This is a genomic window from Cyanobium sp. CH-040 (genome assembly GCF_024346135.1).
GTDB lineage: Bacteria > Cyanobacteriota > Cyanobacteriia > PCC-6307 > Cyanobiaceae > NIES-981.
The window spans coordinates 54,861-162,494 of record NZ_JAGQCJ010000004.1; the positions used below are offsets into that span (position 1 = coordinate 54,861).

The 107,634-nt window shown below is 71.2% G+C and carries 116 protein-coding genes and 4 tRNA genes (2 of these 120 running past the window's edge); 58 read left to right on the plus strand and 62 right to left on the minus strand.

The features are described from left to right. Positions 1-434: the end of an S-methyl-5-thioribose-1-phosphate isomerase gene (gene mtnA / locus KBY90_RS05255; RefSeq protein ID WP_254967427.1), read on the plus strand. It extends 682 nt beyond the left edge of the window; the window shows 434 of its 1,116 coding nt (coding positions 683-1,116); its start codon lies off the left edge, out of view; it ends in the stop codon at positions 432-434. A 68-nt stretch (positions 435-502) separates the two neighbouring features. On the opposite strand, the gene KBY90_RS05260 is transcribed toward mtnA, so the two are convergent. Both KBY90_RS05260 and htpX read right to left on the minus strand, forming a co-directional pair. Next, the gene (locus tag KBY90_RS05260; protein ID WP_254967428.1) at positions 503-1,306 is read right to left on the minus strand and encodes a phosphatase PAP2 family protein; all 804 of its coding nucleotides are present in this window, start codon (positions 1,304-1,306) and stop codon (positions 503-505) included. A gap of 263 nt (positions 1,307-1,569) precedes the next feature. Beyond that, complete coding sequence (htpX, locus tag KBY90_RS05265) at positions 1,570-2,466, minus strand: protease HtpX (RefSeq protein WP_254967429.1); 897 nt, start codon at positions 2,464-2,466, stop codon at positions 1,570-1,572. 115 nt (positions 2,467-2,581) lie between these two features. Between htpX and KBY90_RS05270 the strand changes: the two genes are divergently transcribed. After that, positions 2,582-3,253, plus strand: a complete 672-nt coding sequence (locus KBY90_RS05270) for a class II aldolase/adducin family protein (protein ID WP_254967430.1) — start codon at positions 2,582-2,584, stop codon at positions 3,251-3,253. Here the strand turns inward: KBY90_RS05270 and KBY90_RS05275 are convergent. The 3 genes from KBY90_RS05275 to KBY90_RS05285 are packed head-to-tail and all read right to left on the minus strand — an operon-like array spanning position 3,223 to position 7,964. Continuing rightward, positions 3,223-4,596 carry a sodium/glutamate symporter gene (locus KBY90_RS05275; protein WP_254967431.1) on the minus strand — a complete coding sequence of 458 codons (1,374 nt, stop codon included), beginning with the start codon at positions 4,594-4,596 and terminating at the stop codon, positions 3,223-3,225. The genes KBY90_RS05270 and KBY90_RS05275 overlap by 31 nt on opposite strands. Positions 4,597-4,623: 27 nt before the next feature. Further along, positions 4,624-6,009: a sodium:solute symporter gene (locus KBY90_RS14980; RefSeq protein WP_315858713.1), complete on the minus strand. Its 1,386-nt coding sequence runs from the start codon at positions 6,007-6,009 to the stop codon at positions 4,624-4,626. After that, complete coding sequence (locus KBY90_RS05285) at positions 6,006-7,964, minus strand: prolyl oligopeptidase family serine peptidase (RefSeq protein ID WP_254967432.1); 1,959 nt, start codon at positions 7,962-7,964, stop codon at positions 6,006-6,008. The genes KBY90_RS14980 and KBY90_RS05285 overlap by 4 nt, the downstream gene beginning before the upstream one ends. Positions 7,965-8,033: 69 nt before the next feature. Between KBY90_RS05285 and def the strand changes: the two genes are divergently transcribed. The 5 genes from def to KBY90_RS05310 all read left to right on the plus strand — a co-directional run bounded on the left by def (position 8,034) and on the right by KBY90_RS05310 (position 10,195). After that, complete coding sequence (gene def / locus KBY90_RS05290; protein WP_254967433.1) at positions 8,034-8,639, plus strand: peptide deformylase; 606 nt, start codon at positions 8,034-8,036, stop codon at positions 8,637-8,639. 8 nt (positions 8,640-8,647) lie between these two features. Continuing rightward, complete coding sequence (locus KBY90_RS05295; RefSeq protein WP_254967434.1) at positions 8,648-8,845, plus strand: hypothetical protein; 198 nt, start codon at positions 8,648-8,650, stop codon at positions 8,843-8,845. 53 nt (positions 8,846-8,898) lie between these two features. Further along, positions 8,899-9,684, plus strand: a complete 786-nt coding sequence (locus tag KBY90_RS05300) for a DUF3747 domain-containing protein (RefSeq protein ID WP_254967435.1) — start codon at positions 8,899-8,901, stop codon at positions 9,682-9,684. Positions 9,685-9,737: 53 nt separating this feature from the next. Further along, entirely contained in the window at positions 9,738-9,908 is a 171-nt protein-coding gene (gene rpsU, locus KBY90_RS05305) for a 30S ribosomal protein S21 (protein WP_254967436.1), read from the plus strand. A 68-nt stretch (positions 9,909-9,976) separates the two neighbouring features. Beyond that, positions 9,977-10,195: a hypothetical protein gene (locus KBY90_RS05310; RefSeq protein ID WP_254967437.1), complete on the plus strand. Its 219-nt coding sequence runs from the start codon at positions 9,977-9,979 to the stop codon at positions 10,193-10,195. Between the two features lie 29 nt (positions 10,196-10,224). On the opposite strand, the gene KBY90_RS05315 is transcribed toward KBY90_RS05310, so the two are convergent. Next, on the minus strand, positions 10,225-11,772 hold the full coding sequence (locus tag KBY90_RS05315) for a YifB family Mg chelatase-like AAA ATPase (RefSeq protein ID WP_254967438.1): 1,548 nt from the start codon (positions 11,770-11,772) through the stop codon (positions 10,225-10,227). A gap of 66 nt (positions 11,773-11,838) precedes the next feature. Here KBY90_RS05315 and KBY90_RS05320 point away from each other — a divergent pair, with 66 nt between their 5' ends. The 3 genes from KBY90_RS05320 (at position 11,839) to KBY90_RS05330 (ending at position 14,461) form a co-directional block, all read left to right on the plus strand. Beyond that, positions 11,839-12,207: a histidine triad nucleotide-binding protein gene (locus tag KBY90_RS05320; protein ID WP_254967570.1), complete on the plus strand. Its 369-nt coding sequence runs from the start codon at positions 11,839-11,841 to the stop codon at positions 12,205-12,207. Positions 12,208-12,273: 66 nt separating this feature from the next. Further along, positions 12,274-14,259, plus strand: coding sequence for an ABC transporter ATP-binding protein/permease (locus KBY90_RS05325; protein WP_254967439.1), 1,986 nt, complete (start codon positions 12,274-12,276; stop codon positions 14,257-14,259). A gap of 4 nt (positions 14,260-14,263) precedes the next feature. Then, positions 14,264-14,461 carry a chlorophyll a/b-binding protein gene (locus tag KBY90_RS05330; protein WP_254967440.1) on the plus strand — a complete coding sequence of 66 codons (198 nt, stop codon included), beginning with the start codon at positions 14,264-14,266 and terminating at the stop codon, positions 14,459-14,461. Between the two features lie 61 nt (positions 14,462-14,522). On the opposite strand, the gene KBY90_RS05335 is transcribed toward KBY90_RS05330, so the two are convergent. The 4 genes from KBY90_RS05335 to psbX all read right to left on the minus strand — a co-directional run bounded on the left by KBY90_RS05335 (position 14,523) and on the right by psbX (position 16,785). Continuing rightward, complete coding sequence (locus KBY90_RS05335) at positions 14,523-15,026, minus strand: hypothetical protein (protein WP_254967441.1); 504 nt, start codon at positions 15,024-15,026, stop codon at positions 14,523-14,525. After that, the gene (locus KBY90_RS05340; RefSeq protein ID WP_254967442.1) at positions 15,023-15,535 is read right to left on the minus strand and encodes a Tol biopolymer transporter periplasmic protein; all 513 of its coding nucleotides are present in this window, start codon (positions 15,533-15,535) and stop codon (positions 15,023-15,025) included. The genes KBY90_RS05335 and KBY90_RS05340 overlap by 4 nt, the downstream gene beginning before the upstream one ends. A gap of 63 nt (positions 15,536-15,598) precedes the next feature. Further along, the gene (locus KBY90_RS05345; protein WP_254967443.1) at positions 15,599-16,585 is read right to left on the minus strand and encodes a Ycf66 family protein; all 987 of its coding nucleotides are present in this window, start codon (positions 16,583-16,585) and stop codon (positions 15,599-15,601) included. Between the two features lie 77 nt (positions 16,586-16,662). After that, on the minus strand, positions 16,663-16,785 hold the full coding sequence (gene psbX / locus KBY90_RS05350; RefSeq protein WP_254967444.1) for a photosystem II reaction center X protein: 123 nt from the start codon (positions 16,783-16,785) through the stop codon (positions 16,663-16,665). Between the two features lie 141 nt (positions 16,786-16,926). Here psbX and KBY90_RS05355 point away from each other — a divergent pair, with 141 nt between their 5' ends. After that, on the plus strand, positions 16,927-17,196 hold the full coding sequence (locus tag KBY90_RS05355; RefSeq protein ID WP_261353106.1) for a YggT family protein: 270 nt from the start codon (positions 16,927-16,929) through the stop codon (positions 17,194-17,196). On the opposite strand, the gene accC is transcribed toward KBY90_RS05355, so the two are convergent. Further along, a complete protein-coding gene (gene accC, locus KBY90_RS05360) occupies positions 17,197-18,549 on the minus strand; it encodes an acetyl-CoA carboxylase biotin carboxylase subunit (RefSeq protein ID WP_254967446.1) in 1,353 nt (450 codons plus the stop codon). Positions 18,550-18,721: 172 nt separating this feature from the next. On the opposite strand from accC, the gene KBY90_RS05365 reads away from it, so the two are divergent. From KBY90_RS05365 to msrB, 3 genes are all read left to right on the plus strand, one after another. Next, positions 18,722-18,803, plus strand: a tRNA-Leu gene (locus KBY90_RS05365). A gap of 45 nt (positions 18,804-18,848) precedes the next feature. After that, positions 18,849-20,105 (plus strand): glycosyl transferase, encoded by a 1,257-nt coding sequence (locus tag KBY90_RS05370; RefSeq protein WP_396122541.1) that lies wholly within the window; start codon positions 18,849-18,851, stop codon positions 20,103-20,105. Positions 20,106-20,134: 29 nt separating this feature from the next. Beyond that, entirely contained in the window at positions 20,135-20,575 is a 441-nt protein-coding gene (msrB, locus tag KBY90_RS05375; RefSeq protein ID WP_254967447.1) for a peptide-methionine (R)-S-oxide reductase MsrB, read from the plus strand. A gap of 3 nt (positions 20,576-20,578) precedes the next feature. Here the strand turns inward: msrB and KBY90_RS05380 are convergent, their stop codons facing one another. Both KBY90_RS05380 and smc read right to left on the minus strand, forming a co-directional pair. Further along, complete coding sequence (locus KBY90_RS05380) at positions 20,579-21,565, minus strand: PRC-barrel domain-containing protein (protein WP_254967448.1); 987 nt, start codon at positions 21,563-21,565, stop codon at positions 20,579-20,581. Positions 21,566-21,592: 27 nt separating this feature from the next. Further along, positions 21,593-25,189: a chromosome segregation protein SMC gene (gene smc / locus KBY90_RS05385; RefSeq protein WP_254967449.1), complete on the minus strand. Its 3,597-nt coding sequence runs from the start codon at positions 25,187-25,189 to the stop codon at positions 21,593-21,595. A 112-nt stretch (positions 25,190-25,301) separates the two neighbouring features. On the opposite strand from smc, the gene KBY90_RS05390 reads away from it, so the two are divergent. Together KBY90_RS05390 and KBY90_RS05395 are read left to right on the plus strand one after the other, a co-directional pair. Further along, positions 25,302-25,790, plus strand: coding sequence for a glycine zipper domain-containing protein (locus KBY90_RS05390; RefSeq protein WP_254967450.1), 489 nt, complete (start codon positions 25,302-25,304; stop codon positions 25,788-25,790). Continuing rightward, the gene (locus KBY90_RS05395) at positions 25,787-26,209 is read left to right on the plus strand and encodes a phage holin family protein (RefSeq protein WP_396122542.1); all 423 of its coding nucleotides are present in this window, start codon (positions 25,787-25,789) and stop codon (positions 26,207-26,209) included. The genes KBY90_RS05390 and KBY90_RS05395 overlap by 4 nt, the downstream gene beginning before the upstream one ends. Positions 26,210-26,212: 3 nt before the next feature. On the opposite strand, the gene KBY90_RS05400 is transcribed toward KBY90_RS05395, so the two are convergent. Together KBY90_RS05400 and KBY90_RS05405 are read right to left on the minus strand one after the other, a co-directional pair. After that, positions 26,213-27,370 carry a class I SAM-dependent RNA methyltransferase gene (locus KBY90_RS05400; RefSeq protein WP_254967451.1) on the minus strand — a complete coding sequence of 386 codons (1,158 nt, stop codon included), beginning with the start codon at positions 27,368-27,370 and terminating at the stop codon, positions 26,213-26,215. A gap of 121 nt (positions 27,371-27,491) precedes the next feature. Further along, positions 27,492-28,553 (minus strand): fatty acid desaturase, encoded by a 1,062-nt coding sequence (locus KBY90_RS05405; protein ID WP_254967452.1) that lies wholly within the window; start codon positions 28,551-28,553, stop codon positions 27,492-27,494. Positions 28,554-29,114: 561 nt separating this feature from the next. Between KBY90_RS05405 and KBY90_RS05415 the strand changes: the two genes are divergently transcribed. Further along, positions 29,115-30,266 carry a hypothetical protein gene (locus tag KBY90_RS05415; RefSeq protein ID WP_254967453.1) on the plus strand — a complete coding sequence of 384 codons (1,152 nt, stop codon included), beginning with the start codon at positions 29,115-29,117 and terminating at the stop codon, positions 30,264-30,266. Positions 30,267-30,318: 52 nt separating this feature from the next. Here the strand turns inward: KBY90_RS05415 and KBY90_RS05420 are convergent, their stop codons facing one another. Continuing rightward, entirely contained in the window at positions 30,319-30,555 is a 237-nt protein-coding gene (locus tag KBY90_RS05420) for a hypothetical protein (RefSeq protein WP_254967454.1), read from the minus strand. Between the two features lie 177 nt (positions 30,556-30,732). Then, positions 30,733-31,158: a hypothetical protein gene (locus KBY90_RS05425; RefSeq protein WP_254967455.1), complete on the minus strand. Its 426-nt coding sequence runs from the start codon at positions 31,156-31,158 to the stop codon at positions 30,733-30,735. A gap of 81 nt (positions 31,159-31,239) precedes the next feature. On the opposite strand from KBY90_RS05425, the gene KBY90_RS05430 reads away from it, so the two are divergent. Next, on the plus strand, positions 31,240-31,491 hold the full coding sequence (locus tag KBY90_RS05430) for a hypothetical protein (RefSeq protein WP_254967456.1): 252 nt from the start codon (positions 31,240-31,242) through the stop codon (positions 31,489-31,491). A 671-nt stretch (positions 31,492-32,162) separates the two neighbouring features. Here KBY90_RS05430 and KBY90_RS05435 read toward each other — a convergent pair. Next, positions 32,163-32,618 carry a hypothetical protein gene (locus KBY90_RS05435; RefSeq protein WP_254967457.1) on the minus strand — a complete coding sequence of 152 codons (456 nt, stop codon included), beginning with the start codon at positions 32,616-32,618 and terminating at the stop codon, positions 32,163-32,165. A 56-nt stretch (positions 32,619-32,674) separates the two neighbouring features. Further along, entirely contained in the window at positions 32,675-33,151 is a 477-nt protein-coding gene (locus KBY90_RS05440) for a hypothetical protein (protein ID WP_254967458.1), read from the minus strand. Positions 33,152-33,306: 155 nt separating this feature from the next. Between KBY90_RS05440 and KBY90_RS05445 the strand changes: the two genes are divergently transcribed. The 4 genes from KBY90_RS05445 (at position 33,307) to KBY90_RS05460 (ending at position 38,258) form a co-directional block, all read left to right on the plus strand. Next, positions 33,307-34,305: a DnaJ C-terminal domain-containing protein gene (locus tag KBY90_RS05445; RefSeq protein ID WP_254967459.1), complete on the plus strand. Its 999-nt coding sequence runs from the start codon at positions 33,307-33,309 to the stop codon at positions 34,303-34,305. Between the two features lie 61 nt (positions 34,306-34,366). Further along, positions 34,367-35,368: a porphobilinogen synthase gene (gene hemB, locus KBY90_RS05450; RefSeq protein ID WP_254967460.1), complete on the plus strand. Its 1,002-nt coding sequence runs from the start codon at positions 34,367-34,369 to the stop codon at positions 35,366-35,368. Continuing rightward, positions 35,368-35,811, plus strand: a complete 444-nt coding sequence (locus KBY90_RS05455) for a VOC family protein (RefSeq protein WP_254967461.1) — start codon at positions 35,368-35,370, stop codon at positions 35,809-35,811. The genes hemB and KBY90_RS05455 overlap by 1 nt, the downstream gene beginning before the upstream one ends. After that, positions 35,808-38,258 carry an endonuclease MutS2 gene (locus tag KBY90_RS05460; protein ID WP_254967462.1) on the plus strand — a complete coding sequence of 817 codons (2,451 nt, stop codon included), beginning with the start codon at positions 35,808-35,810 and terminating at the stop codon, positions 38,256-38,258. The genes KBY90_RS05455 and KBY90_RS05460 overlap by 4 nt, the downstream gene beginning before the upstream one ends. Positions 38,259-38,285: 27 nt before the next feature. Here the strand turns inward: KBY90_RS05460 and KBY90_RS05465 are convergent, their stop codons facing one another. Further along, a complete protein-coding gene (locus KBY90_RS05465) occupies positions 38,286-39,512 on the minus strand; it encodes an ABC transporter ATP-binding protein (protein WP_254967463.1) in 1,227 nt (408 codons plus the stop codon). Positions 39,513-39,561: 49 nt separating this feature from the next. Between KBY90_RS05465 and obgE the strand changes: the two genes are divergently transcribed. Then, entirely contained in the window at positions 39,562-40,563 is a 1,002-nt protein-coding gene (gene obgE / locus KBY90_RS05470) for a GTPase ObgE (protein WP_254967464.1), read from the plus strand. 6 nt (positions 40,564-40,569) lie between these two features. On the opposite strand, the gene KBY90_RS05475 is transcribed toward obgE, so the two are convergent. From KBY90_RS05475 to KBY90_RS05490, 4 genes are all read right to left on the minus strand, one after another. After that, positions 40,570-40,788: a Calvin cycle protein CP12 gene (locus KBY90_RS05475; protein ID WP_254967465.1), complete on the minus strand. Its 219-nt coding sequence runs from the start codon at positions 40,786-40,788 to the stop codon at positions 40,570-40,572. A gap of 116 nt (positions 40,789-40,904) precedes the next feature. Continuing rightward, positions 40,905-42,887, minus strand: a complete 1,983-nt coding sequence (locus tag KBY90_RS05480; protein ID WP_254967467.1) for an ABC-F family ATP-binding cassette domain-containing protein — start codon at positions 42,885-42,887, stop codon at positions 40,905-40,907. Then, entirely contained in the window at positions 42,884-43,564 is a 681-nt protein-coding gene (locus KBY90_RS05485; protein WP_254967468.1) for a DUF2301 domain-containing membrane protein, read from the minus strand. The genes KBY90_RS05480 and KBY90_RS05485 overlap by 4 nt, the downstream gene beginning before the upstream one ends. After that, the gene (locus KBY90_RS05490; RefSeq protein ID WP_254967469.1) at positions 43,533-44,543 is read right to left on the minus strand and encodes a glutathione S-transferase C-terminal domain-containing protein; all 1,011 of its coding nucleotides are present in this window, start codon (positions 44,541-44,543) and stop codon (positions 43,533-43,535) included. The genes KBY90_RS05485 and KBY90_RS05490 overlap by 32 nt, the downstream gene beginning before the upstream one ends. 142 nt (positions 44,544-44,685) lie before the next feature. On the opposite strand from KBY90_RS05490, the gene KBY90_RS05495 reads away from it, so the two are divergent. Next, positions 44,686-45,669 carry an aspartoacylase gene (locus KBY90_RS05495; RefSeq protein WP_396122545.1) on the plus strand — a complete coding sequence of 328 codons (984 nt, stop codon included), beginning with the start codon at positions 44,686-44,688 and terminating at the stop codon, positions 45,667-45,669. On the opposite strand, the gene KBY90_RS05500 is transcribed toward KBY90_RS05495, so the two are convergent. From KBY90_RS05500 to KBY90_RS05510, 3 genes are all read right to left on the minus strand, one after another. After that, on the minus strand, positions 45,663-46,076 hold the full coding sequence (locus tag KBY90_RS05500) for a hypothetical protein (RefSeq protein ID WP_254967471.1): 414 nt from the start codon (positions 46,074-46,076) through the stop codon (positions 45,663-45,665). The two genes, KBY90_RS05495 and KBY90_RS05500, sit on opposite strands and share 7 nt — an antisense overlap. A 61-nt stretch (positions 46,077-46,137) precedes the next feature. Further along, on the minus strand, positions 46,138-46,503 hold the full coding sequence (locus KBY90_RS05505) for a hypothetical protein (protein ID WP_254967472.1): 366 nt from the start codon (positions 46,501-46,503) through the stop codon (positions 46,138-46,140). 38 nt (positions 46,504-46,541) lie between these two features. Then, entirely contained in the window at positions 46,542-46,682 is a 141-nt protein-coding gene (locus tag KBY90_RS05510; RefSeq protein ID WP_254967473.1) for a hypothetical protein, read from the minus strand. Positions 46,683-46,951: 269 nt separating this feature from the next. On the opposite strand from KBY90_RS05510, the gene psbA reads away from it, so the two are divergent. Then, complete coding sequence (gene psbA, locus KBY90_RS05515; RefSeq protein ID WP_254967474.1) at positions 46,952-48,031, plus strand: photosystem II q(b) protein; 1,080 nt, start codon at positions 46,952-46,954, stop codon at positions 48,029-48,031. A 268-nt stretch (positions 48,032-48,299) separates the two neighbouring features. Beyond that, the gene (gene aroC, locus KBY90_RS05520; RefSeq protein ID WP_254967475.1) at positions 48,300-49,388 is read left to right on the plus strand and encodes a chorismate synthase; all 1,089 of its coding nucleotides are present in this window, start codon (positions 48,300-48,302) and stop codon (positions 49,386-49,388) included. 24 nt (positions 49,389-49,412) lie between these two features. Here the strand turns inward: aroC and KBY90_RS05525 are convergent, their stop codons facing one another. The 4 genes from KBY90_RS05525 to KBY90_RS05540 all read right to left on the minus strand — a co-directional run bounded on the left by KBY90_RS05525 (position 49,413) and on the right by KBY90_RS05540 (position 54,182). Next, entirely contained in the window at positions 49,413-50,009 is a 597-nt protein-coding gene (locus tag KBY90_RS05525) for a bifunctional 4-hydroxy-2-oxoglutarate aldolase/2-dehydro-3-deoxy-phosphogluconate aldolase (RefSeq protein WP_254967476.1), read from the minus strand. A gap of 70 nt (positions 50,010-50,079) precedes the next feature. Then, complete coding sequence (ftsH3, locus tag KBY90_RS05530) at positions 50,080-51,924, minus strand: ATP-dependent zinc metalloprotease FtsH3 (protein ID WP_254967477.1); 1,845 nt, start codon at positions 51,922-51,924, stop codon at positions 50,080-50,082. A gap of 78 nt (positions 51,925-52,002) precedes the next feature. After that, a complete protein-coding gene (gene sat / locus KBY90_RS05535) occupies positions 52,003-53,181 on the minus strand; it encodes a sulfate adenylyltransferase (RefSeq protein ID WP_254967478.1) in 1,179 nt (392 codons plus the stop codon). Positions 53,182-53,360: 179 nt separating this feature from the next. Further along, positions 53,361-54,182, minus strand: coding sequence for a photosystem II manganese-stabilizing polypeptide (locus KBY90_RS05540; RefSeq protein WP_254967479.1), 822 nt, complete (start codon positions 54,180-54,182; stop codon positions 53,361-53,363). A 139-nt stretch (positions 54,183-54,321) separates the two neighbouring features. Between KBY90_RS05540 and KBY90_RS05545 the strand changes: the two genes are divergently transcribed. Continuing rightward, positions 54,322-54,720: a hypothetical protein gene (locus tag KBY90_RS05545; RefSeq protein ID WP_396122543.1), complete on the plus strand. Its 399-nt coding sequence runs from the start codon at positions 54,322-54,324 to the stop codon at positions 54,718-54,720. Here KBY90_RS05545 and coaBC read toward each other — a convergent pair. Continuing rightward, positions 54,650-55,948: a bifunctional phosphopantothenoylcysteine decarboxylase/phosphopantothenate--cysteine ligase CoaBC gene (coaBC, locus tag KBY90_RS05550; RefSeq protein ID WP_254967480.1), complete on the minus strand. Its 1,299-nt coding sequence runs from the start codon at positions 55,946-55,948 to the stop codon at positions 54,650-54,652. The two genes, KBY90_RS05545 and coaBC, sit on opposite strands and share 71 nt — an antisense overlap. Before the next feature lie 3 nt (positions 55,949-55,951). Then, on the minus strand, positions 55,952-56,161 hold the full coding sequence (locus tag KBY90_RS05555; RefSeq protein ID WP_254967481.1) for a DUF2555 domain-containing protein: 210 nt from the start codon (positions 56,159-56,161) through the stop codon (positions 55,952-55,954). Positions 56,162-56,203: 42 nt separating this feature from the next. On the opposite strand from KBY90_RS05555, the gene KBY90_RS05560 reads away from it, so the two are divergent. From KBY90_RS05560 to KBY90_RS05575, 4 genes are all read left to right on the plus strand, one after another. Then, positions 56,204-56,276, plus strand: a tRNA-Ala gene (locus KBY90_RS05560). A 15-nt stretch (positions 56,277-56,291) separates the two neighbouring features. Then, positions 56,292-56,453: a PCP reductase family protein gene (locus KBY90_RS05565; protein WP_254967482.1), complete on the plus strand. Its 162-nt coding sequence runs from the start codon at positions 56,292-56,294 to the stop codon at positions 56,451-56,453. 61 nt (positions 56,454-56,514) lie between these two features. Next, positions 56,515-56,712, plus strand: coding sequence for a hypothetical protein (locus tag KBY90_RS05570; protein WP_254967483.1), 198 nt, complete (start codon positions 56,515-56,517; stop codon positions 56,710-56,712). Between the two features lie 330 nt (positions 56,713-57,042). Continuing rightward, a complete protein-coding gene (locus KBY90_RS05575; RefSeq protein ID WP_254967484.1) occupies positions 57,043-57,414 on the plus strand; it encodes a DUF565 domain-containing protein in 372 nt (123 codons plus the stop codon). On the opposite strand, the gene KBY90_RS05580 is transcribed toward KBY90_RS05575, so the two are convergent. Further along, positions 57,411-58,427, minus strand: coding sequence for an aspartate carbamoyltransferase catalytic subunit (locus KBY90_RS05580; RefSeq protein WP_254967485.1), 1,017 nt, complete (start codon positions 58,425-58,427; stop codon positions 57,411-57,413). The genes KBY90_RS05575 and KBY90_RS05580 overlap by 4 nt on opposite strands. 22 nt (positions 58,428-58,449) lie before the next feature. Further along, the gene (locus KBY90_RS05585) at positions 58,450-59,070 is read right to left on the minus strand and encodes a DNA-3-methyladenine glycosylase (protein ID WP_254967486.1); all 621 of its coding nucleotides are present in this window, start codon (positions 59,068-59,070) and stop codon (positions 58,450-58,452) included. On the opposite strand from KBY90_RS05585, the gene KBY90_RS05590 reads away from it, so the two are divergent. After that, positions 59,069-59,224 (plus strand): hypothetical protein, encoded by a 156-nt coding sequence (locus KBY90_RS05590; RefSeq protein WP_254967487.1) that lies wholly within the window; start codon positions 59,069-59,071, stop codon positions 59,222-59,224. The two genes, KBY90_RS05585 and KBY90_RS05590, sit on opposite strands and share 2 nt — an antisense overlap. Positions 59,225-59,268: 44 nt before the next feature. Here KBY90_RS05590 and KBY90_RS05595 read toward each other — a convergent pair whose 3' ends face one another. Continuing rightward, positions 59,269-59,559 carry a DUF6679 family protein gene (locus KBY90_RS05595; protein ID WP_254967488.1) on the minus strand — a complete coding sequence of 97 codons (291 nt, stop codon included), beginning with the start codon at positions 59,557-59,559 and terminating at the stop codon, positions 59,269-59,271. Positions 59,560-59,678: 119 nt separating this feature from the next. On the opposite strand from KBY90_RS05595, the gene KBY90_RS05600 reads away from it, so the two are divergent. Together KBY90_RS05600 and gatC are read left to right on the plus strand one after the other, a co-directional pair. Beyond that, positions 59,679-60,479: a creatininase family protein gene (locus KBY90_RS05600; RefSeq protein WP_254967574.1), complete on the plus strand. Its 801-nt coding sequence runs from the start codon at positions 59,679-59,681 to the stop codon at positions 60,477-60,479. 67 nt (positions 60,480-60,546) lie between these two features. Beyond that, on the plus strand, positions 60,547-60,840 hold the full coding sequence (gene gatC / locus KBY90_RS05605; protein WP_254967489.1) for an Asp-tRNA(Asn)/Glu-tRNA(Gln) amidotransferase subunit GatC: 294 nt from the start codon (positions 60,547-60,549) through the stop codon (positions 60,838-60,840). 4 nt (positions 60,841-60,844) lie between these two features. Here the strand turns inward: gatC and crtR are convergent, their stop codons facing one another. Beyond that, positions 60,845-61,834, minus strand: coding sequence for a beta-carotene hydroxylase (crtR, locus tag KBY90_RS05610; RefSeq protein WP_254967490.1), 990 nt, complete (start codon positions 61,832-61,834; stop codon positions 60,845-60,847). Between the two features lie 89 nt (positions 61,835-61,923). Further along, positions 61,924-62,005, minus strand: a tRNA-Leu gene (locus tag KBY90_RS05615). Positions 62,006-62,113: 108 nt separating this feature from the next. Here KBY90_RS05615 and KBY90_RS05620 point away from each other — a divergent pair. Genes KBY90_RS05620 through KBY90_RS05630 form a run of 3 tightly spaced genes read left to right on the plus strand, consistent with a single transcriptional unit; the run spans position 62,114 to position 66,378 of the window. Next, the gene (locus KBY90_RS05620; RefSeq protein WP_254967491.1) at positions 62,114-62,812 is read left to right on the plus strand and encodes a Ycf66 family protein; all 699 of its coding nucleotides are present in this window, start codon (positions 62,114-62,116) and stop codon (positions 62,810-62,812) included. A gap of 24 nt (positions 62,813-62,836) precedes the next feature. Continuing rightward, positions 62,837-65,884, plus strand: coding sequence for an isoleucine--tRNA ligase (gene ileS / locus KBY90_RS05625; RefSeq protein WP_315858714.1), 3,048 nt, complete (start codon positions 62,837-62,839; stop codon positions 65,882-65,884). Further along, positions 65,881-66,378 carry a cupin domain-containing protein gene (locus KBY90_RS05630; protein ID WP_254967492.1) on the plus strand — a complete coding sequence of 166 codons (498 nt, stop codon included), beginning with the start codon at positions 65,881-65,883 and terminating at the stop codon, positions 66,376-66,378. The genes ileS and KBY90_RS05630 overlap by 4 nt, the downstream gene beginning before the upstream one ends. Positions 66,379-66,424: 46 nt before the next feature. Here KBY90_RS05630 and KBY90_RS05635 read toward each other — a convergent pair whose 3' ends face one another. Further along, positions 66,425-66,736, minus strand: a complete 312-nt coding sequence (locus tag KBY90_RS05635) for a hypothetical protein (RefSeq protein WP_254967493.1) — start codon at positions 66,734-66,736, stop codon at positions 66,425-66,427. Positions 66,737-66,801: 65 nt separating this feature from the next. Further along, the gene (locus KBY90_RS05640) at positions 66,802-67,443 is read right to left on the minus strand and encodes a DUF3177 family protein (protein WP_261353093.1); all 642 of its coding nucleotides are present in this window, start codon (positions 67,441-67,443) and stop codon (positions 66,802-66,804) included. 35 nt (positions 67,444-67,478) lie between these two features. On the opposite strand from KBY90_RS05640, the gene KBY90_RS05645 reads away from it, so the two are divergent. The 4 genes from KBY90_RS05645 to KBY90_RS05660 are packed head-to-tail and all read left to right on the plus strand — an operon-like array spanning position 67,479 to position 71,827. Continuing rightward, positions 67,479-68,792, plus strand: a complete 1,314-nt coding sequence (locus KBY90_RS05645) for an FIST N-terminal domain-containing protein (protein ID WP_254967494.1) — start codon at positions 67,479-67,481, stop codon at positions 68,790-68,792. A 2-nt stretch (positions 68,793-68,794) separates the two neighbouring features. After that, entirely contained in the window at positions 68,795-69,508 is a 714-nt protein-coding gene (gene trmB, locus KBY90_RS05650) for a tRNA (guanosine(46)-N7)-methyltransferase TrmB (RefSeq protein ID WP_254967577.1), read from the plus strand. A gap of 17 nt (positions 69,509-69,525) precedes the next feature. Then, complete coding sequence (locus tag KBY90_RS05655) at positions 69,526-70,866, plus strand: IctB family putative bicarbonate transporter (protein WP_254967495.1); 1,341 nt, start codon at positions 69,526-69,528, stop codon at positions 70,864-70,866. Beyond that, positions 70,859-71,827 (plus strand): N-acetylglucosamine kinase, encoded by a 969-nt coding sequence (locus KBY90_RS05660; RefSeq protein WP_254967496.1) that lies wholly within the window; start codon positions 70,859-70,861, stop codon positions 71,825-71,827. Before KBY90_RS05655 ends, KBY90_RS05660 begins: the two co-directional genes overlap by 8 nt. On the opposite strand, the gene glmM is transcribed toward KBY90_RS05660, so the two are convergent. Then, positions 71,814-73,214, minus strand: coding sequence for a phosphoglucosamine mutase (gene glmM / locus KBY90_RS05665; protein ID WP_254967497.1), 1,401 nt, complete (start codon positions 73,212-73,214; stop codon positions 71,814-71,816). The genes KBY90_RS05660 and glmM overlap by 14 nt on opposite strands. 71 nt (positions 73,215-73,285) lie before the next feature. Then, positions 73,286-73,501 (minus strand): hypothetical protein, encoded by a 216-nt coding sequence (locus KBY90_RS05670; RefSeq protein WP_254967498.1) that lies wholly within the window; start codon positions 73,499-73,501, stop codon positions 73,286-73,288. Positions 73,502-73,557: 56 nt separating this feature from the next. Between KBY90_RS05670 and KBY90_RS05675 the strand changes: the two genes are divergently transcribed. Then, entirely contained in the window at positions 73,558-75,567 is a 2,010-nt protein-coding gene (locus KBY90_RS05675; protein WP_254967499.1) for a transglycosylase SLT domain-containing protein, read from the plus strand. Here KBY90_RS05675 and KBY90_RS05680 read toward each other — a convergent pair. After that, positions 75,554-76,045: a hypothetical protein gene (locus tag KBY90_RS05680; protein WP_254967500.1), complete on the minus strand. Its 492-nt coding sequence runs from the start codon at positions 76,043-76,045 to the stop codon at positions 75,554-75,556. The two genes, KBY90_RS05675 and KBY90_RS05680, sit on opposite strands and share 14 nt — an antisense overlap. Positions 76,046-76,048: 3 nt before the next feature. Further along, complete coding sequence (locus KBY90_RS05685) at positions 76,049-76,462, minus strand: NIL domain-containing protein (RefSeq protein ID WP_254967501.1); 414 nt, start codon at positions 76,460-76,462, stop codon at positions 76,049-76,051. Between the two features lie 84 nt (positions 76,463-76,546). Here KBY90_RS05685 and KBY90_RS05690 point away from each other — a divergent pair, with 84 nt between their 5' ends. Continuing rightward, a complete protein-coding gene (locus KBY90_RS05690) occupies positions 76,547-77,125 on the plus strand; it encodes a thioredoxin domain-containing protein (protein WP_254967502.1) in 579 nt (192 codons plus the stop codon). A 7-nt stretch (positions 77,126-77,132) separates the two neighbouring features. Further along, a complete protein-coding gene (gene thyX, locus KBY90_RS05695) occupies positions 77,133-77,858 on the plus strand; it encodes an FAD-dependent thymidylate synthase (protein WP_254967578.1) in 726 nt (241 codons plus the stop codon). A 52-nt stretch (positions 77,859-77,910) separates the two neighbouring features. On the opposite strand, the gene dcd is transcribed toward thyX, so the two are convergent. Together dcd and KBY90_RS05705 are read right to left on the minus strand one after the other, a co-directional pair. Beyond that, complete coding sequence (gene dcd / locus KBY90_RS05700; protein WP_254967503.1) at positions 77,911-78,504, minus strand: dCTP deaminase; 594 nt, start codon at positions 78,502-78,504, stop codon at positions 77,911-77,913. Between the two features lie 11 nt (positions 78,505-78,515). Beyond that, on the minus strand, positions 78,516-79,127 hold the full coding sequence (locus KBY90_RS05705) for a cob(I)yrinic acid a,c-diamide adenosyltransferase (RefSeq protein WP_254967505.1): 612 nt from the start codon (positions 79,125-79,127) through the stop codon (positions 78,516-78,518). Between the two features lie 201 nt (positions 79,128-79,328). Between KBY90_RS05705 and ntcA the strand changes: the two genes are divergently transcribed. The 3 genes from ntcA to KBY90_RS05720 all read left to right on the plus strand — a co-directional run bounded on the left by ntcA (position 79,329) and on the right by KBY90_RS05720 (position 81,842). After that, entirely contained in the window at positions 79,329-80,069 is a 741-nt protein-coding gene (gene ntcA, locus KBY90_RS05710; RefSeq protein WP_254967506.1) for a global nitrogen regulator NtcA, read from the plus strand. Between the two features lie 76 nt (positions 80,070-80,145). Then, positions 80,146-81,402: a DUF3084 domain-containing protein gene (locus KBY90_RS05715; protein ID WP_254967507.1), complete on the plus strand. Its 1,257-nt coding sequence runs from the start codon at positions 80,146-80,148 to the stop codon at positions 81,400-81,402. Continuing rightward, positions 81,399-81,842 carry a resolvase gene (locus KBY90_RS05720; RefSeq protein ID WP_254967508.1) on the plus strand — a complete coding sequence of 148 codons (444 nt, stop codon included), beginning with the start codon at positions 81,399-81,401 and terminating at the stop codon, positions 81,840-81,842. Before KBY90_RS05715 ends, KBY90_RS05720 begins: the two co-directional genes overlap by 4 nt. On the opposite strand, the gene KBY90_RS05725 is transcribed toward KBY90_RS05720, so the two are convergent. From KBY90_RS05725 to psbH, 4 genes are all read right to left on the minus strand, one after another. Further along, complete coding sequence (locus KBY90_RS05725; RefSeq protein ID WP_254967509.1) at positions 81,820-82,077, minus strand: DUF3146 family protein; 258 nt, start codon at positions 82,075-82,077, stop codon at positions 81,820-81,822. The two genes, KBY90_RS05720 and KBY90_RS05725, sit on opposite strands and share 23 nt — an antisense overlap. A gap of 4 nt (positions 82,078-82,081) precedes the next feature. Beyond that, positions 82,082-82,690 (minus strand): aminoacyl-tRNA hydrolase, encoded by a 609-nt coding sequence (gene pth, locus KBY90_RS05730; RefSeq protein WP_254967510.1) that lies wholly within the window; start codon positions 82,688-82,690, stop codon positions 82,082-82,084. A gap of 73 nt (positions 82,691-82,763) precedes the next feature. Beyond that, a complete protein-coding gene (locus KBY90_RS05735; RefSeq protein ID WP_254967511.1) occupies positions 82,764-83,090 on the minus strand; it encodes a TatA/E family twin arginine-targeting protein translocase in 327 nt (108 codons plus the stop codon). Positions 83,091-83,120: 30 nt separating this feature from the next. Continuing rightward, positions 83,121-83,321 carry a photosystem II reaction center phosphoprotein PsbH gene (gene psbH, locus KBY90_RS05740; RefSeq protein WP_254967512.1) on the minus strand — a complete coding sequence of 67 codons (201 nt, stop codon included), beginning with the start codon at positions 83,319-83,321 and terminating at the stop codon, positions 83,121-83,123. Positions 83,322-83,539: 218 nt separating this feature from the next. Between psbH and psbN the strand changes: the two genes are divergently transcribed. Then, the gene (gene psbN, locus KBY90_RS05745) at positions 83,540-83,689 is read left to right on the plus strand and encodes a photosystem II reaction center protein PsbN (protein WP_254967513.1); all 150 of its coding nucleotides are present in this window, start codon (positions 83,540-83,542) and stop codon (positions 83,687-83,689) included. Here psbN and KBY90_RS05750 read toward each other — a convergent pair. Beyond that, on the minus strand, positions 83,658-86,747 hold the full coding sequence (locus KBY90_RS05750) for a glycoside hydrolase family 38 C-terminal domain-containing protein (protein WP_254967514.1): 3,090 nt from the start codon (positions 86,745-86,747) through the stop codon (positions 83,658-83,660). The genes psbN and KBY90_RS05750 overlap by 32 nt on opposite strands. 110 nt (positions 86,748-86,857) lie before the next feature. Between KBY90_RS05750 and KBY90_RS05755 the strand changes: the two genes are divergently transcribed. Together KBY90_RS05755 and KBY90_RS05760 are read left to right on the plus strand one after the other, a co-directional pair. Continuing rightward, complete coding sequence (locus tag KBY90_RS05755; protein ID WP_010312075.1) at positions 86,858-86,977, plus strand: photosystem II reaction center protein I; 120 nt, start codon at positions 86,858-86,860, stop codon at positions 86,975-86,977. Between the two features lie 140 nt (positions 86,978-87,117). Next, positions 87,118-89,616, plus strand: a complete 2,499-nt coding sequence (locus tag KBY90_RS05760) for a DUF3769 domain-containing protein (RefSeq protein ID WP_254967515.1) — start codon at positions 87,118-87,120, stop codon at positions 89,614-89,616. Position 89,617: 1 nt separating this feature from the next. Here the strand turns inward: KBY90_RS05760 and KBY90_RS05765 are convergent, their stop codons facing one another. From KBY90_RS05765 to KBY90_RS05790, 6 genes are all read right to left on the minus strand, one after another. Further along, a complete protein-coding gene (locus KBY90_RS05765) occupies positions 89,618-90,247 on the minus strand; it encodes a 3-isopropylmalate dehydratase small subunit 2 (protein WP_254967516.1) in 630 nt (209 codons plus the stop codon). A 16-nt stretch (positions 90,248-90,263) separates the two neighbouring features. Then, positions 90,264-91,757 carry a 3-isopropylmalate dehydratase large subunit gene (gene leuC, locus KBY90_RS05770; protein ID WP_254967518.1) on the minus strand — a complete coding sequence of 498 codons (1,494 nt, stop codon included), beginning with the start codon at positions 91,755-91,757 and terminating at the stop codon, positions 90,264-90,266. A gap of 27 nt (positions 91,758-91,784) precedes the next feature. Next, positions 91,785-93,056 carry a competence/damage-inducible protein A gene (locus KBY90_RS05775; RefSeq protein WP_254967519.1) on the minus strand — a complete coding sequence of 424 codons (1,272 nt, stop codon included), beginning with the start codon at positions 93,054-93,056 and terminating at the stop codon, positions 91,785-91,787. Next, positions 93,053-94,144 carry an MraY family glycosyltransferase gene (locus KBY90_RS05780; RefSeq protein ID WP_254967520.1) on the minus strand — a complete coding sequence of 364 codons (1,092 nt, stop codon included), beginning with the start codon at positions 94,142-94,144 and terminating at the stop codon, positions 93,053-93,055. Before KBY90_RS05780 ends, KBY90_RS05775 begins: the two co-directional genes overlap by 4 nt. A gap of 75 nt (positions 94,145-94,219) precedes the next feature. Further along, positions 94,220-95,506 carry a serine hydroxymethyltransferase gene (gene glyA / locus KBY90_RS05785; RefSeq protein ID WP_254967521.1) on the minus strand — a complete coding sequence of 429 codons (1,287 nt, stop codon included), beginning with the start codon at positions 95,504-95,506 and terminating at the stop codon, positions 94,220-94,222. Positions 95,507-95,670: 164 nt separating this feature from the next. After that, a tRNA-Arg gene (locus KBY90_RS05790) sits at positions 95,671-95,744 on the minus strand. Positions 95,745-95,923: 179 nt separating this feature from the next. Here KBY90_RS05790 and KBY90_RS05795 point away from each other — a divergent pair. Both KBY90_RS05795 and KBY90_RS05800 read left to right on the plus strand, forming a co-directional pair. After that, complete coding sequence (locus KBY90_RS05795; RefSeq protein ID WP_254967522.1) at positions 95,924-96,169, plus strand: 2TM domain-containing protein; 246 nt, start codon at positions 95,924-95,926, stop codon at positions 96,167-96,169. Beyond that, positions 96,166-96,456, plus strand: a complete 291-nt coding sequence (locus KBY90_RS05800) for a DUF3181 family protein (RefSeq protein WP_254967523.1) — start codon at positions 96,166-96,168, stop codon at positions 96,454-96,456. Before KBY90_RS05795 ends, KBY90_RS05800 begins: the two co-directional genes overlap by 4 nt. 27 nt (positions 96,457-96,483) lie before the next feature. Here KBY90_RS05800 and murJ read toward each other — a convergent pair whose 3' ends face one another. Then, the gene (gene murJ / locus KBY90_RS05805) at positions 96,484-98,109 is read right to left on the minus strand and encodes a murein biosynthesis integral membrane protein MurJ (protein WP_254967524.1); all 1,626 of its coding nucleotides are present in this window, start codon (positions 98,107-98,109) and stop codon (positions 96,484-96,486) included. Positions 98,110-98,186: 77 nt separating this feature from the next. On the opposite strand from murJ, the gene sfsA reads away from it, so the two are divergent. From sfsA to KBY90_RS05820, 3 genes are all read left to right on the plus strand, one after another. After that, complete coding sequence (sfsA, locus tag KBY90_RS05810; protein ID WP_254967526.1) at positions 98,187-99,029, plus strand: DNA/RNA nuclease SfsA; 843 nt, start codon at positions 98,187-98,189, stop codon at positions 99,027-99,029. A gap of 27 nt (positions 99,030-99,056) precedes the next feature. Next, a complete protein-coding gene (locus tag KBY90_RS05815) occupies positions 99,057-100,253 on the plus strand; it encodes a 4-hydroxy-3-methylbut-2-enyl diphosphate reductase (RefSeq protein WP_254967527.1) in 1,197 nt (398 codons plus the stop codon). 198 nt (positions 100,254-100,451) lie between these two features. Next, positions 100,452-101,030 (plus strand): DUF1997 domain-containing protein, encoded by a 579-nt coding sequence (locus KBY90_RS05820; RefSeq protein WP_254967579.1) that lies wholly within the window; start codon positions 100,452-100,454, stop codon positions 101,028-101,030. A gap of 40 nt (positions 101,031-101,070) precedes the next feature. Here the strand turns inward: KBY90_RS05820 and KBY90_RS05825 are convergent, their stop codons facing one another. Together KBY90_RS05825 and purH are read right to left on the minus strand one after the other, a co-directional pair. Next, positions 101,071-101,535: a DUF4079 domain-containing protein gene (locus KBY90_RS05825; protein WP_254967528.1), complete on the minus strand. Its 465-nt coding sequence runs from the start codon at positions 101,533-101,535 to the stop codon at positions 101,071-101,073. Positions 101,536-101,579: 44 nt separating this feature from the next. Next, positions 101,580-103,145, minus strand: a complete 1,566-nt coding sequence (gene purH, locus KBY90_RS05830; RefSeq protein ID WP_254967529.1) for a bifunctional phosphoribosylaminoimidazolecarboxamide formyltransferase/IMP cyclohydrolase — start codon at positions 103,143-103,145, stop codon at positions 101,580-101,582. Positions 103,146-103,199: 54 nt separating this feature from the next. Between purH and KBY90_RS05835 the strand changes: the two genes are divergently transcribed. Further along, entirely contained in the window at positions 103,200-103,886 is a 687-nt protein-coding gene (locus KBY90_RS05835) for an alpha/beta hydrolase (RefSeq protein ID WP_254967531.1), read from the plus strand. Between the two features lie 50 nt (positions 103,887-103,936). Here KBY90_RS05835 and KBY90_RS05840 read toward each other — a convergent pair whose 3' ends face one another. Then, the gene (locus KBY90_RS05840) at positions 103,937-104,308 is read right to left on the minus strand and encodes a DUF3155 domain-containing protein (RefSeq protein WP_254967532.1); all 372 of its coding nucleotides are present in this window, start codon (positions 104,306-104,308) and stop codon (positions 103,937-103,939) included. A gap of 424 nt (positions 104,309-104,732) precedes the next feature. On the opposite strand from KBY90_RS05840, the gene KBY90_RS05845 reads away from it, so the two are divergent. Beyond that, positions 104,733-105,863 carry a sensor histidine kinase KdpD gene (locus KBY90_RS05845; protein ID WP_254967533.1) on the plus strand — a complete coding sequence of 377 codons (1,131 nt, stop codon included), beginning with the start codon at positions 104,733-104,735 and terminating at the stop codon, positions 105,861-105,863. Here KBY90_RS05845 and KBY90_RS05850 read toward each other — a convergent pair. Next, on the minus strand, positions 105,826-106,665 hold the full coding sequence (locus tag KBY90_RS05850) for an adenosylcobinamide-GDP ribazoletransferase (RefSeq protein ID WP_254967580.1): 840 nt from the start codon (positions 106,663-106,665) through the stop codon (positions 105,826-105,828). The two genes, KBY90_RS05845 and KBY90_RS05850, sit on opposite strands and share 38 nt — an antisense overlap. On the opposite strand from KBY90_RS05850, the gene tgt reads away from it, so the two are divergent. Next, positions 106,664-107,634: the 5' portion of a tRNA guanosine(34) transglycosylase Tgt gene (gene tgt, locus KBY90_RS05855; protein ID WP_254967581.1), read on the plus strand. It continues 166 nt past the right edge of the window; the window shows 971 of its 1,137 coding nt (coding positions 1-971); the start codon lies at positions 106,664-106,666; its stop codon lies beyond the right edge, outside the window. The two genes, KBY90_RS05850 and tgt, sit on opposite strands and share 2 nt — an antisense overlap.

Genomic DNA, 107,634 nt, shown 5'->3' on the forward strand with positions numbered 1-107,634 from the left:
TGATCGTGGACAACGCCGGCGGCCACCTGATGCAGCACGGCCAGGTGGACGCGGTGATCGTGGGCACCGACCGCACCACCCGTCGCGGCGACGTGTGCAACAAGATCGGCACCTACCTCAAGGCCCTGGCCGCTCGCGACAACGGCGTGCCCTTCTACGTGGCCCTGCCCGCCTCCACGATCGACTGGAGCATTGACGACGGCGTGGCCGAGATCCCGATCGAGGCCCGCAGCGCCGCCGAGGTGACCCACATTCAGGGCCGCGGCGCCGACGGCACGATCGCCTCGGTGCAGCTCAGCCCCGACGGCAGCGCCGGCTTCAACCCGGCGTTCGACGTGACGCCGGCGCGGCTGGTCACCGCCCTGATCACCGAGCGGGGCGTGGCGCCGGCCAGCGAGGACGGGCTGCGGGGGCTCTATGGAGTCACCGCCTGAAGCGCTCGGGCCTCGCGCAGGGCGCGGATGCGCTCGGCGAGGGGAGGATGGCGACGGTAGTGGACAGCTCAGGCGCCTTCGGCGGTGCGTTCGCGCCGCGGTTGTCGATCCAGCCACCGCCGCACCCTGGCCGGGGTCCAGGACCGGAGCCAGTCCTCCAGCACCGGCACGATGCGGCGGTCGATCGGCGCTTCCAGGCCGAGTCCTCTGTATAGCTCGATGGTGATCAGTCCCAGCGCGATCGATCCGCAGAGCAGATCGGAGAGCCAGTGGGCCCCGCTCATCAGTCGTGGCAGGCTGAACACCACCGTGGCAACGGCGGCGCTCCAGCGGGCCCAGGGTTCCAGGACGCGCCAGCCGTAGAGGGTGATCGTGAACAGCACCAGCCCGTGATCGCCGGGGAAGCTGCCCCGGGCTGCATCTTTGGTTCGGATCCAGGGCGTGAGTTCACTCAGCCGCTGGCTGCCGGGGATCTCCAGCGTGGGGCTCAGCCGGCTCAGGTCCCACCACTGATGCACCAGGGCCTGGGTGAGCAGGGCCAGCAGCGCGCCGATCAGGGCGTGCACCAGCAGGTTCGCCCAGCGCGGCGGCGTGCTGCTGCGGCCGGAGAGCAGAAAAATGGCAGCCATGACAAGGGCCGCCGGGATGTCGAACAACCGGTGGTTGGAGATCGCCCAGAGGCCATCCCAAACCGGGCTGAGGCCCAGGGATGGGTTGGTGATCGAGAACACCCACAGGTCGATCCCATCCCAGAGGGTGCGGATCGGCCCCTGCACCAGCCAGGACGCCAGCAGCAGCCCCCCGGCCAGCACCAGCAACCAGCCCTGGCGCCTGCGGCCGTGAGCGGACGGGTTGCGGGCAGCGGCGGGCATGGGATCAGAGGGAGCTGAAGACAGTTGAAGGCTGGGTTAAGGGGCTCAAGCGCATTGAGCCACCTGCGTCTGGGCCGATCCGGTGCTGGGGCCGGCGATGGAGGATGCCGGCTGCAGCTGCCATCCAGGGACGTTTGCTCGCCGGTTCTGATGCAGATGGATCCGCTACCGGCAGGCTCGCCCTGGTGCAGCTCACCCCGCTGGCAGCGCTGGCTTCAACCCCGCCCTCGATGTGATGCCAGTGAGGCGGGTCTGCGCAGCCTTTACGGCGCGACCGTCTGAAGTGCCTGAGCCTCGCGCAGGGCTCGGATGCGAGCTTCGAGGGGCGGATGGCTGGCGAACAGGCCGAGCAGGGCCGGGGGTGCGGAAATCTTGAGCGTGTCGAAGGCGGGGCCATCACGCCGGTCTGCCAGCTGCATGGCACCACCGAGCCGCTCCAGGGCGGCCACCATCGCGTCGCCACCTACGAGCGCAGCTGCGCCGGCATCGGCCCGGTATTCCCGGTGGCGGGAGAACCAGGCGGTGACCAGTGATCCGGCCAGGCCGAGCAGCAGCTCGAAGGGCTGCACCAGCAGCGGGAAGGGAGCGCGCACCCGGCCCTGCGCGTCGCTGCTGCGGGGCAGCGCCACCCACAACAGCCGTGCCAGGAAGAGCACGAAGGCGTTCACCACCCCCTGCAGCAGGGTCATGGTCACCATGTCGCCATTGCCCACGTGGCTGAGCTCATGGCCGAGCACGGCCTCCAGCTCGGCCGCGGGCATGCCCTCCAGGATGCCGCTGGACACGGCCACCAGAGCGCGATCGGGGGAGGGCCCGGTGGCGAAGGCATTGAACTCCGGCGCGGGGTAGATGCCCACTTCGGGCATCGGCAGGCCCGCCTTGTCGGCCAGGGCGGCCACCGTGTTCACCAGCCAGCGGGCTTCCGCACCGCTGGTCTGATCCACGAGCTGCACGCCCATGCCGCGGATCGCCGATTCGCGCGACAGCTGCAGCGAGATCCAGGAGCCCACGGCTCCCCAGAAGAAGCTGCCGATCAGCAGGGGGATGACGGGAAGGTCGCTGGGCAGCAGACCGGCGGCGGTGGCCAGGCCGAGCAGCACGGCGATCGTGGCGACCACCGCCAGGTTGGTGACCAGAAACAGGCTGGTGCGCAGGGCCATGGTGCGATGCGCCGCGGTTCACCTGCAGTGGTAGCAGCGGTGGAATGCCTTGGCCGGTGCGGCACGGGATCGCCGCTCTGCGACTGCCTAGGGTCGCTTCAGCGGAGACGGCACCATGCCGCTGGCGAACGACGACCCCCGGCGCCGGCTGGTGGCTTCCGCCAGGCGGCTTCAGGCCCTGGGCTTGAACCAGGGCACGGCCGGCAACCTCTCGCTGCGGCTGCCGGACGGCCTGCTGATCACCCCCAGCTCGCTGCCCTGCGATCGGATGGGCCCGGAGGATCTCGTGGAGCTTGATCCCCAAGGACGGGTGCGCAGCGCCGCCCCCGGGCGTCAGCCCTCCTCGGAGTGGCGTCTGCATGCCGACATCCTGCGCAGCCGGCCCGAGGTGCAGGCGGTGGTGCACTGCCACTCGATCCGGGCCACGGCCCTGGCCTGCCACGGCCGCGGCATCCCGCCGTTCCACTACATGGTGGTGCAGGCCGGCGGCGCCGACATCCGCTGCGCCCCCTACGCCACCTTCGGCGGCCAGGCGCTCTCCGATGCGGCACTGGTGGCCCTTCGCGACCGCCGTGCCTGCCTGCTGGCGCACCACGGCCAGGTGACCCTGGGCCGCGACCTGGATCAGGCCCTGCAGCTGGCGGTGGAGGTGGAGACCCTGGCCCACATGTACCTGGAGGCGTGCCGGCTCGGGGAGCCGCCCGTCCTCGACGCCGCCGAGATGGAGCGGGTCTCGACCCGTATGGCCGAGCTCCACTACGGCGCCGCCGGTCCGGCCCCCGGCTGACGGGCCATGGCCGCGCCGAAGGCCAGGCAGGCCGCGGTGAGCGCCAGCGCCAGCAGGGTCCAGAGGGGCAAGCCCAGGGCCACCAGGGCAATGGGGGCAAAGGCGGTGATCAGCCCGCCGCCCAGGAACGGCTCGTAGACCAGCTGCTTGAAGGAGAAGGCCTCCAGTGCCGGGCTGCGCCCGTAGGGGTCGGCCATGCGCAGCAGCAGCAACCCGGTGGCGGTGACGCCGGTGCTCTGGCCGAAATCGGCGATCGCCCGCTCGAACCAGGCGTCGCGGAACAGACGGGGCCCCAGCCACAGAAACACCGTCACCGTCCAGGCCAGCCCCGCCAGCGCCAGCACCAGCAGCGGCAGCCAGGCCTCCCCCACCAGCGGCAGGTTGAGGCTGGCCATCGCCGCTGCGATCAGCACATCCATCGCCAGCGCGCCGATCCGCCGCTGATCCCCGGCGGAGGCCAGGTCGGGCTGGCCCTGCCACTGCAGCAGCCGCTGCATCAGCAGCCCTCCCACCATCGCCAGCGGGAACAGGGGCAGGGCCGAGAACAGCCGGCCGGCCTCCTCTCCCCACAGCCCCGCGGCCATGCTCACCAGGCTGTGCCGCAGCAGCACCCCGAGGCCGATGGCGCCGCCGATCAGGGCGATGTTGACGGTGAGGCCGTCGATCCCAGGGGAATCGAGCAGCGCTGCCCTGCCTGCCGCCCTGCCTGCCGCCCTGCCGTCCACGCCGCGGGCGCCCCGGTCCGCGGCCGGGTCGGTCAGCAGCCACCGCCGCCGGCGGCCGATCAGCACCAGCGTGCTGCCCACCAGCACGCCCGCCAGGATGCCGAAGGTGGCCATCGCCAGTCCCAGGGCCTCGCCCGAGGCCAGCCCCAGCCGGCTGAACACGGGGCCCATCCCGGCGGCGGTGCCGTGCCCTCCCTCGAAGCCCACCTCGATCAGGCAGGCCATCAGCGGATCGGTGCCCAGCACCGGCCTGAGCACCAGCAGCACCACCAGCCCGCCTACCAGGTACTGGCCGAAGCCCAGCACCATGCCGAAGGCGGCCTGGCCGGCGGCCCGCTCCCACAGCAGCCGCGGGCTGGGGAGGGTCTGGCCGAGGAACAGGCTGGCGAACACCACGTTGATCAGCACCCCGGGGGTCTGGCTCCAGACGGTGTAGACGCTTTCGGGAAAGATCCGGATCGGGCTGTAGGGGCCGATCAGCAGGCCGAGCAGACCCGCCACCAGGGCTTCCGGCAGGCCCAGGCGGCGCAGCAGCGGCAACCGCTGGCGCAGGGCCGTGGCGAGCAGCAGCAGCAGGCTGAGCGCCACGAAGGCGATCAGCACATCGAACAGCGTCATCGCGCCAGCCGCTTCATCGTGCCCGTCTCACGGCCCCTGCCTCGCCAGCAGCAGCGCCAGTGCGATCCAGAGCACGGTGAGTCCGAGGCACAGCTCGCCCCACAGCGGCAGGCCCCAGCTGTGCACCGCCAGCGGTGCCGCCACCGTCACCACCCCGCCCGCCAGCACCGGCTGCAGCAGCAGCTGCTTGATCGAGAAGGCCGGCAGGGCGCCGCTGCGGTTGTCGGGGTCGGCCATGCCCAGCAGCAGCAGTCCGCTGGCCGCCACGCCGGTGGCCTGGCCGAATTCGATCACCGCCCGCTCGAACCAGTCCACCGGCAGCACCCGCCGGGCCAGCACCAGCACCACCAGCAGATTCCACCCCAGCCCGGCCACGGCCAGCACCGTGAGCGGCAGCCAGTTGCGCGCCAGCTGGCTGAGGTTCAGCCCCGCCATCGCCGCGGTGATCAGCAGATCGGTGGCCAGTCCCCCCAGGCGCGTCTGCAGCTGGGGGGAGGCCAGATCGCTCAGCCCGCCGCGCTCCAGCGCCAGGCGCACCAGCAGAGAGCCCGCCAGGGCCAGGGGGTAGACGGGCAGGGCATCCACCACGGTGCGCCAGGCGCCCTCCAGAGGGGTGGCCGCCCAGGCCAGGGCTGCCTGCATCAGCACGCCCAGCCCCACGGCCAGGCCTGCCAGCCCGAGGTTGAGCAGCAGCACCGCCGCCTGGCCCCGTTCCAGGGCCGGGGCCGGATCGGGCAGCGGACAGCTGGGCTGGTGCGGGTCGGTGGCAGGGAGGGGCGGCGACAACGCCTCCGCCACGGGGCCGACGGGCTCCAGGGCCATCAGCCAGCCGTAGCGCTGGCCGAGCACCACCAGCACTCCCCCAAGCACGGTGGAACTGAGCAGCCCCACGGTGGCCATGGCCAGTCCCAGATCGGTGCCCTCCTCGAACCCCAGGCCCGCATAGATCGGTCCCATCACCGCGGCGCTGCCATGGCCGCCCTCGAAGCCCACCTCGATCAGGCAGGCCATCAGCGGGTCCACCCCCAGCAACGGGCCCAGCACCAGCAGCACCGCCAGAGCCCCCATCAGGTGCTGGCCGAATCCCAGCGTCAGCCCGACCAGGGTCTGGGCGGCGGCAGGCCGCCAGAACTGCCGCAGGGCGGGCAGGGGCCGGCCGAGCATCAGGGTGCCGAACACCAGCGTGAGCAGGATCATCGGCAGCCGGGCCCAGAGGGCCTCCACGGCCTCGGGCATCACCGGCCAGGGCCCCTGGGGGCCGACCAGCAGCCCCAGCAGCCCCGCCACCACCGAGGCCGGCAGGCCCAGCCGCTGCAGGCCGAGGGCCGGGCCGATCGCCCGCCCCAGCGCCAGCAGCAGCCCCAGGGCCGCGAAGGCCCCGCCGATCACCAGGACGGCCGGCAGCGTGCTCACGGGGCGGGCAGGCCGAAGTGGCGCCGGAAGAAGGCCTCGCTGGCTTCCAGCACCTGGGTCTGCACGGTCCCGTCGCGAAAGCCATGGCCCTCGCCGGCGAAGCGGTGCACGTCCACGGGGATGCCGTGGGCCGCCAGGGCGGCCGCCATGCGCTCGGTCTGCTCGGGCGGCACCACGGTGTCCTCGAGTCCCTGGAAGAAGATCACCGGGCAGCGGATCCGGTCGGCGTGCGCCAGGGGCGAACGGGCCTCATAGGTGGCGGCGGCCTGGGGCCAGGGTCCGATCAGGCCGTCGAGGTAGCGGGCCTCGAAGCGGTGATCATGCGCTGCCAGGGCGGCCGGATCGCAGACGGGATAGCGGCAGGCGGCGGCCCGGAACACGTCCGTGAAACAGAGCGCCGCCAGGGCGGTGAAGCCCCCGGCGCTGCCCCCCTCGATGGCGACGCGGGCAGCGCTGGCCCGGCCGGAGGCCACGAGGGAGCGGGCGGCGGCGGCGCAGTCGGCCACATCGGCCACCCCCCAGAGGCCGTCAAGCCGCTCCCGGTAGGCCCGTCCGAAGCCGGTGGAGCCGCCGTAGTTCACGTCCACCACCCCCCAGCCGCGGCTGGTCCAGAACTGGATCGCCAGGCTCAGCCCTCGCCGCGCCATGCCGGTGGGACCGCTGTGCCCCTTCACCAGCAGAGGGGAGTCGGCTGTGGCGCCGCCGATGGGGGGATAGAACCAGGCGTGGGTGCGGGCTCCCTCGTGGCCGGCGAACCACCAGGCCTCGGGCAGGCTGATCGCCTCCGGCGCCAGCGGGCAGGGGGCCACGGGGCTGTGCCGCCAGCGGTCTGTGGCCAGCTCCAGCTCCAGCAGGCCCTGGGGCACGCCGGGAGCACTGGCCACCGCCGCCAGCCGTCCGTCCTCGGCGCTGAGGCCGGCCAGGTCGTCGAAGGGCAGGGGCAGGGGCTGCCAGGCCTCGGCGCTGCCCGAACGCTGTTCCTCCAGGGCCACCCGGCCCAGTTCCCAGACGCCATCGCGGCAGGCCGCGGCGATCAGCTGCCGCCCATCCCAGGCGCTGGTGCGCAAGCCGTACACCCACTGGGGCATGGCGAATTCCGCCGCCATCGGCAGCAGGGGCTTCCAGGTGCCGGAGCCGGTGTGCAGGTGCTGCAGGTTCCACCAGCCGCCGGCATCGCTGGCCACCACCAGCTCGCCGGCGCCGATCCAGAGGGGCTGGAACACCGAGATGCCGCGATCGTCCGCCGGGCCGGACCCGGCCACCGGCCGGGCGTTGCGGAGATCCCCGGCCGGCGTCACCTCCGCCAGCCACAGCTGGCTGCGCTCCCAGGGCATGTGCGGCTGCTGCCACTCCACCCAGGCCAGCTCGGCCCCGTCGGGGCTGAGGCAGGCGTAGCCGCAGAAGTCCGCGGGCCGGTGCAGCACCGCGGGCTCGCCACCCGCCAGCGGCACCGCCACCAGCCAGTCGCGCTCCCCGGCTTCCATCACGCCGATCCAGCGCTGCCGGGCGGTGTCGATCAGGCCATCGGCGAAGGCCCGCGCGGCCGGGGTGGTGAGGACCTGCAGCGGCCCCGCAGGCTTGCCGCTGGTGCGGTCCACAGGGCAGCGCCAGAGGCAGCGGTCGCCGTCGTGCACGAACACCAGCGTGCCGTCGGCATAGGCGTAGCTGCCGCCCCCATAGGCGTGCACGCGGCTGCGCAGGTTCCAGGGCGCCGGCGTGAGCTCCACCGGCTCGGCGCCGGGGCGGGCGGCTGGCCGCGCCAGCAGCGTGGTGCGGCCGCCCTCCTGGGGCCGCTGCTCCAGCCACAGCAGCAGTCCATCGCGCAGCAGGGGCTCGCGCAGGGCCGGGGCGCTGCCCACCACCAGCGCGGCCGGCAGGGGAGGCTGTGGCGTTGGCTGTGGCGTTGCCTGCGGCGGTGGCGGGTGGTCTGGGTTGGCGATCGGCGACTGCCCCATGGTGCGGGCACCCCGACCCGGATGCCTGTTCAGCCGCCTTAAGCTGCCATAAACAAGGGAGATCGGTTCTTGGCACGCAGCTTCGCCCAGATGGCCCGCACGGCGGAGCAGCCCGGCCGCAGCGTCCAGGTGCCCAAAGAGCCCCTCGCCCAGTCCCCCATGCCGATCCACACCCTCGGCGACCGGGTGCTGCGCACCCCCGCCAGGCGGATCGGCAAGGTGGACGAATCCGTGCGCGATCTGGCCCGGGACATGCTGCGCAGCATGTACACCGCCCAGGGCATCGGCCTGGCCGCACCCCAGGTGGGCGTGCACAAGCAGCTGCTGGTGATCGACCTCGATCCCGACAACGCCGCCACGCCGCCTCTGGTGCTGATCAACCCCGAGATCCGCTCCTTCGGCTCCGGCCTCGACTCCTACGAAGAGGGCTGCCTGAGCATCCCCGGGGTGTATCTCAACGTGGTGCGTCCCTCCACGGTGGAGGTGACCTACCGCGATGAGCTGGGCCGCCCCCGGCGCCTGAAGGCCGATGGCCTGCTGGGTCGCTGCATCCAGCATGAGATGGACCATCTCAACGGGGTGCTGTTCGTGGACCGGGTCACCGACGAGCTCAGCCTCAACGCCGAGCTGCAGGAGCATGGCTTCCAGCGGGGCGACGTCCAGCCGATCCACTGATCCCCGCCATGCCGATGAAACCCCTGGCCGGGCTGTTCCTGGCCCTGGCCTGCCTGCTCGGCATCGCCGCCACCGGATCCGTCTTCGAACTCGCCTACGGAGACCCCGATCTGGGTGTGGCGACCACTCGCTCGATTCTGGCCCTGAGCCTGCCCGGCACGGTCCTCAGCCTGCTGCTGGCCATCCGCATCAACAGGCCGGTCTGAACGCTCGCCTCACTGGCCCCCACCCCTGGTGAGCCAGGTCCGGACTGCATACCATGGCGATCTGCCTGGTCTCCCTCGCCATGCCCTTCCCCGCGCTGCTCCGTCGCAGCCCCCTGGCCGGTGTCGTGGTGGCCCTGGCTGCCTCGACCGTGTCGGCCGTCCCGGCCCTGCCGCCGGCCGGCGCCGCGTCACTGTTCCAGACCGCGGAGCTCAATCCCGACAACTTCGTGCTGGTGGCGGCGCCGATCGGTGACGGCACCCGTGCCCAGCTGAACATCTACGAACAGATCAACAGCCGCCGCCCCTGCTTCGCCGTGGCCGAGGGCAGGCCGGCCCGGGTGGAGCCCCTGCTGGCCACCTTCGACTTCACCGGCATCTGCGGCCGTTACCTCGATGCCAACGGCTATTCGGTGCGGATCGGTGGCAGCGATCTGGCTCCCGCTTACCGGTTGAGCGTGGTGCGCGTCAACGACGACAACCTGCTGCTGGCGGTGCCGACGCGCTCCGGCGTGGGACCGGAGATGGTGGTGGCGCGCACCCTGGGCCCCGGCACGGACTACCTGCGGCTGGTGCTCGAACCGGGTTGGCAGCTCATGCGCCGCGCCTACAACGGACGCAATCTCGGCCACGTGTACTTCTACCGCGACACCTGGCCGGGAGCCCCCGCCGATGTGGCCGGCAGCGGCGGGAGCACGGTGGGCGACGCTGTGCCGGCTCCAGAGACCACAGCTCCTGGGGCGTCGGCACCGGGTCCGACCGGTCAGTCCGGCCCGGTGCCGCTGGATGTGCAGCTGGGCAGCGATGCCCTGCTCATGGGCCCCGGTGGACAGGGTTTGTGAGGCCGCAGGCCGCCTTGCTAGGTTCGGAAACTCCGTGAGATGAATCCAGCTTCATGACCCAGGTCACCGTCGGCGAGAACGAAGGCATCGAGTCGGCCCTGCGCCGGTTCAAGCGCCAGGTGTCCCGGGCTGGCATCTTTGCCGATCTGAAGCGGCTCCGCCATCACGAGACCCCAACCGAGAAGTACAAGCGCAAGGCCCAGCAGCGCCGCCGCCGCCGCTGAACCGCGTTTCTACCGATTGTCGGGGTTCTCTTGCGTCTCCAGCCTGGGGACAGCGAGACCGAACCCCCATGGCCCGGCACCTGTTTCCACGATCCACCTCCGTCGGCTCCCAGGCCCTGATGCAGTGGCCCCGGACAGGGCTGGCTGAGGACCTGGCCCAGCTTTCCTCCTGGTTCGCCGTGGCCCTGGCCCATGCCATGGGCAGGGCACTGGGGCCTGAGCCGGTCCCCCCTCCCCTGCTGGGCGTTCAGCCCTACCGGGACTGTCCCCGTCGCCGTCGTCGCTGAGAGGCCCATCCGTGAGCCTGGGTTTGGGCTCATGACTCCGCCAGCCCGTCGAAGCTGCGGTAGGTGAGGGCTTCCGCCACGGCGGCGGCGCTCACGCCCGGCTGCTGCTCGAGGTCGCTGATCGTGCGTGCCACCCGCAGCAGCCGCTCGCCGGCGCGGGCGGTGAGCCGTCTCTGGCGCAGTGCCCGTTCCCACAGCACCAGGGCCTGGGGTTCGAGACCCAGCACCTGGTGCAATGCTCCGCCGGGGAGGCGGGCGTTGCTCACTCCACCGGGGTTACGCCGCGCCATGCACCGGTGGGCTGCCGCCACCCGCGCGGCGACCGCCGCCGTGGCTTCGGGAGCGGCACCGCTGGACTGCGGCTGCCGGTAGGGGGCGGCCAGGGCTGAGGGCTGCGGCCGCCGCATCACCACCTGCAGGTCGATCCGGTCCAGCAGGGGGCCTGACAGCCGGCCCCAGTAGCGCCGCCGTTCACCCTCGCTGCAGCGGCAGTCCCGTTCCGGATCGCCGTACCATCCGCAGCCGCAGGGATTGGAGGCTCCCACCAGCGTGATCGCGCAGGGGAAGCGGCTGCGCTGCCGGGAGCGATGGATCCAGATCTCGCCTTCCTCCAGGGGCTGACGCAGCAGATCGAGCACGCCACTGCGGAACTCGGTGAGTTCATCCAGGAACAGCACCCCGTGGTGGGCCAGCACCAGTTCTCCGGGCCTGGGGATGGAGCCTCCACCGATCAGCGCGGCCCCCGAGCAGCTGTGGTGAGGAGCCCGGAACGGCCGCTCCGCCACGAGTCCGGTCCCCGGCCCCAGCAGGCCGGCCACCGAGTGGATGCGGGTGAGTTCCAGGGCCTGCTCCCGGTTCAGCGGCGGCAGCAGTCCGGCCAGCCGCCGGGCCAGCATTGTCTTGCCGCTGCCGGGCGGTCCCACCAGCAGCAGGTGATGGCCGCCGGCCGCGGCGATCTCCAGGGCGCGGCGGCCATGGGGCTGGCCGTGCACATCCGCCAGATCCGCTGTCCCGGCCGGGGGGCCGCCGGGTGCGGCGCCCGGGTCGCCCACGACGGTGGTTGCCCCGGGCTTCCGCAGCTGGCGCACCGCGGCAGCCAGATCACCCACCCCCCAGATCGCCAGGCCTTCCACCAGGCCGGCTTCGGCGGCATTGACCTGCGGCACCAGCAGGGCGCGGGCCCCCTCGGCCCGGGCCCGCAGCGCCACCGCCAGCACGCCGCGCACCGGCCGGAGCTCGCCGTCGAGGGAGAGCTCGCCACTGCTCCACACCCCCTCCAGGGCGGCGGGGGGCAGCTGCCCGCTGGCCGTCAGCAGACCGAGCGCCACCGGCAGATCGAACCCAGGCCCTTCCTTGCGCAGGTCGGCTGGAGCCAGATTCACCACCACGCGGCCGAGGGGAACCCGGAAGCCGCTGTGGCGCAGGGCGGAGCGCACCCGCTCGCGGGCCTCCTGCACCGAGGTGCCCGCCAGGCCCACCATCTGCAGGGCCGGCAGCCCGGGCCCCAGATCCACCTCCACGGTGACGGTGAGGGCCTCCAGCCCCTGCAGCGCCGCGCTGCGGCATCGTGCCAACATCGGCCCCGGGTCGCTGCTCCACCAGTGCCACCCGTGTCACTTCCGAGCGTTCGCCGCCCCGGCGCCATGGCCCTCCCCGAACAGCCCGCCGCCAGCACTGCCGACACGATCTTCGGGCGCATCCTGCGCGGAGAGATCCCCTGCGATCAGGTCTACGCCGACGAGCACTGCCTGGCCTTCCGCGACGTGGCTCCCCAGGCGCCGGTGCACGTGCTGGTGATTCCCCGGGAGCCGATCGTGCGCCTCGATGAGGCCGGGCCCGAGCATGCCCCGCTGCTGGGCCATCTCCTGCTGGTGGCGGCCCGGGTGGCCCGTCAGGAAGGACTGACGGGCTTCCGCACCGTGATCAACTCCGGGGCCGAGGCGGGCCAGAGCGTGTTTCACCTGCATGTGCACGTGATCGGCGGGCGCCCGCTGGCCTGGCCGCCGGGCTGAGTGGCAGCGGGCCTGGCGCGACGGGCAGGTGACGGCGGTGAGAATGGGCGGCAACAGAGCCCGGACATGAACGCCTTCAAGGCCCTCCGCACCCAGCTGAGCAAGCTGCAGCGACTGGCCCAGCCCTATTTCCTCCCTGTCGAGGACACCCAGGCGTGGCAGTTTCCCCTTCTGGTGGCGGCCCTGGTGGCGGTGGTGGTGGGCATCACCCTCCTGCTCCTCACCGGTGTCGTGGCCCTCAGCCGGCTGTTGATCCCTGAGCTGAGTGGCCGGTTCCTGCCCGGTGTACCGGAGCAGGTGGCCGCCATCTGGCGGGGACCCTGGGGTGCCGGGGTGATGGTGGTGCTCGCCGCGGGCCTGGCCACGTTCGCTGCCCTGCGCGCCAAGCTGCGGCAGGGGCGCTGGGTGCCCTGGACGATCCTGGGGGTGATCGTGCTGCTGATCCTGGTGATCAACGGCATCAATGTCGGCATCAGTTTCATTGCCCGCAATGTCGACAACGCCCTGGTGGCGTTCGACCAGGATGGCTTCTGGAAGATCGTCGGCATCTATGCCTTCTGCCTGGTGCTGGCGCTGCCGATCCGCGCCCTGCAGAGCTACCTCATCCCCAAGCTCGGCCTGCTGTGGCGGGAATGGTTGAGTGGACGTCTGCTCGGCCGCTATCTCAGCAACCGCGCCTACTACGAGCTCAACCCCAACGACGAAACCAGCGAGGAGATCGACAACCCCGATCAGCGGATCTCCCAGGACACGGCCAGCTTCACCAATACCAGCCTGAGCGTGACGGTTGAGGTGCTGTCGGCGCTGCTCACCTTCTTCAGCTTCATCATCGTGCTGTGGAGCATCAGCGACCGGTTGGCGCTGCTGTTGCTTGCCTACTCCGTCGGCGGCACGGCCCTGATCGTCTTCGCCAGCCGTAAACTGGTGAAGCTGAATTATCAGCAGCTCAAGCTCGAGGCTGATTTCCGTTATGGCCTCGTGCACATTCGCGACAACGCCGAATCGATTGCCTTCTACCGCGGAGAGCAGCAGGAATCGCGTGAAGCGGTGCGTCGCCTCGATGGTGCCATCCAGAACTACAACCGTCTGATCATCTGGGAGGCGTTGATCAGCGTGATTCAGCGCTCCTACGATTATTTCTCACGTTTCCTGCCATGGCTGGTGATCGCGCCCATCTATTTCGCCAGAGAGGTTGATTTCGGTGTGTTCGGTCAGGCCAGCATCGCCTTTTCCCAGGTGCTGTTCTCGGTCAGCTACATCGTCAACAACATCGACCGCCTGGCGGCCTTTTCGGCCGCCATCAGCCGACTGGAGGGATTCCAGGGCAAGGTGGACGAGATCAGCGCCAGCTCCCGTCTGCCCGGCCGCAACGGTGCACCGGGCGGTCTGCGGCCCGACTCCATCCAGCTCAGCCATGTGGATCTGGTGCCGCCGCGCACCGACCGCACGCTGATCCACGACCTCAGTCTGGAGGTGGACCGCCAGCAGCGGCTGCTGGTGGTGGGGCCCTCGGGCTGCGGCAAGACGTCCTTCCTGCGGCTCGTGAGCGGCCTCTGGCCCCCGGCCGCCGGCCAGGTGGAGCGTCCCAGTGAAGGGGAACTGCTGTTCATCCCTCAGAAGCCCTACATGTTGCTGGGCAGCCTGCGCGAGCAGCTCTGCTACCCGCTGCAGCCGGAACGGTTCAGCGATGAGCAGCTGCGCCATGTGCTGCGCGAGGTGCGTCTGCCGGATCTGGCCCACCGTTACCCCGACTTCGACATCAAGCAGGACTGGCCGCGGGTGCTCTCTCTCGGTGAGCAGCAGCGCCTGGCCTTCGCCCGCCTGCTCCTGAACGCGCCTCGGATCGTGGTGCTCGATGAGGCCACCAGCGCCCTGGACGTGGACACCGAGCGCCACCTCTACCAGCTGCTGCTGGAGCGCGACATCGCCTTCGTGAGCGTGGGCCACCGCCCCACCCTCACCGCGTTCCACGACACGGTGCTGGAGCTGGACGGGACCGGGGCCTGGCGGTTGATGCCGGCGGCCAGCTATGTATTCGGAGGTCATGCCTGAGCCCATGTCCTCCACTGCCGAGACCGCCGCTGCCGGGGTGCCGGCCACCAGCGCCACCACCGGCGATGTGCCCGCCTTCGGCTGGAGCGCCTACGCCGAGCGGGTGAACGGCCGCTTCGCCATGGTGGGTTTCGCGGCGGTGCTGGTGATCGAAGCCCTGAGCGGCGAAACCTTCCTGCGCTGGGCCGGCCTGGTGCCCTGAACGTCAGGTCTGCCAGTCAGGTCTTGCGATGAGGCTTGCTGAGGGCCAGGCCGGGGAAGCGTCAGGGCAGGGAGATCAGATCGATCTGCCAGAGGCCGTTGCGGCTCACCTCCACGGCCAGCTGGCGTCCGTCGGCGCGCAGGTGCACCCGCCGCGGCACTCCGGCCGGGGTGATCGGCAGCGGCCGCGCATTGCCCAGGGATCGCTGGTAGAGCACCAGCTCGGTGCGCCCCTGCAGCTGGCGCACCACCGCCAGCCGTTCGCCGCTCACGTCCACCGACACGCTCAGCGGCTGGGCGTCAGGGCGGTTCAGGCCCGGCAGGGGCAGCTGCACGCCCCGGTCCAGATCCACCAGCTGCACCCGATCCCGCCCCTGGCGCGCGCTGATCAAGGCCAGCCAGCGGCCCGCCAGTGAGGGTTCGCGGCTGCTCTCCTCCTGCTCCAGCGCCTGGTTCAGAGCCACCAGGGGCACCGGCTGAAGCCCAGCGCAGCCTCCTGCCAGCAGCAGGCCCGCCAGGGGGAGCAGCGGCGCCAGGATGCGCCAGGCAGCTGCAGCCCGGTTCATGGCGGCGGGCCGCCACCCTGCACCGCCGTGCCGGCCGGCAGGTCCCGTTCCAGCAGGCCGCTGAGATCGAACACCTGCACCCGCCGCTCGCCCTGGCGAAGCATCTGCACGGCCAGGCGTGAGCCATCGGCGGCGAGGCTGATCCGCTCGGGCTGGCTTCCGGCCTGCAGGGGAAGCCTCAGCAGCCTGCCGCGCAGACGATCCTCGATCACGACCCGTCGCCGCTCTCCCTCCTGCACCAGCACGGCCACGTATCGCCCGGTCCAGCTCAGGGCCGGCGACTGGTGCGGCTCACGGCGGCGCAGCCGCAGCGGACGGAGGTTGCCGCCGGGCTGGTCCTGCAGGATCAGCCGGGCTCTGCCGTCGCGCTCCAGCACTGAGGCCAGCAGGCGTCCGTCGCCGCTGAGTGCCGGATCGATGCGGTTGCCGCTCCCTGGGCCGGTGCCCGGTGCCTGCCGAACCCGCCCCAGGGAGCATCCGCCCACCATCAGCGCCAGCAGGGACGACACCAGCAGAGCGGTGCTGCGAGGCCGGAATCCAAGCCCAGCTGCCATCGGGGCCGGGGGTGCGGGTCAGTCGTCGAAGCGCGAGGAATTGTCCCTGGGTCCGGCGGGACCGCTGCCGGCGCTGGGGGCGCCGCTCCGGCGGGTGCTCCCGCCTGGGGCTTCCGAGGGGGCCTCGGAGGCCCGAGGGCCTCGTGCGGCACGCGCGACCGGGCTGTAGTCCGCGTCGCTGATGGCGCCCTCCTCGGGGCCGCGGCCGCGGATGGGCGAACCCTGGGGGATGCCCGGACGGCTCGGATCGCCGCCCGGGCCGGGCGCACCGGGCCCCGCCGGGCCGCGGCGGCTGGAGCGGGGCATGGTGTCGGAGGCGGCGGCGGGCCGGCTGCCCCGCCGCACTTCGGGCTGGCTGTCACGGTCGCGGCGGCGGGCGCCGAACTCGGGTGTGGAACTCGGCCGGCCGGAGCCGAAGCGGGCGGGCGGCGCGGGAGGAGCGCTGGCGCGGGGCTCGTCGTCCCAGCTGTCTGGGGCCGCGCGACCGCCATCGCTCGAGCGACGGCTGGCGGCCCGCTCGGGAATGGCGGCCCGGCTGGTGCGGCGCGGACGGTAGAAGTCGTCTTCCTCGGCGTCAGCGCCCCTGCTGGGGATCCGGCGACGCAGGGGCTCAGGTTCATCGAAGCGGTCGGCTTCACCGCCCTCCTCCCAGCTGCGCCCCCCCATGCGTGGGCGGTAGGGCGGAGCGGAGGGCAGGGGCTCCTCGTCGTCGAAGTAGGCCGAGCGGCGTGCCTGCTCGGTGGTCACACCCCGCAGGCGCACGCTTTCGTAGGCGAAGAACACCGTCGTGCCGGCCAGCAGGAACTGTCCGAACTGGAGAATCGGATCCAGACGCCAGCCCTGGAAGAAGAGAATGCCGCCGCAGAGCAGGCCCACCGCGGCGAAGAACACGTCGTAGTCGCGGGCCAGGGCCGGCTTGAAGTTGCGGATGAAGTAGAGCAGCGCTCCACCCACGGCCAGCACGATGCCGACGATGCTGGCCCAGTTCAGACTGGCGTTGACCACGGCCGATCACCCTCGGAGCGTGGGCCCACTGTAGGGAGGGCCAGGGCGGGAAACCCGGTGGCGCCCCGGGATCGGCTTCAGAGGCGGCGGTCCACCTGGTCGGTCTGGCTGATCAGCACCAGCGCCACGGTGATGGGCACCACCACGATCACCGCGCCCCAGACGAGGCTGCTGAGGAAGTTGGCGAGGGAAGGGGTCATGGGGAGGCCGCCGCGGTCACGCGATTCGAGGCGTGATCCTAGGCAGTGACGGCGGCTTTCTACGCTGTGGCCACCACTGCTTAGAGGTTTGTGACGGCCCTGCCCGCCTCCCCCCTGGCCTGGATCCATCTGTCGCTGGGCATGCTGCTGGCGCTGTGGACGTTGCTGTTCCTGTTCCGGATCGTGCTCACGTGGTACCCGCAGGTGGACCTGCAGCACGGCGTGATGCGCCTGATCGGCCTGCCCACCGAGCCGCTGCTGGCGCCCACCCGGCGGCTGATCCAGCCGATCGGCGGGGTGGACGTCACCCCCGTGGTGTGGGTGGGTCTGGTGAGTCTGCTGCGGGAGCTGCTGGTGGGGCAGCAGGGCCTGCTGACGCAGGTGCTGCAACGCTCCCTGCCGGTGGCCTGATCAGTTGCGCGGGAGCATTTCCTGCTCCACGAACTTGGTGTGCACTTCACCTGCCTGGAACTCGGGGCGGTCCAGCAGCTGCAGGTGGAAGTCGATCGTGGTGGGGATGCCGGTGACGGCGCACTCGGAAAGCGCCCGGTGGAGCCGCCGCAGGGCGTGGTCGCGGTCCACCCCCCACACGATCAGCTTGCCGATCAGCGAGTCGTAGAAGGGCGGGATCTCGTAGCCCGTGTAGACGTGGCTGTCGAAGCGCACCCCAGGCCCGCCGGGGGGCAGCCAGCCTGTGATCCGGCCCGGCGCAGGGCGGAAGTTCTGGCGCGGGTCCTCGGCGTTGATGCGCACCTCGATGGCATGGCCCGTGAGCTTCACCTGCTCCTGGCTCACGGATATCGGCTCGCCACCGGCGATGCGCAGCTGCTCGGCGATCAGGTCGACCCCCGTCACCATCTCCGTGACGGGATGCTCCACCTGGATGCGGGTGTTCATCTCCATGAAATAGAACTGGCCGCTGCGATCCACCAGGAACTCCACGGTGCCGGCGCCCTCGTAGCCGATGGTGCGGGCCGCGGCCACGGCCGCCTCGCCCATCTGGCGGCGCAGGTCGGCGTTGATGGCCACGCTGGGCGCCTCCTCCAGCAGCTTCTGGTGCCGGCGCTGGATCGAGCAGTCGCGCTCGCCCAGGTGAATCACGTTGCCGTGGCGGTCGGCCAGCACCTGCACCTCCACGTGCCGGGGCCGGTCGATGAATTTCTCCATGTAGAGGCCCGGGTTGCCGAAGGCGGCCTCCGCCTCGCCCTGGGCCGCCTTGAACAGGCTCTCGAGCTGGTCGGCGCCCGGCACCAGGCGCATGCCCCGGCCGCCGCCACCGGCCGTGGCCTTGATCATCACCGGGTAGCCCATGGTCTCGGCCAGCTCCAGCGCCTCCTCCGCCGTCTGCAGCAGTCCCTCGCTGCCGGGGATGGTGGGCACCCCCACCCGCTGCATGGTGGCCTTGGCGGTGGACTTGTCGCCCATCGAGCGGATCGCCTCGGGCGAGGGGCCCACGAAGGTGATGCCGTGGTCGGCGCAGATCTCGGCGAAGCGATCGTTCTCGGCCAGGAAGCCGTAGCCGGGGTGGATGGCATCGGCGCCGCGGGAGGTGGCCGCCGCCAGGATGTTGGGGATGTTGAGGTAGCTCTTGGAGCTTGGCGCCTCGCCCACGCACACCGCTTCGTCAGCGAGCTGCACGTGCAGGGCGTTGCGATCCACCGTGCTGTAGACCGCCACCGTGGGGATGCCCAGCTCGCGGCAGCTGCGCAGGATGCGCAGAGCGATCTCGCCGCGGTTGGCGATCAGCACCTTGCCGATGGACATCCGCCGCGTCTCAGCTCATCCAGGCCGCAGCGGACTGTATCAGTGTTGACACGCCCGTCCCGGGGGCGGGGCGGGATGGGCAAAGGCCGGGCAGGGCGATGGGTATATTGCGGTCCGGTGCGCTGCGGCGCGCCGCCTCCGGAGCGGGATCCGCGTCCTGCCCGGCACATCAGCGGATGTGGTGGAATTGGTAGACACGCACGTTTGAGGGGCGTGTGGCTTCGGCCTTGCGAGTTCAAGTCTCGCCATCCGCATTTTTCCTTCAACCCTGAGCCGCCACGCCTGAGCCGTTCGCCATCGTGCTGGTGAGCAACGGCCCGGGGGAACTGGGCACCTGGGTGCGTCCCCTGGCCCAGATCCTGCACCGCCGGCTCAGCCTGCTCCCCTGCAGTCCCGGGGCCGCCGGCAGTCTTGAGCTCGTGCTGGTGCCCTGCCCCAACGGCACCGGGCGGGAGCACGAGGCGGCCGCGGCCTGGGGCCTGTTCGAGCGGATCATCCCGGCCCGGGAGTTCTGGCGGCTGCTGCTGCGACCCGCCCGTCGCGGCGCCTGGCCCCGCCGGGGCCTGGTGGTGTTCCTGGGGGGAGACCAGTTCTGGACCGTGCTCCTCTCGGCGCGCCTGGGCTACCGGCACCTCACCTATGCCGAATGGGTGGCGCGCTGGCCGCGCTGGAACGACCGCATCGCCGCCAGGACGCCGGAGGTCGCCGGCCGTCTGCCGCCGCGCTGGCGCCGCCGCTGCCAGGTGGTGGGCGACCTGATGGCCGATCTCGGCCAGCATGCCGGCGACGACGGTCCCCTGCCCGGAGGGCCCTGGATCGCCCTGCTGCCGGGGTCCAAGCGGGCCAAGCTGGTGGTGGGCGTGCCGTTCCTGCTGGAGACGGCCGACCGGCTGGCGGCGCTGCGGCCGGACTGCCGCTTCCTGCTGCCGCTGGCGCCCACCACCAGCCTGGAGGAGCTGCTGCAGTGCGCCGGGCCCGCCAATCCGATCGCCCGCCACTACCGCTCCGGCCTGCCGCGCCCCCGGCCATCCGCCCTGCTGGAGCCCGACGGCCTGGCTCTGGTCACCCCCGCCGGCACGGCCATCGCGGTCACCCGTGCCGTCCCGGCCCACCACCACCTCAGGGGGTGCACCCTGGCCCTCACCACGGTGGGCGCCAACACCGCCGAACTGGCTGCCCTGGGGGTGCCGATGCTGGTGCTGGTGCCCACCCAGCACCCGGAGGTGATGGAGGCCTGGGATGGGCTGCTGGGCTGGCTGGCCCGGCTACCCGGGCTGCGCCATGGGCTCGGCCTGGCGCTCACCGCCTGGCGGCTGCGGCGCCGAGGCCCCCTGGCCCTGCCCAACATCGCCGCCGGGCGGCTGGTGGTGCCGGAGCGGGTGGGGGCCATCACGCCGGCGCAGATCGCCGCCGAGAGCGCCGACTGGCTGGCGCAGCCCGCCCGGCTGGAGGGTCTGCGCCAGGAGCTGCGCCGGCTGTGGGGGCCGGGGGGAGGGGTGGACACCCTGGCGGCACTGGTGTGCGAGCTGCTGCCGCCGGCCGGTGCCGATTCCTAGGGTCTGGAGCGCAGCATGTTCAGCCCACCATGTCCGACCCCACATCCAACCCGGCATCGGCCTGCGGTGTCGACAGCGGCCTGAGCCGGGACTCCCGGGAGGAGGTGTGGCGCCAGAAGCTCACCCCCGAGCAGTTCCGGATCACCCGCCAGGGCGGCACCGAGCGTGCCTTCACCGGCCAGTACTGGAATCACAAAGGCACGGGCACGTATCACTGCGTGTGCTGTGGTGCGCCGCTGTTCGACAGCACCACCAAGTTCGAGTCCGGCACAGGGTGGCCCAGCTTCTGGGACGGCGTGAACCCGGCCGCCATCAGCACCCATGTGGACACCAGCCACGGCATGGTCCGCACCGAAATCCGCTGCGCCAGCTGCGAGGCGCACCTCGGGCACGTCTTCGGCGATGGCCCGGCGCCGACCGGTCAGCGCTACTGCGTCAATTCGGCATCCCTGGAGTTCAAGGCCGGCTGATCCTCACCAGGGATCGCTGAGCTCGTCGGCTTCCACATCCAGCGGCTCCCGGTTCACGGGCGCCACGGGTCGGGGTCTGGGCCGATCGCCCGGCCCCCGCGGCTCAGCTCCCCGGCGCTCACCGCCGTCGTCCCTGAAACGCTCCGGCTCCCGGCGGGGAGTCTCTTCCTCGTCGAGATAGCGGCGCTGGCGCAGCGGTTCCCGCTCGCGGCGCTCCTCCACCTCCACGTAGTCGTAGCTCTCGTCCGGCTCGAAGGAGCGGCTGCTGGCGGGCTGGATGCGGCGCTGCTCCTGAACGGCCGGCAGCCCGGGAGCCAGCTGGTTCTCCACCGGCACCATGCTGCCGCGGTAGCGCTGGCGTTCCTCCTGCTCCCAGCTCGGGCCGCCGATGCCGAGCTTCTCCAGCAGGCCGCTGCCGAGCTGCTTCAGCTTCTCCTCGGCGCCCTCGTAGACGATGATCCGGTCGCTGCCACTGCTGACGATCTCCTCCACCGGCAGCTCCCAGGTGCTCAGCACCCCCTCGCCCAGCAGCGGCACCCCCAGGGCGGCCAGCACCAGGGTGGTGAGCTCGCCGGTCTCGATGTCGAAGCTGAAGCCCAGCACCTTGCCGAGCTGCTCGCCGGCCTCGGTGACCACCTGGCAGTTGATCACCTTGCTGTAGCGCTCCGGATTGAAGCTCTCGGCCAGGGAATCGGCGGAGTCCACCAGGATCACGTCACCCACCTGACGGATGCGGTCCAGCGGCATCCAGCGGGGCAGCCCCGGCAGGAAGCGAGTCAGGGGGTTGTCGCGCAGGCCGAGGGCCACCACCTCACGGCGGTCGATGTCCACCACCACCTCGCCGACAACGCCGAGGCGACGTCCGGTGTCGCGGGTGATCACCTGGGTGCCCATCAGTTCCGAGCGCAGCCAGAGCCTGTCGCTGGGGGGAACGGCCAGGGAATCGCTGGGCTGGGCGAGGCGATCGCCCCCGGGCGGTGTCGTCGTCATGGCCGCATTCTCCCCCAGAGACCGGGGTTACGCCGCTGGCGGTAAACCCACCACCTGGGTGTGGGCGCCGCGGGCCTGGGTGACGCCGATCGTGCGCTGGGCCGCGGCGATCATCGGGCGGCGGTGGCTCACCACCATGAACTGGGCCTCGTGGGCCTGGCGGGCGATCAGGCCGGCCAGCCGCTCCACGTTCACGCCGTCGAGGAAGCTGTCCACCTCATCGAAGGCGTAGAAGGGCGAGGGACGGAAGCGCTGCAGGGCGAACAGGAAGCTGAGCGCCGTGAGCGACTTCTCGCCGCCGCTCATGGCGTTCAGCCGGCGCACGGCCTTGCCCTTGGGGTGTGCCACCAGCGTGAGCCCGCCCTCCAGGGGGGCCTCGGGATTGTCGAGCTGGAGATAGCCCTCGCCATCGGAGAGCTCCGCGAAGATCGTGCGGAAATGGCCGTCCACCGCCGTGAAGGCCTCCATGAAGGCCTCCTGGCGCAGGGTGGCCACGGTCTCGATGCGCAGCAGCAGTTCCTCCCGCTCCTGGCTGAGCACGCCCATCCGCTGCTCCAGATCCGCCAGGCGTCCGTCGAGCTGCTCGAGTTCCTCCAGGGCCAGCATGTTCACCGGCTCGAGCTCCTCCATGCGGGCCTGGAGGCGACGCAGCTCGGTGGTCAGGGCCTCGAGCCCGGCGGCGCGCACCGCCTCGGGGATCTCGGGCAGGGGCTCCGGCAGCTGCCGCCGCAGCTCCTCCAGCCGCAGCTCCTCGCTGCGGCGCTGCTCCGCCAGCGCCTGCAGCGCCTCCCCCAGCCGCTGCAGCTCCCACTGCCGCTGCTGCAGTTCCTGGCGCCGGGCGGCCACGCCGGCCTCAGCGGCGTCCCGTTCCCGCCGTCGCTCGCCGAAGCGGGTCTGCAGCTCGCTCTGGCGTGCCTCCAGCCCCCGGCGCTGCTCCGCATCGGCCTGCTGGCGGGCCTTCCACTGGTTGCGTTCCCCCACCAGGGCCTGCACGGCCGCCACCAGCCGCCCTTCCTCCGCCTCCAGCGCCTGGCGCTGCTGGCCCAGCCGCTCGACCGCCAGCAGCCGTTCCCGCCGGGCGGCCAGCAGCCGGTCGCGCTCCAGGCGGGCCTCCACCAGGGCCTGATCGGCCGCCTCCAGCTCCTGCTGCAGGCCCTGCCAGCGGGCGGCGTCGCCCGCTCCGGCGGTGTCGGCCTCGGCCTTCTGCAGGGCCTGCAGCTGCCGGGTGAGCGGCTCCAGCGCCCCCTCGAGGTCCTGGCGGCGCCGTTGGTCGGTCTCGAGACTCTCCCTGAGCTGCCGCAGCCGTTGCTCGCGCTGCTCCTGCTGCTGCTGCCGGGGCGCCAGGGCCCTGCGGGCGCCGGCGCACTCAGCCTCCAGCGCCGCGCGGCGCTGCTGGCGGCCGCTGAGCTGCGGCCGCAGGGCCTCCAGCTGGCGGGCCAGATCGGCCTCCCGGCGTCCGCAGGCCACCAGGCTCTCACCCACCTCCAGCAGCCGGCGCCGCAGCGGTGCCGCCTCATCGCCGTCCTGGCTGCGTCCGAAGCTCAGCTGGCCGCCGCGCTGCTGCAGGCTGCCGCCGGTCATCGCCCCGCTGCGCTCCAGCAGATCGCCATCGAGGGTCACCGCCCGGCAGCGTCCGAGCTCCCGGCGGGCGCTGGCGAGATCCTCGAACACCAGCGTTTCGCCGAACACGTAGCGGAACACCTCCGCATACACCGGTTCGTGCCGCACCAGATCGATGGCCCGGCCCAGCAGGCCCCTGCCTGCCGTCATCCCGCCGCCGCGCTGCAGGGCGGCCGCGGCTCCGGAGCCGCCGCGGATCCGGTTGAGCGGCAGGAAGGTGAGCCGGCCGGCCCGGCGCTGGCGCAGCAGTTCGATCGCCCGGGCGGCGATGCTGTCGTCGTCCACCACCACCTGGGCGAGGCGGGCTCCAGCCGCCACCTCCAGGGCGACGCGGAAGCGCTCCTCCACCTCGCCCAGCTGCGCCACAGGTCCGTGGATGCCCTCCAGACCGGCCTCGAGCAGCACCCGCAGGGCCCCGGTGCCGCGGCTCTCCTGCAGGGTTTCGCGGCGGCTGTCGAGCCGGGCGATCTCTTTCTCCAGCTGGCCCTGCTCCTGCAGCAGCCGGCCCCGGGTGCGCTGCTGCAGGGCCAGCGCCTCGGCCAGCTCCTGCACCTGCTGCTGGCCGCTGCCGCTGCTGTGGTCGAGCTGCTGCAGCTCCTGCTCCAGCGCCCCCAGCTGCTGCTGCGCCTGGTCCAGGGCCTCTCGCTCCTGCCGGTGTTCGCCCTCCAGTTCGGCGTGGCGCTGCTCGTTCTGGCGGCAGCGCTCGCGCAGCTGCTGGCGTTCGGCCTCCAGCGGTGAGACGGCCTCGCTCAGGCGCTGGCGCTCCTGGCTGCGCCGCTGCTGCTCCTCCAGCCAGCTGCGCGAGCGGCCGGCCACCTCGCCCAGCCGCCGGCGCGACAGCTCCACGGCGGCCTCGCCGCTGCGGCAGGCGGCCTCGGCCGCCTCCAGCTCGTCGGCATCGTCGCCGGCCTCGAGCTGCCGCTGCTGGTGGTCCAGGTCGGCCTGGCGGCTGGCCAGCTCCTGCCGCTGGCGCTGCAGGGCCTCCGCCTCCTGCTGGTGCTTCTCCGCCTGGCGGGCCAGCTCGCGGGCCCCGGCCTCCAGCCCGGCCAGCTCCGCCTGCACGGCCAGCAGCTGGTCTTCGCCCAGGGCCTTCACCTCCGCCTGCAGCGCCTCCAGGGCGCTGACGGCCGTGCCGAGGCTGTGCTCCTCGGCGGCGATCGCCTCGCGCTCGCCCTGCTGGCGGCCCTGCAGGTCCTGCTGGCGCCGATCCAGCTGGTGCAGGCCGTCGCGGGCCGCCTCGAAGGCGAGCAGCTGCTCCTGGCGCCGGCCCTCCTGCAGTCGGGCGCGCAGCTCCTGGTAGGTGCGGGCCCGGGCGCAGTCGCGCTCCAGCTTCTGGCGGGCGGCCAGCAGTTCCTGCTGGACGATGGCGCAGCGCTCCTGGCGGTCCTGCACCTCCTCGAGCTTGGTGCGGCTCTGCTCGATGCGGGAATCGAACAGGGCCACGCCGGCCAGCTCATCGATGATGGCCCGCCGGTCGCGGGCGCCCATGGACACGATGCGGGTCACGTCCCCCTGCATCACCACGTTGCTGCCCTCCGGATCCACCCGCAGCCGGCGCAGCTGGGTCTGCAGCTGCTGCAGGTTGCAGGGGATGCCGTCGGCGCTGAAGCTGCTGGCGTAAGTGCCGCCGGGTGCCACCCGCAGCCGCCGGGTCACGGTCCAGTCGCTCTGGCCCGGCCGGATCCAGGGCCCCTCGTCCGGCGCCTCCAGGCCGGCCTCGGCCTCATCGGGCTGCCAGTCGCGCAGGTCGAAGCGCACGCTCACCACCGTCTCGGCCGCCCGGCCGGCGCGCAGCATGGCGCTGTTGATCAGATCCGGCAGCCGTTCGGCGCGCATGCCGCGGCTGCTGGCCAGGCCCAGGCAGAACAGCACGGCGTCGAGGATGTTGCTCTTGCCGGAGCCGTTGGGGCCGGTGACCACCGTGAAGCCGTTGTCGAGCGGGATCGTCATCGATCCGCCGAACGACTTGAACTGATGCAGCTCGACCTGATTGATGTGAACCAACAGGCCCGTGCGCCGAGCAGCCGAAATGTAGCGGAGGGTTTCGCAAGCTCAAGGCCCTGCCTAGGTTGACGTCAGGCCGGCTCCCGGCCTGCGGACGAGCTGCCGAAGAGCGATGACCAGCGAGGACACCAGCGGGCACAGCAATGGCGCCCAGGACGCCGGCCAGGCCGGCGCCGCGGTGCGGGATGAAGGCTGGGCGGCGGAGGCGCTGGCCGACGGCTTCCGGGAGCGTTTCGAGACCCTTCTGCCCCGCATCCAGCAGCAGTGGCCGGAGGTGGCCCGCCACACCCTCGAGGCCACCCGCGGCAGCTTCGACGAGGTGACCCATGTGATCGCCGAGCAGAGCGGCCGCACCGCCACGGCCGTGCGCCGCCAGCTGCTGGAGCTCGCCGATGTGGCCGGCGATCAGACCCACCGCCTGGCGGAAACGCTCGAACCCCTGGAGAAGCAGCTCGAGGGCCTGCTCGATGAGCTCAACGCCACCCTGCGGCCGCGCATCGAGAAGCCGGTGCGCGAGCGGCCGCTGATGGCCATCGGCATCGCCGCCGGGGTGGGGGTGCTGCTGGGGGTGCTGCTGGCTTCGGGCCGGCGCTCGGCATGAGCGTCCCGGCGGGCAACGGCGACGAGCGCCGCGATCGGGGCCCTGGGCGCTCCGGCGTGCCCCTGGGCGCCATGGGCCGGGTGGGCGCCCTGGTCACGTCCGTGATGGACCTGCACGTGCGCATCGCCCTGCAGGAGGCCGATCGCGAGAAGCGCCGGCTGATCAGCGGCGCCCTGCTGCTCAGCGGTGGGCTGGTGCTGCTGCTGCTGGCCCTGATCGCTGCCGAGGTGGCGCTGCTGCTTTGGATCCCCGGCGCGCTGGGCTGGACCTGGATCCAGAGCGCCCTCGCCCTGGCGGCCCTCAACCTGGTGCTGGCGGGTCTGTTCCTGCGCATCGGCGGCCAGCTCACCAAGGGGCCCTACCTGCCCCAGACCACCGCAGGCCTCACAAAGACCACCCGGGCCCTGCTGGGCCGCTGAGGGTCAGCGGATCTCGTAGCGCAGCCAGCGGCAGTCGATGCCGCCGTTGCTCACGGGAATGCGTCGGCTGGCCTTCAGGCGCAGGGCGCCGGTGAGCTCCGGGTTGCCGCTCAGCAGCCAGAGCGTCCAGCCGGAGCAGCGCTCCTTCACCATCGTTCCTAGATCGCCATAGAGCGCCTCCAGGGACTCGCGCTCGCCGATCCGCTCGCCGTAGGGCGGGTTGCACACCAGTACACCGGCCCCGGGGGGCGGCTGGAACTGCCGGAAGTCGCCGGCCTGCAGATCGATCCAGGGCGCCACCCCGGCGGCGGCGACGTTGTGGCGGGCCTGGGCGAGCACCTCGGGGTTCTCCTCCACCCCCATCAGCGGGGCCAGGGGGCGGCCATCGGCCAGCCGATCGCGGGCCAGCCCCCGGGCGGCCTCCACCTCCCGCTGCCAGAGGGCGGCATCGACATCGGGCCAGCGCTGCAGGGCGAAACGCCGGCCCAGGCCCGGTGCCCGGCCCAGGGCCATGCAGGCGGCCTCGATCAACAGGGTGCCGGAGCCGCAGAGGGGATCGGCCAGGGGCAGCGAGCCATCCCAGCCGGTGAGGGCGATCAGACCGGCGGCCAGGTTCTCCTTGAGGGGCGCCAGGCCCATGGCGGCGCGATAGCCGCGGCGGTGCAGGCTGGCGCCGCTGCCATCGAGGCTGAGCACCGCCTCGCCGCCGCCCAGGTGCAGATGGAAGGAGCGATCCGGATCCTCCAGATCCACCGAGGAGCGGCGGCCGAAGTGCTGGCGCTGCAGGTCCACCAGGGCGTTCTTCACCTCCAGGGCGCTGTAGTGGCTGTGGGCCAGGCCCGGGGCCGAGCCAGTGGCATCCACCCGCAGGGTCGCCTCCGGCGCCAGCCACTGCTGCCAGTCGGCCAGTTCCAGGATCGCCGCCTGCACCCCGGCATGGAGTTCCTGGCGGCTGCGGCAGGGGAAGCGGGCCAGCTCGCGCAGCAGCCGGAAGGGCAGGCGGGCCTGCAGGTGCAGCCGGACGTAGCCGGCCAGGTCGGTGCGGAAGCCCACGGCCCGCCGGCCCGTCGCCACCGCATCGCAGCCCAGGGCCCGCAGTTCGGCCGCGGCCGGCTCCTCCAGCCCGGGGGGCACCACCGCGATCGCAGCGAAGGAGGTCATTGCCGAAGGGACAGCGACAGGAACAGGACCGGTCCAGGCGCTGAGGCCATGGTGCCCCTGGGGCCCATCGGGCCCGTCAACCACCTCAGCACGGGCCGGTGCTTCGCTTCATCCCACCCCGTCACAGCGGCACCGAGGCCGTGACGGTGCCGTCGAGGCTGGTGAGGGTGTGGGCATCGCGGTAGAAGCGTGGCGTGCTCAGCAGCAGCCGCCACGCCTGGCCGGCTCCCAGCAGGCGGAAGCGTTCGGGGTGGCGGCGCAGCAGCAGCTCGCGCACCTGGGGGTAGTAGCTGCTGTTCAGCCCCGGAAACACATGGTGTTCGCTGTGGTGGGAGAAGTTGAAGTGCAGCAGATCCAGCCAGGCGGGCACCCGCAGCGACAGGGAGCTCACCAGGGGATCGTTGTCCTCCGTAAGCGGTGACAGCATGTGATTGGTGTAGATGTACGCCATCGACATCGCATAGCCCAGCCACAGCGGCAGGAAATAGCCCAGCAGCAGGGGCACTGGCCCCGGGCCGACCCAGCCGATCAGCAGCCCGTGCAGGCCCACCAGCAGCAGCAGTTCGGCGGCGATCGTGCGGCGCTCAGCCGGGCTCACCTGGAAGGCCGCCGGCGCGAAGCGGCTGGCGCCCGCACCGCCGGAGCCGTTCCGGGCGCCGTTGCCCAGCAGCACCTCACAGCTGGTGCGGAAGTGGTGCAGGGGCCAGGCGCTGGTCATGCCCAGGGCCAGTAGCAGGGGGTTGCTCTCCGACGAGGGGGCGATGGCCTGGAACAGGCGCTTGCCCCAGCTGCCCGGCTGGCTCTCCAAGTAGCTGCGGTCGGGGTCCACCAGGGCATTGGTGTTGCCGTGGTGCTCTCGGTTGTGCACGGCCTGCCACAGGGTGGGCGTCATCCAGGAGACGCTGAAGGCCGCCATGGCCGCCAGGCGCCGCAGGAGCCGGCTGCGGGGGAAGGACCCATGCATCAGGTCGTGCCCCGCCAGACCGAGCACGAACACGCTGTTGCCCATCACCAGGGCCAGGGGCAGCCAGGCCAGCAGCCAGGGCCTCGGCCAGTGGTGCAGCTGGGCCGCCATCGTCCAGCCCAGCAGCAGGATCGCAGCGTTGATGGCCACCAGCGCCAGGCGGTGGGGGCTGGTGCGGAAGGCTTCGGGGGGAAGCAGGGGCCGCAGCTCCCGGGCCACGCTGCTGGCCGGTTGGCGGTCGCTGGGCGGGTGGCCTTCGGGGTGGAGCGTTCGGACGGGAGCCGAGGGGTCTGGGGAGCCCTGATGGGCTGCCCGGTTGGCAAGGGTTCTCAAGAAAAGGGGTCTGGCCTTCAGGGTCGCCCCCTGAGGCTGTCGCAGCCCCAGGGCCCTCCATGATGGCGAGCGGTTCGGGGATCCCCCATCGGCGTCCGGGGTCGCGCACCCGGTAGCTGTCACAATCAAGAGGTCCGGCTCCGGCCGGACTAGGTGGCTCACACCAGTGTTTCGGACAGCGGTTCGATTCCGCTCAGCTCCATTCCCCCCTCACGGGGCTGCAATGGTTTCGACGGGGCATGAGGAGAGTGACTGAAGCCTGCTCGGTGAGAGCAAACCCGTAACAGCGAACAACATCGTTCGTTTCTCCCGTCAAGCCGCCCCCGTGGCTGCCTGACATCTCTAAGGGAGATGGGGTGAGGTCAGCCTTATCACCCAAATGACCCATGGGGCCTGGAAGGGCCCCTCTTCCCTGCCTAGCCTCATGGGGTCACTGCCTCTGAGCTGATGGCGTCGGATGCGACCGTTGCTGCTCTGAAGCCGGACACCCCTCCCGCCACGATCGGTCGCAGGAGGCTCTGCTCCACCGTTGGGTGGCTGATGCTGGCGGGCGCCGGCCTGGTGCCGTTCGCTCCCGCCTGGGCGGTGGGGTATGGGCAGGACAGCCGCTTCCCCGCCAATCCACCTCTGGCCCACGACAGCACCGAGAGGGCGGCCAGGGCCAGCCAGTTCGGCTTCGATCTGCGCATGGATGTGGAGATCGATATTGGCTCCGGCCCCAAGCCGGCACGGGTGTTCGTCAACTCCCGCGACGGCTCGATGCTGCTCGATCAACCCACACTCACGCTCTGGGCCTTCGGGGCCGGCGATCTCATCAACCGCGTGAGCGTGCATCATCTCCTGGTGGATGATGGCCAGGCGCTCGCCTGTGGCGAGCCAAGAGACGCCCGCACTGCCGCTCAGGCCGAGCGGCTTTTCGCCAGTCAACGCCTCTGCTTTGGGGTGGGGCAACTCTCGCCGGTGATCAACGCCACGAACGCGGAGGCGGCACGCCAGATCTTCTTCGACAACCTTCTGCCGTCCCCGCCTTCCCCGCCATCAGGGAAGCTGCCTGGTGCAGCACAGCTGGAGGCGGTGGTCGGCGAGACACCATCCGGGCGCCTCGCCCTCTGGCTGGAACCCGGGTCCTCCACCATTGCCACCCGCGCCCCGTTCCTGGGTCCAGCTGTGGGTGTGGTGAAGGACCCGCGCGTCAACCGCAATCGAGTGGTGCGTCACGCCTGGCTCCACAGCCCCCAGAACGCCGGAACTCTCCTGCCGGTGGATACCTTCATCACGCTCAGGGTGCTCCAGCCCGCGACCCGCACCCTGGCGCTGAGCGGCTACCAACGCGTCACCGCCTTCACCTCCGGAAATCCATACAGTCCCGGAGCCCAGCGAGGGGGACTGGATCAGATGCAGGTGCTCAGCCGGCAGCTGAGGGATGGACTGCAGCAGGTGGAGCTGATGGACCGCAATGGAAACTGCCGGGGAGCTCAGGAGCTCTACTCTTCTCTGATGGCGAGGCTCGCCGAGTTTCAGGGTCGCCATGGCCTGGCGGCGGACCAGCCCTACCGTTACCGTTGCCGCCACGGCAGGGCTCAGCCTCCTTCCCCCTGATGTGCGCCTGGCAGCTTGGGGATTCAAGCTCCTTGGGTCCGTGTCAGGTGCGTCAGAAGGATTGCAGTTCCAGCTCTTCATCTGGATAGCTGAGCATCAGTTCTCTTTGCTCCGGAGAATTTTCCCAGCTATACCGTTGAATGGCGTTGACATAGTTGTTGCTGCGGTCTTTGATCACCTCATAGGTCACGCCCTGTCGGCCGAGCAGGTCAAGGGCTTGGTGAAAGCAATAAATCGTTCTTAGGTGCTCACCAAGTGAAACGACCCCTGGGATGAAGGTGCCACCCACGTCCTGCGACCAGGGTCTGGGCGCTGAGCAGGGTCTTGACATCTTTGCGTAAAGACGACTTCAGAGGCTTGGTGAAGGGGATGCTGCGCTCTCGAAGCCATTTCTTCAGCGGCCTGATGACCGGATTGTGCATATCCTGATACACGAGATACACAATTCTGGGCTTTCCATGCTCCACTACTTTTCGATAAAAAGATAAAGGGGGCTGGCCGTAGTCGGGATGGATTTCCCCCGGGGTTTGAATATGTCGCCGGAGCGAATGTGGATGACAATCTCGTCTTCGCCTATAATTTCCGTTTGATCATATAGATTTGTCGCGTAGGAAAACGACCGGATGGCTTCGTGGGTGGATGGCAGGTTCTTATAAAACTCTCTCTGAGACGAGCGAGCATGTAAAAATCTGCCTTCCAGGCAGTTGTCTCGTCCATCAGGATTGCCGATGTGAATGGTGACCTCCAGTCCCTGGCATGGAAACTGGTTGCCTTTGGGAAAAATGTCGCGGATGCGTTTGCACTCTGGGACGAAGACATTCCTCGCTTTGATGCCATGGGCAAACAGGACGGCATGGGCAGTCTGAATCAGTGCGTTTGAAAATCTGTTCAATGCCGATATATAAACACTGTCAACTCCACGATCGATGTCGAATCTTGACGACCAGATGGGTTTTATGTGTAGCGGCAGGCCATGTTTTCTGACGCGATCGTAGATCCATCCCCGCTCGTTCGCGCGGAGATTGCATTGGCGCGAAAATCTGTTCAGGCCGGGGATGCTGCGCTCGACGATGCGGTTGTAGTCCTACTCGAGCAAGTCCCCGATTGTGATTTGACTGATATGGATCGGGTCACCTTGTCCGTCTCTTCTGAGCATGATGTAGTTGGGCGCACCTTTGCTCAATCCTGGTATGGACTTGCGATTGTAAACGTGCTCATCGTCTAGCTTGATGTCGACCTCATCCCAGTCGTGATTGTCTTCTGACACGTACACCCTGTTCCCATGTATCCGTTCGGAAATGCCGCCCTTCCCGCATCGATTGTATAGAAAGACGACCTGGCCTCTTTGTGCTTCTGGTAGCTAAATGACAATCTGGGGAGGCGGATCGCTTCTGCATGTATGGCATATGAACTGACTCTGACTGTTGACCGTGTGGATGCTTCTCCTGAGCGGGTTGCTCTCTTCTGCTGATGTTGATTCTCTGGGTGATGCCTCGGGGCCTGGGAGCATGAGGGCTCTCTGAAGCTGAATGGGATCTTTGTTGAGGAAGCCTTGCTTCGCGCTGTGGGGAGGGGTGGCGGAGCCCTTCCTGCCTGTGCTGTTGATGGGCTTGGGCAGCCGAACTGTGATGTGATCTGGAGTCGTGTTTAGGCTCGCCTGGCGCTGCCAGGCCAGTCTTCACTGCGTTGGCTCCGCAACCATTGGGCTCGGTCCCGCCGCCAGGCAGTGTTTGACCGAATCCATGGAAATCCTGCAGGCCTGCTGATCCGGCAGGCTGGTGCTGCGCAGGGCAGGCATGGTCAGCTCGGCTGCTTGGCCATGGGATTCAGGTCCTTCTGACCGGAAGCTGCGTTCGCCCGCTGCAGCCCATCGGGTCTGTGTCTGGCCCGTGACAGTCAGTATCTGCGCAGTGCCCGCATCAAGGAACCGTAACAAAGGCCACCGTGGGAGCAATAGGGCACCAGCTGTCCGTTCACCTGGGCTGTGGTGAGCGTTTGCGGCCCGCCTGCCGCGGCACCGCTGGCACCCATGGCCCCGAACAGCTCCATGAGCGGCCCCAGCAGGGCGGCTGGAGGTGCCGGTGCGCCTCGGCCGCCGCCCCCCCCGGCGCCACTCAGCTGCTGCAGCGCCTCGAGGCGCAGCTGCTCGGTCTGGTTGAACTGATCCACGCTTCCCCGGCTGCGCTCGATCACGCCGCTGGCTCCACCGGCGGGCAGGCTCTGGAGGCTGTTCTGGATCGCACCGGCGCCCATCACATCCAGCAGGGTCTGGGCGTGGGCCGGTGATCCCGTGAACCCCAGCAGCACGAGGCCAGTTCCCAGGAAAGCGGTTCGCAGCAGGGGAGTGACCATGGCCGACGGGTGCATTGGTTGGAAGGCGTGCCACAAATCTGCCGCAAGCCGGCGGTTCAGGGACGGGCCACGCTCCCGGCTCTGGACGGGAACCCGCTCCAGGTCTTGAGCTCATCGAGGCTCTGCACCCCCTCGAGAGTGGGCTTCCCCTCCATCTTCCAGGTGGGGAACGCCCGGATTCCGGCCGCCTTGCAGCGCTCCCGACCGTCCTCGCTGTCGCACTCCACGTAGGGGAGGGCGTTGCCGGCCTGCTTGCCGAAGAGGTTCTTCTGCTGGAAACAGGCTGGACACCACCAGGCTCCGTAGAACACCGCCCCTTTCGCCCGCAGATGGGCGCCGAGGGCTTTCTGGTCGGAGTTGGACTCGCTCAACGCCTCGCCCAGCCGGGGTGAGGTGGACTCGGTCGCACCTCGCGTGTTGGCCTGGGCGCTGCCGTTCCCGCTCACGCCGGCATTGGCGCAGGCGACCAGTGCTGCCAGACCGAGGCCGAGGGGGAACAGCAGAAGCGGACGGCGCCAGCCGGATCGGTCCATGCTCCAGTCACCATTTCCGTCCACGCTACGGGGCATGCCCCGCCACCGTCACGTTGCTGGCGGGGAGGTCCCCCGAACCCCCGGCCGTCGCAGGGCCAGGCAGGGAGCTGAGAGACTGAACCACTGCCAGTGCCAGCTCCTGCCAGGTTTCTGCGATGAACGCCAACGGCTACCGCGACTACTTCAAGGTGCTGGGTGTGGACCGAGGTGCTGACGCCGACACCATCAAGCGGGCCTTCCGCAAGCTGGCGCGGCAGTACCACCCGGACGTCAATCCCGGTGACAAGGCCGCCGAGGCCCGCTTCAAGGAGATCAGCGAGGCCTACGAGGTGCTCTCCGATCCCGACAAGCGCCGTCGCTACGAGCAGTTCGGCCAGTACTGGAGCCAGGCCGGTGCCGGCGGCGGCGTGGGCGGCATGGACGTGGACTTCGGCCGCTACGGCAACTTCGACGAGTTCATCAACGACCTGCTCGGGCGCTTCGGTGGCGGCGCCCAGCCGGGCGGCGGCAGCGGCTTCGGGTTCGGCAGCGGCTTCCCCGGAGGGTTCGGGTCCGGCGGCTTCGGGGCCGGCTTCCCGGGAGGTGGTTTCGCCGGCGGCGCCCGCAGTGGCGCGGCCAACCTCGATGCCGAGGCCAGCATCCGCCTCTCCCTGGCGGAGGCCTTCCGCGGCTGCGAGCGCACCCTGGCGGTGAACGAGGAGCGGGTGGCGGTGCGCATCCCCGCCGGTGTGCGGCCCGGCAGCCGGCTGCGCCTCAAGGGCAAGGGGAACCTGCAGCCCGGCACCGGCCGCCGCGGTGACCTCTACCTCACCATCCAGCTGCAGGAGCATCCGGTGTGGAAGCTCGACGGCGATCAGCTGCGCGGCGAGCTGCCCCTCAGCCTCGACGAGCTCGCCCTCGGCGGCCAGGTGCGGGTGGCGACCCCTGACGGCGAGGCCTCCGTGCAGGTCCCCCCGGGCCTGACCCCGGGCCGCAGCCTGCGGCTCAAGGGCAAGGGCTGGCCGGTGAAGGGCGGCCGCGGTGACCTGCTGCTCACCCCCGTGCTGAAGCTGCCCGAGCCCCTCAGTGAGCGGGAGCGGACCCTGCTGGAGGAGCTCCGCGCCGCCCGCAGCGCCGACCCCCGGGCCGGCTGGATTCAGCTCGCCCAGCTCTAGCAGGGGCGGGGCGTCTCTCTAGGATCCCGAGCACCGACACCGCCTCCCATTCGCCGCGCCCATGGAGCTCTCCTATCGCCCCCGCCGGCTGCGCCGCACTCCGGCCCTGCGGGCGATGGTGCGGGAGCATCAGCTCAGCGCCGCTGACTTCATCTACCCCCTGTTCGTGCATGAGGGCGCGAGCAACGAACCCATCGCCGCCATGCCCGGCTGCCAGCGCTGGAGCCTGGAAGGTCTGGTTGAGGAAGTAGGCCGGGCCTGGGATCTGGGCATCCGCTGCGTGGTGCTGTTCCCCAAGGTGGCCGACGGCCTCAAGACCGAGGACGGCGCCGAGTGCTTCAACGAGCACGGCCTGATCCCCCGGGCGATCCGCCGCCTCAAGGAGGTGCACCCGGCCATGGCGATCATGACCGACGTGGCCCTCGACCCCTACTCCTGCGACGGCCACGACGGCATCGTCAGCCCCGAGGGGGTGGTGCTCAACGACGAGACGGTGGCCATCCTCTGCAAGCAGGCCGTGGTGCAGGCCCGTGCCGGAGCCGACCTGATCGGCCCCAGCGACATGATGGACGGCCGCGTGGGTGCCATCCGCGAAGCCCTCGATGAGGAGGGTTTCGAGCATGTGGGCATCATCAGCTACACGGCCAAGTACGCCAGCGCCTACTACGGCCCCTTCCGGGAGGCCCTCGATTCGGCACCGCGTGCCAGCGGCGGCAAGCCCATCCCCAAGGACAAGAGCACCTACCAGATGGATCCGGCCAACGGCCGCGAAGCGATCCTCGAGGCCCAGCTGGATGAGAGCGAAGGGGCCGACATTCTGATGGTGAAGCCCGGTCTGGCTTACCTCGACATCATCCATCGCCTGCGCCGCGAGAGCGAGCAGCCGATCGCCGCCTACAACGTCAGCGGCGAATACGCCATGGTCAAGGCGGCGGCGGAGAAGGGCTGGATCGACGAGCGGGCCGTGGTGCTGGAAACCCTGCTCTGCTTCCGGCGTGCCGGCGCCGACCTGATCCTCACCTATCACGCCTGCGACGCGGCTCGCTGGCTGCGGGAGAGCTGATGGCCACCGTGCCGCCCTTGCCCGAGCCGCAGCTGCCCGTCTCCCACCGCCTCGGCCATGTGGCCCTGCGCGTGCAGGACATCGGCCGCGCCAAGGCCTTTTACCAGGCCCTCGGCCTGCGGCTCACCTGGGACGCGCCCGACTGGGCCTACCTGCAGTGGCCGGGCGACGCTGCCGGCATCGCCCTGCTCAGTCCGGACTACACGGCCGCCGGCCCCCACCTCGCCCTGCATGTGCGCGAGCGGGCGGAGGTGGACGCCGCCCGTGACGGCCTCGTGGCCGCCGGTCACCGTTGCGGTCCGGTCCATGACCACCGCGACGGCACCGCCAGCTTCTACCTGCAGGACCCTGAGGGCAACTGGCTGGAACTGCTCTACGAGCCCCCTGGCGGCATCCCCAGCAATGTGCCGGGACAGTCGCCGATTCCGCCGCCCTCGCCGTGACCCCGGCCGCGATCGAGCAGGAGACCCTGGAGCTGCTGGAGTGGCCCCGCCTGGCCGACCAGCTGGCCAGCTTCACCGCCACCGCCGCCGGCCGCCGCCACTGCCGCACGCTGCCCCTGCCGTCGGCGCTGGAGGAGAGCCGCACGCTGCTGGCCGAGACCGCTGAGCTGCTGGGCCTCGACGGGCTCACCGAGGGCGGGCTCAGCCTCCAGGGTGTGGCCGACATCGCCGCCAGCGTGAACCTCTGTGCCAAGGGGGGCACAGCGTCCGGCGAGGACCTGCTGCAGCTGGCCGCCACCCTGGCTGCGGCCCGGCGGCTGCGGCGCCAGATCGAGGATCCGGCCCTGCGGCCGGTCACCACCGCCCTGGTGACGGAGCTGCGCACCCTGCCGGAGCTGGAGCAGCGGCTGCGCTTCTGCCTCGAGGAGGGCGGCCGGGTGGCCGACCGGGCCAGCGTGCCCCTGGCGGCGCTGCGGCGGCAGTTGCAGGGGGCCCGCGCCGAGCGTCGCGAGCGCCTCCAGGAGCTGCTGCGGCGCTGGGCGCCGCTGCTTCAGGACACGGTGATCGCCGAGCGCCACGGCAGGCCCGTGCTGGCCGTGAAGGCCGGTGCCGCTGGTCAGGTGCCGGGCCAGGTGCACGACAGTTCCGCCTCCGGCCAGACCCTGTTCATCGAGCCCCAGGCGGTGCTGGGGCTGGGCAACCGCATCATCGACCTGGAGGGCCAGGAGCGGGAGCTGGAGCAGGTCCTGCTGCGGGAGCTGAGCGGCGAGGTGGCGGTCCACGCCGCAGCGCTCGAGGTGCTGCAGGCCATCCTGGTGCGGCTGGACGTGGCCCTGGCCCGGGCCCGCTACGGCGCCTGGCTGGGGGCGGTGCGCCCGGAGCTGGGCAGCACGGCCGAGGATCCCTTCGAGCTGCGCGACCTGCGCCATCCCCTGCTGCTTTGGCAGCAGAAGCGGCAGGGGGGCCACCCCGTGGTGCCCGTGACGGTCAGCGTGGCGCCGGAGCTGCGGGTGGTGGCGATCACCGGTCCCAACACCGGCGGCAAGACCGTGACCCTCAAGAGCATCGGCCTGGCCGCGCTGATGGCCCGTGCCGGGCTCTTCCTGCCCTGCAGCGGCACCCCGCGCCTGCCCTGGTGCGGCCTGGTGCTGGCCGACATCGGCGATGAGCAGTCGCTGCAGCAGAACCTCTCCACCTTCAGCGGCCACATCCGCCGCATCGCCCGCATCCTCGAGGCTCTGCAGTCCACGGCCGGCGGCGCTCCGGGGGCTCCAGCCACCACCGCCGGCGGCGCTGCCCTGGTGCTTCTGGACGAGGTGGGGGCCGGCACCGATCCGGTGGAGGGGGCGGCCCTGGCCACTGCCCTGCTGCAGCACCTGGCCGGTTGCGCCCGGCTCACGGTGGCCACCACCCATTTCGGTGAACTCAAGGCCCTCAAGTACGCCGACCCCCGCTTCGAGAACGCGTCGGTGGCCTTCGACGAGGAGACCCTCGCTCCCACCTATCGCCTGCAGTGGGGGATCCCGGGCCGCAGCAACGCCCTGGCGATCGCCAGGAGGCTGGGGCTGGAGGCGTCGGTGATCGAGCAGGCGGCGCGGCAGCTTCAACCCCGCGGGGAAGGCGAGGTGAACCAGGTGATCGCCGGCCTGGAGGAGCAGCGCCAGCGCCAGCAGGAGGCCGCCGAGGAGGCCGCGGCCCTGCTGGTGCGCACCGAACTGCTGCATGAGGAGCTGCTCTCGCGCTGGCAGCAGCAGCAGCAGCAGAGCGCCGAACTCCAGGAGCAGCGCCGCCAGCAGCTGGAGCACTCCATCCGCGAGGGACAGCAGGAGGTGCGCCGCATCATCCGCCGGCTGCGTCAGAGCGGCGGCGGCCGCCGGCCGGACACGGCCGTGCTGGGGGAAACGGCCCGTCAGGCCGGCCGCCGGCTCAAGCACCTCGAGCAGCAGCACCGTCCCCTGCCGGAACGGCGGCAGCACGCCGGCTGGATGCCGGTGGTGGGCGAGCGGGTGCGGGTGCTGTCCCTGGGCAAGGCCGGCGAGGTTCTGGAACTCACCGATGACGGCCGCGAGCTCACCGTGCGCTGTGGGGTGCTGCGGCTGAGCGTGCCCGTGGAGGGCATCGAGGGGCTGCAGGGCGAGAAGCCCACGCCCCCCGAGGTGAAGGTGCGGGTGCAGGGCCGCCGCGGACTGGCCGCTCCCGGGCCGGACGTGCGTACCGAGCGCAACACCGTGGATGTGCGCGGCCTGCGGGTGCATGAGGCGGAAGCCGCCGTGGAGGAGACGCTGCGGGCCGCCAACGGACCGGTGTGGGTGATCCACGGGGTGGGCACCGGGCGGCTGAAGCGCGGGCTGCGCGCCTGGCTGGACACCCTGCCCTACGTGGAGCGGGTCACCGACGCGGAGCGCTCCGATGGCGGACCCGGCTGCAGCGTGGTGTACACCCACTGACGCCGGCGGCAGCCCGTCGCGGGGGTGTCATCCGAGATCGGGCAGCACCGGCGGGTCCTGGCCTGGATGGCGCGGCAGGGGCAGGGCGTCGCCACCGGCGTCGAACAGGCGCCAGCCGCCCGGATCCACCTCCAGGTGAACGGTGCTGCCGGCAGGGAGCTTCTCCTCCGGGCTCACCCGCAGCTGCACCAGGTGGTCGCCCTCCTCCAGCCGGCAGGTGACCAGCTGCTCGTTGCCCAGGGCCTCGCCATGGCTCACCGTGGCGCGCAGATTGCGGTTGGTGGCCGGCGCCAGCCGCAGGTGCTCCGGGCGCAGGCCACCGGTGAGGTGATGTCCCACGCGTCCCGCCACCACTTCGGCCAGGGGACCCTCCAGGGCCAGCCTGCGGCCGCCCAGCTGCAGCGCCCCGGCTCCCACCACCTCCACCGGCAGCAGGTTCATGGGCGGGCTGCCGATGAACTGGGCGACGAACAGGTTGGCGGGCCAGCGGTAGAGCTGCATCGGCGTGCCCAGCTGCTGCAGCCGGCCGGCGTTGAGCACGGCGATGCGGTGCCCCATCGTCATCGCCTCCACCTGGTCGTGGGTCACGTAGAGGGTGGTGGTGCCCAGGCGCCGCTGCAGCTCCACGATCTGGGCCCTCGTGCCGGTGCGCAGCTTGGCGTCGAGGTTGCTGAGCGGCTCGTCCATCAGGAACACCGCCGGCTGGCGGGCGATCGCCCGCCCCAGCGCCACGCGCTGCTTCTGCCCGCCGGAGAGCTCCTTGGGCAGCCGCTGCAGCAGCGGCTCGAGCTCCAGGGTGGCCGCCACCTCGGCGATGCGCCGTTCGATCCGCTCCTCCCGGGCGGAGGGCACCCGCAGCGGCGCGGGCAGACGGCGGCTGGCCTGGTGCAGGCTGTCCTGCACCTGCTGCAGTGGCGTGCGGGATCGGCTGCGCCGCAGCCCGAAGCCGATGTTGCCCGCCACCGAGAGGTGGGGGTAGAGGGCGTAGCTCTGGAACACCATGGCCACGTCCCGCTGGGCCGGCCGCAGCTCCGTCACCGGCCGGTCGCCCACCAGGATCTCGCCGGCGCTGGGCTGCTCGAGGCCGGCGAGCAGGCGCAGCAGGGTGCTCTTGCCGCACCCGGAGGGCCCCACGAGCACCAGAAACTCGCCGTCGGGGATGTGCAGGCTGAGATCCCGCAGCACCTGCACCGGCTCACCGCCGCGCCGGGGCGGATAGGTCTTGCTCACCCGCTGGAAACGAACCTCGGCCAACTTGCGTTCCCAGACGACCCCTGATGGCCGCGATCCTAAGTTTGAGCCAATGCAGTTCATCGATCAGGCCCGCATCGCCGTCAGGGCCGGCCGCGGCGGCGACGGCATCGTGGCCTTCCGCCGAGAGAAGTACGTGCCCGCCGGCGGCCCCTCCGGCGGCGACGGTGGCCGTGGCGGCGACGTGCTGCTGGTGGCCGACGCCAACCTTCAGACCCTGCTGGACTTCAAGTACAAGCGGCTGTTCGAGGCCGAGCCCGGCCGCCGTGGCGGTCCCAACCGCTGCACCGGCGCCAGCGGCCGGCCCCTGCTGATCCGCGTTCCGTGCGGCACGGAGGTGCGCGATGCCCGCACCGGCATCCTGCTCGGGGATCTCACCGGTCCCGGCGAGGAGCTGCTGGTGGCCCTCGGCGGCCGCGGCGGCCTGGGCAATGCCCATTACCTCAGCAACCGCAACCGGGCCCCGGAAAAGGCCACCGAAGGGGCGGAGGGGGAGGAATGGCTGCTGCAGCTGGAACTCAAGCTGCTGGCGGAGGTGGGCATCATCGGCCTGCCCAATGCCGGCAAGAGCACCCTGATCTCGGTGCTCAGCGCCGCCCGCCCCCGCATCGCCGACTACCCCTTCACCACCCTGGTGCCGAATCTGGGGGTGGTGCGCCGGCCCAGCGGCGATGGCACGGTGTTCGCCGACATCCCCGGCCTGATCGCAGGCGCGGCCCAGGGCGCCGGGCTGGGCCACGACTTTCTGCGCCACATCGAGCGCACCAGGCTGCTCATCCATCTGGTGGACGCAGCCGCGGAGTCGGTGCTGGAGGACGTTCGCGTGGTGGAGCGGGAGCTGGAGGCCTACGGGCACGGTCTGGCGGACCGCCCCAGGCTGCTGGTGCTCAACAAGATCGAGCTGGTCGACATCGCCGGACTGCAGGAACGGATCGAAGAGCTGGAGGGCCACGCTGGTGGCCCTGTGCTGGCCGTCTCGGCAGCCACCTCAGCCAATCTCAGCGCATTGCTGGCCGCCGTGTGGGGTCAGCTGGGCGTGGTGGAGCCGGGCTGAGACGGCTCAGTCGTCGTACACGCGGCACTCCGGTGCCTCGGGGTTCATGTCGCAGTACACCTCGAGGGGGCTCGGATCGTGGCTGTCCTCGGGGTGGTGCGCCTTGTACTCCTCCAGGCCCTTGAGCTCATCCTCGAGATGACGCACCTTGCCCAGGTTGCCTTCGGCCCGGGCGGCCTCGATCTCGCTCTTGTCCTTCTGGATGTGATCGTCGATGGAGTTCATGCGTGGGCGCCCGGGTCGGGTTTCGCGGCTCGTCTGGCCCACCATACGGGTGCTCCCATGCCCGGGGAGGGGTTTTTGGGCAGCTGCTGATCAGTCCCCTCACGCCGGCGGTTCGCTCATGTGGGCAGTTCGCTGAGCTCGAGCCAGCGCTCCTCGCCGGCGCTGATCCGCTCGCTCAGCCCGGCCAGTTCCCGGGTGAGTTCCTGCAGGGCGGCGTAGTCGCTGCTGCCGGAGGACAGCAGGGTCTCCAGCTCCAGGCGGCGCTCCTCCCAGCGCGGCAGGTCCTCCTCCAGCTGGCTCAGTTCCCGTTGCTGGCGGAAGCTGCGGCGCCGTGCCGGGGCTGCAGCTTCCGGCGGCTTGCCCGGGCGCGCCGGCGCTGCCTGCTGCGGCTGGCCGGCCGGGGGCTGGGCAGAGCGTTCGACTGAGCGCTCCTGCTCCAGGTAGGTGCTGTAGTTGCCCTCGAAGCGCTCCAGCCGGCCGTCCCGGACCACGAACAGCCGGTCGACGGTGCGATCGAGGAAGTAGCGGTCGTGGGACACCACCACCACGCAGCCGCGGAAGTCCTCCAGAAAGTCCTCGAGCACCGTCAGGGTCTGGACGTCGAGGTCGTTGGTGGGCTCGTCCAGCAGCAGCACGTTGGGCGCCCCCACCAGCAGCCGGCAGAGGTGCAGCCGCCGGCGCTCACCCCCCGACAGCCGGCTCACCGGCTGGTGCTGCTGGGCCGGCGGGAACAGGAACCGCTCCAGCAGCTGGGAGGCGCTCAGGGTGCTCCCCCCCAGCTCCACCGTGGCGGCCGCCTCCTTGAGCACGTCGATCACCCGCCGTTCCCGGCCGGCGGCGTCGCGGCTGGCCTCGAGCACGTGGCTGTGCTGGTCGAAGTAGGCCAGCCTCACGGTGGTCCCCAGCTCCAGCCGGCCGCTGTGGCAGGCAGTGGCCGCCGCCGGCGCGGCGCTGCCGCCGGTCGCCGCGGTGGCGATCAGGTTCAGCAGGCTGCTCTTGCCGCTGCCGTTGGGCCCGATGATCCCCACCCGGTCCTCGGGGCTGAAGTCGTAGCTGAATCCCTTCAGCAGCGGTTCCTCGCCTCGGTGGCGGGCCGCGCCGCTGGCCCAGAGGGTCAGCGCCTCGGCCTCGATCGTGCGCTTGCCCAGACGGCGGCCGTCGCTGGCCAGCTGCAGCCGGCCCCGCTCCTGGCGCCGCGGCAGCTCCTGCAGCGCCTCGATGCGCTGGATCCGCGCCTTCTGCTTGGTGCTGCGAGCCTTCGGGCCACGCCGCAGCCACTCCAGTTCGCGCCGGAGCAGCCCGCGCAGCCGGGCCTCGCCGGCGGCGGCCGCGGCCTCCTCCTCGGCCTGGCGGGCCAGGTAGGTGGCGTAGTTGCCCGCATAGGCGCGGGCCTCGCCGCGATCCACCGCCACGATCCGCTCGGTCACCCGGTCGAGCACGTAGCGGTCATGGGTCACCAGCACCAGGGCGCCGGGGAAGCGGCCCAGGTAACCCTGCAGCCACTGCACCCCGTCGGCGTCCAGGTGATTGGTGGGTTCGTCCAGCAGCAGCACGTCCGGCTCCGCCACCAGCGCCGCCGCCAGGGCGACCCGGCGCTGGTAGCCGCCGGAGAGTTCACCCACCCGGCGCTGCACATCGTGCACGCCGAGGCGCTCCAGCACCTCCCGGATCTGCTGCTCCAGACCCCAGGCCTGGCTCTGATCCATGCGGGTGTTGAGATCGGCCAGCTCCGCCAGCAGCGCGGTGTCGTCCTCCCCGCGGCGGTGGGCGAGGGCCAGGGCTTCGCTCACGGCGGTGTAGCGGCCCAGCAGCTGGCGTTTCTCGCCGCTGCCGGCGAACACCTGCTCAAGCACGGTGCGCTGCGGGTCCAGGCCGGGCTCCTGGCTCACCAGCACGATGCGCGTCCCCGGGACCGTCCGGCGGCTGCCGGCACCGGGAGGTTCGTCACCGGCCAGCAGCCGCAGCAGGGTGCTCTTGCCGGCGCCGTTGGGTCCGATCAGCCCCAGCCGCTCCCGCTCCCCCACGTGCAGGTCGAGGTTCTCGAACAGGGTGCGGATGCCGAAGTCCTTGCGGACTCCGGTGAGGCTGATCAGGCTCACGCGGCGGCGGCTCGGCGCTGAGACTCCAGATAAGCAAACACGCTCTTGTCGCCCACGTCGGCCGCGGCCGGCATCGGGAACTTGCGCAGGCACAGCACCAGCAGCAGCACCGCCTGCAGCGCCAGCAGCCGGCCCGCCAGCGCCGGCGCCAGCAGCCCGCTCAGGTGGCCCAGCAGGGCTGCCGGCAGCAGCAGGGTCACGCCGATGGCCTCGGGGCGGCGGAAGCAGAAGAACTCCTTGAAGCCGATCCCGGCCAGGGCGGCGAACAGCGGCCCGACGGCCCAGACCCAGCGTCCGTCGGCCTGCAGGCTGGTGGCCATGGCCTCCGGGCCGGCCCACAGGCAGAGCCCCACCAGACCGGCGCAGCCCAGCAGCCAGAACAGCTGCAGCGCCCGGTGCAGAGGCCGCAGGTAGATGTGGATCCAATGCAGCGCCAGGCCCACGCCAACGGCCAGGGGCAGCAGCCACGGCCACAGCCACTCACCGCCCAGCCAGTGCCACTGGGCCAGCAGCGCCAGCTGGGCAATGGCCGCGGCCGTGAGGCTGAGGCGGTAGGCCAGCACCTCCCGCCGGTCGGCGGCTGTGATCGTGAACGGCCCGTACAGCCCCTGGTGCACCGGCTCGGCCGCCGCCCGGGCGGCCGTTTCACTCAGGGCGTCGGGGCTGGGATCCGGCATCGGCGGCGGCCATCGGACAGCTGCCCACCAGTGTGGCCAGCGCCGGGCCCGCCGGCACGATGCCCGAGGGATGGAGCGGAAACAGGGCCCCGAAGTAGTCGCGGCGCCAGGCCTCGGGACAGCAGGTGTCCGCCACCCCCGGCAGCTGGTGGAAGCGGCTCCGCCAGTGCCAGAGCGCCGGGAACTGCCACAGGGGCCGGCGGCTGACGCCGAACAGGGGCGCGTAGACGAGTTCCAGCCGGATCAGGGTGGGGAAGAGCTGCACGTCGGCGAGGCTTGGATGGGGGCCGCTGAGCCAGCCCGGCTCCCCTGCGCCGGCGCCGCTCGCCGCCAGCGCCTGCTCCACGGCATCGAGGGTGGCGAACAGCTCGGCTTCGGCGCTCTCGTAGGCGGCCTGGCTGCGGGCGAAGCCGCAGCGGTACACCCCGTCGTTGACGCCGGTCTGCAGCCGCTCGCGCCAGGCGGCCGTGGCCGCGCGCTGCCCGGGAGGATCGAGGTCGAAATCCCTGCCGGCCGGCCAGCGGTTGAGCAGCTCGATCAGGCGGGCGCTCTCACCCACCACCACCTGCCGCCGCCGGCGGTCGTAGAGCACGGGCACGGTGGCGCGGCTGCCGGGCGGAGCGCCGCAGCGCCCGTAGAGCTCGGCGAGGGTGGAGCAGCCCTCGAACGGTTCACCGAACCGCCAGCGGCCCGCCCGCGGATCCGGTTCCACCACCACCAGCGCGACCGTGGCCTGCAGCCGGCGCAGTGCCCACACCAGCCAGGCGCGATGGGCCCAGGGGCAGCTGCGGCCCACGATCACCACATGGGCGTCCGCCACGCCGGCATCGTCCGGCAGCGCCAGGGCCTCGGCGAAGGCCGCGGGCGGGCGGCGGTAGTTTCCCTGCGCATCGGCCGGCCCCAGTCCGTTCATCAGCTGCAGCCACTGCCAGTGCCAGAGGTGGCGGGCACTGCGCACCAGCCAGGGTGGAGGGAGCACGATGGAAGGCGTTGCGTTCCAATCTCGGACGATTGGACCGGAAAATCCAGCACCGTCCGTCACCGTCCGCGCGGCGGCGATCATCACGCCGCATTCATGAACACCGTGCAGCGATGAACACCGTGCAGCGATGACCGCCACGATGCCCCCGGCCGCGGTGCTGGTGGTGGCCGGCACCCATGGCAATGAGCGCAACGCGCCCTGGCTGCTGCAGCACTGGCAGCGTCATCCCGATCAGCTCGCCGATGCGGGGCTGGCCCTGCAGCTGGTGCTGGGCAACCCCTCCGCCCACGCCGCCAACCGGCGCTATCTGGAGCGCGATCTCAACCGCTGTTTCGCCCCTGCACTGCTGGAGGACCCCGCCGCCACCGGAGCGGATCTGGAGCGGGCCCGCGAACTGCTGACGCTGCATGGCCGGCAGGGCCTCGAACCCTGCGCTGTGGCCCTGGATCTGCACAGCACCACCAGCGCCATGGGCAATTCACTCGTGGTGTACGGGCGGCGTCCCGCCGATCTGGCTCTGGCGGCCGGCATCCAGGCACGGCTGGGGTTGCCGGTGTACCTGCACGAAGCCGATGCCCGGCAGAACGGGTTTCTGGTGGAGTGCTGGCCCTGCGGCCTGGTGATCGAGGTGGGCCCGGTGCCCCAGGGGGTGATCCAGGCCCCGATCTGCCGCCAGACCCAGCTGGCGCTGGAGGGAACCCTTGCCGTTCTGGCGGATGCCCGGGCCGGGCGGCTGCGTCTGCCGCCCGGCCTCGTGGTGCATCGCCACCTGGGCAGCCTCGATCTGCCCCGGGCTGCGGACGGCACCCCTCTGGCCTGCATCCATCCGCGACTGCAGCACCGCGACTGGCATTCCCTGCGCCCGGAGGATCCGCTGTTCCTGGATCGGGCCGGCCGCAGCGTCACGCTTGGCTCGGCGCTGAGATCCGGCTCGGCCCCGGAGGCGCTGGCTCAGGGCTCAGGGCCCGATCCCCTGGTGCCGGTGTTCATCAATGAGGCGGCCTACGGCGAGAAGGGCATCGCCCTGAGCCTCACCCGTCGGGAGCGCTGGCCCGTGCAGCCGGCTTTGGCGGAGGCTCTGGAGCAGCTGGCGGCAGGCCTGGCGCTGCGCCCGGCTCACTGAGCCGGCGCAACCGCGCTGGACTGCTCCGGCCGCGGCGGGCCGTTGTAGATGACCTGCAGCACGCTGCGGCCGTCGGCGGAGATGCGCACCTCCGTTTCCACGCTGGCCGGCATCTGGAACTGCTCCCATCCCGGCACCCCGCCCAGAAAGCGGAACAGGAAGCTGTCGTCATCCATGCTCACGAGACAGGCGTTGCCGGCATCGGCCGTCTGGAACATGCACTGGGCCGGGCGGTAGACGCTCAGACCGCCGTTCTGCTGCACGGCCACGTTGCGGGCCAGGTTGAGGGCTCGCACGGCGCTGAAGGTGACCTGGGCCTGGGCCGGGGTGCCGCTGAGGCCTGAGGTGCCGAACAGGATGGCGGCGAAGGTGGCCGCACCCATGGCCAGGGGCCTGACGAAGCGCATCGCTGAATGAAGCGGTCAAGGTGCCAGATCAGCCGTTCGTCAGACCGATGTCAAGCCGTCCTCAGCCGCACACCAAGGTGGCCTGTTCCTTGGTGCAGGGCAGATCGCTGCTGGTGCCATCCGCCCAGTAGATGCGCAGCCGGTCGTCTTCCGTGCCGCTGCGGTAGGTGATCGAACGCACCGGTCCGGCGGGAGCCTTGTTGGGCCGGTCCTCCGGGTCCCTGGGGGTGACGCCGTGCAGTTTCTGCTCCAGCTGCTGAAGCTTGAGATCGAGCTGCTCCTGCCGCTGCTGCAGTTGCTTCACCTCGGATTGCAGATCCGTCTTCTGGCAACCGCTGAGCACCAGGGCGCCACAGAGCCCGAGCAGACCGATCACCCCCGTGGCTTGCAGGCGGCGGGGACGGGGTTGGGGGGCGGGCAGTGCCATGCCGTGCAGGCCAGGGGAGACCTGCACATCTAGCAACCTCAGAGCACCCGTGCCAGCCGCTCGCTCCAGTACACGACGGCGCCGATGCGCTCCAGTTCCGTGCGGCGGCGGCGCGCCAGCTCCAGAGGCACCCGCTCGGCATGGCGTTCGCCGTTGAGGGCCCAGCAGAGCAACACCATCGCCGCAGTGCCATGGGGCGGAACCCCGAACCTGCCCCGTGACCCGGATGGGCGCCGCGGGGATGGGCAAAACCACACATGCCGGCAGCAGGCCCCATGCAGCCAGGCCCCTGCAACGCCCCTTCACAAACCCCGCAATGTTCTGTTACGTTGCTTTCTGACGGGTTCCCGTCCTGCATCCCTCCGGGCCTGCCCTGCCGTTGCGGCAGGGCCGCCGTCAGCTCCGCCTGGCCGGTCGTCCGGAACTCTCGTTTCCAACCCCTGTTCTCATGACCACCACTCTCCAGCAGCGCTCCGGCGCCAACAGCTGGGAGCAGTTCTGCGGCTGGGTCACCTCCACCAACAACCGCCTCTACGTGGGCTGGTTCGGTGTGCTGATGATCCCCACCCTGCTGGCTGCGACCATCTGCTTCATCGTGGCGTTCATCGCCGCTCCCCCCGTCGACATCGACGGCATCCGTGAGCCCGTTGCCGGCTCCCTGCTCTACGGCAACAACATCATCTCCGGCGCCGTTGTTCCTTCGAGCAACGCCATCGGTCTGCACTTCTACCCCATCTGGGAAGCCGCTTCCCTCGATGAGTGGCTCTACAACGGCGGCCCCTATCAGCTGGTGGTGTTCCACTTCCTGATCGGCGTGTTCTGCTACATGGGCCGCGAGTGGGAACTCTCCTACCGCCTGGGCATGCGCCCCTGGATCTGCGTCGCCTACAGCGCCCCCGTGGCCGCTGCCAGCGCCGTGTTCCTGGTGTACCCCTTCGGCCAGGGCAGCTTCTCCGACGGCATGCCCCTCGGCATCTCCGGCACCTTCAACTTCATGCTGGTGTTCCAGGCTGAGCACAACATCCTGATGCACCCCTTCCACATGCTGGGTGTGGCCGGTGTTTTCGGCGGCAGCCTGTTCTCCGCCATGCACGGTTCGCTGGTGACCAGCAGCCTGGTGCGTGAGACCACCGAAACCGAGAGCCAGAACTACGGCTACAAGTTCGGCCAGGAGGAAGAGACCTACAACATCGTGGCCGCCCACGGCTACTTCGGTCGCCTGATCTTCCAGTACGCCTCCTTCAACAACAGCCGCAGCCTGCACTTCTTCCTGGCCGCCTGGCCTGTGGTGGGCATCTGGTTCACCGCCCTTGGCGTGAGCACGATGGCGTTCAACCTGAACGGCTTCAACTTCAACCAGTCGATCCTGGATGGCCAGGGCCGGGTGGTGAACACCTGGGCCGACGTGCTGAACCGCGCCAACCTGGGTATGGAAGTGATGCACGAGCGCAACGCCCACAACTTCCCGCTGGACCTGGCGGCCGCTGAAGCCACCCCGGTGGCGCTCACCGCACCCGCCATCGGCTGAGTCCGCTCGTCTGAGCTCCTGACATGTTGATCGGCTGAGTCATCAGAGATCTGATTCATCTCAGTCTGATCAACCAGAGTTCGAGTGATCAAAGTTCGCTCAAGTCCACTGTGATCAATCCATTGTGATCAGATCGCCCAATCTGGATTCACGCTCTACAGCCCTCGCCCTGCGGCGGGGGTTTTTTCATGCGCGCCTTTCGCCAGACCTCCACACGTCCAAGGAGAGCGGAGACGACTCGTTAGGCTCGCCCCAGCGCGCATTCCCCATGGGCAGCAGCTTCGGCCGGCTCTTCCGCATCCACACCTTCGGTGAGTCCCACGGCGGCGGCGTGGGCGTGATCGTGGATGGCTGCCCGCCCAGGCTGGAGCTGGATCTGGAGGCGGTTCAGAGCGAACTCGACCGGCGCAAGCCCGGCCAGAGCAGGATCACCACGCCCCGCAAGGAGGACGACCGTGTCGAGATCCTCAGCGGCCTGCTGGACGGGGTGACCCTGGGCACGCCGATCGCCATGGTGGTGCGCAACAAGGACCAGCGCCCCCAGGACTACAAGGAGATGGAGGTGGCCTTCCGCCCCTCCCACGCCGACGCCACCTACCAGGCCAAGTACGGCATCCAGGCCCGCAGCGGCGGCGGCCGCGCCTCGGCCCGGGAAACGATCGGCCGGGTGGCCGCCGGCGCCATCGCCAAGCAGCTGCTGGCCAAGGCCCACGGCACCGAGGTGCTGGCCTGGGTGCAGCGCATCCACACCATTGAGGCCCAGATCGATCCCGCCACCGTGACGCTGGAGGCGATCGAGAGCACCATCGTGCGCTGCCCCGATGCCGCCAGCGCCGAGCGGATGATTGAGCGGATCGAGGCGATCGGCCGCGAGGGCGACTCCTGCGGCGGCCTGATCACCTGCCTGGTGCGCCGGCCGCCGGTGGGTCTGGGCATGCCCGTGTTCGACAAGCTGGAGGCCGACCTGGCCAAGGCGGTGATGTCGCTGCCGGCCACCAAGGGCTTCGAGATCGGTTCCGGCTTCGGCGGCACCCTGCTCAAGGGCAGCGAGCACAACGACGCCTTCCTGCCCACCACCGACGGCTCCCTGCACACGGCCACCAACAACTCCGGCGGCATCCAGGGGGGCATCAGCAACGGCGAGGAGATCGTGATCCGCGTGGCCTTCAAACCCACCGCCACCATCCGCAAGGAACAGCAGACGATCAACGCAGCCGGCGAAGCCACCACCCTGGCGGCCAAGGGCCGCCACGATCCCTGTGTGCTGCCCCGGGCGGTGCCGATGGTGGAGGCGATGGTGGCCCTGGTGCTGGCCGACCATCTGCTGCTGCAACAGGGGCAGTGCAGTCTCTGGTAGTGACCCTCTGCAGCCGCTGCCGGATCAGCCGGCGCTGGCGGCCAGCCTGCTGACCAGCAGCGCCAGCTCGTCCCAGGCGGCCGGCCCATCGAGCCGTCCCCCCAGCGCCACGGCATCCACGCCCGCATCCAGCCAGGTCGGCACGTCGTGCACCCCCAGGCCGCCTGCGGCGATGCAGGCGGGCAACGGCCCACCGAGGGGGGCGCGCAGGCGGGGCCAGAAGCCGGCCCCGAGGCTGGCGGCCGGGAACAGCTTCACCAGGACGCAGCCAAGCTGCCGGGCACAATGCACCTCGCTGGGGCTGAACACCCCGGGCACCAGGGCGAGCCCCCGGGCACGGGAGGCCTGCAGCAGCTCAGCGTCGAGCACCGGTGAGACGGCATAGCCCAGACCGGCCGCCTGGATGGCCTCCAGAGCCTCGGCCGTGCACACCGATGCCGCACCGAGCCGCAGGCGAGGGAAGCGGCGCACCAGCGCGGTGGCCTGTGCACACCACTGGGGATGGTCGTTCCAGGCCAGTTCCACATGGCGCAGGCCGATGGCGTCGAGCCGCTCGAGCTGGGGCGAGAGCTGAAGAGGCTGCTCGGCACGAAGCACCACCAGCAGGGGCTGGTGGTGCAATGCCGCCAGAAGCGTCAGTGCCGGATCGGCGGGAGGAGCGGAACTCAGAGCGGCTGGAGAGGCAAGACGCTCAGACGTACTCGGCGACCTTCACATCCCGGCGGATCAGCAGCTCCTGCAGATCCTCGGCATCCACGGTCTCCTTCTCCACCAGCATCTCGGCCAGCTCGTCGAGCACGGACCGGTTGGCCGTGAGCACCTCGGTGGCCCGGCGGTAGGCCTCATCCACCAGCTGGCTCACCTCCTCGTCGATCGTGGCGGCGGTGTCCTCGGAGAAGTCGCGCTCGGCGGCGATGTCGCGGCCGAGGAACATGCCGCCCTGGCTGCGGCCGAGGGCCACCGGGCCGAGACGGTCGCTCATGCCGAAGCGGGTGACCATCTGGCGGGCGACACGGGCCACCTGCTGCAGGTCGTTGGAGGCGCCTGTGGTGACCTCGTCGTCGCCGTAGACGATCTCCTCGGCGACGCGGCCGCCGAGGGCCACAGCCATCTGGTTCTGGAGATAGGCGCGGGAGTAGAGGCCCGACTCCATCCGCTCCTCACTGGGGGTGAAGAAGGTGAGACCGCCGGCCTGGCCGCGGGGAATGATCGAGATCTTCTGCACCGGGTCGTAGTCGGGCATCAGGGCGCCCACCAAAGCGTGGCCGGCCTCGTGGTAGGCCACCAGCCGCTTGCGCTTCTCGCTCATCACGCGGTCCTTCTTCTCCGGACCGGCCATCACCCGCTCGATGGCGTCGTTCACCTCGTCCATCGAGATCTCGTTGAGCTGGCGCCGGGCCGCCAGGATCGCCGCCTCGTTGAGCAGGTTGGAGAGATCGGCCCCGGTGAAGCCCGGCGTACGGCGGGCCACCTTGTCCAGATCCACATCCTTGGCCAGGGTCTTGCCGCGGGCGTGCACCTGGAGGATCTGCAGGCGGCCGGTGTAGTCCGGACGGTCCACCACCACCTGGCGGTCGAAACGGCCAGGACGCAACAGGGCGGCGTCGAGGACGTCGGGCCGGTTGGTGGCCGCCACGATGATGATGCCGGTGTTGCCCTCGAAGCCGTCCATCTCGGTGAGCAGCTGGTTGAGGGTCTGCTCGCGCTCGTCGTTGCCGCCGCCCAAGCCGGCGCCGCGCTGGCGGCCCACGGCGTCGATCTCATCGATGAAGACGATGCAGGGGGCGTTCTTCTTGGCCTGCTCGAACAGGTCACGGACGCGGCTGGCGCCCACGCCCACGAACATCTCCACGAACTCGGAGCCGGAGATCGAGAAGAAGGGCACGCCAGCCTCACCGGCCACGGCCTTGGCCAGCAGGGTCTTGCCGGTGCCTGGGGGGCCCACCAGCAGCACGCCTTTGGGGATCTTGGCGCCGACGGCGGTGAAGCGGTCGGGGTTCTTGAGGAAGTCCACGACCTCGGTGAGCTCCAGCTTGGCGCCCTCGATGCCGGCCACATCGCCGAAGGTCACCTGGGTCTGGGGCTCCATCTGCACCCGGGCCTTGCTCTTGCCGAAGCTCATGGCCGGGTTGCCGCCGCCGCCCTGGGCGCGGCGCAGCAGAAAGAACAGGCCGCCGAGCAGCAGCAGGGGGAAGATCAGGCTGCCCACTGCCTGCTGCCAGGCCGCCGGCTCACGGCTGGGCTGCACGGCGATGTCCACGTCGTGCTCGGTGAGCAGCTTGAGCAGGTCCTGATCAGGAGCCAGGTTCACCACGGCGCGGCGGCCGTCGCTCTCCACCACCTGGGCGGTGCCGCGGTCCGGCGAGATCAGCACCCGCGACACCTCGTTGGCCTGCACGGCCTCGACGAAGTCGCTGTAGCGCAGGGTGCGCGGCGCGCTGGCGGAGTTGGGACGGTCGAGGAAGGCCGTGCCCACGGCGATCATCACGATCACCAGGAGCACGTACAGCCCCGCGTTGCGCCAGCGCTTCTTCACGGCCCTCGCCTCAGCTGAGAAAGAAAGTAACGGAATGTTAACCGGACCGCAGGCCGGTCGGTGGGGCCACGGCTGGGCTCAGGCGGCCGCCCGCAGCACCTCCACCACACTACGGAAGGCGAACCACTCCGGAATCTCCTCGCCGCCGCGCAGCATCTGGCGGAACTGGGTGCCGCTCAGCTTGCGCACGTGCAGCCCCCGGGCCTCCGCGTGCTCGGCCGTCACGTAGCCCTCCTCCTCGGTGAAGACGAGGTTGAGCGAGGGCACGGTCTCCATGCCCAGCTCGCTGGCGCTGTCGCGGGCGAAGTCCTGGGCCTGGTAGGGGCCGTAGAAGTCGTCGCCCGTCAGGGAGCTCTTGCAGCCGGCCATGTCGCGGCCGATGATGAAGTGGGTGCAGCCGTAGTTCTTGCGGATGATCATGTGCTGCAGCGCCTCGCGCGGGCCGGCCATGTGCATCGAGTAGGGCAGGTAGGCCCAGCGGATGCGGGGATTGGCCACCTCCTCGGCCAGGCGCTCGTAGGTCTGGAAGCGCACCTCGCCAGCGATGTCGTCCTCCTGGGTGGGACCGCAGGTGGGGTGCACCAGCACCACGCCGCCCTGGCTCACGTTGTCGGCATGCAGGGCCCGGGTGAACAGCTCGTAGTGGGCGCGGTGGATGGGGTTGCGGCACTGGAAGGCCACCACGCTCTGATCGGCCGGCAGGGTGGCGCGCACCTCGGCCGGGGTCTTGCAGGGGAACACCCGCCGGGGCAGCTCCAGCCCCTGCACGCTGCCGCCCAGGTAGAAGCGGCCGCGCTCGCTGGCGATCATGCGCACCGCCGGGTGCTCCAGGGAGGTGGTGCCGTAGCAGCCCCTGGCCTCGCGCACCTTGTCGGGCTCCCAGCGGCTCTCCACGGTGAACACCGCCAGCTCCTGGCCCCGGTAGGTGAGCAGCAGGCGCTCGCCGACGGCGATGGTCTCGTCGTCGGTGTCGAGCACGATCGGCAGGCCGAACAGCAGGCCGCTGCTGGTGCGGTTGGTCTCCACCACCGACTCGTAGTCCTCCTGGTGCATGAAGCCCAGGAGGGGGGAGAAGCCACCCACGATCAGCAGCTCCACATCGCAGGCGTTGCGGTCGCTGCACTCCAGCCGCCTGCCGGCGCTGGCCCGCACGGCCTCGCGCTCGGCCTCGCTCACCATCAGGTTCACCAGGCTGCCGCCGTGGGGGGCGATCAGGCCCTGACGGGCTGTGTCGAGGCTGGTTTCGGTGGCGGCCATCGGCAAGGGCGATCGGGGATGGCTGTGGATTCTCCCAGACCAGCCAGAGCGGCGAGCGCTGGCGGCGCCCAGCAAAAAGGGGCCGTCAGGCCCCCGGGAAGCATGCAGGCAGCTCAGCTGTGGAGTGGCCGGCTGTGGAGTGGCACGGGCGCCTGCGGCAGAGCGACTGGGTACAGCGATCAGGCCTCTTCCAGGCGGCCATAGAGCTCGCCGGTGATCTTCACATCGACGGGATCTTTGGACCCCATGTCGGTATCGGACGGCTGGATGGCCGTGAACACGCCAGCGAATTCACCGGTGGCGCCATCGACGCGGGTGATCGAGAGCTCCATCGAGCCGGTGCCCTCGACGTAGCGCTTGATGTTCTCCCGCTCGAGCCCCTTGCTCTCAGCGCCCAGGCCCACCAGACCCTGGGTGTACTCCACGCCGGTGGTGAGGCCGCGGGCCTTGGGATCCAGGAAGTTGGAGGTGCGGTAGCTGGGCACCCGATAGGAGCCCTTGAAGTCGGTGCTGGTGCTGATCGCGGCCCCCTCGGCGGTGGCGTCGAGCTCCTTGCTGGAGAACACGAAGGGCACTTCTTCGCCACCGGGCAGCAGCACGGTGATCAGCTGGAAGTCGAGGCCGCCCTGCTCCTTGAAGTTGAGGGTGTCACCCGACACCTTCAGATCCCCGAAGACCTGGTCGAGGCTGGTGGTGAAGCGGGTGAGGATCTTGCCGGGCACGAAGCGTGCCTCCTGGCGCTTGTTGGTCGGCTCACCCTTCACGGACACCTCGGCGGGGTGCATGCAGATCTCGCGCAGCTGGTAGCTGGATCCGGAATTCAGGGCAATCGAGCCCCGGGCCGATTCGGGCAGGGTCGGGCAGTCGTTGGCCAGACCGGTGTTGTGGATCTCGTCGTAGGTGAGCTGGGACCGATCCACGGCCTTGGCCCCACCGCTGCAGGCGGTCACCAGGGTCAGACACAGCGCCAGCACGAGGGCCAGCAGAGGACGGAAACGCATGGGAGAACGCCGCAGAGGGTGGTCGGGGACTGGGCTGGCGCGGATCCTACCGGTGCCGAACCCCCGCTCCCCCTACGATGTCGCTGCTCTCAACAACCTGTATGCGAGCCCGACCTGCCTCTGCGATCCGCGGCTGACGATGGCTCCCGACGCGGCCTCCAGTTCAGACGGGACTCGGGCCCTGAACCCGGATCGCCCTGACGATGCCGGCACCGGTTCCACTTCCGATCGCCGCCAGCGGCTGAGCCTCGTGCTCGCTGAACTGGATGGCCTGGCCAGCGAACTGGCCGGCGATCCCGAGGCCCTGCTGGAGATGCTGCGTCGGTTGGAGCAGTTGCACCGCAGCATCCAGGACGGCCCCTTCCGCGCCAGCCTGCCGGCGGACCGCAACCAGCTCTTCGCCCTGCTGCAGGGCATGGAGGGCTCGGGCGGCTGGCCCTACATCCCTCGGCTGCAGCTGCGCACCTTCATGGATCTGCTGCAGCGGGAGCAGGAGCAGGTGCAGGAGGACACGGCGGAGCATCCGCTGGCGGCCTGATCCGCTGGCGCAGCGCGCTCAGCAGCCGGTGGGCCAGCGCCAGCTTGGACTGTGACTCCAGCTCATGCCGCTCTCCCGGGGACGGGCCGAGCAGCCAGCCCCGGTTGCTGGCGGCAGCGAAGCCGGCGCCTGGCTCATCGATCGGATTGGCGAACAGCAGATCGCAGCCCTTGCGGCCCCACTTGGCCAGCGCCTGGGTGAGCACGTCGCCACTGTGGGCCGCGAACCCGAGGATCACCTGATCGGGCGGGCGCCGGTCCACCAGGCCCTTGAGGATGTCGGGCACGGGCTCCCAGCCGCGACCCAGCTCCTGGGCCAGCTCCTGCTTGGAGAGCTTCTGCTGCAGGGGTCGCGCCCGGCGGTGATCGGCCACGGCCGCCGCCATGGCGATGGCATCGGCCCGGGGCTGGGCCTCCACCAGGGCCTGTTCCAGCTCGGCGGCCGTGGTGACGGCCCGACAGATGAGGCCGTCGAGCCAGGCCGCGGGCACCTGCAGGGGGCCGTGCACCAGCTCCACCCGGGCACCCCGCAGCCGCGCCGCCTGGGCCAGCAGGACTCCCATGCGCCCGCTGCTGGGGTTGGTGAGGCATCGGGCGGGGTCGAGCGCCTCCCGGGTGGGGCCGGCGCTCACCACCAGGTTCAGCCCCTGCCAGTCGCGCCGCCAGCCCCAAAGCGCCAGCGATTCGAGGGCCAGCAGCAGCAGCTCGGGCTCCGCCATGCGTCCGTCGCCAAGGCGGTCGCAGGCCAGCAGCCCCTGAGACGGACCGATCGGCAACACCCGCTGCCAGCCCTGCAGGGACTGCCAGTTGGCGCGCACCCCGGGGGATGACCACATGGCGGTGTTCATGGCCGCGGCGGCGAGCATGGGAGCCTCACAGGCCAGCAGCGTGCTGGCCAGGAGGGTGTCGCCGAGGCCATGCACCCAGCGGCCCAGACTGGTGGCACTGAGCGGCGCCAGCAGCACCAGCTCGGCCCATTCAGCCAGCTCCACGTGCAGCGGCCGCGCCGCCTGGGGGCTCCACTGATCGGCGTCGAGATGGCAGGGCTGGCGGCTGAGACAGGCCAGCGCCTCGGCACTCACCAGCCGGGCGGCGCTGGCGGTGAGCACGCAGCGCACGCTGGCGCCGCGCTGCACCAGGGCGCTCACCAGCAGGGGCAGCTTGACGGCGGCGATGCTGCCGCTGATGCCCACCAGCACGCGCCGTCCCGCCAGGGGATCGGGGCTCACGCGTCAGTCCTCATCGAAGGGTTCCTGATCCACCAGGTGCAGGTAGGGCCTGGCCAGGTCGGGACGGTGAATCGCCAGCGCCCGCATCAGATGCCAGTCGGAGAGCCCGTCGAACGGGCTGGGGTAGTCGTCCTCCTCGAGCCGGCGGGCCAGGGCGGCGACGCCCGCCTCATCGAAGGCCGCCAGGCGTTCGGGGGTGATCGAGGCGGTCATCGGCGGCAGGGGGGCACAACGGGGAATAATGGTGGTGCTGGCGGGGAATTAGCTCAGCTGGTAGAGCGCTGCGATCGCACCGCAGAGGTCAGGGGTTCGAGTCCCCTATTCTCCACTCCCCGACCGAATCATGGACTGGACCCCCGAGGCCGAGGAACGCCTCCGCGAGGTGCCGTTCTTCGTCAGGCCAGCCGTTCGCAACCGCATCGAACGGCTGGCCGGCGAGGAAGGCCTGAGGCGGATCGATGTGCCGTTCTACGAACAGGCCAGGGCGCGTTTCGCCCGGCGGTGAGCGTTCCGGCCGGCGCCGACCCCCCGATGGGGTAAAAGAGACGCACTTCCGACCGTCTTTCATGTCGCAATCCAAGCGCGAACAGGTGGTGAGCCACCTGCGCTACATCCGCCAGGAGCTTCGCGAAATGCACCAGGGCGTGATGGAGGACGGGCTGCTGCCGGAAGCGGGAGAGGTGCGCGGCGTGATGGCCCAGATGGAAGCCCTCCTGGAACTGCTGGAGGGCAAGTCCAGCCGCAAGAAGGACAGCGACGCCTGAACCGCTGCAACCGGCGGCGTCAAGGCCTGAAGAGGACGCTCCGTCAAACGTCCTCGCCACCCTTGCCGGCCGAGCACCGGAACGCTTCCTTGTTGGGGTCCCCATCACCCGGCTCGGGCCTCTGAGGCTCCGGGCTTTTTTATTGGCATCCCCTATCGGTAGTGCTTCAGACCTTGCGCCACGCAAGAGATGGTGTAGACAGGTGTCGGCAGGGCTGGGCCGGGTGATGGGGATCGCCAGTCGCTGACCCTGCCGCCTTCCTCCGCCGCCCCGTTCAACGGACGGGAGCGGCGGCTCCCGGCCAGGATCAACAGGCGCCTGAGCCAGCCGATGCGAACACCGCTGCCGGCCCCGACGACCGGGCCACGCCCCCTGCAGCAGACCCGTTTCCAGCGCAGCCTGGTGCAGGTCGGAGCCCGGCTTGTGGCCTGGGCCGCGAACCCCTGGCGCCGCGCCTCGCTGCAGCTGATCACGCTGCTGATCAGCTTCTCCATCGGCGGGGTGGTGGGATCCATCAGCGGACAGATCGGGCAGATCGATCCGGTCGGGGCGCTGCTGTGCGTGCTCACCATGGAACTGGCGGTGCGCGCCCGCGGCCCCCTGCGCCGCCGCCCCGGTGATCCCCTGCCGCTGCAACTGCTGGACATGGGCCGCATCGGCCTTCTCTACGGCCTGCTGCTGGACGGCTTCAAGCTGCTCTAGCCGTCGGCGGCCGCCAGGAGATAGAGCAACGCCATGCGCACCGGGATGCAGTTGCGCACCTGCTCCTCCACCAGGCTGCAGGCGGGATCGTCCAGCAGGGCGCCGGCCAGCTCCACTCCCCGGTTCACCGGTCCCGGGTGCAGCACCGGCACCGGCCGCCCGCAGAGGGCCAGCCGATCGTGCGTGAGCCCGTAGCAGCGGTGGTAGCTCTCCAGGGTGGTGAGCAGGTGCTGGTGCATGCGTTCCTTCTGCAGCCGCAGCGTCATCACGGCATCAGCGCCCGGCAGGGCCTCCTCCAGGCTGCGCACCAGCCGCACGGGGCCACGGTGAGGCACCGGATCGACCGCCTGACCCGGGGGCGGCGCCGCCACGAAGTCGGCGAACTGGTCCGGCAGCAGCGTCGGCGGACCGCAGAGCACCACCTCGGCGCCACAGGCCGTGAGGGCCCAGAGGTTGGAACGGGCGACGCGGGAGTGGAGCACGTCACCCACGATCACCACCCGGCGCCCTCGCAGTGCCTCTGGAGAAGGGGCATCCGGACTGAAGTGGCGGGCCAGGGTGAAGAGATCGAGCAGCCCCTGGCTGGGGTGGCTGTGCAGTCCATCGCCGGCGTTGAGCACGGCCACCCGATCCCCGCTGCGGTCGAGGGCCTCCGCCAGGATCTGGGGCACCCCGGCGCAGCCGTGACGCACCACGAGCAGGTTGGCCCCCATGGCCACGTAGGTGCGGGCGGTGTCGAGGAGGCTTTCGCCCTTGACCAGGGAACTGGACCCTGGGGCGAAGCTCTGCACATCGGCCGACAGGCGCCGGGCCGCGAGCTCGAAGCTGCTGCGCGTGCGCGTGCTGGCCTCGAAGAACAGCGTGGTCATCAGCCGGCCCTGCAGGGCGGGCAGCTTGCGGGTGCCCGTCACGGGCAGGTTGCGGAAGCGCTGGGCCAGTTCCAGCACGGTGGTGAAGTCGTCGGTCGAGAAGGCCGACAGATCGATCACATGGCGGTGATCCCAGCCGCTCAACACCCGGCACCGGCGGACCCCTTCAACCTAGGGGCCGGCGGGACGGCTGAGGATCCCCCGGGGCACGCCGGCTGACGCTGCGGCTGCGGCGCAGATACCAGCGCCAGGGGAGTTCCCTGCCCTGGCTGATGCCGATGCGCTCCGTCTGCACCAGGTCGGCGGCGGCCAGCGCCAGGGCCTCGGGACGCGGCGACAGCCAGAGACCCCGGCCAGCAGCCACCGGCGCGCCATCGTGGCGGCGGTCGATGCCGAAGCGCCGCGCCAGCAGCCCGGGCCCGGCGGCGCTGCGCTCCGCCTCCCCGGGGAGTTCAGCGGCCCGCAGCAGCACGCCACCGGCCCAGTCGGCCCTGTCGGTGACCACGTTCACGCAGTGGTGCACCCCGTAGGTGAGATACACGTAGAAGTGCCCCGGCTTCCCGAACAGGGTGGCGTTGCTGGGGCTGCGGCGGCGGTGGCCATGGCAGGCGGGTTCGCTCTGGCAGTAGGCCTCGGTCTCCACGATCACGCCCCAGAGGTGGGAGCCGTCAGGCTGTTGCCGCACCAGCAGGCAACCCACCAGCTCCGGCGCCACCGCCCGGGCCGGACGTGCAAAGAAGGCGGTGGGCAGCACAATGGAGGTCAGCTCTTGCGCCGTAACCACCATGGACAGCTCCGCCGCCACCGCGGCCTCCGGCTTCAACCTGGGCACCGTGCTGCTGGCCGTGAGCGGCCTGTTCTGCCTGGCCACGCTGTTCTTCGGCACCAAGGGCGGGTACTACGACACGGACGACTACGACGGCAACGGCACCGCCCACTGAGCCGGCAGCAACCAGCAACCGGCACGATGCCACGGGCGGGTGGCTCAGCCGCTGAGGCGCTCCGCCTCCGGACAGTCGTCGGCCATCGGCAGCTCCTCGCCGGGAGCGCGGCACACATAGGAGAGGCGTGTGCTCACAGCACCGATCGAGTCGAGGCGGACGCTCTCCTCCCAGCTGTGGGCTTCGTCATCATCGGTGGCGTCGTAGCGGAGGGTGACCAGATCACCGTCGATCTCCACCACCAGCGCCTCTTCGATCCAGCGCTGCTGGTCCCGCAGAAACACCCACACCGGCCGGCGCTCGGCGGAGAATTGATAGAGCTTGCGATGCAGCATGGGCGCCAACGGCTCAGCTCGCCCACCGATCCTAGGCAGGGTGGGCAGGGTTGCCGCTGTTCACCCTGACCCGTTCAGCCGGCTTCGAGCCGCCCCTTCAGCCCACCCTCACCACAGCCATGACCGAGATCGAGGCCCCCATCCCCGCGGGCAGCGCCGACACGGAGGCCATCCGGCTGCAGCTGCGCAGCTGGCCGGAAGTGGAGGCCTATCTGGAGCGCTGCCGGGGTGTGATCGTGCCCCTGGGATCGACTGAACAACACGGCCCCAGCGGCGCCATCGGCACCGACGCCCTCACCGCCGAGGCAGTGGCGCTGGAGGTGGGCCGGCGCACCGGTGTGCTGGTCACCCCCACCCAAGCCTTCGGCATGGCCGAGCACCACCTGGGGTTCGCCGGCACCGTGAGCCTCCAGCCCTCCACCCTGATGGCGGTGCTGCACGACGTGGTGCTGTCCCTGGCGCGGCACGGCTTCGAGCGCATCTACGTGATCAACGGCCATGGCGGCAACATCGCCACCGGCAGGGCCGCCTTCGCCCAGGCCCATGCCACCGCCGCGGCCCGGGGGCTGCCGGTGGCGCCACGGCTGCGCTGCAAGCTGGCCAACTGGTTCATGGCCGCTCCGGTGATGCAGAAGGCGCGGGAGCTCTACGGGGATCGCGAAGGGCACCACGCCACCCCCAGCGAGATCGCCCTCACCCTGCATCTGGAACCGAGCCTGATCGACAAGCAGCGGCCCCTGCCGGAACCACCGCCGGCCGGACCGATCCACGGCCCCGAGGACTTCCGCCGCCGCCATCCCGACGGTCGCATGGGCTCGGATCCCTACCTGGCCAGGGCCGACCACGGGCACACCTTCCTGGACCTGGCCGCCACGGCCCTGGCGGCGGATCTGCAGACGTTCCTGACGGCGGAGGACTGAGGCGACGGGGGCTCACGGAAGCTGACCTGGGCTAGCGCTAGCGTCGCGCCAGCCGCCCAGCAGTCCGATGAGCAAGATCAGCGCCGACGACGTGCGCAAGGTGGCCGGCCTGGCCCGGCTGGCCCTGCCGGAAGAGAAGATCGCCACCTACACCACCCAGCTGGAGCGGATCCTCGACTACGTGGACCACCTGCAGGCCGTGGACACCGAGGGGGTGCCCCCAACCACGCGCGCCGTGGAAGTGGTGAACGTCACCCGCGAGGACCAGGTGGAGCCCACCCGGGTGCGCGACGCGCTGCTCGAACTGGCACCCCAGCGGGAGGGAGACTTCTTCAGGGTGCCGAAGATCCTCGGCGAGTGAACACTCAGCGCACCGGCGACACAGCCGTGCGGTGAAGCAACTCCAGCACCCGACGGCGTGCATGGCGGGTGGGCATCAGGGCCGCCAGGGGACGCAGCTTGCTGCGGCGTTTTCTGTGGCTGCGCACCCCCAGCAGGATGTCGTAGAGAAAATTGAGCACATCACTGCGGGATTCGAACAACCCCAGGCGCTGAGGGGAGCCCTTGGCATCGAGCAGATGCTTGGTGGCGTGATAGGCAGGCCGGTACTCGAACCAGGGAATTGAAGGCCAGAGATGGTGAACGAGGTGATAGTTCTGACCCATGATCAGCCAGTTCATCAGCCTGCCCGGGTAGACGCGGGCGTTATGCCAGCGGTTGCGCGACTGGAAGGGCCGGTGCGGCAGGTAGTCGAAGAACAGCCCGAGGGTGACGCCGACCATCAGCGCCGGCGCGAACCAGCAGTTGAAGATATAAGGAAGGAACTCGTATTTGGCGGCAGCTACGACAATGGCAATGAAAACGCCACGGGCGATTCCCCACTCCAGCAGCTCATAGCGACGCCAGAGGCGACGCTGGAAAAAGAAGACTTCGTGATAAAAGAAGCGTGGCGCGATCAACCACAGCGGCCCGAACGTGCTGACGATGTGATCGGGATCGTGTCTGGGGTCGTTGACGTGCGCATGGTGCTGGAGATGCACCCGGGTGAACACCGGAAAACTGAAGCCCAGCAACAGGGCAGCGCCGTGCCCCATCACCGCGTTCCAGAAGCGGTTCGGATGGGCGGCGTTGTGGCAGGCGTCATGGATCACCGTGCCCTCCAGATGCAGGGCCAGAAAGCCGATGATCAGCAGCGGCAACAGGGGCCACTGGCCCACGAACCAGCCCCAGATGCTCAGGCCGGCCAGGGCGTAACCCACGAGGAACAGACCCACGGTGGGGTTCCAGGGACCCGGCGGATCGAGGAACTGCTTGGGAACCGAGCGTGGCAGCGCTGCGGCCGGGGCCAGGGTCATGGGCGCGGACGAATCCGGGGCGATCGCACGGTGGGCCTGCAACTTAGGCAACGGTTCCGGTGCCCCGGGAGGCGGGGCCTGGCCGGCGATGCCCACCGGGGGACTTGAACCCCCACGACCGAGGTCACTGGAACCTAAACCCAGCGCGTCTACCAATTCCGCCAGGTGGGCAGGCCCACGACTGTAGGCATCGCTGACGGGAGGGGCGCAGCGGAGTTGGGCGGCGGGGATGGGCGATCCCGGTGCGGCTCAGAATGGCGGCAAACCGCGCCCCCGGCCATGCTCGCCACCCTGGGCGGAGCCCTCGCACTGGTGCTGGGGCTCGCCGTGCTGCTGCTGCCGCTGCTGGTGCCGGAGCTGAGCCGCTCCCGCGACGCCCTCTGGGGCGCGGTGGTGCTGCTGCTGGGCCTGGTGCTGGTGACCAGTGCCGAGCGGCTCACCGGCGCCCCGATGCTGGGAGTGCTCTGCGGCAGCCTGCTCATCGGCCGGCTGGGGGTGGAGGTGGCGCAGGGCCGCTGGCGGCAGCTCACGGAGGAGGAGCGCCAGCGGCTCTGGTCGGCGGAGCGCTGGCAGAGGGCCCTGGGCGAACTGGGCGGCACCGCCGCCAGGCTCTGGGAGATGGCCGCTGAGGTGGTGCGGACGGCAGGAACCTGGCTGGGAGCACGAAACCGGCCCCGCGGCGGCGGCAAGCGCTGGGTGCGGCCGGAGCCCACGTCTGCGGAACCCTCCTTCCCGGAATCGACAGCCGCCGAGCCCGCCAGGAAGGACTCGCCCGCAGCGGTGGAGGCCGGTTCTGCAGCGGAGCCCGCGCCCGCGCCGGAACCCCTCTCCACCGCCGAAGTCCCCGATGCACTCGTGGTGCAGTCGTTCGAGGAGATCGAGGCGCTGATCCAGGCCAGCGAAGAGCCTGCCAACGACGATGCCGATGCTGCCGACGGTGCCGCGGACGCTTCGGGGCCTTCGAGCCGGGCGGGATAATCCCTCCTTGCCGCCTCCGGGCCCGTGACCGCCAGCTCCGCGTCCGAGCCGATCTCCTACAAGGACACCCTCAACCTGCTGCAGACGCCCTTCGCGATGCGGGCGAACGCCAAGCAGCGCGAGCCGGAGATTCAGGCGTTCTGGAGCGAGCAGCGGATCTACGAGCGCCTCAGCCAGCAGAACCCGGGCAAGCCCTTCACCCTGCACGACGGGCCGCCCTACGCCAACGGGGCCCTGCATGTGGGCCACGCCCTCAACAAGATCCTCAAGGACATCATCAACAAAACGGCCCTGCTGCAGGGCAAGAAGGCGCGCTTCGTGCCGGGCTGGGACTGCCACGGCCTGCCGATCGAGCTCAAGGTGCTGCAGGGACTGAGCAGCAGTGAACGCGCCGAGCTCACGCCGATCAGCCTGCGCCGCAAGGCCCATGCCTACGCGCTCGAGCAGGTGGAGGGCCAGAAGCAGGGCTTCCGGCGCTGGGGCATCTGGGCCGACTGGGACCAGCCCTACCTCACCCTGCAGAAGGAGTACGAGGCCGCCCAGATCGGCGTGTTCGGCGCCATGGTGCTGGCCGGCCACATCTACCGGGGCCTCAAGCCGGTGCACTGGAGCCCCAGCTCCCGCACGGCCCTGGCCGAAGCGGAACTCGAATACCCCGACGGCCACACCTCCCCAAGCGTGTATGCGGCCTTCCCGGTGGTGGAGCTGCCGGCAGCCCTGGCCCGGCAGCTGGGCGCCGCCGGCCTGAGCCCGGAGACCGCCACCGCCTCAGGCGGCCTGGCGGTGGCGATCTGGACCACCACCCCCTGGACCCTGCCGGCCAACCTGGCGGTGTCGGTGAACGAGCGGCTCGACTACGCGATCTGCGCCGTGACCCCCCGCGGCGAGACGCCCGCGCCGGCCGCCAGCCACCTGGTGGTGGCCGCCGAGCTGCGCGAGAGCCTGGAGACCAGCCTTGGCCTCACGCTCATGCCCGTGCTGCAGGTGAAGGGCGCCGAGCTCAAGGGGATCGTCTACCGCCATCCGCTGCTGGAGCGCACCAGTCCGGTGGTGATCGGCGGCGACTACATCAACACCGAGGCCGGCACGGGCCTGGTGCACACCGCCCCCGGCCACGGCGTCGACGACTTCAACACCGGCAGGAAAGTCGGCCTGCCGGTGCTCTGCCCGGTGGATGAAGCCGGCAATCTCACCGCCGAGGCGGGTCCGTTCGCCGGCACCAACGTGCTCAAGGACGCCAACCCCGCGGTGATCAGCGCCCTGGAAAGCACGGGCCTGCTGCTGAAGCAGGAGCGCTATGAGCATCGCTACCCCTACGACTGGCGCACCAAGAAGCCCACGATCTTCCGCGCCACCGAGCAGTGGTTCGCTTCGGTGGAGGGCTTCCGCAGCGCGGCCCTGGAGGCCATCGCGGCGGTGGAGTGGCTGCCGGCCAGCGGCCGCAACCGCATCGAGGCGATGGTGAGCGAGCGGGGCGACTGGTGCATCAGCCGCCAGCGCACCTGGGGCGTGCCGATTCCCGTCTTCTATCACCGCGAAACCGGTGAGGTGTTGCTCAACCAGGCCACCCTCGATCACATCCAGGCGCTGATCGCCGCGCACGGCGCCGACGTGTGGTGGGAGCGCGATGAGGCCGGGCTGCTGCCCGAGCCCTACGCCGCCGAGGCCAGCCAATGGCGCAAGGGCACCGACACCATGGACGTGTGGTTCGACTCCGGCTCCTCCTGGGCCGGGGTGCTGGGGGGGCTGGGCGCAGAGGGAGCAGGAGCAGACAGCGACTCCGCGCACGAGGCCCAGACCGGAGGTCGCCCTGGGTTGCAGTACCCCGCCGATCTGTATCTGGAGGGCAGCGACCAGCACCGCGGCTGGTTCCAGAGCAGCCTGCTCACCTCGGTGGCCGTCAACGGCCATGCCCCCTACAGGCGGGTGCTCACCCACGGCTTCACCCTCGATGAGAAGGGCCGCAAGATGAGCAAGTCGCTGGGCAACGTGGTGGATCCCGCGGTGCTGGTTGAGGGCGGCAGGAACGAGAAGCAGGAGCCGGCCTACGGCGCCGACGTGCTGCGCCTGTGGGTGAGCTCGGTGGACTACTCCGCCGATGTGCCCCTGGGGCCGGGCATCGTGAAGCAACTGGCGGACGTGTACCGCAAGGTGCGCAACACCGCCCGCTACCTGCTGGGCAACCTGCACGACTTCGATCCGCGGCCCCGGAGCGAGGGCGGCGACGCCGTGGCCTACGCCGAGCTGCCGCTGCTGGATCAGTGGATCCTGCAGCGCACCGCCGCCCTGATCGATGCCGTGACGGGCGACTTCGAGCGCTTCGAGTTCTACCGCTTCTTCCAGGCCCTGCAGAACTTCTGCGTGGTGGATCTGTCGAATGTGTATCTCGACATCGCCAAGGACCGCCTCTATGTGAGCGGCGCGGCCGACTTCCGCCGGCGCAGCTGCCAGACGGTGCTGAGCCTGGTGGTGGAGCGCCTGGCCGGCCTGATCGCGCCGGTGCTCAGCCACATGGCCGAGGACATCTGGCAGAACCTGCCCTACCCGGTGGCCGAGGCCTCGGTGTTCGAGCGGGGCTGGCCGACGGCGCCCGAGGCGTGGCACCAGCCCGCGCTGGAGGAGCCGATGGGGGTGATCCTGGAGCTGCGCACCCTGGTGAACCGCCAGCTCGAGAGTTGCCGCAAGCAGGGCGGCAAGGCCGGCAGCGAGGGCAGCGGCGAGGGCCCTGAACAGGCCATCGGCGCCTCCCTGGAAGCCCAGGTGCAGATCATGCTGGCCGCAGACGACAGCAGCGCAGCCCTGGCAGCGGCCCTGGGATGGCTGGAGCGCTCCACCCATCCCAGCGTGGACAACCTCACCGACTGGCTGCTGGTGTCAGCCGTGCACATCGGTGGCGAAGTACCGGAGGGCGTGCTGGCCGAGGCCAGCAGCGGCGGCGTGACCGTGCGTGTGGCCCGGGCCGCCGGCCGGAAATGCGAGCGCTGCTGGCACTACGAAACCGACATCGGCCAGCACCGTGCCCACCCCACGCTCTGCGGCCGCTGCGTGGCCGTGCTGGAGGGTCGAGGGTGACACCGGACCAGCTGATCCAGGCTCTGGAGCTGGTGCCCCATCCCGAGGGCGGCCATTACCGGGAGACCTACCGCGCCCGGATCCAGGTGCCCACACCACGGGGACCCCGGGCCGCCAGCACCGCCATCCTGTTTCTGCTGGCGACGGGGGAGTTCTCCCGCTGGCACCGCATCCGCTCCGATGAGGGCTGGCACCACCACGGCGGCGGCGGCCTGACGCTCTACGAGCTCTGCCCGGCGGGACGCGCACGCCGCATCCGCCTCGGGCTGGACCTCGGCGCCGGCGAACGGCCCCAGCATGTGGTGCCGGCCGGCAGCTGGTTCGCCGCCGAGCCCCGGCCGGGCACCCCCTGGAGCCTGGTGAGCTGCACGGTGGCCCCAGGGTTCGACTTCGACGATTTCGAACTGGCCGCGCCGGAGCAGCTCAGCCCCCACCGCAGCGCTCTGAGCCCTCTCTGCCCGCACTGGCAGCGCCTGCTGACGGCCGGAGCGTGAGGCTGCCGCCAGCGGGGCGCGAGCTCGGGTCCACAGGCCCGGGTGCTCAGTGCCAGGCGAGCGGATCGAGAAACGTGTGCGCCGCCGCAGGCCCCGCCAGCCGCTCCTCGGCAGCGGGATTCAGCGGTCCCCGGAGCAGCTCGGCCGTCTCGATCGAGGCTGCTGCGGGCAGCAGCGGCTGATCCGGATCGAAGGCCGTGGGGTGGCTCACGCTGCTGGAGAAACCACGGAAGATCAGCACCTCGAACGGTTCGCTGCCGCCGCATTCCGTGGGCAGGACGCCGCGCAGACGCAGCACCCGGTCGGCGCGCCCGCGGCTGATGGCCTCCAGGCCCGTCAGCAGGTCCGCGATCGTCATGGCTTGGGGTTCGGCAGAGGGGGTGGGGTGCGGGATGGGTGCGGGACAGAGGCTGCAGAGGCTGCCTAGAAGTCGCCCGCGACCCGTCCCACCCGGGGCAGGCGCACCAGCAGCCACTGCAGCAGGCCGACGGCGTAGGCCACCAGGCCGAGATAGCCGATGAACGCAGCCACGGCGGGAGTCCACTGGCCGCCGAACACGAACGCGAACACGCGCTCGAGGTGCCCGTGCAGGCCGATCGGGGCCTCCATCCAGGCAGTGCAGCGGGGGGTGGCCCTCGCCCCGGCATCGAGGCAGTTCAGGGCCATGGCACTGAAGCCTGCGCTGATCACGGCCCAGAAGCTCACGCTCCACCGCCAGATGCGCGTGGTGAGCGGCAGCGGGCGCCAGGGCGGCAGATCGGCCAGTTCCTCATTCAGGTCCACCCAGAACCAGAGGCTGCAGGCCACCAGCAGGGGGGCGATCACCAGCAGCACGAACCCGATCGGACGGCGGTCGGTGAGCAGCAGGGTGCTCACCAGGAGCAGACTCGCCACCTTCCAGTACAGGCCCAGCAGACGCACCAGGGCCTGCTCGCGGCGCACGGCGGCCCACACCAGCAGCACCAGGGGCAGGCCCAGGCTGAAGAGAACTCCCATCCGCACATCCAGCCACACCAGCGAGCGGTAGAGCGGTTCCGGCACGACGGCGGTTCGGGAAGACGCCATTATCCGTACCTCCCCGCCGGCGATAGGGTCCATTCATGGCAGCCATTCCTCTCTCCAGCTGGCTGAGCCGCCGTCTGGGATCCGGCGGCGATCAGCCGTGGTGCCGGATGGCGCTGGCCACGGATGCCTCCCTGGAGACGGCCGTCGCGACCGTGGCCCGCCAGCTGCGCGGGGCCGGCCAGGCCGACCTGGCCCTGGTGTTCGCTTCCGCCAGCTACGCCAGCGATCTGCCCCGTCTGCTGCCGCTGCTCCAGGAACGCCTGCAGGCCAGGCACTGGCTCGGCTGCCTGGCCGGCGGCGTGATCGGCACGGCGCCGGAGGCGCCTCCCCGGGAGCTCGAGCGCGAGCCGGGCCTGAGCGTCACCCTGCTGCGCCTGCCTGGCGCCCGCCTGCACCCCTTCGCGATCCAGCCCCAGCAGCTGCCCGATCTGGACGGCCCGGCCGCCCCCTGGCTGGACCTGCTCGGCCCGGCGGAGCAGGCGCAGCAGCTGGCCGCCAGCCGCTCGATGCTGCTGCTGGTGGACCCGGGCTTCAGCGGGATCAACGACCTGATCAGCGGGCTCGACTACGCCTGCCCGCAGGCCGCCAAGCTGGGCGGCATCGCCTGCCCCCACAGCGCCTCCGGCGACTCGCTCCTGTTCGCGAACGCGGTGCACGGCGGGGCGGTGGGCTGTCTGATCGACGGGGGCTGGGAACTCCAGCCGGTGGTCGCCCAGGGCTGCCGGCCGATCGGGCCGGTGTTCGAGGTGGAGGACGCCCAGCGCAACGTGGTGCTGCAGCTCAGCCGCGACGACCGGCGCAGCACGCCGGTGGCGGCACTGCAGGCGATCCTCACCGAGCTCACACCCGAGGAGCGGGAACTGGTGAAGCACTCCCTGTTCCTGGGCGTGGGCCGCGACAGCTTCCGGCTGGAGGCCGATGGCGACACCGGCACGCCCACCTTCCTGGTGCGCAACCTGATCGGCGTCGATCCGCGCAACGGTGCCGTGGCGGTGGCGGAGCGGATGCGGGTGGGGCAGCAGGTGCAGTTCCAGCTGCGCGACGCCCAGACCTCCCGCCAGGAGCTGCTGCAGTTGCTGGAGCGGCAGCGACGGCGGCCGGGCGAGCCCCTGGCCGCCCTGCTGTTCGCCTGCCTGGGGCGGGGGCAGGGCCTCTACGGCCGCCCCGATGGCGACGTCACGGTGGCCCGGGAGGTCTTCGCAGCGCTGCCGGTGGCCGGCGCCTTCTGCAACGGTGAGATCGGCCCGGTGGCCGGCAGCACCCACCTGCACGGCTACACCGCCAGCTGGGCCTTCCTGGTGCCCACCGACGCCACCTCCACAGACACCGCCCCCAGCGACGCGGCCTGATGGTGCGCCAGCACGTCAATCCCCTCAGCCGTTTCCATCAGCAGCCGAGGGTTCTGCCACCCCCGGCCGAGCTGTTCGCCGATCCCGCACGGCCCCTCCATCTCGACATCGGCAGCGCCCGCGGCCGCTTCCTGCTGGCGCTCGCCCAGGCGGAACCGCAGCGCAACTACCTGGGTGTGGAGATCCGCCGCCCGCTGGTGGAGGCGGCCGAGGCCGACCGGCGGGCGCTCGGGCTGGAGCACCTCCACTACCTCTTCTGCAACGCCAACGTCAGCCTCGAGGACTGGCTGCGGGCGCTGGCCCCCGGGCTGCTGGAGCGGGTGAGCATCCAGTTCCCGGACCCCTGGTTCAAGACCAAGCACCACAAGCGGCGGGTGCTGCAACCCGCCCTGCTGCGGGCTCTGGCGGAGGCGCTGCCGGAAGGCGGGGAACTGTTCCTGCAGAGCGACGTGCCGGCGGTGATCGAGCCGATGGTGGCGCTGGTGGAGGCCAGCGGCTGCTTCGGCCGGCCGGATGAGGATGCCCGGCCCTGGCGTCTGAGCAACCCGCTGCCGGTGCCCACCGAGCGCGAAACCCACGTGCTGGCCCAGGGACTGCCGGTGTACCGCGTGCTCTTCCGGCGCAACGGGCAACCGCCGCCGGAGCCGGCGCTGCTGGAGCGGGCCGCGGCCGGGATGGCGGGGGTGGCCGGCAGGGAGGCCGATAATCCCAGCTGAATCCGGCCAGGCTCGCCGTGGGTGATTCCAGCCTCTCCCCTGCCACCCCGCTGCTGCTGCGCTGGCAGGGCCTGCTGGCCGACTGGCGCGTCGGCCCCGTGGGCAGCCGCCTGGTGCCCATCGCCGGGGTGGTGCTCTGCGCCCTGATGGCGGGCCTTCCCCTGGTGACCCGCGCCGGCCTGAGCCTCCTGATCCTGGCCAGCGGGCTGCTGTGGCTGCTGCTCGCACTGGCCCGTCCGGCCCGGGGGATCGGCGCCATCAACGCCTGGATCCTGGCGATCCTGGCGGTGTCGCTGCTGGCCACCGGCTTCTCGCCGGTGCCGGCGGCGGCGGCCAAGGGGCTGCTGAAGCTGGTCAGCTATCTGGGGGTGTACGCCCTGATGCAGGAGGTGCTCGGCGCGGCCCCGCAGTGGTGGGACCGGATCGTGGGCTCGCTGCTGGGGGGCTCGCTGGTCACCAGCGTGATCGGCCTGCGGCAGCTCTACGCCGACACCTCGCAGCTGGCCCGCTGGGTGGACCCCACGTCGGTGGCGGCGGGCACGGTGCGGATCTACAGCACGCTGGACAACCCCAACCTGCTGGCGGGCTACCTGCTGCCGATCCTGCCCCTGGCCCTGGTGGCGGCCCTGCGCTGGCGCCGGCCGGCCCGGCGTCTGTTCGCCCTGGCTGCCCTGACGCTGGGCATCGCCACCCTGGTGCTCACCTACAGCCGCGGGGCCTGGATGGGGCTGGTGGCCTCGGCGGCCGTGATCGTGCTGATGCTGGCCATCCGGCAGACCCGCCACTGGCCGCCTCTGTGGCGGCGGCTGGCGCCGCTGCTGGTGCTGCTGGGCGGGGCGGCCGTGCTCGTGGTGCTGGTGGTGCAGGTGGAGGCGCTGCGGGTGCGGGTGCTGAGCCTGCTGGCGGGGCGGGGCGACAGCTCCAACAACTTCCGCATCAACGTCTGGCTGGCGGCGCTGGACATGATCCAGGCGCGACCCTGGCTGGGCATCGGGCCGGGCAACGACGCCTTCAACCTCATCTACCCCCTCTACCAGCAGCCCCGCTTCAACGCCCTCAGTGCCTATTCGATCCCCCTGGAACTGGCGGTGGAGGCCGGCATCCCGGGCCTGCTGGCCGGCATCGGCCTGGTGGTCACCAGCGCCAGGCAGGCCCTGGGCCTGTGGCGCAGCCAGCCCGCCCTGGCCCTGCCGGCGATGGGCGTGCTGGCAGTGATCGCCGGGCTGGGCGTGCAGGGGCTCACCGACACCATCTTCTTCCGGCCGGAGGTGCAGCTCACCGGCTGGTTCTGCCTGGCCACCCTGGCCGCCGCCACGGCGCCGGCGGGCGGGCCGGGAGGGGCGCAGCGGCTTGGCTGACCTGATCGCCGGCTTCGATGCCGGCCAGAGCCACACCCGCTGTCGGCTGGCGCAGGCCGAGGGCGTCCCGGTCCTCTGCGAAGGGGAGGGTCCCGGGGTCCGCCACCTGGCCAGCCCCGGCGGGGCGGAGGCCTTCCAGCAGGCCCTCAGGCTGAGCCTGAGCCGGGCCCTCGAGGCTCTCGACCCTGCGCAGAGGGTCCGGCTGCTGGCGGCGGCTGTCGGTGCCAGCGGCATCGAGGTGGGCAGCCCCGTGCAGGAGCAGGGCCTGCGGCTCGCAGCGGCGGCCCTGGATCTGCCGCTGGAGTGCACGGCGGTGACCGGGGATGAGCGCACGGCCCTGCGCGGCGCCATGGGCCCCGCCAGCGAGGGGGTGCTGCTGATCAGCGGCACCGGCACGATCGCCGTGGGACGCAACCGTCAGGGCGCGGAGCACCGCTGCGCCGGCTGGGGCTGGCTGCTCGATGGCGCCGGCTCGGCGATGGACATCGGCCGCGACGGACTCAGCGCCAGCCTGGAGATGGCCGATGGCCGCCGGCCCGACAGCGACCTGCGGGAGGGGTTGTGGGAGGCCCTCGGCCTGAGTGCCCGCGCCCCCGGCGCGGCGGCGGCGATCAAGGCCCGGGTGGTGCAACCCGAGTTCGGCGCGGCCGGCTTCGCGGCGCTGGCGCCGGTGGTGGCGGCGGCCGCCGCGGCCGGGGACCCCACCGCCGGCACCATCGTGCGTCGCAACGCCGAGGCCCTCGCCGCCATGGCGATCACGATCAGCCGCCGGCTGAACCTGGAGGCCCCGCCGATCTGGCCGCTGGGCGGTGCGCTCGAGCATCTGCCGCCACTGCGCCAGGCCCTGGAACAGGCACTGGCGCTCGGCCTGCCCTCAGCCCGGCTGGCCAGGCCAGCGGGGGACGCCTGTGCCGGAGCCCTCAGCCTGGCCCGGGCGCTGCCGGAGCTCAGGCGGCATTGAGGTGCTGCTCGGCAGCGGCGGCGAGCTGGTCGGCCCAGTGGCTCACCAGCCGGGGCTCGGCCGCCTCCACCATCACCCGCAGCAGCGGTTCGGTGCCGCTGGCCCGCACCAGCACCCGCCCCTGGCCCTGCATGTCGGCTTCGGCCCGTTCCACTTCGCGCCGCAGGGGCTCGCACTGGCTCCACTGCTGCCGCCGCTGGCGATCCGGCACCCGGACGTTCACAAGGCGCTGGGGATAAGGGCGGAAGCTGGCCTCCATCCAGTCGGCCAGGCTGAGACCCTGGCCGTGCAACAGCGTGGCCACCTGCACGGCGGTGAGCAGACCGTCGCCGCTCATGCCATGGCGGGCGGAGAGGATGTGGCCCGACTGCTCTCCTCCAAGACCGGCACCCAGCTCCTCCATCGCCCGGTGCACGTGCTGATCGCCCACGGGGGTGCGCTCGAGCACGCCACCCCGCTCCCGCCAGGCCGTCTCGAAGCCGAGATTGCTCATCACCGTGGCCACGATGCGGCGGCCGGGGAGGGCGCCGACGGTCATCAGCGCCGAGCCCCAGAGATAGAGGATCTGATCGCCATCCACCACGCGGCCGCGGCTGTCGACCGCGAGCATGCGGTCGGCGTCCCCATCGAAGGCGAAGCCCATCTCGGCCTCGCCGGCCAGCACCGCCTGCCGCAGGGGCTCGAGGTGGGTGCTGCCGCAGTCGACGTTGATGCGGGCGCCATCCGGCTCGCCGTGCAGCACGGTGACCTGGGCCCCGAGGGCCCGGAACACCTCCTCGCCACAGGCGGTGGCGGACCCGTGGCAGAGATCGAGCACGATCCGGCAGCCCTCGAGGCTCTGCCCCTCGGCGCTGGCCACCAGGGCCTGGCGGTAGGCGCCCATCAGGTCGCCGCGCTCGCGGCTCTGGCCCGTGGCGCAGAGATCCGGCGCCTGGAGGCGGCCGGCCAGGCCGGCCTCGATCGCCTGCTGCTGCTCAGCGCCGAGCTTGGCGCCGGAGGGTCCGAACACCTTGATGCCGTTGTCCCCGGGGGGGTTGTGGCTGGCCGACACCATCAGCCCCCCGGCGGCGGCACAGCGCCGGATGGCGCCCGGCACGGCGGGGGTGGGGCAGATGCCCAGCTGCCACACCTCCCGACCCGCCGCCGTCAGTCCGGCGGTGAGCGCCGCCGTGAGCATCGGGCCGCTGCGGCGGCTGTCCCTGCCGATCAGCACCGGCGCACCGCCGGGGAGCACCTGCCCGCACCAGTACCCCACCTGAAGGGCCAGGGCCGGGGTGAGCTGGCTGCCGACATGGCCGCGGATGCCATCGGTCCCGAAGCTGACGTGATCGCCGTCGAGCGGGCCACCGATCGGATGGCCCACGGGATGCACGCTCGGCAGGGACATGGGCGTGGGCTGTCGTGGCGCCAGCGTATGTCCAGCCGCCCCTGGCGCCCAGAGGGTCGGTGCCAGCCGGGTCAGCGCCAGCGACGCGGCCACCACACCCAGCGGCACAGCTCCGCCAGGGCCCAGAGCAGCAGGCCGCCCACCACCCAGCCCGGCAGCCAGCTGAGCGGCACCAAGGGCCGCAGCAGCAGCACCAGCCCCGCCAGGGCCGCCACCCGCAGCGCCCGCAGGCGCTGCGCCCCGCCCGGGAGGCTGGAGAGGTAGGGAGGCAGCGAGGGCCGGCGCATCGGCGGAGCCAGGACGGCATGGCCACCAGAATGCCGCCAGCTGCGCCCGGACCGCATTGCCGCGTCTTCCCCTGCTGCTGGCCGTGAGCTGCGCGGGCAGTGCGGTCCTGCTGCTGGCAGGCCGCCAGCTGCTCCTGCTGCGCCCTCCCCTCACCGCCAACGCCGGCAGCCGCAGCCTGGAGCGCAGCTGGCGGCTGGATCCCGATCCCGGGAGGCGCCGCGAAGCCGCTCTGCTGCTGGCGGGCCGGCACAACCAGCGGGATGGGGGCGATCCCCAGGCGGAACGGCGCCTGCTCAAGAGCCAGGGCTGGGGACGTGATCCGCTGGCGGCCCTGGTGCTGAAGCGCGAAGCCCTGCTGGCGGCCCGCCAGGGCGAGGCCGAACTGGCCGAGAGCCGCTGGCAGCTGCTGCTGCGGCGCTTCCCCGGCGACCCCGCCAGCGCCGACGCCCTGTATGCCCTCGGGCGAACCCAGCCGGCACTGCGAGAGCAGTTGCTGGCACGCTTCCCCGCCCACCCGGCGGCCCTGGCAGCGGCACTGGAGCTGGGCGAGGCGGGGGCGCTCCACCTGGCCCGCTGGGGGCCCCGCTGGCCGGGTGCCGCCGGGGTGCTGCGCCAGCGCTGCGCTCCCGGCCAGCGGGCCATGAACGCCGCTGAGCGCGACCAGCTCGCCGGCGCCCTGGCCCAGCTGGGGGACACGGCGGCGGCACTGCGCTGCCTGGGTGACGCCAGCGCCAGCCCCGCCACGAGCCTGGCGCTGGCCCGTGCTCTGCTGCAGGACCCCCAGCAGGAGGCGGCGGCGGAGGCCCGTCTGCTGGAGCTGGCCCGGCGCGCGCCCGCCAGCGGGGAGGCCCTGGAGGCGGTGCGGCTGCTGGGCGAGGGACGCAGCCCCGAGAGTCTGGCGGCGATCGCCCAGCTGCCGCCCGCCCTGCGCGGCAGCGCCCCGGCCCAGGCCCGTCTGGCCCGGGAGAGCCCTGAACCCGGCCCCACCCTGGCTGTGCTGCGCCGTTGGCCCGCTGATCCCGCCAGCTGGGAGCTGCAGTGGCAGCAGGCCCGGCGTGCGGCGCTTGCCGGCGAGTGGTCGCAGACGGCGCTGCTGCTCGATGAGCCCAGCCTCGACGGCCTGCTGCCCCCGCCCCTGGAGGGCCGCAGGCGCTTCTGGCAGGGACTGGCCCACTGGCAGCTGGGCGAGCGCGGGCGGGCCGAGGCGATCTGGCGCGAGCTGCTGGACGCCCTTCCCGGCGGCTATTACGGCTGGCGAGCCGCCGTGCGGCTGGGCCGGGGCAATGTGGAACTGGACCCCCTCAAGGCGCCGCCGCTGGTCGCGACGGCCTGGCACCCCCTCGGCCAGGATGACCCGGCCCTCGAGCGCCTCTGGCGCCTCGACCAGCCGCTGGAGGCCTGGGAACACTGGCGCCTGGGGCAGGAGGAGCGGGTGGGCGGCGATCCGCTGGAGCAGATACACGAGGGCCGGCTGCGCCGGGCGGTGGGGGACAACTGGCTCGGGCTGGGACGGCTGGAGCAGGCCAGCCTGCGGCTGCCGGCCGGCCGCTGTCCCTGGACGCGCGTCCTGGAGAGGGAGCTGCACAGCCCGGACTTCATCAGCGAGCTCAACGCGGCGGGCCGCGAGGCCGCCGTGCCCGCCACCCTGCTGGCGGCGGTGGCCAAGCAGGAGTCGCGCTTCTCCACCTCCGTGCGCTCGCCCGTGGGCGCCGTGGGGCTGCTGCAGCTGATGCCTGCCACGGCCGCGGAACTGCTGGGCCGCCCGCTGGACACTGCGGAACTGGAGCAGCCGGCCCTCAATGCCCGTCTGGGCGCCCGCTACCTCCGCCGGATGTTGCAGCGCTGGCGGGGCAATCCCCTGCTGGCGGTGGCCAGCTACAACGCCGGTCCCAATGCCGTGGCCGGATGGATCAGCCCGCGCCTGAACAGCGAGCCGGAACTCTGGGTGGAGTCCATCCCGTTCCCCGAGACGCGTCTGTACGTCAAGAAGGTGATGGGCAATCTCTGGAGCTTCCAGGCCCCCCGTCCGCCGGCCTGCGGCGAACCTGCCCTCAGCCCCGGCTGACCAGCCAGCGCCCGGCGCCGCCGCTCACCAGCACCAGCAGGCCGAAGCCGAACGAGAGCGCCAGGGGGGACGGAACGACCCGCACCCGGGCCAGATCCACCCGGGCCAGCAGCACCGCCGAGCCCAGGATCAGCACCCGCGAGAGCACCTCCAGACGCAGCAGATAGAGGGCCGTGAGAGTCGCGATCAGCAGGGTGAGCACCAGGGTCACCACCTGGCTGGTGGCCATCAGCCCGGTGATGGCGCGCAGCAGACGCACCGGCATGCAGCACACCACCACCACCACCAGGGTGTGCAGGGCATCCAGGGACCAGACCCAGCCCAGCAGTCCCAGCAGACCGCGGGCCTCCGGCTCCGTCAGACGCCACGACGTGCCGATGTACACCGCCACGCCCACCAGCACCAGCAGCAGCGGCGCCCGCAGCGGCAGCAGCAGCAGGCGCAGCGACGGCACGATCATGGACAGCGCGGCGGACACGGCTCAGACGGGGTCCAGGACCAGCGCGATGGCCTCCACCGGACAGCTGGGAATGCACTGCTCGCACACCAGGCAGCGCGATGCCTCGAACTGCAGGTCCCAGGCCGGCGCCGTGCAGCTCAGCGCTCCGCTGGGACAGACGCTCGAGCAGATGCCGCAGTCGACGCAGAGGGCGCGGTCGATGGCGATCTGCCCGGGGGCCCGGTTCAGCCCCAGGCCCTGGCCCTCCAGCCACGACTCGGCGGCGTCGAGTTCATCGATGTCGCCGGAGAGCTCCACCACCATGGTGCCGCTCTGGTTGGGGGCGATCTGGGCGCGCAGGATCTTGGCTGCGATGTCGAAATCCACGGCCAGCCTGTAGGTGATCGGCTGATGCACCACTTCCCGTGGGAAATGCAGCGTGAGACGACGCTTCATGGCGCGCTGGCGGGGCCGTCCCTGGCAGAGTGCTCCCAGCCTGCATCACCCGGCCCGGATCCACCATGCGCCGTCCTGATCGCCATGCGACCCGCCGAGATGAACGGGCCTGAACTGAGCACGGCGGGGCAGACGACCGGGCCCGGCCGGCGGGAGCGGCAGGCGCTGCTGGCGATCGCCGCCGTGCTGGCGGTGCTGGTGGTGTGGCTGCGGGGCGGGCTGCAACCCCAGGCGCCCCTGGAGGCCCTGGCCCGGCGCTCCCCGGAGCTGTCGGTGGCCCTGGCCGACGGCAGACCCACGCTGGTGGAGTTCTACGCCGACTGGTGCGAAGCCTGCCGGGCCATGGCGCCGGCCATCGACGGCATCGAACGCGCCCGCCGCGGCGACCTCGATGTGGTGCTGCTGAACGTCGACAACCCGCGCTGGCAACCCGAGCTGGAGCGCTACGCGGTGAACGGCATCCCCCACCTGGAGCTCTTCGATGCCGGAGGCGCCAGCGTGGGCCACGCCATCGGCGCCCGCACGGCCGGCGAGCTCGACGCCCTCACCGCGGCGCTGCTCAACGGCGAACCGCTGCCCCAGCTGGCCGGTGTCGGCGCCGTGAGCCGGCTCGACGCCGCCCCCGCCCCCGCCTCCAGCCCGGGCCCGCGCAGCCATGGCTGATCCCCGCATCGACCCGCGCTTCCGGGTGGAGCGCCTCGCCGCCACCCCGAACCCCCAGCAGTGCGTATGGGCGGCCATGCACCAGGACTACAGCGAGACCTTCGTGGCCGCCGAAGCCGGGCAATGGCCCGATGAACGCCGCGCCGGCGAGATCTGCGTGAAGCGGCTGCTGGCCGGGGAGCGCGGCCACTACGGGCCGCTGGAGCATGCCCAGATCGTGCTCAACGTGGGCTGGTTCCCCCACTCGGTGATGCAGCAGGCGCGCACCCACCGGGTGGGCGTGAGCTTCGATGTGCAGTCGATGCGCTACACCGGCGATCGCATCCGGCGGGCCGCCAACGGCGAGCTGGAGCTGGAGGAGGTGTTCTACCTGCGGCCCGTGGGGGACTACGCCGACCGTCAGGGCAAGAAATACAGCTACACCGACGCCCAGCGCAGCATCGACCTCGCCCTCTGCCGCCAGGCCGCCGAGCGCTACCGCGATCTGCTCGACGCCGGCTATGCCGAGGAGCACGCCCGCGGCATCCTGCCCTTCGACTACCGCCAGCACTTCGTGGTGAGCTTCAGCCTGCGGGCCCTGCTGCACTTCCTCGACCTGCGCGCCAAGCTCGACGCCCAGCTGGAGATCCGCGCACTCTGTGATCTGCTCTGGCCCCATCTGCAGAGCTGGACCCCGGAGATCGCCGGCTGGTACGAGAAGAGCCGCCTGCATCGCGCCAGGCTCGCCCCCTAGCCCCAGCTCTTCTCAGCAGCTCAACTGACCAGCTCGTGAGTGCCGCGCCGCTTCAGATGCGGGCGAGGGTGACCCGCTCGGGCTGGTGCTGATACTTGCCGGCCCGATCCATGTAGGTGGTGTCGCAGGGATCGCCTTCGAAGAAGAGCAGCTGGCAGATGCCCTCACCGGCATAGATGCGGCAGTCGGCACCGGAGGAATTGCTGAATTCCAGGGTGAGGTGTCCTTCCCAGCTCGCCTCGGCGGGGGTGGTGTTGACGATGATGCCCAGGCGGGCATAGGTGCTCTTGCCCAGGCAGATCACCGTGATGTTGGCGGGCACCCGCAGCTTCTCCAGGGCCACACCCAGTCCGTAGGAATGGGCGGGCAGGATGAAATAGCTGCCATCCTGATCCTCATGCAGCGGAGCCGCCTCCAGGTTGGCGGGATTGAACCGCTTGGGGTTCATCACCGTGCCGGGCACATGGCGGAAGATCAGGAACTCCCGGGGCGAGAGGCGCAGGTCGTAGCCATAGGAGGAGCAGCCGTAGCTGAGCACCGGCCGGGCGGAAGCCGCCGGGTCGAGGTGGCGCACCAGGGTCTCCTGGAACGGCTCGAGCATGCCGCCCGCGGCCTGTTCCTTGATCCAGCGATCGTTCTTGAGCATGGGAGAGCGGACTAGACGCCGCGGCGCAGCTGGGTGACCTGATCGGCCAGGGCCATCAGTTCCGGCGCCATGGCCGGGCCGGTGAGGATGACATCCATCGGCGCCGGCCGCTGCTCGAGTGCCGCGAGCACCTCATCGGCAGCGATGAAGCCCAGGTCGATCGCCAGACCCAGCTCGTCGAGCACCATCAGATCAACGGTCGCCGAGAGCAGCTGCTCACGGCTGAACTCCCACACCTGCCGAACCGCATCCGCGACGGCCGCGTCGTAGCAGTGCGCCGGTTCGGCGAGGCAGGCCTCGACGGCGGGCCGGAGCCAGCGCAGCCGGCCGCAGAGGCTGGGCCCGGCGTCCACACCCTGGTTCACCCCGCCCTTGAGGAACTGGCAGACCAGCACCCGGCTGCCCAGACCGGCCGTGCGCAGGGCCTGGCTGAGCACGGCCGCGAAGCTGCCGCGGAAGGGAGCGGTGTGGATGTGCAGCAGACCCTCCGGTTGCGCCAGCAGCCGCAGGGGCGCCGGCGCTGGCGTGGCGGGCCGGTGGCGGCTCACACCCGTGGACGCCACCGCCGCAGGCCTCACGCCGTAGGGCGTGTCGCCGAGGCCGGTGCTGAGGCTGGCGGTCATGGCGGGGCAGGGCGCGAAGCTGAATGTAGCGGCTTCAGGCCGGTTCACAACGAGGGCACACCACCTGTGGTGGCGAACAGACGTATCAGGCGCACCGCGAGCCGCCGTCCCGGCGGCGGAGACGCGCCCGTGATCGGTGTGCGTTGCTACAGGGTCGCGGCGGCCCGATCTTTAGGGTTCCGCGACATCCATGCCGGGTCCATGGTCGGCGCCACCCGCGGCTTCAGCCGCACCGCCAGCACGCCCACCACCGGGAGCCCGGGCGCCGTGACCACCATCGGCAGCGGCGCCCAGGACAGCACCACCCTGCTGGAGGTGATGCGCGGCCTGAGCGGCAGCAGCGCCGAATCCATCGATCGCGGCAAGACGATCTTCTTTCCCGGCGACCCGGCCGAAAGGGTCTACCTGCTGCGCCGGGGGGCGGTGCGCCTGTCGCGGGTGTACGAGAGCGGCGAGGAGATCACGGTGGCTCTGCTGCGCGAGAACAGCCTGTTCGGCGTGCTGTCGCTGCTCACCGGCCAGCGCTCCGATCGCTTCTACCACGCGATCGCCTTCACGCGGGTGGAGCTGATCACCGCTCCGGCCACCTCCCTGCGCACCGCCATCGAGCAGGACGCCAGCGTGGGGCTGCTGCTGCTCCAGGGCCTCTCCTCGCGCATCCTGCAGACGGAGACGATGATCGAGACCCTCACCCACCGCGACATGAGCTCGCGGCTGGTGAGCTTCTTGCTGGTGCTCTGCCGCGACTTCGGCCTGCCCGGCGCCGAGGGCATCACCATCGACCTGCGCCTCTCCCACCAGGCGATCGCCGAGGCGATCGGCTCCACCCGCGTCACGATCACCCGGCTGCTGGGGGATCTGCGCCAGGAGGGTCTGCTGCAGATCGACCGCAAGAAGATCACGGTGTTCGACCCCATCGCCCTCGCCAAGCGGTTCAGCTGACGCGCGCCGTTCCGCTGACGGCAGGACGACACCGGCCATGGGGGGCGCGGGATACTGAGCCGGTTCGGACGGATCCGTGTCGGGCTGGCTGCTGATCCTGGCACTGCTGGTGCTCGGGGGTGTGCTGTCCACCCTCGGCGATCGCCTCGGCAGCCGCGTGGGCAAGGCGCGGCTCAGCCTCTTCGGCCTGCGGCCGCGCCACACGGCCGTGGTGATCACGGTGCTCACCGGCAGCCTGATCAGTGCGGTGTCGCTGGGGCTGATGCTGCTGGTGAGCGAGCGGTTGCGCCGGGGCCTGTTCGAGCTCGACCAGATCGACGAGCGGCTGCGCACCAGCCGCGTGCAGCTGGAATCAAGCCGCAGTGAACTGCAGGCCAGCCAGGCGCAGGTGGCCCGGGCCCAGCTGGGCCAGCAGCGCGTGCAGCGTGAGCTGGCCCAGGCCGAACAGCGCGCCACCACCCTGCGCAACGAACTGGCGCCCCTGCGCCAGGAACGCGCCCGCCTGGAGGCCGAGCGGAACCGGCTGCAGGCTGAGCGGGGCCGCCTGCTGGGAGAGCGGGAGCGGCTGAGCGGCGAGGTGGCCGGACGCGACGCCGAGATCCGCCGCCGGGAGGGTGAACTGGCCCAGCTGCGCCAGCGCATCGACGCCGGCAGCCAGGAGCTGGAGCAACTGGAGGAGAACCTCATCGCCCTGCGCCGCGGCGATGTGGTGCTCACCAGCGGCGAAGTCCTGGCCAGCGCCAAGGTGAAGCTGGAACGCCCCCAGCAGGCACGCGGGGTGATCGACGCCGTGCTGCAGCAGGCCAATCTGAATGCCTTCCGGCGCGTGCGCCCGGGTGATCCCCCGGAGCGCCAGATCCTGCTGGTGCCCACCAGCGACATCAACCGGCTGGAGGAGTTGCTCAAACGCCCCGGTTCGTGGGTGCTGAGCATCCGCTCGGCGGCCAACGTGCTGCGCGGCGAGCAGCAGGTGCTGGCCTTCCCCGACCTGCGGCCCAACCGCCGGGTGGTGAGCGCCGGGGAGGTGCTGGCCAGCACCACAATCGAGGGGGATCTGCGCAGCCCCGACCTGCTGGCCCGAAGGCTGAACCTGCTGCTGGCGGCGGCCTACGCCCGGGCCCAGCGCCAGGGCACGACCGTGGACGGACTGCAGTTCGATCCCACCGCCTTCAGCTCACTGGTGCGCAGCCTGAGCGAACGACCCAGCGGCCAGGTGGTGCAGCTGCAGGCCGTGGCCCTGCGCGATGCTGACACACCGGACCCGATCACGGTGGAGCTGCGCCTCCCACCACGCCAGGGTCAGAGTGCCTCTCCGCAGGGGCCGAGGCGGTGAGGGAGGCCGGACTGCTGGCGGCGGTGGATCCCGGCCGCAGCAAGTGCGGTGTGGTGCTGGCCGACCCCCTCAGCCGCACCGTGCTCGCCGCCGCGATCCTGTCGCCGCAGGAGGCGCGCGAGCGCATCGCGCAGTGGCAGCAGCAGGGGATGGCGGCGGTGGTGCTCGGCAACGGCACCGGCAGCGCCGCCTGGCAGCACGACCTCCGGCAGCTCGGCCTGACGGTGCTGCTGGTGGACGAGCGCGGCTCCACCCTGGCGGCCAGAGAGCGCTACTGGGATCTCGAAGGCCGGCGGCACTGGCGACGCTGGCTGCCGGCGGGGCTGCGGCTGCCCCCACGTGCCATCGATGACGTGGTGGCCCAGCTGCTGCTGGAGCGCCATCTGGGCTGCACGCTGGCGCCCGCGGCGGGGCCGCTCAGAACCGGGCCCGGACCGTGAAGGCGTAGTCGCCGCCGGGCTCGAGCTGGTAGTCGGCGCGGAGCAGGAAGCGCAGCAGGGCATCCTGGATCAGGGCACGGCCGAGGGAGGGCTCCACCCTCAGCTCGCCGCGATCGAAGGCCCAGCAGAAGGTCCAGCGGAAGCCACCGGCCGTGACCTCCCCTTCCAGGACCCGGTTGCTGAAGCTCTGATGCAGCACCCGCAGCTGGGCGGTGGTGGCAGGCAGACGCGCCATGGTGTCAGGCTGGCGCAGGCTGGGCGCGGAAACCGTTCAAACGGTTACCGGCCCGTTCCAGGCCCAGGCGCTGGATCAGGCCGATCCCGGCCGTCACCTCGCTGAGCACGTCCTCGAGCAGGGGCTGTTCGGCGGCGGCGAACCGTCCGAGCACGTGACCCACGGTGCGGGCGCGGCGCTCGGCAGGGTTGTCGGCCGGTGCCCCGATGCCGATGCGCAGGCGGGCGAAGTCCTGGGTGCCGAGGTGGCTGATGGCGCTGCGCAGACCGTTGTGGCCCCCGGCACTGCCGCTGGCGCGCAGTCGCAGCCGGCCCAGGGGCAGATCCATGTCGTCAACCACCACCAGAACCTCGGCAGGCTGGAACGAGAACCAGTCCAGGGCGGCGCGGATCGAGCGGCCGCTGTCGTTCATGAAGGTCTGGGGCATGAGCAGGCGCAGGCGCGAGGCCCCCTGACCCACCTCGGCGAGAAGCCCGTGCAGCCTGTTCTGCTGGCGGAAGGACACGCCTGATTCGGCGGCCAGGCGCTCCAGGGCCATGAATCCGACGTTGTGGCGGGTGGACTCGTACCGATGTCCGGGATTGCCGAGACCGACCACGAGGCGCAGGTTCATCGGGCCGGGATTCATCAGGCCGGCACCACGCCCGGCCTGCGGACGACGATCTGGACCTGTCCGGTCATGGAGCTCAGCTGGAGGTCGACTCGCCGGCCGTGTCAGCGGCTGCCGGTGTGGCCGGCTCGGCGACCGGGGCTGCGGCGGCGGGCGCCTCGGCCGCAGGCGACTCGGCCGAAGGCAGCGGAAGCTCGGCGTTGCCGCCTCTCTCGGCCGCGGCGTCGACGGTGGAGAGGGCCGTGCGGAACTCCTTCTCGAACTCCGAGGACGCGGACTGGAACCCCTTGAGGGTGCGGCCAAGGCTGCGCCCGAGCTCAGGGAGACGCTTCGGCCCGAAAACCAGCAGGGCGATGGCGGCGATCACCGCCATCTCGGGAAGACCGATGCCGAAGAAATTCATCGCGAGACCCTGAACGGGTGGTGGCCAGGTTCAGCCGGCGCCGTCCCAGTTGACATTGATCCCTTCGAGCAGCAGGGACTGGTTGTACAGCTGCAGGATCACCAGCAGGAACACCAGGAAGAGCAGCATGAACACGCCCATGACCGGGGTGGTGCCCCAGCCGGGCACCACCTTGCCGTACTCGGAGTTGAGAGGGCGGAGGAGATCGCCGAGACGGGTGCGTTGAGCCATGGAGGACCGGACCTCTCGCGCAGGAATTCGGTGCGGTTACTGTACGGGAACCGGGATGCCCGGCGGCCCCTGGCTGTCGAGACTGTTGACCCTTGGTTCTGACCCTTGGTTCTGACGGGAGCTCCTGAGCCGCCCGTACCGGGAGCCGTTTCCAGGTCGGCACCAGTCCACCGCTCCCCTTCCCCTCCCCGCCCCCTCACCCACGAGCCGCCGCCGCCATGGATCCCAGCAGCAGCAGTTCCCCGGCGCTCTCGGTGGCGATCGCCGTTCTGGCGGTGCTGCTCGGTCTCACCGGTTTCGGCGTGTACCAGGCCTTCGGGCCACCCTCCAAGGCCCTCAGCGACCCCTTCGACGATCACGACGACTGAGGGGAGCGACCCTCCAGAAGCCGATCTCCCAGGGCCGCAGGCGGATCGTCCCTGTGCTCCCCTCCGCAACCGTCGGCAGGTCGGGGTCGCTCTGCTCCAGAGGCCGGTCGAGCCCATCGAGGCGTTCCTGCACACGCCAGAGGGCCCCGAGGTCGACCCGCTGACGGCAGGGGGAGTTGTTGATCAGGCTGAGCACCGCCGACCCCGCCGCCAGGCGCCGCAGGCCGAGCAGCTGCACGCCGCAGGGCAACGGCGGCACCAGCTGATGGGGACCTGCCGGGGCCGCCCCGGCCGAGCCGCACCGAGCGGGGCGCAGCAGGACCGGTTCCCGGAAGGCCAGAGCCTGCTCCGGCACCCCCGCGCCACGCCAGCCGTTGGCGCAGGGCAACAGGGCCAGCCGTTGCCGCTGGAAGCCGTTGTCGGCTCCGGGATCCGGCCAGGTGGGGGCCCGCAGCAGCGACACCCCCAGGCGGTCGGCGCTGGCTGACACGCCCTGGGGCCCGTCGAGCAGCACGGCCAGACCCTGGCCGCTAGCGCAGGAGGCCATCCAGCTGATCGCAGCCACCTCCCAGCGGGTGCGCTCCCGCGCCGTGGCCGCCTCCGCCGGCCGCTCCAGCACGCCCCCGGAGGTGTCGGCCGCCCAGCGATCGGCCCGCTCCGCCAGCGGCAACTCGAGGCGCAGGAGCTCATGGCGCTGGCGCCAGTCGACGCTCAGCACCAGCTCCAGCCAGGGACTGCCCGCCAGCAGCCGCCCATCCAGACGCAGGCGGCTGGCGCCGCAGCGGCCGCGCCAGAGGAAGCTGGCACACAGCGGCCCCCGCTCCCGCCATTGCGGCTCCCCCTGCCAGGACCAGGGCAGGGGCCGGCTGCCGTAATCGGCGGCGATGTCCCAGGCATCCCAGAACTCGCCGCGATCGACGTAGCGACACCAGGCCAGGGCTGCGGCCAGCTGGGGCCGGCCCTGGCAGTCCCAGAGCTGCTCGAGGCCGCCGGGCCCCAGCTCCAGGGTGAGCAGCCCGTTGCCGGCCCGGTTGCCCTCCACCCACACGACCCCGTCCACACGCTCGCAGGCCGGCTCGCGGGCCGGCCCGGGACCGGGGGCGGGCGAGACGGCAGCGGGTTCGCGCCGCAAGGAGACTGCCGACACCCCGGCCAGCGCCGGCAGCTGCACCCAGAGCCCCCCCGCCGCCGCCGCCTGGCTGGGCAGCGCGGTGCCTTCAGCCAGCCAGCGGCCGGGGGGCAGCCGAAGCACCGGCCGGCGGTCGGGGAGCGGCTGCAGCTGCACGCCCCACCAGGGCTGGGCGGTGGGCTGGGCGGTGGGCTGGCGAGCGCCTGCAGGGGCTGGCCCAGGCAGTGCCGTCAGCCCCCCCAGCCAGGCGTCCAGGGCCTGATCCCGGTGGCGGCGGGCCTGCCGCCGCGCCGCGCGCCACTGGGGCTCGGCCTGCTCGAACACCTCGGGAATGGACGTGCCGGGGAGGATGTCGTGGAACTGCTGGAACAGCAACGGCCGCCAGTCGGGCAGGGGCGGCACCGCTCCACCGCCCGTGCCGGCGGGCGGCAGCGCTCCCGCCAGCACCTCCGCCAGCTCCGCCTCCCGCAGCAGCCGCTCGAGGCTGCGGTTGTGGCGCTTCTGGTCCGGACGGCTGGTGGCACAGCCGCGGTGCAGCTCCAGGTAGAGCTCGTCGCGCCACACCGGCAGCCGGGGGGCGTGGGGCTCGAGGGTGGACAGATGGGCGCGCAGCGAGCCATGGCGCTGCGCTGCGGCCACCGGCTCTCGGCTCCACAGCTGCAGCTGCTCGAGCATCTCGGCGGTGGGCCCCCCGCCGTGATCCCCCATGCCGGGCAGCCAGAGGGTTTCGGCCAGGCCCGTGGCCCGCTGCCACGCCAGCCGCTGGCGCTCCATCGCCACCGGGTCGGCGTCGGTGCCGATCGGCGCCGTCATCAGGGCCAGCTGCTCGGCACCGCAGCGGGCGCGCCAGCGGAACAGCCGGTGGGGGAAGGGGTTGGTGGCGTTCCAGAACAGCTTGTGGGTGCAGAACCAGCGCACCCCGGTGGCGGCGGCCACCGCCGGCAGGCCGGCGCCGAAGCCGAAGCTGTCGGGCAGCCAGGCCAGCCGGTGCTCCAGGCCGGGAAAGTGCTGACGGCTGAACCGCTGGCCCAGCTGGAACTGGCGCAGCAGCGAGGCGGTGCTGATCAGCACGCAGTCGCTCTCCACCCAGGGGCCGTTGATGGGCTCGAAGCGGCCGTCGGCCACGGCCCGCTGCACCTGCGCCCAGAGGCTGGGCCGGTGCTGCTCCAGCCAGGCGTAGAGGGCGGGCGTGGAGTGGGCGAAGTGCAGCTCCCCGGAGCGCTCCATCAGAGCGAGCACCGAGGTGAACGTGCGTTCGGCCGCCTGCCAGGTGTCGGCCACCGGCCACAGCCAGGCCAGGTCGAGATGGGCATGACCGAGCACATGGAAGCCCGCCCCAGCCGGGGGCTCCTCGGGCAGACCCGCGTCGCGGCGCAGGACACGCAGCTGACGGCGCTGCGGCTCCAGCACCCCCAGGGGATCGTCGGCCTCCAGGGGCTCCAGGTCCAGCCGGCTGTGGATCAGGGCGCCGTCGTCGTGCAGGGGGCTGCGCAGACGCAGTTCCAGCTGCAGCGCCCGCCCCTGCCACCAGGGCTGCGGCAGCAACCAGCGGCAGCTGGTGTCGAAGAGGTCGCCGGCGTGCACCGGCTCACCGTCGACGAGCAGCTCCATGCGGTCGGCCCACCAGCGCAGCGCCAGCCGGGCCTGCACCCGCGGCCGCGGGTGCTGCAGCGCCTGCCAGGGCGCCGGGCAGGGGAGGGTGAGGCGCAGGCAGCGCCACTGCCCGCCGCGGGGCCAGATCACCAGGCCCCGGGCATGCCAGTCGGGGCGATGGCGCGCGCCCCAGGGATGCTGGAGAGCCGGGGCCGGCACCCCCGAGGGATCGGCGCAGCACCAGAGGGACTGGAGGTCGATCCGGCTGGCCGTGGGGTCCGCCGGATCAAACGTTTCAAATTCGTGAGACGGCCCGGTTGCAGAGGCCTCAGGCATCGTTGGATGGCCAGCCAGGTCCCATAGGATGATGCGGCTGCCGCAGGGTCGAACAGGCCCACCGGGCGGCCCGTCACTCCCCGTCACCCACCCGCGCGCAAGGCCGAACCATGCTGGCTCTCAAGATCTCGGTTTATTCGGTCGTCTTCTTCTTCATCGGGATCTTCGTGTTCGGCTTCCTGGCGAGCGACCCCAGCCGCACCCCCAGCCGCAAGGATCTCGAGGAGTGAGTCAGAGCCGCTGACGCGCTGGCCACCGGCCTGACCCCGGATTGCGTCCCCTGGGCAGACCGGACGTCCAGCTGGCCGCCGCTCCATCCACCCGGGCTCCCGTGCCATAGGGTCCCCGCTGGTTGAGCAGACCTGCCCCGATGAGCCCATCCCCCGGCAGCAGGCTGGTGCTCGGCGTCGCCACCCTGACCCTGGCGCTGGTGGGTCCTCAGGCCGTGGCGGCAGCCGACCAACCACCGCCCGCCCAGCGGAGCGCGACCCCGAGCCAGCGCTTTCTGCTGCTGGCGGCCGATCGCCAGAGCGTGGATGGCCAGCTCGGCAAGCTGATCGCCGAGGGCCGGGTGCAGGCCAGGTTTGACGGCTGGCTGCTGTTCGCCGACCGGGTCGAGGTGCTGGAGGCCACGCGCACGGTGTATGCGAGCGGTCGCATCCGCCTGATCCGCGGCGACCAGACGCTGCAGGCGGGCCGGCTGCGCTACAGCGAACTCGAGGGCAGCGGCGAACTCGAGGACGTCTACGGCGTCATTGACCAGGAGGCCCTGGATCGCCAGCTCGCTGAGGTCGAGGGGAAAGGCGACCGCGATTACACAACCACAGCTGAAGCCGACGCGGACGCGGATAGCGGTACCGCAGTGGGCTCTGCCGGTACCGGTGATCAAACGGGCCTTGCCGAGGGGACCGAGGCTGCGGACACTGCGGCACCGGCCGGCGCCGATGCGGAGACTCTGGCCGTGGACAGCGGCCCCGATTTCGCCTGTCCCGAACTCAGCAGTGATCCCCGGCGGCGCACGCTGCGTGAACTCCTGCCGCCGAGGCGGGTGGCGCTGCCCACGCTGCCGGCCCCCGCCGGCTGTCCTGGAGCGGAGAGCTCCAGACCCCGGGCGTTGCGGGAGCGGCTCACCGACGTAGCCATGGGCAGGCCCGGCGGCGGCCCCGACGAGCTGGGCGGGGACGACGCCCGCGGCGACACGGGAGCAGCGATCGAGGACGGACCCGACGGCCGAACGATCCGGCAGCGCGTCACTGACGTGCGCCTGCGCCAGAGCCTGGATGCCTCGCTCCGGTTCGACCTGGTGGCCGTGGAGGAGAACGACCCGGAGACCAGCGGCGGCAACCCCACCGGCCCCAGCGTGCTGCGGCGGCCGAAGCGCGAGCAGGGGCGCCTCAACCGGATGCGCTTTCAGGCTTCCACGGTGCGCGTCGACGGCAACCGCTGGAGCGCCCGGGAGATCGCCTTCACCAATGACCCCTTCACCCCGGCGCGCTCCTGGCTGATCGGCTATGGCGTCGAGGCCCGCCTGGCCGAGAACGGCGTCACGCGCATCCGGGCGCAGCGCACCCGCATCCTGCTGAGCAACCGGCTCTCACTGCCCGGGATCAACAACACCACGGTCGGGGAGGAGGGTGTGCAGGTGTACGTCGGCGCCGACCGCCGCGACCGCGACGGCCTCTATCTGGGCTACAACCTGCCCACCCTGCCCCTGGGCAGGAAGGGCACGCTGGATCTCCAGCCCCAGTTCCTGCTGCAGCGCGCCATCGAGGGCCGCACCGACAGCTACACCAGGCCCGGGAGAAGCCTGGCCGGTCCCCGTGTGAACCAGGACCTCGGTGTGGGCGACCTGTTCGGTCTGGTGGGCGTGCTGGACACGCCGATCGACCGCGTCCGGCTGCGGGCCAAGGCCGATCTCTCCACCTTGAATCCCGAGAACTTCGCAGCAGGCAGCCGCGCCACCGCCGTCCTCAGCGCGCCCGTCGGGCTGCCCGGCCACGACAGCGCCGAGCTGGGAGCCTTCGCCAGTTACCGGGAACAGATCCTCAACGGCAGCCTGGGCCGGCAGACCGTGGTGGAGTCCTACGGAGGCCAGCTGGAAGGGAGTCTGGTGCTCAACCGTGCCGCCGAGGCCGACCCGATCGACCGCAGCGGCCCCACGCCCTCCCTCGCCCCGGTGCGGATCGACTGGAGCGCCATCAGCGGCAGCTACCGGGCCGAGCTGTTCGACAGCGACACCCTCGACACCCAGTGGCGCACGCGCTTGAAGGCCACCGTGCGCAGCTCTCTGCAGCTGTGGCAGGCGCCGCTGGATCCGGAACGCCGCGAGCTGCCGGCGCTGCTCTACTCCGCGGTGCCGGTCCGGCCGGGACTGGCTCTGGATTTCGGAGTGGTGGGAACGAGTGCCTTCTATCAGGACGGCGAGCGCCAGAACACGCTCACGCTCTTCGGTGGCCCCGCCGTGACGCTGGGGCGGTTCCGCGAGCCCTGGTTCGACTACACCCAGCTGGAGCTGCTGGTGGGAGGCACGCTGCGCGATGGGCTCAGCCCGTTCAGCTTCGACCGGGCGGTGGATCTGCGCACCGTCAGCTTCCGCGCCGCCCAGCAGCTCTACGGCCCCCTGGTGGTGGAGGCCGGAGCCACCGTGAACATCGACGACCGCTCCCGCTTCTACGGCGACATCAGCTACTCCTACGTGGAGCTGAAGCTGCAGCAGCGCTCCTACGAGCTCGGGGTCTTTTACAGCCCATACGACGGCACCGGCGGCATCCGCGTGAAGCTCAACGACTTCAGCTTCGGAGGCAGTGGCACGCCCTTCGTGCCGCGGCCGCACTCAGCGGTGGACCGGCAGTTCGGCGAAGGCCGTTGAGTCAGCGGAAGCCGCTGAGGTAGGGCAGAACCGCGGCTGTCGCGCTCAGTTCGGCGTCATGGGCCAGGAGCTGGGAGGTGCCGTCCCAGTGGCCCGTCAGCAGCATGCGCCGGGGACCCGGATCCAGGGTCACGGGCCAGCGGTTGTCACCGGCGAACTCGCTCTCCAGCACCACCTCCATCGCCTCGAGATCCACGAGCAGCTCGGCGCCGGGATCGACGGCGATCGCCTCCTGGAGCTCGGCCACATGGGCGGGGTCGGCCGTGAGGCAGGGAAGGCCGAGGGCCAGGCAGTTGCCGAAGAAGATCTCCGCGAAGCTCTCGCCCACCAGCGCCCGGATCCCCCAGCGCATCAGGGCCTGGGGGGCATGCTCACGGCTGGAGCCGCAGCCGAAGTTGCGGTTCACCACCAGCACCGAGGCCCCCTGGTGTTCGTCGCGGTCGAAGGGATGGTCGCCGGACCGTTCACTGCGGTCGTCGGCGAACACGCCCGTGGCCAGGTTCTCGAAGGTGACGCACTTGAGGAAGCGGGCCGGGATGATCCGGTCGGTGTCGATGTCGGCGCCCGGCAGGGGCAGGCCGCGGCCGCGGTGGGCGCTGATCGGGCCGGCAGGCAGGGGTTGGTGGCTCACGGGACGAGGGATGGGATCAGAGGCGGCTGGCGGCAGAGGGTGCCGACGACAGCTCGGGGGAAGGCTCGGAGCCGGGCCTGGTGGCGGATGGGGAGGCGTCGCCGTCAGCCAGCAGCCGGCGCACGTCCACCACCTGGCCGGCGACCGCGGCGGCCGCCACCATCGCCGGGCTCATCAGCAGGGTGCGGCCGGAGGCCGACCCCTGGCGGCCCTTGAAGTTGCGGTTGCTGGAGCTGGCACTGAGCTGACGCCCCTCCAGCCGGTCGGGGTTCATGGCCAGGCACATCGAGCAGCCGGGCTGGCGCCACTCGAAACCGGCCGCGCGGAACACCGCGTCAAGCCCCTCGGCCTCGGCGGCGGCAGCCACCTGCTCGCTGCCCGGCACCACGAAGGCCCTGATGCCAGCGGCCACCTGACGCCCGCTGGCCACGGCAGCGGCGGCGCGCAGGTCGCTGAGGCGCCCGTTGGTGCAGCTGCCGATGAAGCACACGTCCACCGGCGTGCCGGCGATCGGGACACCTGGGCGCAGATCCATGTACTGGTAAGCCTCGCCGGCGAGGGCGCGGTCGTCGGGATCGAGCTGGTCGGGCGTGGGCACGGTCTCGTCCACCCCGATGCCCTGGCCGGGGGTGATGCCCCAGGTGACGGTGGGGGCGATGGCGGCGGCATCGAAGCGCACCTCGTCGTCGAAGACGGCATCGGCGCCGCTGGCCAGGCCGCTCCACCAGGCCACGGCCCGCTCCCAGGCCTCGCCGCTGGGCGCGCAGGGGCGGCCCCGCAGGTAGTCGAAGGTGGTCTGGTCGGGATTCACGTAGCCGCAGCGGGCGCCGCCCTCGATCGCCATGTTGCAGAGGGTCATGCGCTCCTCCATCGACAGGGCCTCGATGGCAGGACCGGCGAATTCGTAGGCGTGGCCGACGCCGCCCTTCACCCCCAGGGTGCGGATGATGTGCAGCACCAGATCCTTGGCGAACACGCCTGGCTGCAGCTGGCCATCCACCCAGATGCGCCGCACCTTGAGCTTGGTCATCGCCAGGCTCTGGCTGGCGAGCACGTCGCGCACCTGGCTGGTGCCGATGCCGAAGGCGATCGCCCCGAAGGCCCCGTGGGTGGAGGTGTGGGAGTCGCCGCAGGCCACGGTCATGCCCGGCTGGGTGAGGCCCAGCTCGGGGGCGATCACGTGCACGATCCCCTGGCGGCCGCTGCCGAGGCCATGCAGGGTGATGCCGTGCTCGGCGCAGTTGCGCTCCAGGGTGGCGAGCATCTCCTCGGCCAGGGGATCGGCGAGCGGCCGCGCCTGGGACGTGGTGGGCACGATGTGATCCACCGTGGCCACGGTGCGCTCGGGGTGGCGCACGCTCAGGCCGAGGTCGCGCAGGGCCGCGAAGGCCTGGGGGCTGGTGACCTCGTGGATCAGGTGCAGGCCGATGAACAGCTGGGTGGAACCGCCGGGCAGCTCGGAGACCCGGTGCAGATCCCAGACCTTGTCGTAGAGGGTGCCGGCGCTCACGGAAGACCAAACGACGGGTCGCTCACCCTAGGGCGCGGCCAGCAACCGCAGCCGCAGGCGGTTCAGTGCCTCGCCGGTGGTGAGGGTCTGGATCCAGGAGCGGCCACGGCTGGCGCTGAAGCGCGCCGCCTCGCTGCGGCTGCCGTCGGGTCCCGCCACGGCGATGTGCACCAGGCCCACCGGCTTGGCGGCGCTGCCGCCGCCCGGGCCGGCGATGCCGGTGACGGCGATGCCCCAGGTGGCGCCGGTGAGCCGCAGCACCCCCTCCGCCATCGCCAGGGCCACCGGGTCGCTCACCGCCCCGTGCACCGCCAGGCTGGTCTCCGACACCCCCAGCACCCCCTGCTTGACGGCGTTGGCGTAGGCGATCACCCCGCCCAGGAAGGCGTCGGAGGCGCCGGGCACGGCGGCCAGGGCCGCACCGATGCCGCCGCCGGTGCAGCTCTCGGCCACGGCCACGGTCTCGTCCCGCTGACGCAGCAGCTCCAGCACCACCGCGGCCAGGGAATCGTCGTCGGCGCCGAAGCACCACTGGCCCACCCGGCTGCGGATCTCCGCCTCCAGCGGCTCCAGCAGGGCCCGGGCCGCGGCAGTCGTGGCCGCCCGGGCGGTGAGGCGCAGCTTCACCTCGCCGGCGCCGGCATAGGGGGCCAGCGTGGGGTTGCCGCCCTCGAGCAGATCCGCCACCCGCTCGGCCAGCTCCGACTCGGCCAGCCCCCAGAAGCGCAGCATGCGGCTGGCGAACACCCCCTCGGCCAGACCGGCGGCCCGCAGCCAGGGGGCCGCGGTGTCGCGCCACATGGCCCGCATCTCACTGGGCACCCCGGGGAAGGTGAGCACCGTGAAGCCTGGCCGGGGGGTCCAGATCATGCCGGGGGCGGTGCCGGTGGGATTGGGCAGCAGCTGGGCGTCCGGCGGCAGCAGCGCCTGGCGGCGCAGGCTCGGCGTCAGGGGCCGGCCGGCCCGCGCCAGCCGGGACTGGATCGCCGCCCAGGCCTCCGGCCGCTCCTCCAGCGTTGCGCCGAAGGCGGCGGCGATCGCCTCGGTGGTGAGGTCGTCGGGGGTGGGCCCCAGACCACCGGTGGTGATCAGCACCCGGCAGCGCCCCGCCGCCTCGCGCACGGCGGCGATCAGGCGCTCGCGGTTGTCGCCCACCACCTGCTGGCGCAGGTGGGGGATGCCCAGACCCGCGAGCTGCTCGGCGAGCCAGCGGGCATTGCCGTTGGTGATCGTGCCCAGCAGCAGCTCGGTGCCGATGCAGAGAATCTCGGCGGCGGCTGGGGCAGGGGATGGCGTCATCCCAGGTCGTCCTGGCTCTGCAGGGCCCGGCGGGTGCTCACCAGCACCCAGATCAGCACGGCGGTGGCGAGGCCCAGCCAGAGGAAGCGCATCTCGGCGTTCACCAGCACCAGGGCCAGCGAAGCCAGCCACTGGGTGAAGGCGTAGATCACCAGCACCGTGCGGCGATGGCTGAGGCCGGTGCGCAGCAGGCGGTGGTGCAGATGGCGGCGGTCGGGATGGAAGGGGGAATGGCCCTCGCTGAGGCGGCCCATGATCACCGCCGACATGTCGGCCAGGGGCAGCGACAGGATCAGCAGCGGCAGCAGCAGGCTGACGCTGGTGAGCCCCTTGGCAGGCCCCACGATGCTGATCGCCGCCAGGGCGAAGCCGAGGAAGTAGGAGCCGCCGTCACCCATGAAGATGCGGGCGGGATTGAAGTTGTGACGCAGGAATCCCAGGCAGCTGCCCGCCAGGGCGGCGGCCAGCAGGCCAGCGGCGGGCTGGTGGAGGCTGAAGCTCACCGACAGCAGTCCGACGGCGGCGATGCCGCTCACGCCGGCGGCGAGGCCGTCGAGGCCGTCGAGCCAGTTGATGGCATTGGTGATGCCCACCAGCCAGATCACCGTGGCCAGCAGGCTCAGCCAGTCGGGCAGCTGCACCAGGGTGCTCGACTGGCCGGCCCAACCGGAGGGGATCTCGATGCTGCCGATCCGCACCCCTTCGCTCCACACCACCAGCGACACCGCCAGCTGGGCCGCCAGCCGGGGCAGGGGCGGCAGGGCGAACAGGTCGTCGGCCAGGCCGATGACGAAGAAGCAGAGGCAGCCCGCCAGGGTGGTCCAGATCAGCAGATCCTTGCTGGGCTCGAGTTCGGCGAAACCACCCAGCAGCCAGGTGAGCGTGAGGGCCAGGCTGAAGCCGATGACGATGCCCACACCCCCCAGGCGCACCATCGGCCGGGTGTGCTGCTTGCGGGCGTCGGGCTGGTCGGTCAGCCCCCAGCGCAGTCCCAGGTGCCGCACCTGGGGCACCACCAGCGCCGTGAGCAGGCCCGCCACCACGAAGGTCAGCAGCGCTGCCGCATTGGGGCTGTAGGCAAGGGTCACGGCAAGGGGCCGGGGTGGACTGCGGAATGGACGCCGAGGGGCGCCACCCTACGGGCGACGGCGCGACTCAGGCTCTCAGGCCGGCTGCAGTTCCCTTGCCTCGGCGTAGAGCGGAAAGCGCTCGCACAGGGCCGCCACCCGCTCGCGGCAGCGCTGCTCGATGACGGCATCCTCCGGGTTGAGCAGTCGGTCGGCGATCACATCGGCCACCTCCCTGAAGGCGGCCTCGTCGAAGCCGCGGGTGGTGCAGGCGGCGGTGCCCAGGCGCAGGCCGCTGGTGACGAACGGCGACTGGGGATCGAAGGGCACCGTGTTCTTGTTGGCGGTGATGTGCACATCGCTCACCAGCAGGTCGGCCACCTTGCCGGTCATGGCGATGCTGCGCAGGTCGAGCAGCACGATGTGGTTGTCGGTGCCGCCGCTCACCACGGCGATGCCGCGCTCCTGGATGCGCTCGGCCAGGGCCTGGGCATTGGCCACCACCTGGCGGGCATAGGCCTGGAAGCCGGGCTGCAGGGCCTCGCCGAAGGCCACCGCCTTGGCGGCGATCACGTGCTCCAGCGGGCCGCCCTGGGTGCCGGGGAACACGGCCTTGTCGAACTGCCTGGCGAACTCGGCGTCACGGCAGAGGATCAGACCGCCGCGGGGACCGCGCAGGGTCTTGTGGGTGGTGGTGGTGACCACGTCGCAGACGGGCACCGGGTTGGGGTGCACGCCGGCGGCCACCAGACCGGCGATGTGGGCCATGTCCGCCAGCAGGTAGGCGCCCACCTCATCGGCGATGGCGCGGAAGGCCTGGAAATCAATCGTGCGGGGGTAGGCGGAGTAGCCGCACACGATCAGCTTGGGCTTGTGCTCCAGCGCCAGCTGGCGGATCGTGTCGAAGTTGAGCTGCTGGGTGTCGGGATCGACGCCGTAGTGCACGGCCTTGAACCACTTGCCGCTCACGTTCACCGGCGAGCCGTGGGTGAGGTGGCCGCCGTGGCTGAGGTCCATGCCCAGGATCGTGTCGCCGGGCTGCAGCAGGGCCAGGAACACGGCGAAGTTGGCCTGGGCGCCGCTGTGGGGCTGCACGTTGGCCCAGGCCGCTCCGAACAGCTCCCGGGCGCGCTCGATCGCCAGCTCCTCGATGGCGTCCACGTGCTCGCAGCCGCCGTAGTAGCGCTTGTGGGGCAGACCCTCGGCGTACTTGTTGGTGAGCACCGAGCCCTGGGCCTCCATCACGGCGCGGGAGGCGAAGTTCTCCGAGGCGATCAGCTCCAGGTGCGTCTGCTGGCGGTCCAGCTCCTTGCCGATCAGGGCTGCGATGGCGGGGTCGCCGGCCGCCAGCGGCTGGTTGATCGCGGTGGCGGGTTCGGCCATCGGTGCGCGGGCGGTGTGCAACGGAATCGTAAGGAAGCGGGCAGCGGGAATCGTCCCTGGATCAGCCGATCGCCAATCAGCCGTGCCCGCGGCGACGGCGCGGCGGGATCGCACCGGCTGCTCGCAGGGCAAAAAAAAGCCCCGGACAGCCGGGGAATGAAAAGCGCGCCTGGAGAGATTCGAACTCCCGACCCTCTGATCCGTAGTCAGATGCTCTAATCCGCTGAGCTACAAGCGCAGGTGGGCATCGCTCTGCCCTGGAGGCATTCTCAACGCATGGGGGGCCCCTCCGTCAACTCCCGCATCCAACTCCCGCACCCAACTCCCGCGCCCCACTCCCGCACCCAACTCCCGGCCCCGGCGCGCGGGAGGAACCGCGGAGGCCATGATCGGGAGCGACAACCCACCCTGCGAACCATGCCGATCCGCTGGTACGGCCCGGCCGACCCGGCCGACCCCACCTACCGGCACTTCGATCGGATCGTGAACCTCACCCTGCACGCCGCCCTGTTCGCCGCCATCAACAGCGGTCTGTGGGTGGTGCAGGAACTGCGCAGCCCCTGGGCCCATCTGAGCTGGCTCACCCTGGGCTGGCTGCTGGCCCTGCTCACGCACGCCGGGGTGGTCCTGGCGCTGCGGCCCGGCCGCGAACGGGACGCATGACCCTCTCCTCCAGCGACATCAACGACCTGCGGGATGCCCTCGCCGACCGGCTCTACCTGCAGGTGGCCGGCTGGCACCTGTATCTGGGCGATGCGGGTCTGGCCCAGGAGCTGGCCATCGAGTGCGCCGCCCGCCTCGACCAGGGCAGCGCCGTCTGCGCCCGCCAGGCCCTGGAAGCGGTGCAGGTGCCGATCGGCGGCGGCGCCACCCGTCTGCCCCTCGCCCGTCTGATTCCCGCCGGCCAGCTGCGCGACCTGGAGGACATCCTCGAACCGTTCTGCCGTTGAAGCGTGCGCGGCCCCGCCGGGGCGCGCTCAGCCCCGGCGGGGCAACTGGGGCAGCCGGCGCCCCACCAGGGCCATCACCTGGCGAGCCTCGGGCACCCCGGCGGCACCGGCGACGGCGGCGTAGATCACCAGGCCCAGGCCGCTGCTCAGGCCGGTCTGCAGCAACCGGCCCCAGAGACCGGAGGGCCAGGCCACGACGGTCGCCAGCAGCCAGGCCGCCCCGGCCGCCAGCAGCGCCGCCAGCAGCAGCTGCAGCGTGTCGCGCCCCCAGGCCAGCAGCGGCAGTCCCCCCAGGCGCCGGCGCAGGGCCAGCAGCAGGCCGCCGCAGGTGATCAGATTCACGGCCACGGTGGCCATCACCAGCCCGGCGGCGCCCAGGTAGAAGGCCGGCAGCAGCTGCGCGTCCCAGGGTGTCGGCCCGCCCACGAACACCCAGCAGAAGATGGCGTTGAGGCCGATGCCCGCCAGCGACCAGCGGAAGGGCGTGACGCCGTCGCCGAGGGCGTAGAACACCCGCACCAGCACGTCCCGGGCCAGGTAGGCCGGCATGCCGATGCCGTAGGCCATCAGCAGCTGGCCCACCAGGGTGGCGGCACCCGCGTCGAAGGCGCCGCGCTCGTAGATCAAGGCCACGATCGGCACCGCCAGCGCCACCATCAGCGCCCCCAGGGGCAGCATCGAGGCGTTGGAGAGCATCAGGCCCTGGCGCACCCGCTGGATCAGTTCGGGCCGGTCCGCCGGCGCCGTGAGCCGGGCGTAGAGCGGCAGCAGGGGCACCAGCAGGGCGTTGGAGATCAGGCCCAGGGGCGTCTGCACCAGCAGGTTGGCGTACCCCAGGCCGGCCGCCGCCGCCGGAATCCCGGAGGCGAAGAACAGGGACACGAAGACGTTGATCTGCAGCATCCCCGAGGAGAGGGTGGCGGGGCCCATCACCTGCAGCACCTCGCGCACGCCGGGATCGCTCCAGTCCCACACCAGCCGGAACTGGTGCAGGCCCCGGCGCACCAGTTCCGGCAGCTGCACCAGCCACTGCAGCACCGCCCCCACCGTGGTGGCGCCTGCCAGCACCACACCCCCCAGCAGCGCCTGCTGGGGCAGGGCGATGTCCGCACCCAGCTGCCACCAGAGCAGGGCCAGGCCGGCGATCACCGAGAGGCTGGAGAGCATCGGGCTCACCGACGGCAGCCAGAACACGTCGGCGGCGTTGAGAGCACCGAAGCCCAGGCCGATCAGTCCGGCGAACAGGGCCATCGGCGCCATCCAGCGCAGCTGCACCACGGCGATGGCGTGCACCTCCGGCGCCAGCCCGGGGCCCACCAGGCGGATCAAGGGGTCTGCCGCCACCAGCAGCACCAGGGTCACCACGATCAGCCCGGCCCCCACCAGGGTGTTGATCGCCGCCAGCACGTGCGCTCCCTCCTGGCGGGGGCGGCGCGCCAGCACGCTCACCATGGCGCTGTGGAACGGTCCGTTGATGCCCCCCAGCAGGATCAGCAGGAAACCGGGCAGCACATAGGCGTAGTTGTAGGCGTCGTAGGCGGCACCCACGCCGAAGGCGGCGGCGATCACCTGCTGGCGTACCAGACCGGCCACCTTGCTCAGGGCGGTGGCCACGGCCACGATCAGGGCGATGCGTCGCAGCGATGGGGCCATGGCGGGGCCGGTCGAGCGGGCCCGGGACCCGCGGAGTCGAGCGGCAGTATGGCCGCCGCCCCCTGCCGCAAGCGCCGATGACCGTTCCGATCCTGGACGCCGGCCCCCTGGTGGCGGGGGTGCTGGTGAAGCGCTACAAACGCTTTCTGGCCGACGTGGAGCTGCTGGAGCCGGGGCCCGGGGGGGAGGCGGCCGGCGCGGTGGTGACCGCCCACTGCCCCAACACCGGCCCGATGACCGGGGTGCTCCATCCCGGCGGCCGGGTGCTGCTGCGCCACGCGCCTTCACCCAGCCGCAAGCTGGCCTGGACCTGGGAGCAGGCCGAGGTGAGCGGCGCGGGCGGCACGCCCATCTGGGTGGGCATCAACACCGCCCTGCCCAACCGGCTGGTGCGGGCGACGATCGAGGCCGGCTGCCTCGAACCCTGGCTGGGCCCGATCGCGGCGATCCGGGCGGAGGTGCCCTACGGCCCGGGCCGCCGCAGCCGCATCGACCTGCTGCTCACCCCGGCCGAGGGGGCCGCCGATCCCCGGCCGATCTACGTGGAGGTGAAGAACACCACCTGGACCCGCGGCGATCTGGCGCTGTTCCCCGACACCGTGACCGAGCGGGGGCAGAAGCACCTGGAGGAACTCACCGGCCTGCTGCCCGAGGCCCGGGCGGTGCTGGTGCCCTGTCTGAGCCGGGGCGATGTGCGCCGCTTCGCGCCGGGGGACAGCGCCGATCCCCGCTACGGCGACCTGTTCCGCACCGCCCTGGCGGCGGGGGTGGAGGTGCTGCCCTGCATCTATCGGTTCGAGCGCGACGGCGTGAGCTGGCAGGGGCTGGCCGCCGTGGAGACCCGCGACCCGGAGATGCCGGAGCGGACGGGAGAGGCGGACCCCAGCGCCGATCGCCAGCCGGCGGGGCGGCGCCCATAGAGTCGGACCACTCAAGTGGCGGCGATTGTGGATACCCGGGCCTTCAAGCGTTCCCTGCACCACTCGGAGCGTTACAACCGCCGCGGTTTCGGCCTCGGCGAGGAGGTGGCCGGCAGCCTGCAGACCGCCTATCAGAGCGATCTGGTGGCCAGCCTGCGCACCAACGGCTACGAGCTGCGGCGGGGACGGCTGACGGTGCGCCTGGCGGAGGCCTTCGGCTTCTGCTGGGGCGTGGAGCGGGCGGTGGCGATGGCCTACGAGACCCGCCGCCACTACCCCAGCGAGCGCATCTGGATCACCAACGAGATCATCCACAACCCCTCGGTGAACGATCACCTGCGGGCGATGAACGTGGAGTTCATCCCCGTGGATGGCGGCGTGAAGGACTTCTCCGAGGTGGCCGGCGGCGACGTGGTGATCCTGCCCGCCTTCGGCGCCACCGTTCAGGAGATGCAGCTGCTCAATGAGCGCGGCTGCCACATCGTCGACACCACCTGTCCCTGGGTGTCCAAGGTGTGGAACACCGTGGAGAAGCACAAGAAGCATGCCTTCACCTCGATCATCCACGGCAAGGTGAAGCACGAGGAGACCCTCGCCACCAGCAGCTTCGCCGGCACCTATCTGGTGGTGCTGGATCTGGCCGAGGCCCAGCTGGTGTGCGACTACATCCTCGGCAAGGGCGACCGGGAGGCGTTCATGGCCCGCTTCGCCAAGGCCTGCTCGCCGGGCTTCGATCCAGACCGCGACCTGGTGCGGGTGGGGGTGGCCAACCAGACCACGATGCTCAAGAGCGAAACCGAGGAGATCGGCAAGCTGTTCGAGCGCACCATGCTGCAGCGCTACGGCCCCGCCCGGCTCAACGACCACTTCCTGGCCTTCAACACGATCTGCGACGCCACCCAGGAGCGCCAGGACGCGATGTTCGCCCTGGTGGACGAGCCCCTCGATCTGATGGTGGTGATCGGCGGCTACAACTCCTCCAACACCACCCACCTGCAGGAGATCGCCGTGAGCAGGGGCATCCGCTCCTTCCACATCGACACCCCGGAGCGCATCGGACCCGGCAACCGCATCGCCCACAAGCCGCTGGGCGGCGATCTGGAGGTGGAGGAAACGTTCCTGCCCGAGGGGCCGATCCGGGTGGGCATCACCTCCGGGGCCTCTACCCCCGACCGGATCGTGGAGGAGGTGATCGAGCGGTTGATCGAGCTCAGCGAGCCCTGAGCGTCCGCCGCAGCGGCACTGTCGCAGCGGCTGCAGGTGGCCCTGCGGCGAGCCCTTTACATTGATTCACGAAGGCCGTTGCCAGAGCCCTTGCTGTCGTCGAGTCCGCCCCTCAACCCGCCTGCCGAGGCCCTCGCCTCCGGCCACCGGGCTGAGGCGTCAGGCAGCCCTGGAGATGCCGCCACCACCACGAAGCCGTTGCGGGACGCGGACGATCCCCGCGTGGGCCGCTACGCCAGCAGCTTCGCCGACCTGATGGAGATGCGCGCCGCCGCGGAGGATGTGGAGCGCTATCTCGACCGCCATGAGGGCTGGTTCCGCCGCTGCGCCGCCCCCATGCCGGTGGAACCGCTGGGGCACAACGGCTACCGGCTCACCCTGGGCCGCTTCGGCAACTTCGGCTTCGAGGTGGAACCCACCATCGCCCTGGAGCTGCTGCCGCAGAGCGCCGGCGTCTACCGCATCATCACGGTGCCCTCAGCCGGCGGCGAGGGCAGCCTCGACGGCCTCTACGACGTGGAGTTCAATGCCGCCCTGCAGCTCGACCAGCCGGAAGCGGATCTCACCCTGGTGCGCTGGCAGCTGGACCTGAGCGTCTGGATCCGCCTGCCCGGGGTGATCACCCTGTTGCCGGCCTCACTGGTGCAGAGCAGCGGCGAGCACCTGCTGCGCCAGATCGTCCGCCAGATCTCCCGGCGGCTCACCTGGAAGGTGCAGGAGGATTTCCACGCCACCTACGGGCTGGACTGCCCACCGCGACGTCGGGCCCAGTTCTGAGCCACACCCTCCATCCGGTTGGATGGAGGGAAGATTCCGCTCAGACGGGACGGTTCTCCCAGATCCTGTTGAGGATCTGCATGCCGCTCACGGCCTGCCAGAGGAAGAGGGTCATCATCGCCATGTTCAGGCCCACATGGGCCTTGCGAGCGATCAGGTTGCCCTGCTGCATCAGCGGGATGAGGGAGACGGCCAGAGTCAGGAGACAGACCATGGCGATGCCCACCAGCAGGTGGGGGCCCACGAACAGCTTGCCGTTGTTCAGATAGGTGACCGCCATGCCACCGAAGCAGCCCAGCACCAGCAGGGCCAGCAGGATGCTGCCCATCTGGAAGTGGCGTTTGGCGAACTGGCCCTTGATGAGCTGCTTGCGGGTCTCGGCGTCGGCGGTGCGCGTCTTCTTGGCCTTGATGCCCAGCAGCATGCTGTAACCCGCCAGGGCCAGCAGACCCCACATGGTCAGCGGGTGCAAGAAGTTGAGGGCGAAGGCGAGCGACTCGGGCATGGGTCGGGGGTCGCGGGGGTGCGTCGGGCCGAAGCTACAACCGCTCAGTGCAGGAAGTGACGCCGGCCCGTGACCACCATCACCAGGCCGAGTTCGTCGCAGGCGCTGATCGAATCCGCGTCGCGCACGCTGCCTCCCGGCTGAATCACCGCCCTGATGCCGTGGCGCGCCGCCAGCCGCACGGTGTCGTCGAAGGGGAAGAAACCATCGCTGGCCAGCACAGCCCCGCGGGTGCGCTCCGCGGCGGCCTCCAGCGCCAGCCGGGCCGAACCCACCCGGTTCATCTGGCCGGCGCCGATGCCGAGGCTCTGCCCGTCCCGCGCCACCACGATGGCGTTGGAGCGCACATGGCGCACCAGCTTCCAGGCGAAGCGCAGATCATCGAGCTCCTCGATGCCGGGCTGGCGGGCGCTCACCACCTGCCAGCCGCTCTCCTCCACCGGCGCGTCATCGAGATCCTGCACCAGCACCCCGCCCAGCACGGTGCGCAGCTGGCGGCGCGGTGCCCTGGCGATGGCGCCGGGATCGAGCTCGAGCAAGCGCAGGTTGGCCTTGGCCGCCAGCTGCTCCCGGGCGGCGGCATCGAAACCGGGCGCCACCACGCACTCCAGAAACAGGCTCGTGAGCTGCGCAGCGGCGGCGCTGTCCACCGCGGTGTTGAGCGCCACGATGCCGCCGAAGGCCGAGAGCCGGTCGGCATCCAGGGCCCTCTCCAGGGCGTGGGCGCAGCCCCGGCCCACGGCCACGCCGCAGGGATTGGTGTGCTTCACCACCACCGCCGCCGGCTGGGCGCCGTTCCCGTAGCCGAACTCCCGCACCGTGGCCAGGGCGGCATCGAGGTCGATGAGGTTGTTGTAGCTGAGCTCCTTGCCCTGGAGCTGGCGGGCCGCTCCCCAGCCGGCATCCCTGAGGCTGTACCAGAGGGCCGGCTGGTGGGGGTTCTCGCCGTAGCGCAGCGACTGATGGGCGGGCAGCTCCAGCCGCAGGGGCGCCTCCGCTGGGCCCTCGGCCGCCGCTGCCCGCTGGTCGGCAAGCCGCGCCGCCAGCCAGCCGCTGATGGCCGCGTCGTAGGCCGCCGTGTGCTCGAAGGCCGCCAGAGCCAGCTCGCGACGCAGCTCCTCGTCCACACGGCCCTGGCGCAGGGCGTTCAGAAAACCCTCGTACTGGCCGGGGCTGGTGAGCACCGCCACGTCGGCATGGTTCTTGGCGGCGGCACGCACCATCGCCGGCCCGCCGATGTCGATGGTCTCGATGGCGGTGTCGAAGGCCACGGCTGGGTCGGCCACCGTCTCGCGGAAGGGGTAGAGGTTCACCACCACCACATCGATCGGGGCGATGTCCTGAGCGGCCAGGTCCGCCTGGTGGGCGGCGTCCGAGCGGCGGGCGAGGATGCCCCCGTGGATACGGGGATGGAGGGTCTTGACCCGGCCGCCGAGGATCTCCGGAGCGCCGGTGTGGTCGGCCACCCTGGTCACCGGCAGCCCCGCAGCCTGCAGGGCCGCCGCGGTGCCGCCACTGGAGATCAGCTGGTAGCCGGCCTCCAGCAGTCCCTGGGCCAGGGGCACCAGACCGTCCTTGTTGGAGACGCTCAGGAGGGCCTTGGGGGCCATGGCTCGCGATCGCACAGCAGTGGAGCCAACCTACGCAGCAGCTGCACCGCCGCCATGACCCGGGAGGACGCCGCGCCTGCCCCCGCGCAGGATTCCACGGGGACGGACCGTCTCCAGCGAGGCCCCGCATCCGCCAGGCACCGCCTGGTGCTGCTGCACGGCTGGGGAGCCGATGCCGACGACCTGTTCGAACTCGGAGAGCTGCTGGTGGGACCCGAGGTGAGCGTGGTGGCGCTGCAGGCACCGCTGCCCCATCCCGCGGGCGAAGGGCGGCAATGGTACGACCTGGAGCAGCCGGGATGGCCCCAGCTGCCGCCGGCGCGGCAGGACCTGCGACGACGGCTCCTCGACCTGGGTGGCGAGGTGCCCCTCAGCCGCACGGCGGTGCTGGGGTTCTCCCAGGGAGCCGCCCTGGCTCTGGATGTGGTCACGGGCGCTTCCGGCCTGCCGGTGGCCGGCCTGATCTGCTGCAGCGGATACCCCCACCCCGGCTGGCAACCCGAACGCCCCGGAAGCGCTCAGGGGGAAGCGGCCGCGCCGGTTCTGCTGACCCATGGGCAGCTGGACCCCGTGGTGCCCCACGGAGCCAGCGAGGAACTCAGCAGGCAACTGCGCGCCAGCGGCCGCGACGTGGAGTTGCTCAGCTTCAGTGGCGGCCACACGATTGACGCGAGCCTGCTTCCCAGGTTGAGAACCTTCCTGCAGGCCTGCTGGCGCAGGGCTGACACAGGGTTGATCTGAACGAGATGATCCGTCCGAGATGACCTGAAACCTGAAGCGGCCGGACTGGATCAGACGAAGGCGTACTCGTACTCCTCCATCTCCTCCCAGTCGTCGGCGGCCAGGGCCTCGATGCCTTCGAACAGCACGTCCTCGCCGATGCGATCGACGATCTCGCGCAGCGACGGGAACAGGAAGTGGTTCTCTTCGGCGTACTGGGCGCTGAACAGTCCCTTCTCACCCCAGAAGAAGCGGTCGGTGGTGTGCTCGTTGCGGCGAACGTTCAGCAGCGCGGGAGCCATCAGGGCCTGCTCGGCGATGTAGCGGCGCGCAGCGGTGACGGGCTTGTGGGAGCCGGTTTCGAGATTGAAGGTGGGGACATGGGCCAGCACCCGCTGACCGGCCAGACGGCGGCGGCTGATCCGCTTGCGCTTCTTGGACATGAGCTAGCTCCCGAGAAAGGGAGGATCGAGGAACAGGGGGAGGGAGACACGAGCGGGAGAGGCCCGCAGGGCGAACCGGGGCTCCAGGGAGCACCGGCCGGAGACGGCCAACCCGTCGGTGCTGGACACGGCCCGGGGGCGTCGGCACGGCTGCGGGGTTCCGCCCATTCGGAACCCCGGACAGGGGGTGAGCGGCCAGACCCCGGAGATCCAGGGCCCGAACACACCTCTGCTGTAGCTTCGTTGGCGGCGAAGCGCAACTGGGTGTGCGCATCACCACCAACGGCATCGACGGCCAGAAGGACCGCGCGGGAACCGTGCGGTAGTGGTCGATACGACGATCTTAAGACTTTTTCCCGAAATTTCCCCGCCCGCTCCAGATTTTCTTCGGCACCCCGACCCGCCGGTCGATCCCCAGACGCCGATGCCAGTCTCCAAGCGGTTCCTGAGCCTGCTCAGCTTCCAGCTGGCCCAGTTCGCCGACCGCGACGAGGTGACCTCCCTCGTGGTGTACGTCACCGAGCCCGGTCCGGCGGACACCCCCAACCTGATCCCCGTGGGCCAGTGGCCCGCCGGGGCCAAGGCGCTGCCGGCCCTCAGCGATGCCAGTCCGCTGCGGGCAGCGGAGGAGCGGCGGCGCTGGCTGCCGCTGCGCCATCGGGGCATGCTGCTCGGCGCCCTGCAGGTGGAGACCAGCCAGGTGCCCTGGCCGGAGCCCCTCAACCAGCGCCTGCGGGCGGTCGCCCTCTGCCTCACCGAGGGGCTCTGCCTCGATCTCGAGCACCGGCAGCTGCAGCACCAGCTGAACCTCCAGCAGGAGCAGCTGCGGGTGCTGTTGCACCAGCTGCGCAATCCCCTGGCGGCGCTGCGCACCTTCGGCCAGTTGCTGCTGCGGCGCCTGGGCGGGGACAGCCGCAACCGCCCCCTGGTGGAAGGACTGCTGCGGGAGGAACAGCTGCTGCGGCGCTATGTGGATGCCATCGACCGGCTCGGCCAGGGCGAGGCGGTGTTCGCGGCCGCGGAGGCCGCCCCGCCGCTGCTGCTGCCCCCCAGCCTGGGCGGCGGACCAAAGCAGCCCCTGGGGCCGCAGCTGCAGCCGCTGCTGCAGCGGGCAGCCGCCACCGCCAGCCTGCAGTCGCGCCGCTGGCACCCGCCGGGGCACCTGCCGGACTGGCAGGGCGACACCGGCAGCGTGGCCGAGATCCTCGCCAATCTGCTGGAGAACGCCTTCCGCTACAGCCCGCCCGGCGCCCCGGTGGGCCTGCACGTGGCCGGCTCCCCGCAGCAGAACTGGCAGCTCACGGTGTGGGACGGCGGCACGCCGATCCCGGAGCCGGATCGGGAGCGGATCTTCCAGCCGGGGGTGCGGGGGGCCGACTCCGCCGATCTGCCCGGCACAGGCCTGGGGCTGGCCCTGGCGCGGGAGCTGGCCCGCCGGCTGGGCGGCGACCTGAGCCTGGAGGACTCGCCCCGCCGCATCGACGCCTCCCTGCCCGAGCGGGGCAACGCCTTCCGCCTCACTCTGCCGCCGCAAGACACCACAGCAGGCCCGTGACCAGCAGCGCCAGCGCCTCGCTCCACTCCACACAGGCCCCATAGCTGTCGCCGCTGTGGCCGCCTAGGCGGCGCCCCAGCCACCAGGGCACCAGCAGGGCCGGCGGCAGGCCCGCCAGCACCAGGCCCGCCAGCAGCGGCAGACGCGCCGGGGTCAGGGCAGCACTCAGCGCCAGCAGAGGGAGAGCGGCAAGCAGGGCCGGCAGCACCTCCCTGCCGAGCCCGCGCCAGTGGCGGCGATGGAAGCCGGCGGTGCCACCGGCCGCCGGCGCCCCGCGCAGGTAGGGGTAGCGGTGCATCGCCAGCAGCGGCGCGATCCGCCCCCAGAAGCAGGCCCACACCAGAGCCAGCGCGCCGAGCCAGGCAGCCGCCGAGGCCAGGCAGGCGAGGCCGGCGGCCCGCAGCAGCGCCAGCTGCAGCGCCGCCTGCACCGCCGCGGCCCCCACCCGGCTGTCCTGCATCGCCTCCAGGGCGCGGGGGCCGGCGGCCAGCCCATCAGCGGTGTCGAGAGCCCCGTCGTGATGCAGCCCGCCGCTGAGGGCCAGCCCCAGGGCCATCAGCAGCGCCACCCGTGCGCCCACCGGCAGCCAGTCGTGACTGAGCAGCCAGAGCAGGGCCTGCAGGGCTCCGAGCACGACGCCGATCAACGGCGCGAAGCGGGCGATGCGCTCGAAGCGGGGGGCGATGACGGGCCAGGCCGGCAGCACCGAATAGAACACCCAGGCACCGGCCAGATCGCGCAGCCAGCCCGGGGAGCGCCCCAGGCGGCGCCTAGCGTCGTGCCTGCTCCGCTGCGGCCCCATCAGCGCGTCACTCCAGGCCTTCCAGTTCGCCACCACGGCCCGCTGCAGCGTCAGCCGCGCCCGCTGCGGCCTGTTCCACACCCCCCACGGCAGCGTCGCGACCCCCTGCTTCATGCCCGTGGGCACCCTGGCCACGGTGAAGGGCGTCACGGCCGATCAGCTGCGCGGCACCGGCGCCAGCATGGTGCTGGCCAACACCTATCACCTGCATCTGCAGCCGGGCGAGGCGATCGTGGCCGAGGCCGGCGGCCTGCACCGGTTCATGGGCTGGGACGGACCTCTGCTCACGGACTCGGGCGGGTTCCAGGTGTTCAGTCTGGGGGACATCAACCGCATCGACGACCGGGGGGTGACCTTCCGCTCGCCCCGGGACGGCCGCCGCATCGAGCTCACGCCGGAGCGGTCGATGGCGATCCAGATGGCCCTCGGCGCCGATGTGGCCATGGCCTTCGACCAGTGCCCCCCCTACCCGGCCCGTGAATCCGAGGTGGCGGACGCCTGCCGACGCACCCATGCCTGGCTGGAGCGCTGCATCGCCAGCCACAGCCGGGCCGACCAGGCCCTCTTCGGCATCGTGCAGGGAGGCTGCTTCCCGGAGCTGCGGGCGGAATCGGCCCGGGTGGTGGCCTCGATGGATCTGCCCGGCATCGCCGTGGGCGGTGTGAGCGTGGGCGAACCCGTGGAGGAGATGCACCGGATCGTGCGCCAGGTGGGCCCGTTGCTGCCGGAGCACAGGCCGCACTATCTGATGGGGGTGGGCAGCCTGCGGGAGATGGCCGTCGCCGTGGCCCAGGGCTTCGACCTGTTCGACTGCGTGCTGCCCACCCGTCTGGGGCGTCACGGAACCGCGCTGGTGGGCGGCGAGCGCTGGAACCTGCGCAACGCCCGCTTCCGCCACGACCACGCTCCCCTGGATGCCGGCTGCCCCTGCCCGGCCTGCAGGCGCCACAGCCGCGCCTACCTGCACCA

What these genes read in the sequence shown, in the direction of transcription:
- KBY90_RS05390 (WP_254967450.1), top strand. Translation starts at nt 25,302, where the DNA reads ATGACCAGCGAGGACACCAGCGGGCACAGCAATGGCGCCCAGGACGCC.
- KBY90_RS05320 (WP_254967570.1), top strand. Translation starts at nt 11,839, where the DNA reads ATGGCCCTCCCCGAACAGCCCGCCGCCAGCACTGCCGACACGATCTTC.
- KBY90_RS05620 (WP_254967491.1), top strand. Translation starts at nt 62,114, where the DNA reads ATGCTCGCCACCCTGGGCGGAGCCCTCGCACTGGTGCTGGGGCTCGCC.
- KBY90_RS05685 (WP_254967501.1), bottom strand. Translation starts at nt 76,462, where the DNA reads ATGAAGCGTCGTCTCACGCTGCATTTCCCACGGGAAGTGGTGCATCAG.
- KBY90_RS05825 (WP_254967528.1), bottom strand. Translation starts at nt 101,535, where the DNA reads ATGCCCGAGTCGCTCGCCTTCGCCCTCAACTTCTTGCACCCGCTGACC.
- crtR (WP_254967490.1), bottom strand. Translation starts at nt 61,834, where the DNA reads ATGACCCTGGCCCCGGCCGCAGCGCTGCCACGCTCGGTTCCCAAGCAG.
- KBY90_RS05475 (WP_254967465.1), bottom strand. Translation starts at nt 40,788, where the DNA reads ATGAACTCCATCGACGATCACATCCAGAAGGACAAGAGCGAGATCGAG.
- KBY90_RS05295 (WP_254967434.1), top strand. Translation starts at nt 8,648, where the DNA reads ATGCCGATGAAACCCCTGGCCGGGCTGTTCCTGGCCCTGGCCTGCCTG.
- KBY90_RS05275 (WP_254967431.1), bottom strand. Translation starts at nt 4,596, where the DNA reads ATGACGCTGTTCGATGTGCTGATCGCCTTCGTGGCGCTCAGCCTGCTG.
- ntcA (WP_254967506.1), top strand. Translation starts at nt 79,329, where the DNA reads ATGGTCGGCGCCACCCGCGGCTTCAGCCGCACCGCCAGCACGCCCACC.
- KBY90_RS05545 (WP_396122543.1), top strand. Translation starts at nt 54,322, where the DNA reads ATGGCTCCCGACGCGGCCTCCAGTTCAGACGGGACTCGGGCCCTGAAC.
- murJ (WP_254967524.1), bottom strand. Translation starts at nt 98,109, where the DNA reads ATGGCCCCATCGCTGCGACGCATCGCCCTGATCGTGGCCGTGGCCACC.
- dcd (WP_254967503.1), bottom strand. Translation starts at nt 78,504, where the DNA reads ATGCTCAAGAACGATCGCTGGATCAAGGAACAGGCCGCGGGCGGCATG.
- msrB (WP_254967447.1), top strand. Translation starts at nt 20,135, where the DNA reads ATGTCCGACCCCACATCCAACCCGGCATCGGCCTGCGGTGTCGACAGC.
- KBY90_RS05755 (WP_010312075.1), top strand. Translation starts at nt 86,858, where the DNA reads ATGCTGGCTCTCAAGATCTCGGTTTATTCGGTCGTCTTCTTCTTCATC.
- pth (WP_254967510.1), bottom strand. Translation starts at nt 82,690, where the DNA reads ATGAACCTGCGCCTCGTGGTCGGTCTCGGCAATCCCGGACATCGGTAC.
- hemB (WP_254967460.1), top strand. Translation starts at nt 34,367, where the DNA reads ATGGAGCTCTCCTATCGCCCCCGCCGGCTGCGCCGCACTCCGGCCCTG.
- KBY90_RS05555 (WP_254967481.1), bottom strand. Translation starts at nt 56,161, where the DNA reads ATGACCGCCTCGATCACCCCCGAACGCCTGGCGGCCTTCGATGAGGCG.
- KBY90_RS05495 (WP_396122545.1), top strand. Translation starts at nt 44,686, where the DNA reads ATGCCCCCGGCCGCGGTGCTGGTGGTGGCCGGCACCCATGGCAATGAG.
- glmM (WP_254967497.1), bottom strand. Translation starts at nt 73,214, where the DNA reads ATGTCCCTGCCGAGCGTGCATCCCGTGGGCCATCCGATCGGTGGCCCG.
- KBY90_RS05325 (WP_254967439.1), top strand. Translation starts at nt 12,274, where the DNA reads ATGAACGCCTTCAAGGCCCTCCGCACCCAGCTGAGCAAGCTGCAGCGA.
- KBY90_RS05600 (WP_254967574.1), top strand. Translation starts at nt 59,679, where the DNA reads ATGACCGAGATCGAGGCCCCCATCCCCGCGGGCAGCGCCGACACGGAG.
- KBY90_RS05330 (WP_254967440.1), top strand. Translation starts at nt 14,264, where the DNA reads ATGTCCTCCACTGCCGAGACCGCCGCTGCCGGGGTGCCGGCCACCAGC.
- accC (WP_254967446.1), bottom strand. Translation starts at nt 18,549, where the DNA reads ATGTCCATCGGCAAGGTGCTGATCGCCAACCGCGGCGAGATCGCTCTG.
- KBY90_RS05635 (WP_254967493.1), bottom strand. Translation starts at nt 66,736, where the DNA reads ATGACGATCGCGGACCTGCTGACGGGCCTGGAGGCCATCAGCCGCGGG.
- KBY90_RS05485 (WP_254967468.1), bottom strand. Translation starts at nt 43,564, where the DNA reads ATGCCGGATCCCAGCCCCGACGCCCTGAGTGAAACGGCCGCCCGGGCG.
- psbH (WP_254967512.1), bottom strand. Translation starts at nt 83,321, where the DNA reads ATGGCTCAACGCACCCGTCTCGGCGATCTCCTCCGCCCTCTCAACTCC.
- KBY90_RS05585 (WP_254967486.1), bottom strand. Translation starts at nt 59,070, where the DNA reads ATGGTGGTTACGGCGCAAGAGCTGACCTCCATTGTGCTGCCCACCGCC.
- KBY90_RS05505 (WP_254967472.1), bottom strand. Translation starts at nt 46,503, where the DNA reads ATGGCACTGCCCGCCCCCCAACCCCGTCCCCGCCGCCTGCAAGCCACG.
- KBY90_RS05640 (WP_261353093.1), bottom strand. Translation starts at nt 67,443, where the DNA reads ATGGCGTCTTCCCGAACCGCCGTCGTGCCGGAACCGCTCTACCGCTCG.
- KBY90_RS05575 (WP_254967484.1), top strand. Translation starts at nt 57,043, where the DNA reads ATGCGAACACCGCTGCCGGCCCCGACGACCGGGCCACGCCCCCTGCAG.
- obgE (WP_254967464.1), top strand. Translation starts at nt 39,562, where the DNA reads ATGCAGTTCATCGATCAGGCCCGCATCGCCGTCAGGGCCGGCCGCGGC.
- KBY90_RS05760 (WP_254967515.1), top strand. Translation starts at nt 87,118, where the DNA reads ATGAGCCCATCCCCCGGCAGCAGGCTGGTGCTCGGCGTCGCCACCCTG.
- aroC (WP_254967475.1), top strand. Translation starts at nt 48,300, where the DNA reads ATGGGCAGCAGCTTCGGCCGGCTCTTCCGCATCCACACCTTCGGTGAG.
- KBY90_RS05845 (WP_254967533.1), top strand. Translation starts at nt 104,733, where the DNA reads ATGCCAGTCTCCAAGCGGTTCCTGAGCCTGCTCAGCTTCCAGCTGGCC.
- KBY90_RS05510 (WP_254967473.1), bottom strand. Translation starts at nt 46,682, where the DNA reads ATGGTGTTGCTCTGCTGGGCCCTCAACGGCGAACGCCATGCCGAGCGG.
- sfsA (WP_254967526.1), top strand. Translation starts at nt 98,187, where the DNA reads ATGACCGTTCCGATCCTGGACGCCGGCCCCCTGGTGGCGGGGGTGCTG.
- KBY90_RS05775 (WP_254967519.1), bottom strand. Translation starts at nt 93,056, where the DNA reads ATGACGCCATCCCCTGCCCCAGCCGCCGCCGAGATTCTCTGCATCGGC.
- KBY90_RS05690 (WP_254967502.1), top strand. Translation starts at nt 76,547, where the DNA reads ATGCGACCCGCCGAGATGAACGGGCCTGAACTGAGCACGGCGGGGCAG.
- KBY90_RS05590 (WP_254967487.1), top strand. Translation starts at nt 59,069, where the DNA reads ATGGACAGCTCCGCCGCCACCGCGGCCTCCGGCTTCAACCTGGGCACC.
- KBY90_RS05795 (WP_254967522.1), top strand. Translation starts at nt 95,924, where the DNA reads ATGCCGATCCGCTGGTACGGCCCGGCCGACCCGGCCGACCCCACCTAC.
- KBY90_RS05285 (WP_254967432.1), bottom strand. Translation starts at nt 7,964, where the DNA reads ATGGGGCAGTCGCCGATCGCCAACCCAGACCACCCGCCACCGCCGCAG.
- KBY90_RS05315 (WP_254967438.1), bottom strand. Translation starts at nt 11,772, where the DNA reads ATGTTGGCACGATGCCGCAGCGCGGCGCTGCAGGGGCTGGAGGCCCTC.
- KBY90_RS05750 (WP_254967514.1), bottom strand. Translation starts at nt 86,747, where the DNA reads ATGCCTGAGGCCTCTGCAACCGGGCCGTCTCACGAATTTGAAACGTTT.
- gatC (WP_254967489.1), top strand. Translation starts at nt 60,547, where the DNA reads ATGAGCAAGATCAGCGCCGACGACGTGCGCAAGGTGGCCGGCCTGGCC.
- KBY90_RS05355 (WP_261353106.1), top strand. Translation starts at nt 16,927, where the DNA reads ATGCTGCTGGCGCTGTGGACGTTGCTGTTCCTGTTCCGGATCGTGCTC.
- KBY90_RS05850 (WP_254967580.1), bottom strand. Translation starts at nt 106,665, where the DNA reads ATGGGGCCGCAGCGGAGCAGGCACGACGCTAGGCGCCGCCTGGGGCGC.
- KBY90_RS05595 (WP_254967488.1), bottom strand. Translation starts at nt 59,559, where the DNA reads ATGCTGCATCGCAAGCTCTATCAATTCTCCGCCGAGCGCCGGCCGGTG.
- KBY90_RS05800 (WP_254967523.1), top strand. Translation starts at nt 96,166, where the DNA reads ATGACCCTCTCCTCCAGCGACATCAACGACCTGCGGGATGCCCTCGCC.
- KBY90_RS05500 (WP_254967471.1), bottom strand. Translation starts at nt 46,076, where the DNA reads ATGCGCTTCGTCAGGCCCCTGGCCATGGGTGCGGCCACCTTCGCCGCC.
- KBY90_RS05395 (WP_396122542.1), top strand. Translation starts at nt 25,787, where the DNA reads ATGAGCGTCCCGGCGGGCAACGGCGACGAGCGCCGCGATCGGGGCCCT.
- sat (WP_254967478.1), bottom strand. Translation starts at nt 53,181, where the DNA reads ATGGCCGCCACCGAAACCAGCCTCGACACAGCCCGTCAGGGCCTGATC.
- KBY90_RS05570 (WP_254967483.1), top strand. Translation starts at nt 56,515, where the DNA reads ATGTCGCAATCCAAGCGCGAACAGGTGGTGAGCCACCTGCGCTACATC.
- KBY90_RS05455 (WP_254967461.1), top strand. Translation starts at nt 35,368, where the DNA reads ATGGCCACCGTGCCGCCCTTGCCCGAGCCGCAGCTGCCCGTCTCCCAC.
- KBY90_RS05335 (WP_254967441.1), bottom strand. Translation starts at nt 15,026, where the DNA reads ATGAACCGGGCTGCAGCTGCCTGGCGCATCCTGGCGCCGCTGCTCCCC.
- KBY90_RS05310 (WP_254967437.1), top strand. Translation starts at nt 9,977, where the DNA reads ATGGCCCGGCACCTGTTTCCACGATCCACCTCCGTCGGCTCCCAGGCC.
- psbN (WP_254967513.1), top strand. Translation starts at nt 83,540, where the DNA reads ATGGATCCCAGCAGCAGCAGTTCCCCGGCGCTCTCGGTGGCGATCGCC.
- KBY90_RS05725 (WP_254967509.1), bottom strand. Translation starts at nt 82,077, where the DNA reads ATGGCGCGTCTGCCTGCCACCACCGCCCAGCTGCGGGTGCTGCATCAG.
- KBY90_RS05260 (WP_254967428.1), bottom strand. Translation starts at nt 1,306, where the DNA reads ATGCCCGCCGCTGCCCGCAACCCGTCCGCTCACGGCCGCAGGCGCCAG.
- KBY90_RS05380 (WP_254967448.1), bottom strand. Translation starts at nt 21,565, where the DNA reads ATGACGACGACACCGCCCGGGGGCGATCGCCTCGCCCAGCCCAGCGAT.
- KBY90_RS05840 (WP_254967532.1), bottom strand. Translation starts at nt 104,308, where the DNA reads ATGTCCAAGAAGCGCAAGCGGATCAGCCGCCGCCGTCTGGCCGGTCAG.
- psbX (WP_254967444.1), bottom strand. Translation starts at nt 16,785, where the DNA reads ATGACCCCTTCCCTCGCCAACTTCCTCAGCAGCCTCGTCTGGGGCGCG.
- KBY90_RS05435 (WP_254967457.1), bottom strand. Translation starts at nt 32,618, where the DNA reads ATGGTCACTCCCCTGCTGCGAACCGCTTTCCTGGGAACTGGCCTCGTG.
- KBY90_RS05540 (WP_254967479.1), bottom strand. Translation starts at nt 54,182, where the DNA reads ATGCGTTTCCGTCCTCTGCTGGCCCTCGTGCTGGCGCTGTGTCTGACC.
- purH (WP_254967529.1), bottom strand. Translation starts at nt 103,145, where the DNA reads ATGGCCCCCAAGGCCCTCCTGAGCGTCTCCAACAAGGACGGTCTGGTG.
- KBY90_RS05445 (WP_254967459.1), top strand. Translation starts at nt 33,307, where the DNA reads ATGAACGCCAACGGCTACCGCGACTACTTCAAGGTGCTGGGTGTGGAC.
- psbA (WP_254967474.1), top strand. Translation starts at nt 46,952, where the DNA reads ATGACCACCACTCTCCAGCAGCGCTCCGGCGCCAACAGCTGGGAGCAG.
- rpsU (WP_254967436.1), top strand. Translation starts at nt 9,738, where the DNA reads ATGACCCAGGTCACCGTCGGCGAGAACGAAGGCATCGAGTCGGCCCTG.
- htpX (WP_254967429.1), bottom strand. Translation starts at nt 2,466, where the DNA reads ATGGCCCTGCGCACCAGCCTGTTTCTGGTCACCAACCTGGCGGTGGTC.
- KBY90_RS05705 (WP_254967505.1), bottom strand. Translation starts at nt 79,127, where the DNA reads ATGACCGCCAGCCTCAGCACCGGCCTCGGCGACACGCCCTACGGCGTG.
- KBY90_RS05270 (WP_254967430.1), top strand. Translation starts at nt 2,582, where the DNA reads ATGCCGCTGGCGAACGACGACCCCCGGCGCCGGCTGGTGGCTTCCGCC.
- KBY90_RS05735 (WP_254967511.1), bottom strand. Translation starts at nt 83,090, where the DNA reads ATGAATTTCTTCGGCATCGGTCTTCCCGAGATGGCGGTGATCGCCGCC.
- KBY90_RS05300 (WP_254967435.1), top strand. Translation starts at nt 8,899, where the DNA reads ATGGCGATCTGCCTGGTCTCCCTCGCCATGCCCTTCCCCGCGCTGCTC.
- KBY90_RS05400 (WP_254967451.1), bottom strand. Translation starts at nt 27,370, where the DNA reads ATGACCTCCTTCGCTGCGATCGCGGTGGTGCCCCCCGGGCTGGAGGAG.
- KBY90_RS05565 (WP_254967482.1), top strand. Translation starts at nt 56,292, where the DNA reads ATGGACTGGACCCCCGAGGCCGAGGAACGCCTCCGCGAGGTGCCGTTC.
- KBY90_RS05670 (WP_254967498.1), bottom strand. Translation starts at nt 73,501, where the DNA reads ATGCGCCGGCCCTCGCTGCCTCCCTACCTCTCCAGCCTCCCGGGCGGG.
- KBY90_RS05415 (WP_254967453.1), top strand. Translation starts at nt 29,115, where the DNA reads ATGGCGTCGGATGCGACCGTTGCTGCTCTGAAGCCGGACACCCCTCCC.
- KBY90_RS05645 (WP_254967494.1), top strand. Translation starts at nt 67,479, where the DNA reads ATGGCAGCCATTCCTCTCTCCAGCTGGCTGAGCCGCCGTCTGGGATCC.
- KBY90_RS05835 (WP_254967531.1), top strand. Translation starts at nt 103,200, where the DNA reads ATGACCCGGGAGGACGCCGCGCCTGCCCCCGCGCAGGATTCCACGGGG.
- KBY90_RS05440 (WP_254967458.1), bottom strand. Translation starts at nt 33,151, where the DNA reads ATGGACCGATCCGGCTGGCGCCGTCCGCTTCTGCTGTTCCCCCTCGGC.
- KBY90_RS05430 (WP_254967456.1), top strand. Translation starts at nt 31,240, where the DNA reads ATGTTTTCTGACGCGATCGTAGATCCATCCCCGCTCGTTCGCGCGGAG.
- glyA (WP_254967521.1), bottom strand. Translation starts at nt 95,506, where the DNA reads ATGGCCGAACCCGCCACCGCGATCAACCAGCCGCTGGCGGCCGGCGAC.